At 71.2% G+C, this 113,047-nt stretch carries 112 protein-coding genes and 2 tRNA genes (1 of these 114 running past the window's edge); 36 read left to right on the top strand and 78 right to left on the bottom strand.

The genetic code is table 11. The features are described from left to right. Positions 1-483, bottom strand: the 5' portion of a protein-coding gene (locus tag EDF63_RS13870; protein WP_148061789.1) for a GAF and ANTAR domain-containing protein. Its footprint begins 231 nt before the window's first position; only the first 483 of its 714 coding nucleotides appear in the window; the start codon lies at positions 481-483; its stop codon lies off the left edge, out of view. Positions 484-827: 344 nt separating this feature from the next. Between EDF63_RS13870 and EDF63_RS18445 the strand changes: the two genes are divergently transcribed. From EDF63_RS18445 to EDF63_RS13850, 4 genes are read left to right on the top strand one after another with little or no spacing between them, the layout of a single operon-like run. Beyond that, positions 828-1,265, top strand: a complete 438-nt coding sequence (locus EDF63_RS18445) for a hypothetical protein (protein WP_148061788.1) — start codon at positions 828-830, stop codon at positions 1,263-1,265. Between the two features lie 57 nt (positions 1,266-1,322). Further along, complete coding sequence (locus EDF63_RS13860) at positions 1,323-2,228, top strand: hypothetical protein (RefSeq protein WP_123313567.1); 906 nt, start codon at positions 1,323-1,325, stop codon at positions 2,226-2,228. After that, positions 2,216-3,508, top strand: a complete 1,293-nt coding sequence (locus EDF63_RS13855) for a hypothetical protein (RefSeq protein WP_123313566.1) — start codon at positions 2,216-2,218, stop codon at positions 3,506-3,508. Before EDF63_RS13860 ends, EDF63_RS13855 begins: the two co-directional genes overlap by 13 nt. Next, on the top strand, positions 3,505-4,164 hold the full coding sequence (locus EDF63_RS13850) for an ABC transporter ATP-binding protein (protein WP_123313565.1): 660 nt from the start codon (positions 3,505-3,507) through the stop codon (positions 4,162-4,164). The genes EDF63_RS13855 and EDF63_RS13850 overlap by 4 nt, the downstream gene beginning before the upstream one ends. Here the strand turns inward: EDF63_RS13850 and EDF63_RS13845 are convergent. Beyond that, positions 4,148-4,519 (bottom strand): hypothetical protein, encoded by a 372-nt coding sequence (locus EDF63_RS13845; protein WP_123313564.1) that lies wholly within the window; start codon positions 4,517-4,519, stop codon positions 4,148-4,150. The two genes, EDF63_RS13850 and EDF63_RS13845, sit on opposite strands and share 17 nt — an antisense overlap. A gap of 121 nt (positions 4,520-4,640) precedes the next feature. On the opposite strand from EDF63_RS13845, the gene EDF63_RS13840 reads away from it, so the two are divergent. The 4 genes from EDF63_RS13840 to EDF63_RS13825 all read left to right on the top strand — a co-directional run bounded on the left by EDF63_RS13840 (position 4,641) and on the right by EDF63_RS13825 (position 7,164). Next, a complete protein-coding gene (locus EDF63_RS13840) occupies positions 4,641-5,015 on the top strand; it encodes a hypothetical protein (protein WP_123313563.1) in 375 nt (124 codons plus the stop codon). Between the two features lie 59 nt (positions 5,016-5,074). Then, a complete protein-coding gene (locus EDF63_RS13835; protein WP_123313562.1) occupies positions 5,075-5,617 on the top strand; it encodes a VanZ family protein in 543 nt (180 codons plus the stop codon). Between the two features lie 115 nt (positions 5,618-5,732). Continuing rightward, complete coding sequence (locus EDF63_RS13830; RefSeq protein WP_123313561.1) at positions 5,733-6,155, top strand: DUF6578 domain-containing protein; 423 nt, start codon at positions 5,733-5,735, stop codon at positions 6,153-6,155. Positions 6,156-6,513: 358 nt separating this feature from the next. After that, a complete protein-coding gene (locus tag EDF63_RS13825; RefSeq protein ID WP_148061787.1) occupies positions 6,514-7,164 on the top strand; it encodes a hypothetical protein in 651 nt (216 codons plus the stop codon). Positions 7,165-7,209: 45 nt separating this feature from the next. Here EDF63_RS13825 and EDF63_RS13820 read toward each other — a convergent pair whose 3' ends face one another. Beyond that, the gene (locus EDF63_RS13820) at positions 7,210-7,746 is read right to left on the bottom strand and encodes an AAA family ATPase (protein ID WP_123313559.1); all 537 of its coding nucleotides are present in this window, start codon (positions 7,744-7,746) and stop codon (positions 7,210-7,212) included. Between the two features lie 449 nt (positions 7,747-8,195). Between EDF63_RS13820 and EDF63_RS18440 the strand changes: the two genes are divergently transcribed. The 3 genes from EDF63_RS18440 (at position 8,196) to EDF63_RS13805 (ending at position 10,605) form a co-directional block, all read left to right on the top strand. Further along, positions 8,196-8,723: a hypothetical protein gene (locus tag EDF63_RS18440; RefSeq protein ID WP_148061786.1), complete on the top strand. Its 528-nt coding sequence runs from the start codon at positions 8,196-8,198 to the stop codon at positions 8,721-8,723. A gap of 354 nt (positions 8,724-9,077) precedes the next feature. After that, positions 9,078-9,917 (top strand): CPBP family intramembrane glutamic endopeptidase, encoded by an 840-nt coding sequence (locus tag EDF63_RS13810; protein WP_123313557.1) that lies wholly within the window; start codon positions 9,078-9,080, stop codon positions 9,915-9,917. A gap of 91 nt (positions 9,918-10,008) precedes the next feature. Continuing rightward, positions 10,009-10,605, top strand: a complete 597-nt coding sequence (locus EDF63_RS13805; RefSeq protein ID WP_123313556.1) for a hypothetical protein — start codon at positions 10,009-10,011, stop codon at positions 10,603-10,605. Here the strand turns inward: EDF63_RS13805 and EDF63_RS13800 are convergent. From EDF63_RS13800 to EDF63_RS13790, 3 genes are all read right to left on the bottom strand, one after another. Then, positions 10,571-10,644, bottom strand: a tRNA-Pro gene (locus EDF63_RS13800). The two genes, EDF63_RS13805 and EDF63_RS13800, sit on opposite strands and share 35 nt — an antisense overlap. Before the next feature lie 83 nt (positions 10,645-10,727). Next, positions 10,728-11,330: a hypothetical protein gene (locus tag EDF63_RS13795; protein WP_148061785.1), complete on the bottom strand. Its 603-nt coding sequence runs from the start codon at positions 11,328-11,330 to the stop codon at positions 10,728-10,730. Continuing rightward, the gene (locus EDF63_RS13790; RefSeq protein ID WP_123313554.1) at positions 11,327-12,157 is read right to left on the bottom strand and encodes an endonuclease/exonuclease/phosphatase family protein; all 831 of its coding nucleotides are present in this window, start codon (positions 12,155-12,157) and stop codon (positions 11,327-11,329) included. The genes EDF63_RS13795 and EDF63_RS13790 overlap by 4 nt, the downstream gene beginning before the upstream one ends. A 70-nt stretch (positions 12,158-12,227) precedes the next feature. Here EDF63_RS13790 and EDF63_RS13785 point away from each other — a divergent pair, with 70 nt between their 5' ends. Both EDF63_RS13785 and EDF63_RS13780 read left to right on the top strand, forming a co-directional pair. Further along, complete coding sequence (locus EDF63_RS13785; RefSeq protein WP_123313553.1) at positions 12,228-13,703, top strand: hypothetical protein; 1,476 nt, start codon at positions 12,228-12,230, stop codon at positions 13,701-13,703. A gap of 78 nt (positions 13,704-13,781) precedes the next feature. Then, the gene (locus tag EDF63_RS13780; RefSeq protein ID WP_185021427.1) at positions 13,782-15,911 is read left to right on the top strand and encodes an ATP-dependent DNA helicase RecQ; all 2,130 of its coding nucleotides are present in this window, start codon (positions 13,782-13,784) and stop codon (positions 15,909-15,911) included. Between the two features lie 12 nt (positions 15,912-15,923). On the opposite strand, the gene EDF63_RS13775 is transcribed toward EDF63_RS13780, so the two are convergent. From EDF63_RS13775 to EDF63_RS13705, 15 genes are all read right to left on the bottom strand, one after another. Then, positions 15,924-16,445 (bottom strand): hypothetical protein, encoded by a 522-nt coding sequence (locus EDF63_RS13775; protein ID WP_123313552.1) that lies wholly within the window; start codon positions 16,443-16,445, stop codon positions 15,924-15,926. Between the two features lie 131 nt (positions 16,446-16,576). Beyond that, positions 16,577-17,212 (bottom strand): hypothetical protein, encoded by a 636-nt coding sequence (locus EDF63_RS13770; RefSeq protein WP_148061784.1) that lies wholly within the window; start codon positions 17,210-17,212, stop codon positions 16,577-16,579. 145 nt (positions 17,213-17,357) lie between these two features. Continuing rightward, complete coding sequence (der, locus tag EDF63_RS13765) at positions 17,358-18,896, bottom strand: ribosome biogenesis GTPase Der (RefSeq protein WP_123313550.1); 1,539 nt, start codon at positions 18,894-18,896, stop codon at positions 17,358-17,360. A 108-nt stretch (positions 18,897-19,004) separates the two neighbouring features. After that, entirely contained in the window at positions 19,005-19,700 is a 696-nt protein-coding gene (gene cmk, locus EDF63_RS13760; protein WP_395872075.1) for a (d)CMP kinase, read from the bottom strand. A gap of 194 nt (positions 19,701-19,894) precedes the next feature. Beyond that, positions 19,895-21,007 carry a prephenate dehydrogenase gene (locus EDF63_RS13755; RefSeq protein WP_123313549.1) on the bottom strand — a complete coding sequence of 371 codons (1,113 nt, stop codon included), beginning with the start codon at positions 21,005-21,007 and terminating at the stop codon, positions 19,895-19,897. A 26-nt stretch (positions 21,008-21,033) separates the two neighbouring features. Next, on the bottom strand, positions 21,034-21,825 hold the full coding sequence (locus tag EDF63_RS18985) for a pseudouridine synthase (RefSeq protein WP_228510267.1): 792 nt from the start codon (positions 21,823-21,825) through the stop codon (positions 21,034-21,036). Positions 21,826-23,077: 1,252 nt separating this feature from the next. Beyond that, positions 23,078-23,779 (bottom strand): SMC-Scp complex subunit ScpB, encoded by a 702-nt coding sequence (gene scpB / locus EDF63_RS13745; protein WP_260233118.1) that lies wholly within the window; start codon positions 23,777-23,779, stop codon positions 23,078-23,080. Beyond that, on the bottom strand, positions 23,769-24,572 hold the full coding sequence (locus EDF63_RS13740) for a ScpA family protein (protein WP_123313547.1): 804 nt from the start codon (positions 24,570-24,572) through the stop codon (positions 23,769-23,771). The genes scpB and EDF63_RS13740 overlap by 11 nt, the downstream gene beginning before the upstream one ends. After that, the gene (locus EDF63_RS13735; protein ID WP_111084609.1) at positions 24,556-25,431 is read right to left on the bottom strand and encodes a ParA family protein; all 876 of its coding nucleotides are present in this window, start codon (positions 25,429-25,431) and stop codon (positions 24,556-24,558) included. Before EDF63_RS13735 ends, EDF63_RS13740 begins: the two co-directional genes overlap by 17 nt. Before the next feature lie 55 nt (positions 25,432-25,486). Continuing rightward, a complete protein-coding gene (locus EDF63_RS13730) occupies positions 25,487-26,302 on the bottom strand; it encodes an SseB family protein (RefSeq protein WP_123313546.1) in 816 nt (271 codons plus the stop codon). Positions 26,303-26,306: 4 nt separating this feature from the next. Further along, positions 26,307-27,053: a bifunctional 1-(5-phosphoribosyl)-5-((5-phosphoribosylamino)methylideneamino)imidazole-4-carboxamide isomerase/phosphoribosylanthranilate isomerase PriA gene (gene priA / locus EDF63_RS13725; RefSeq protein ID WP_123313545.1), complete on the bottom strand. Its 747-nt coding sequence runs from the start codon at positions 27,051-27,053 to the stop codon at positions 26,307-26,309. A 97-nt stretch (positions 27,054-27,150) separates the two neighbouring features. Continuing rightward, positions 27,151-27,786: an imidazole glycerol phosphate synthase subunit HisH gene (gene hisH, locus EDF63_RS13720; protein ID WP_123313544.1), complete on the bottom strand. Its 636-nt coding sequence runs from the start codon at positions 27,784-27,786 to the stop codon at positions 27,151-27,153. After that, positions 27,783-28,385 carry an imidazoleglycerol-phosphate dehydratase HisB gene (gene hisB / locus EDF63_RS13715; RefSeq protein ID WP_123313543.1) on the bottom strand — a complete coding sequence of 201 codons (603 nt, stop codon included), beginning with the start codon at positions 28,383-28,385 and terminating at the stop codon, positions 27,783-27,785. The genes hisH and hisB overlap by 4 nt, the downstream gene beginning before the upstream one ends. After that, entirely contained in the window at positions 28,382-29,488 is a 1,107-nt protein-coding gene (locus EDF63_RS13710) for a histidinol-phosphate transaminase (RefSeq protein WP_123313542.1), read from the bottom strand. The genes hisB and EDF63_RS13710 overlap by 4 nt, the downstream gene beginning before the upstream one ends. A gap of 75 nt (positions 29,489-29,563) precedes the next feature. Continuing rightward, complete coding sequence (locus EDF63_RS13705) at positions 29,564-29,941, bottom strand: LysM peptidoglycan-binding domain-containing protein (RefSeq protein ID WP_123313541.1); 378 nt, start codon at positions 29,939-29,941, stop codon at positions 29,564-29,566. Between the two features lie 235 nt (positions 29,942-30,176). Here EDF63_RS13705 and lexA point away from each other — a divergent pair, with 235 nt between their 5' ends. Continuing rightward, positions 30,177-30,821, top strand: a complete 645-nt coding sequence (gene lexA, locus EDF63_RS13700; protein ID WP_123313540.1) for a transcriptional repressor LexA — start codon at positions 30,177-30,179, stop codon at positions 30,819-30,821. Positions 30,822-30,975: 154 nt separating this feature from the next. Here lexA and hflX read toward each other — a convergent pair whose 3' ends face one another. After that, positions 30,976-32,514, bottom strand: coding sequence for a GTPase HflX (gene hflX / locus EDF63_RS13695; protein WP_123313539.1), 1,539 nt, complete (start codon positions 32,512-32,514; stop codon positions 30,976-30,978). Positions 32,515-32,575: 61 nt separating this feature from the next. On the opposite strand from hflX, the gene EDF63_RS13690 reads away from it, so the two are divergent. Then, positions 32,576-33,187 carry a class I SAM-dependent methyltransferase gene (locus EDF63_RS13690; protein WP_123313538.1) on the top strand — a complete coding sequence of 204 codons (612 nt, stop codon included), beginning with the start codon at positions 32,576-32,578 and terminating at the stop codon, positions 33,185-33,187. Between the two features lie 21 nt (positions 33,188-33,208). On the opposite strand, the gene dapF is transcribed toward EDF63_RS13690, so the two are convergent. The 14 genes from dapF to EDF63_RS13620 form a co-directional block, all read right to left on the bottom strand. Next, on the bottom strand, positions 33,209-34,099 hold the full coding sequence (gene dapF / locus EDF63_RS13685; RefSeq protein WP_111084599.1) for a diaminopimelate epimerase: 891 nt from the start codon (positions 34,097-34,099) through the stop codon (positions 33,209-33,211). Beyond that, on the bottom strand, positions 34,096-35,007 hold the full coding sequence (gene miaA / locus EDF63_RS13680) for a tRNA (adenosine(37)-N6)-dimethylallyltransferase MiaA (RefSeq protein WP_123313658.1): 912 nt from the start codon (positions 35,005-35,007) through the stop codon (positions 34,096-34,098). The genes dapF and miaA overlap by 4 nt, the downstream gene beginning before the upstream one ends. A 79-nt stretch (positions 35,008-35,086) precedes the next feature. After that, positions 35,087-36,580 carry a tRNA (N6-isopentenyl adenosine(37)-C2)-methylthiotransferase MiaB gene (gene miaB, locus EDF63_RS13675; protein ID WP_123313537.1) on the bottom strand — a complete coding sequence of 498 codons (1,494 nt, stop codon included), beginning with the start codon at positions 36,578-36,580 and terminating at the stop codon, positions 35,087-35,089. A gap of 26 nt (positions 36,581-36,606) precedes the next feature. Beyond that, positions 36,607-37,479: a regulatory protein RecX gene (locus EDF63_RS13670; RefSeq protein WP_123313536.1), complete on the bottom strand. Its 873-nt coding sequence runs from the start codon at positions 37,477-37,479 to the stop codon at positions 36,607-36,609. Further along, positions 37,476-38,537, bottom strand: coding sequence for a recombinase RecA (gene recA, locus EDF63_RS13665; RefSeq protein WP_123313535.1), 1,062 nt, complete (start codon positions 38,535-38,537; stop codon positions 37,476-37,478). Before recA ends, EDF63_RS13670 begins: the two co-directional genes overlap by 4 nt. A 284-nt stretch (positions 38,538-38,821) precedes the next feature. Continuing rightward, the gene (locus EDF63_RS13660; RefSeq protein ID WP_123313534.1) at positions 38,822-39,046 is read right to left on the bottom strand and encodes a DUF3046 domain-containing protein; all 225 of its coding nucleotides are present in this window, start codon (positions 39,044-39,046) and stop codon (positions 38,822-38,824) included. 111 nt (positions 39,047-39,157) lie between these two features. After that, on the bottom strand, positions 39,158-39,466 hold the full coding sequence (locus EDF63_RS13655) for a helix-turn-helix domain-containing protein (RefSeq protein WP_027464765.1): 309 nt from the start codon (positions 39,464-39,466) through the stop codon (positions 39,158-39,160). A 154-nt stretch (positions 39,467-39,620) separates the two neighbouring features. After that, entirely contained in the window at positions 39,621-40,166 is a 546-nt protein-coding gene (locus EDF63_RS13650) for a CinA family protein (RefSeq protein WP_260233117.1), read from the bottom strand. Next, the gene (gene pgsA, locus EDF63_RS13645; RefSeq protein WP_185021425.1) at positions 40,163-40,807 is read right to left on the bottom strand and encodes a CDP-diacylglycerol--glycerol-3-phosphate 3-phosphatidyltransferase; all 645 of its coding nucleotides are present in this window, start codon (positions 40,805-40,807) and stop codon (positions 40,163-40,165) included. The genes EDF63_RS13650 and pgsA overlap by 4 nt, the downstream gene beginning before the upstream one ends. 5 nt (positions 40,808-40,812) lie before the next feature. Further along, positions 40,813-43,734: a DNA translocase FtsK gene (locus EDF63_RS13640; RefSeq protein WP_123313532.1), complete on the bottom strand. Its 2,922-nt coding sequence runs from the start codon at positions 43,732-43,734 to the stop codon at positions 40,813-40,815. 110 nt (positions 43,735-43,844) lie between these two features. Continuing rightward, positions 43,845-45,521, bottom strand: a complete 1,677-nt coding sequence (locus EDF63_RS13635) for a ribonuclease J (RefSeq protein ID WP_123313531.1) — start codon at positions 45,519-45,521, stop codon at positions 43,845-43,847. Positions 45,522-45,570: 49 nt separating this feature from the next. After that, positions 45,571-46,548, bottom strand: a complete 978-nt coding sequence (gene dapA / locus EDF63_RS13630) for a 4-hydroxy-tetrahydrodipicolinate synthase (protein ID WP_123313656.1) — start codon at positions 46,546-46,548, stop codon at positions 45,571-45,573. 182 nt (positions 46,549-46,730) lie between these two features. Next, complete coding sequence (locus EDF63_RS13625) at positions 46,731-47,225, bottom strand: dihydrofolate reductase (protein ID WP_123313530.1); 495 nt, start codon at positions 47,223-47,225, stop codon at positions 46,731-46,733. Beyond that, entirely contained in the window at positions 47,225-48,055 is an 831-nt protein-coding gene (locus EDF63_RS13620; protein WP_123313529.1) for a thymidylate synthase, read from the bottom strand. The genes EDF63_RS13625 and EDF63_RS13620 overlap by 1 nt, the downstream gene beginning before the upstream one ends. Before the next feature lie 38 nt (positions 48,056-48,093). Here EDF63_RS13620 and EDF63_RS13615 point away from each other — a divergent pair, with 38 nt between their 5' ends. Continuing rightward, positions 48,094-49,014 (top strand): TIGR01777 family oxidoreductase, encoded by a 921-nt coding sequence (locus EDF63_RS13615; RefSeq protein WP_123313528.1) that lies wholly within the window; start codon positions 48,094-48,096, stop codon positions 49,012-49,014. A gap of 7 nt (positions 49,015-49,021) precedes the next feature. Here the strand turns inward: EDF63_RS13615 and EDF63_RS13610 are convergent, their stop codons facing one another. Next, positions 49,022-49,492: a tetratricopeptide repeat protein gene (locus tag EDF63_RS13610; protein ID WP_395872031.1), complete on the bottom strand. Its 471-nt coding sequence runs from the start codon at positions 49,490-49,492 to the stop codon at positions 49,022-49,024. A gap of 4 nt (positions 49,493-49,496) precedes the next feature. Continuing rightward, positions 49,497-50,243, bottom strand: coding sequence for a 4-hydroxy-tetrahydrodipicolinate reductase (locus tag EDF63_RS13605; protein WP_228505012.1), 747 nt, complete (start codon positions 50,241-50,243; stop codon positions 49,497-49,499). A gap of 23 nt (positions 50,244-50,266) precedes the next feature. Here EDF63_RS13605 and EDF63_RS13600 point away from each other — a divergent pair, with 23 nt between their 5' ends. Further along, positions 50,267-50,761 (top strand): GNAT family N-acetyltransferase, encoded by a 495-nt coding sequence (locus tag EDF63_RS13600; RefSeq protein WP_123313526.1) that lies wholly within the window; start codon positions 50,267-50,269, stop codon positions 50,759-50,761. Here the strand turns inward: EDF63_RS13600 and EDF63_RS13595 are convergent. Next, a complete protein-coding gene (locus EDF63_RS13595) occupies positions 50,758-51,360 on the bottom strand; it encodes a histidine phosphatase family protein (protein ID WP_123313525.1) in 603 nt (200 codons plus the stop codon). The two genes, EDF63_RS13600 and EDF63_RS13595, sit on opposite strands and share 4 nt — an antisense overlap. Before the next feature lie 8 nt (positions 51,361-51,368). Next, positions 51,369-52,703 (bottom strand): pitrilysin family protein, encoded by a 1,335-nt coding sequence (locus EDF63_RS13590; RefSeq protein WP_123313524.1) that lies wholly within the window; start codon positions 52,701-52,703, stop codon positions 51,369-51,371. Between the two features lie 246 nt (positions 52,704-52,949). Here EDF63_RS13590 and EDF63_RS13585 point away from each other — a divergent pair, with 246 nt between their 5' ends. Both EDF63_RS13585 and EDF63_RS13580 read left to right on the top strand, forming a co-directional pair. Continuing rightward, the gene (locus tag EDF63_RS13585) at positions 52,950-53,597 is read left to right on the top strand and encodes a TetR/AcrR family transcriptional regulator (protein WP_123313523.1); all 648 of its coding nucleotides are present in this window, start codon (positions 52,950-52,952) and stop codon (positions 53,595-53,597) included. A gap of 278 nt (positions 53,598-53,875) precedes the next feature. After that, positions 53,876-54,403, top strand: a complete 528-nt coding sequence (locus tag EDF63_RS13580; protein ID WP_123313522.1) for a YbhB/YbcL family Raf kinase inhibitor-like protein — start codon at positions 53,876-53,878, stop codon at positions 54,401-54,403. Positions 54,404-54,472: 69 nt separating this feature from the next. Here EDF63_RS13580 and EDF63_RS13575 read toward each other — a convergent pair whose 3' ends face one another. Then, entirely contained in the window at positions 54,473-56,740 is a 2,268-nt protein-coding gene (locus EDF63_RS13575) for a polyribonucleotide nucleotidyltransferase (RefSeq protein ID WP_123313521.1), read from the bottom strand. 281 nt (positions 56,741-57,021) lie between these two features. On the opposite strand from EDF63_RS13575, the gene EDF63_RS13570 reads away from it, so the two are divergent. Continuing rightward, on the top strand, positions 57,022-58,233 hold the full coding sequence (locus tag EDF63_RS13570) for a hypothetical protein (RefSeq protein ID WP_123313520.1): 1,212 nt from the start codon (positions 57,022-57,024) through the stop codon (positions 58,231-58,233). 10 nt (positions 58,234-58,243) lie between these two features. Here the strand turns inward: EDF63_RS13570 and EDF63_RS13565 are convergent, their stop codons facing one another. From EDF63_RS13565 to EDF63_RS13530, 8 genes are all read right to left on the bottom strand, one after another. Further along, on the bottom strand, positions 58,244-58,495 hold the full coding sequence (locus EDF63_RS13565) for a ferredoxin (RefSeq protein WP_260233116.1): 252 nt from the start codon (positions 58,493-58,495) through the stop codon (positions 58,244-58,246). Continuing rightward, on the bottom strand, positions 58,492-59,751 hold the full coding sequence (locus EDF63_RS13560; RefSeq protein WP_123313519.1) for an NADH-ubiquinone oxidoreductase-F iron-sulfur binding region domain-containing protein: 1,260 nt from the start codon (positions 59,749-59,751) through the stop codon (positions 58,492-58,494). Before EDF63_RS13560 ends, EDF63_RS13565 begins: the two co-directional genes overlap by 4 nt. Then, positions 59,748-60,305: a ferric reductase-like transmembrane domain-containing protein gene (locus EDF63_RS13555; protein WP_123313518.1), complete on the bottom strand. Its 558-nt coding sequence runs from the start codon at positions 60,303-60,305 to the stop codon at positions 59,748-59,750. The genes EDF63_RS13560 and EDF63_RS13555 overlap by 4 nt, the downstream gene beginning before the upstream one ends. Then, positions 60,305-61,246, bottom strand: a complete 942-nt coding sequence (locus tag EDF63_RS13550; protein WP_221180566.1) for an FAD:protein FMN transferase — start codon at positions 61,244-61,246, stop codon at positions 60,305-60,307. The genes EDF63_RS13555 and EDF63_RS13550 overlap by 1 nt, the downstream gene beginning before the upstream one ends. Positions 61,247-61,248: 2 nt before the next feature. After that, on the bottom strand, positions 61,249-61,569 hold the full coding sequence (locus EDF63_RS13545; protein WP_148061783.1) for a hypothetical protein: 321 nt from the start codon (positions 61,567-61,569) through the stop codon (positions 61,249-61,251). Positions 61,570-61,695: 126 nt separating this feature from the next. Beyond that, positions 61,696-62,313, bottom strand: a complete 618-nt coding sequence (locus EDF63_RS13540) for a CE1759 family FMN reductase (RefSeq protein WP_123313515.1) — start codon at positions 62,311-62,313, stop codon at positions 61,696-61,698. Between the two features lie 138 nt (positions 62,314-62,451). Continuing rightward, a complete protein-coding gene (gene rpsO / locus EDF63_RS13535) occupies positions 62,452-62,721 on the bottom strand; it encodes a 30S ribosomal protein S15 (protein WP_070416523.1) in 270 nt (89 codons plus the stop codon). 102 nt (positions 62,722-62,823) lie between these two features. Continuing rightward, positions 62,824-63,270: a VanZ family protein gene (locus tag EDF63_RS13530; protein ID WP_111084575.1), complete on the bottom strand. Its 447-nt coding sequence runs from the start codon at positions 63,268-63,270 to the stop codon at positions 62,824-62,826. A 144-nt stretch (positions 63,271-63,414) separates the two neighbouring features. Between EDF63_RS13530 and EDF63_RS13525 the strand changes: the two genes are divergently transcribed. The 3 genes from EDF63_RS13525 to EDF63_RS13515 are packed head-to-tail and all read left to right on the top strand — an operon-like array spanning position 63,415 to position 65,887. After that, a complete protein-coding gene (locus EDF63_RS13525) occupies positions 63,415-64,470 on the top strand; it encodes a glycoside hydrolase family 6 protein (protein ID WP_123313514.1) in 1,056 nt (351 codons plus the stop codon). A gap of 41 nt (positions 64,471-64,511) precedes the next feature. Continuing rightward, a complete protein-coding gene (locus tag EDF63_RS13520; protein ID WP_123313513.1) occupies positions 64,512-65,579 on the top strand; it encodes a M4 family metallopeptidase in 1,068 nt (355 codons plus the stop codon). 29 nt (positions 65,580-65,608) lie between these two features. Further along, positions 65,609-65,887 (top strand): protealysin inhibitor emfourin, encoded by a 279-nt coding sequence (locus EDF63_RS13515; RefSeq protein ID WP_123313512.1) that lies wholly within the window; start codon positions 65,609-65,611, stop codon positions 65,885-65,887. A gap of 152 nt (positions 65,888-66,039) precedes the next feature. On the opposite strand, the gene EDF63_RS13510 is transcribed toward EDF63_RS13515, so the two are convergent. The 3 genes from EDF63_RS13510 to EDF63_RS13500 form a co-directional block, all read right to left on the bottom strand. Then, entirely contained in the window at positions 66,040-68,283 is a 2,244-nt protein-coding gene (locus tag EDF63_RS13510) for an AAA family ATPase (protein ID WP_260233115.1), read from the bottom strand. A 73-nt stretch (positions 68,284-68,356) separates the two neighbouring features. After that, the gene (locus EDF63_RS13505; protein ID WP_123313510.1) at positions 68,357-69,193 is read right to left on the bottom strand and encodes an aldo/keto reductase; all 837 of its coding nucleotides are present in this window, start codon (positions 69,191-69,193) and stop codon (positions 68,357-68,359) included. Further along, entirely contained in the window at positions 69,193-69,564 is a 372-nt protein-coding gene (locus tag EDF63_RS13500) for an FKBP-type peptidyl-prolyl cis-trans isomerase (RefSeq protein WP_123313509.1), read from the bottom strand. The genes EDF63_RS13505 and EDF63_RS13500 overlap by 1 nt, the downstream gene beginning before the upstream one ends. A 69-nt stretch (positions 69,565-69,633) precedes the next feature. On the opposite strand from EDF63_RS13500, the gene EDF63_RS13495 reads away from it, so the two are divergent. Then, a complete protein-coding gene (locus EDF63_RS13495) occupies positions 69,634-70,953 on the top strand; it encodes an MFS transporter (RefSeq protein ID WP_123313508.1) in 1,320 nt (439 codons plus the stop codon). 160 nt (positions 70,954-71,113) lie between these two features. After that, positions 71,114-72,202 carry a YihY/virulence factor BrkB family protein gene (locus EDF63_RS13490; protein WP_123313507.1) on the top strand — a complete coding sequence of 363 codons (1,089 nt, stop codon included), beginning with the start codon at positions 71,114-71,116 and terminating at the stop codon, positions 72,200-72,202. 18 nt (positions 72,203-72,220) lie between these two features. Here the strand turns inward: EDF63_RS13490 and EDF63_RS13485 are convergent, their stop codons facing one another. The 3 genes from EDF63_RS13485 to EDF63_RS13475 all read right to left on the bottom strand — a co-directional run bounded on the left by EDF63_RS13485 (position 72,221) and on the right by EDF63_RS13475 (position 75,335). Beyond that, a complete protein-coding gene (locus EDF63_RS13485) occupies positions 72,221-73,711 on the bottom strand; it encodes an aspartate ammonia-lyase (RefSeq protein ID WP_123313506.1) in 1,491 nt (496 codons plus the stop codon). A gap of 71 nt (positions 73,712-73,782) precedes the next feature. Further along, the gene (locus EDF63_RS13480) at positions 73,783-74,079 is read right to left on the bottom strand and encodes a hypothetical protein (RefSeq protein WP_123313505.1); all 297 of its coding nucleotides are present in this window, start codon (positions 74,077-74,079) and stop codon (positions 73,783-73,785) included. After that, the gene (locus tag EDF63_RS13475) at positions 74,079-75,335 is read right to left on the bottom strand and encodes an inorganic phosphate transporter (protein ID WP_123313504.1); all 1,257 of its coding nucleotides are present in this window, start codon (positions 75,333-75,335) and stop codon (positions 74,079-74,081) included. The genes EDF63_RS13480 and EDF63_RS13475 overlap by 1 nt, the downstream gene beginning before the upstream one ends. Positions 75,336-75,452: 117 nt before the next feature. Here EDF63_RS13475 and EDF63_RS13470 point away from each other — a divergent pair, with 117 nt between their 5' ends. From EDF63_RS13470 to EDF63_RS13460, 3 genes are read left to right on the top strand one after another with little or no spacing between them, the layout of a single operon-like run. Next, positions 75,453-77,141 carry a sodium:proton antiporter gene (locus EDF63_RS13470; RefSeq protein ID WP_123313503.1) on the top strand — a complete coding sequence of 563 codons (1,689 nt, stop codon included), beginning with the start codon at positions 75,453-75,455 and terminating at the stop codon, positions 77,139-77,141. Between the two features lie 52 nt (positions 77,142-77,193). Next, positions 77,194-78,750, top strand: coding sequence for an ABC transporter permease (locus tag EDF63_RS13465; RefSeq protein ID WP_123313502.1), 1,557 nt, complete (start codon positions 77,194-77,196; stop codon positions 78,748-78,750). A gap of 28 nt (positions 78,751-78,778) precedes the next feature. Then, the gene (locus EDF63_RS13460) at positions 78,779-79,069 is read left to right on the top strand and encodes a hypothetical protein (RefSeq protein ID WP_123313501.1); all 291 of its coding nucleotides are present in this window, start codon (positions 78,779-78,781) and stop codon (positions 79,067-79,069) included. A gap of 6 nt (positions 79,070-79,075) precedes the next feature. Here EDF63_RS13460 and EDF63_RS13455 read toward each other — a convergent pair whose 3' ends face one another. Further along, complete coding sequence (locus EDF63_RS13455) at positions 79,076-79,594, bottom strand: 8-oxo-dGTP diphosphatase (protein ID WP_185021424.1); 519 nt, start codon at positions 79,592-79,594, stop codon at positions 79,076-79,078. Between the two features lie 64 nt (positions 79,595-79,658). On the opposite strand from EDF63_RS13455, the gene EDF63_RS13450 reads away from it, so the two are divergent. Together EDF63_RS13450 and EDF63_RS13445 are read left to right on the top strand one after the other, a co-directional pair. Further along, a complete protein-coding gene (locus EDF63_RS13450; RefSeq protein ID WP_123313499.1) occupies positions 79,659-80,009 on the top strand; it encodes a tryptophan synthase subunit alpha in 351 nt (116 codons plus the stop codon). 44 nt (positions 80,010-80,053) lie between these two features. Beyond that, the gene (locus EDF63_RS13445) at positions 80,054-80,944 is read left to right on the top strand and encodes an aminodeoxychorismate lyase (protein ID WP_123313498.1); all 891 of its coding nucleotides are present in this window, start codon (positions 80,054-80,056) and stop codon (positions 80,942-80,944) included. Between the two features lie 104 nt (positions 80,945-81,048). On the opposite strand, the gene EDF63_RS13440 is transcribed toward EDF63_RS13445, so the two are convergent. Continuing rightward, on the bottom strand, positions 81,049-82,248 hold the full coding sequence (locus tag EDF63_RS13440) for an amidohydrolase (protein WP_123313497.1): 1,200 nt from the start codon (positions 82,246-82,248) through the stop codon (positions 81,049-81,051). 81 nt (positions 82,249-82,329) lie between these two features. Here EDF63_RS13440 and EDF63_RS13435 point away from each other — a divergent pair, with 81 nt between their 5' ends. Together EDF63_RS13435 and EDF63_RS13430 are read left to right on the top strand one after the other, a co-directional pair. Then, positions 82,330-83,574 (top strand): Fic family protein, encoded by a 1,245-nt coding sequence (locus EDF63_RS13435; RefSeq protein WP_123313496.1) that lies wholly within the window; start codon positions 82,330-82,332, stop codon positions 83,572-83,574. A 40-nt stretch (positions 83,575-83,614) separates the two neighbouring features. Beyond that, positions 83,615-85,762 carry a S9 family peptidase gene (locus EDF63_RS13430; RefSeq protein ID WP_123313495.1) on the top strand — a complete coding sequence of 716 codons (2,148 nt, stop codon included), beginning with the start codon at positions 83,615-83,617 and terminating at the stop codon, positions 85,760-85,762. A 118-nt stretch (positions 85,763-85,880) separates the two neighbouring features. Here the strand turns inward: EDF63_RS13430 and EDF63_RS13425 are convergent, their stop codons facing one another. From EDF63_RS13425 to EDF63_RS13420, 3 genes are read right to left on the bottom strand one after another with little or no spacing between them, the layout of a single operon-like run. Next, positions 85,881-87,410: a CYTH domain-containing protein gene (locus EDF63_RS13425; protein ID WP_185021423.1), complete on the bottom strand. Its 1,530-nt coding sequence runs from the start codon at positions 87,408-87,410 to the stop codon at positions 85,881-85,883. Next, positions 87,407-88,246 carry a hypothetical protein gene (locus EDF63_RS18730; protein WP_185021422.1) on the bottom strand — a complete coding sequence of 280 codons (840 nt, stop codon included), beginning with the start codon at positions 88,244-88,246 and terminating at the stop codon, positions 87,407-87,409. The genes EDF63_RS13425 and EDF63_RS18730 overlap by 4 nt, the downstream gene beginning before the upstream one ends. Next, on the bottom strand, positions 88,243-88,566 hold the full coding sequence (locus EDF63_RS13420) for a PadR family transcriptional regulator (RefSeq protein ID WP_123313493.1): 324 nt from the start codon (positions 88,564-88,566) through the stop codon (positions 88,243-88,245). Before EDF63_RS13420 ends, EDF63_RS18730 begins: the two co-directional genes overlap by 4 nt. Before the next feature lie 68 nt (positions 88,567-88,634). Between EDF63_RS13420 and EDF63_RS13415 the strand changes: the two genes are divergently transcribed. Continuing rightward, entirely contained in the window at positions 88,635-88,907 is a 273-nt protein-coding gene (locus EDF63_RS13415; RefSeq protein WP_123313492.1) for a mycoredoxin, read from the top strand. A gap of 129 nt (positions 88,908-89,036) precedes the next feature. Here EDF63_RS13415 and EDF63_RS13410 read toward each other — a convergent pair whose 3' ends face one another. Together EDF63_RS13410 and EDF63_RS13405 are read right to left on the bottom strand one after the other, a co-directional pair. Further along, the gene (locus tag EDF63_RS13410; protein WP_185021421.1) at positions 89,037-91,163 is read right to left on the bottom strand and encodes a DEAD/DEAH box helicase; all 2,127 of its coding nucleotides are present in this window, start codon (positions 91,161-91,163) and stop codon (positions 89,037-89,039) included. A gap of 583 nt (positions 91,164-91,746) precedes the next feature. After that, positions 91,747-92,991 (bottom strand): phosphotransferase enzyme family protein, encoded by a 1,245-nt coding sequence (locus tag EDF63_RS13405; protein WP_123313491.1) that lies wholly within the window; start codon positions 92,989-92,991, stop codon positions 91,747-91,749. An 80-nt stretch (positions 92,992-93,071) separates the two neighbouring features. Here EDF63_RS13405 and EDF63_RS13400 point away from each other — a divergent pair, with 80 nt between their 5' ends. Then, a complete protein-coding gene (locus tag EDF63_RS13400; protein ID WP_260233114.1) occupies positions 93,072-94,145 on the top strand; it encodes an aromatic acid exporter family protein in 1,074 nt (357 codons plus the stop codon). Positions 94,146-94,159: 14 nt separating this feature from the next. Here EDF63_RS13400 and EDF63_RS13395 read toward each other — a convergent pair whose 3' ends face one another. Continuing rightward, the gene (locus EDF63_RS13395) at positions 94,160-94,483 is read right to left on the bottom strand and encodes a hypothetical protein (RefSeq protein WP_123313489.1); all 324 of its coding nucleotides are present in this window, start codon (positions 94,481-94,483) and stop codon (positions 94,160-94,162) included. A 225-nt stretch (positions 94,484-94,708) separates the two neighbouring features. On the opposite strand from EDF63_RS13395, the gene EDF63_RS13390 reads away from it, so the two are divergent. Beyond that, positions 94,709-95,386: a response regulator transcription factor gene (locus tag EDF63_RS13390; protein WP_123313488.1), complete on the top strand. Its 678-nt coding sequence runs from the start codon at positions 94,709-94,711 to the stop codon at positions 95,384-95,386. After that, positions 95,383-96,894 (top strand): cell wall metabolism sensor histidine kinase WalK, encoded by a 1,512-nt coding sequence (locus EDF63_RS13385; protein ID WP_123313487.1) that lies wholly within the window; start codon positions 95,383-95,385, stop codon positions 96,892-96,894. The genes EDF63_RS13390 and EDF63_RS13385 overlap by 4 nt, the downstream gene beginning before the upstream one ends. Positions 96,895-96,928: 34 nt before the next feature. On the opposite strand, the gene EDF63_RS13380 is transcribed toward EDF63_RS13385, so the two are convergent. From EDF63_RS13380 to rplU, 15 genes are all read right to left on the bottom strand, one after another. Beyond that, the gene (locus EDF63_RS13380) at positions 96,929-100,345 is read right to left on the bottom strand and encodes an error-prone DNA polymerase (protein ID WP_123313486.1); all 3,417 of its coding nucleotides are present in this window, start codon (positions 100,343-100,345) and stop codon (positions 96,929-96,931) included. A 22-nt stretch (positions 100,346-100,367) separates the two neighbouring features. Continuing rightward, entirely contained in the window at positions 100,368-102,017 is a 1,650-nt protein-coding gene (locus EDF63_RS13375) for a DNA polymerase Y family protein (RefSeq protein ID WP_260233113.1), read from the bottom strand. A 13-nt stretch (positions 102,018-102,030) separates the two neighbouring features. After that, positions 102,031-102,858 (bottom strand): hypothetical protein, encoded by an 828-nt coding sequence (locus EDF63_RS13370; RefSeq protein WP_148061782.1) that lies wholly within the window; start codon positions 102,856-102,858, stop codon positions 102,031-102,033. Positions 102,859-102,924: 66 nt separating this feature from the next. Next, complete coding sequence (locus tag EDF63_RS13365; RefSeq protein ID WP_123313484.1) at positions 102,925-104,466, bottom strand: anthranilate synthase component I family protein; 1,542 nt, start codon at positions 104,464-104,466, stop codon at positions 102,925-102,927. Continuing rightward, positions 104,445-105,368, bottom strand: a complete 924-nt coding sequence (locus EDF63_RS13360) for an aldose 1-epimerase family protein (protein WP_123313483.1) — start codon at positions 105,366-105,368, stop codon at positions 104,445-104,447. Before EDF63_RS13360 ends, EDF63_RS13365 begins: the two co-directional genes overlap by 22 nt. 81 nt (positions 105,369-105,449) lie before the next feature. Continuing rightward, positions 105,450-105,522, bottom strand: a tRNA-Ala gene (locus EDF63_RS13355). A gap of 107 nt (positions 105,523-105,629) precedes the next feature. Next, a complete protein-coding gene (gene rsfS, locus EDF63_RS13350) occupies positions 105,630-106,004 on the bottom strand; it encodes a ribosome silencing factor (protein ID WP_111084542.1) in 375 nt (124 codons plus the stop codon). A 132-nt stretch (positions 106,005-106,136) separates the two neighbouring features. After that, entirely contained in the window at positions 106,137-107,639 is a 1,503-nt protein-coding gene (locus EDF63_RS13345; protein ID WP_123313482.1) for a hypothetical protein, read from the bottom strand. Further along, the gene (nadD, locus tag EDF63_RS13340; RefSeq protein WP_111084540.1) at positions 107,636-108,235 is read right to left on the bottom strand and encodes a nicotinate-nucleotide adenylyltransferase; all 600 of its coding nucleotides are present in this window, start codon (positions 108,233-108,235) and stop codon (positions 107,636-107,638) included. Before nadD ends, EDF63_RS13345 begins: the two co-directional genes overlap by 4 nt. Before the next feature lie 10 nt (positions 108,236-108,245). Then, entirely contained in the window at positions 108,246-108,446 is a 201-nt protein-coding gene (locus EDF63_RS13335) for a hypothetical protein (protein WP_111084539.1), read from the bottom strand. Between the two features lie 41 nt (positions 108,447-108,487). Then, complete coding sequence (locus EDF63_RS13330) at positions 108,488-109,753, bottom strand: glutamate-5-semialdehyde dehydrogenase (protein WP_123313481.1); 1,266 nt, start codon at positions 109,751-109,753, stop codon at positions 108,488-108,490. A 76-nt stretch (positions 109,754-109,829) separates the two neighbouring features. Beyond that, positions 109,830-110,648: a glutamate 5-kinase gene (gene proB, locus EDF63_RS13325; RefSeq protein ID WP_260233112.1), complete on the bottom strand. Its 819-nt coding sequence runs from the start codon at positions 110,646-110,648 to the stop codon at positions 109,830-109,832. A gap of 7 nt (positions 110,649-110,655) precedes the next feature. Beyond that, positions 110,656-112,221: a GTPase ObgE gene (obgE, locus tag EDF63_RS13320; RefSeq protein ID WP_123313480.1), complete on the bottom strand. Its 1,566-nt coding sequence runs from the start codon at positions 112,219-112,221 to the stop codon at positions 110,656-110,658. Between the two features lie 132 nt (positions 112,222-112,353). After that, positions 112,354-112,605: a 50S ribosomal protein L27 gene (gene rpmA, locus EDF63_RS13315; protein WP_071257351.1), complete on the bottom strand. Its 252-nt coding sequence runs from the start codon at positions 112,603-112,605 to the stop codon at positions 112,354-112,356. Positions 112,606-112,617: 12 nt separating this feature from the next. Further along, positions 112,618-112,926 (bottom strand): 50S ribosomal protein L21, encoded by a 309-nt coding sequence (gene rplU / locus EDF63_RS13310; RefSeq protein WP_123313479.1) that lies wholly within the window; start codon positions 112,924-112,926, stop codon positions 112,618-112,620. Positions 112,927-113,047 lie beyond the last annotated feature (121 nt).

The raw sequence follows: 113,047 nt of genomic DNA, 5'->3' as shown, positions 1-113,047 counted from the left end.
GATCGCAGCGATGTCGGCGAGCGCTCGGGCGGCGACGAGGTCGTCCTCGTCGAACGCGCCGGCGGACTCGCTGAACAGGTTGAGCGATCCGATGACGGTCGTCCGGAGCCGCAGCGGGATCGAGTGGACAGCCGTGTACCCGGCGTCAGCCGCAGCCCGGCAGAAGTGCGGCCATCGCGGCTCGGCCAGTCGGACGTCGGGGATCGAGACCACGCTCCCGGTCCGCGCTGCCTCGAGACAGGGCCCGTCGCCGACTTCGAGCTGCAGGAGCTCGAGCAGTCCGCTGTGGTGTCCCACCGAGGCGGTGATCTGCAACCGGTGGTCCGAGCCGAACAACATCAGCCCGGCAGCGTGGACGTCGAACAACGCCGCCGACTCGTCCGCCAGATGCTGCAGCCGCCCGCTGAGGTCCCCTGAACCGGTGGCACTGCCGACCAGCGCGATGATCATCTGCAACAGTCGTCGTTCGCGATCGGCGCCCACGGGGTCACTCCAGATGCTGTGATCAGAAGTGGCCGGTCGTGCCCTGCTCCAGCAGTCGAAGGCCGCTTGCCGCCACACTAGGGCCCGGGGATGCGAACACGCCTGGCGCGGGTCCACGTCACCCCGGTGATCCGATCGCAGACGCACCGTGACGGGCGATGACGGAGCAAGCCCCGGCACCAGCTGGCACCGGGCCTCCCGTCCGTCCGTGGTCGCGCTGCAGATCCCAGACCGCGTATCCAGCGCTCGGTCGCGAGCGAGAACACGTGCTCGACAAAGCGTTCAACCTTTGACATGTTAACTACTGAACGGTTGGACTTCACTGTTCAGGGAGGGAGCAGTCAATGAGCAAGATCGGTCAGCAGGCTCGTCGAGTTGCTGCAGGCTTCGCCGCAGTAGTTGTCGGCGGGACAGTGTTCCTCGGCGCGATCCCTGCGCATGCGCAGGGTGCGGGAGAGGGGGTCGTCGGCGGGTGGTCCGAGAGCGCCGGGACCATCGATGACGCAGGAACCGGGATGTCGGTGTTGGCGGTGAACCACCGTGGTGCAGCGGAGCGGAAGACGATCAACGGGACGACGCACAAGCGCTCGCACGGTTGGACGACCTGGGCAGGGGTGCAGCACTACACCCGTGCGCGGCTCGAGCACGGCAGCCGCATCATCGCGGACTCTGGCCGGAAGTGGGGCAAGTCCGGCACCGAAGCACTGACTGTGTGGAAGCCGTTCCGGCCGAATCAGCCCGGCAGCGGTGTCGGCACCGCGAAGACCTACTACGGCAAGTGACACATCGCAGCGGGTGCGAGCCGACAGCTCTCACCCGCTGCGGCGTGAGGAGACGACGTGACGAAGCGACAGCTCACGGTGACAGCTGGCCTGGTCTTGCTGGCCATGCTCCTGACCGTGCTGATCGGAGTGTTCGACGCCCGTCGACGTGTCGTCGCCGTGGAGGGCAACGACCTCCGCGCTGGCCAGAGCGCGTGGGTGACCGCGACGCTCGACGAACTCCGGCGTGCCAGGAGTGCGTTCGAACCGGGAACGAAGGTGTTCGTGGACCTCGAGGAGAACGTCCGCGCCGTTGCGGTCCTGTCGGGACGGTGGACAGACGTTCCGCTGCACGACGGGCACTCGTTGTCGGGGCGTCCCGGCGAAGCTGTCGTCGGCTCTGACATCACCGTCCGCGGTGACGACCTCGCTGTCGGTGGCAAGACGTACACCGTGGTGGGACGCCTCGGCGTCCGGGCGGACAGTCTGCTGTCCGATGATGTGGTCCTCGCCGATCCGTCGCAGTTCTCGGGGTCACCACAGCGGCTGCTCCTGGACGGCCCGAACAGTGTCCGCCACTACAACGCGCAGTTCCCTGGCCGAAGCGTCGAGATCATCGACGACGGCACGAACCGCAGGACGAACGTCGACGCCGTGTCGCCGGTCCTGGTCGCGCTCGGCGCGCTCGTCACCATGCTGATCGCCGTGGTCGCAGGTCTTCAGGCTGGACGATGGGAACTCCGCACCGCCGCCGTCCGCTTCACCACCGGGTTCCGACCGCTGAACACCCTTCGCAGCGCGGCCGCCAGAGTCGCTGTGATCGGCACCGCCGCCTGTACGACCGCCCTCGCAGGCGCGGCGGTCGTCAGGCAGACCACCACGCTCGACCTCGACGTCACCGCCGCAGTCGTGGCGGTCGGAAGCGTTGTGCTTGCCGTGTCCGTCGCTTCGTTCTGGCAGGGAAGCCGTCGATGGAACTGCTGAACGACCTCCGGTCCAACTGGCCGATCATCGTCGCCAAGATCGTCCTGCTCGTGCTGCTCGCACTCTGCTGTTACAACGTGGCGTCGTTCACCCAGTCCACATCGCAGGCCGTGGCCCAGGGCCTGTCCGCTGACGCCGACGTCGACCTCTACACGGTGATCGACGATCTCGACCCGGACGCTTTCGAAGCGATCCGGCGAGACCAGCACGCGCTCGACGAAGTCGCCTTGTTCGTCGATCGCATCGACGACGAGCCCGGATTCGACTTCATCTCCTCGTACGACCAACCCGTCACCGTGCAGGACTTCCGCGGCGACGACCGCTTCGACGTCGGTTACGGCACCGAGTACACACTCAACGGGAAGTACCAGGACGAATCGGGGCGAAGTGTTCAGGACATCAAGTCCATCCAACTCAACGAGAACGCGTACGAGTTCGCGGGGCTCTCCGTGCAGGACGGTGAGCCGATCGAGTGGGATGCCGTCGACTGGGGGTCCGGCCAGATGCCGGTGCTCCTGGGCGCTGAGTACCGCGGCGTGTACGAGCTCGGACAGCGACTCACCGGCTCGGTCATCCTGCAGGAGCAGGAGCTCGAGGTCGTCGGTTTCCTCGAACCGAACAGTGCCATGTACTTCCGCGGTGACGCCAACCACTACCTCGACGACACCGTCATCGTGCCCTACCCGCCGACACTCGCCGGACTCGACCGAGCAGCACTCGACCGGCTGGATCCCGAGCTGTTCGGACGCCTGGTGTTCCAGGTACTCAACGCCGACCTCGCCGTCGATCGCAGCCTCGATTTCAGTGGCGTCGTCGCGCGACTCGATGAGATCGGAGACGACACCGGCTTCAGGTCGTACACGTTGCTCGGAGTACCGACCTACCTCGTGCAGCTCTCCCTCGTCCGCCAGCTCATCCAGGACAACCTGGTGCTCGTCACCGCGCTGCTCGTCTCGCTCACCGCTGGAGTGGGCATCATCACGGCGTTCCTCAACCGACTCCTGCATCACCGTCGAGCGCCAGTGGCGCGGGTGCACCATCTCCTCGGAAAGAGCCCGAACCACACGAACCGACTGTTCCGCGCAAGCCGCCTGACCGAGTACACCGCCGCGCTCGGGCTGTTCCTCGCTACCAGCGCGCTGCTCCCCAACGACAGCGCGACGGCTCGACTCGGCGCCAGCACCGTCCTCCTGCTCTGGTGCGTGGTGGACGGCGCTGTCAGCCGACGAGCCGTCCGTATCGAACTGACCACCCAACGCCGAAGAGGTACCCCACGATGATCGCGCTGCGCGACGTCTCGAAGACGATCACCGAGCCCGACGGATCGACCCGAACACTGTTCGACCGACTCGACTTCGACCTTCGCGACGACGATCGGTCAGTAGCCATCACCGGGCGCAGCGGATCCGGCAAGAGCACGCTGCTCCGAATCCTCGCCGGCCTCGACACCGACTTCGGCGGGACCTACGAGCATGACGGGCACGTGCTCGAGCGCACCACATCCAGGATGGCGGCGCACCGGCTCCGTCACATCGGCATCGTCACCCAGGATCACAACCTGCTCGGCGACCGCAGCGTGCTCGACAACGTCCGGCTCGGAGTTCCCGCTCGCGCTGACTCGGCCGCCCGAGCACACGACGCCCTCGAGGCGGTCGGCATCAACCACCTCGCCGGCAAGCGCCCACGACGACTGTCAGGAGGAGAAGCGCAGCGCGTCGCGATCGCCCGAGCCATCGCGAAGCACCCAGCCGTCGTCCTCGCCGACGAGCCCACCGGCGCACTGGACGAGACGACCGAAGACGACGTGCTCGCCCTCTTCGACCGGCTGCAGCAAGCGGGAACCAAGTTCGTGATCGTCACCCACAGTGAGCGCGTCGCGCAGCGATGCGGACGGCAACTCCAGCTGCACCACGAGCAACTCATCGCGCGCGGCTGAAGAACTCGGCGAACATCTCCCGTTTCGCCGCGTGCGAATCAGTCTCGAGCTCAAGTCCCTCCATGTTGAGGTCGGTCCCGAACAGTCGCAGGATTCCCGGGCCGTTCGACCCCGCGGTCTCGAGGGACACCGAGAACAGCGTCGGCGACGTCTCGCCAGCAGCAATCCGCCGAGCTTCTGCGAACGCCGCGCGGTACGTCGCGTCGGTGACGCGGATCACACTGACCGACCAACTCGTGGCGTCCCAGTCGGGCGCGACCATCTCGCCGCTCGGTGCATGGAAGAAGTGCACGACGAACGTGTCGCGCTCACCTTCGGTGCCGTACCGCCGTTCGTCCACGTCCTCGATCTGCACGGACTCATCCTGTCAGCGCACGCTGGGGCGTTCGAGCCGGTGAACCAGCAGGGCGCTACGCTCGGCTCGACCTCGGTTCACGGAGACCGCTGGCGGAGCAGAAACGATCGAGGCAATCCCCATGAAGACGCGTTTCGCGAGCACGTTCCGCAGAAGGAACGCTGCTCGAGACGACCTGGTGATCATCTGGGCTCTCAACGTGGTCGGGATCGTCGCCGTGGTCACGTCGTCCGGCTACGTGTTCAACGAGAACCTGTACGCCTACGGGCTCTGCGCGACCCCTCCACACACCGGCTGCTCGGACGCACCCTGGTTCAGCAGCATGAGCCTCTCGTTCTTCGGAGGCATTGCCGCGGTGGGCGTCGGCGCTTTCCTGGGCCTCCGGCGGTACGGAAATGGCCGTCGCGGCATGTGGTTCCCGCTCGCTGCACTCGGAGCGGTGGCTGCGTTGACGGGATTGTCGATCGCCATCCTCAAGATCGCGACTCCGTTGTAGTCCTGCTCGCACCGAGTCGGATCGGCGTCCAGCAGCTCGGCGTCACTAGGCTTCTCCGGATGTCTTCCAACCCGTTCGGCGAAGTCCCCGTCCTGCCGGTCGCCATTCCCGTCGGCGTGGTCGTGTTCGTCGTCCGACTGGCGCTCCTGCTCCGCGGACGGCGCTTCACGTGGCCGCGTGCTGCCGTCGCGGCCGCGATCGCCGTCTACGCCGCAGGAATCATCGCGAACACGATCTTCCCGATCTTCCTCCGCCCGACGCCGAGCGACGAGCCGTGGGCACCGGCACTGGCGTTGATCCCGTTCCACGACTACGAACTCGCAGATGCGCTCACCAACGTTGCCGTGTTCGTACCGCTCGGCATCCTCCTCCCGCTCCTCATGCGTCGTCCGTCGTGGTTGCGGGTGCTCCTCACCTCAGCGGCGGTCAGCCTGACGATCGAGCTCCTGCAACTCGCCGCGCAGAAGCTGTTCTCCGGTGGTCACGTCGCTGACATCAACGACTTCATCTGGAACACATTCGGTGGGGCCATCGGCTACGCGATCTTCGTCTTGCTCACACGCGTACCGATCGTCGCCGTGCTCGTGAACCGGTTCCGCTGACGCTCGACCGCTCGGGCCTCACGCACCGCCTGAGCTGCAGAGCACCGTCCGCTTGCGATCGGTGAGCGGTCGCTCGCACCGAGACCTCGAACGCCGGGCGGATAACCTTCGGGACATGCCGCCCGAACAGCGTCCGCCGGAGAGCATCGTGCCGCCTCTGGAGGACGGGGAGCGCGACGTCTGGCTCATCGAGTGGCAGGTCGCGGAGGACGCCTTCGACGTCGCCGTTGGCGAACACGTCAGGTGGGACGTCGTGGACGCCGACCGGAGTCGTCTCGGCCATCTCGGCGGCCGACGCCTGGTGACCAAGGAACGCAACACCTACTCCGAGGAACTCGATGCCGGGCCAGAGCGGCCGATCGTGGGTGTGGTCACCCGGATCGACCAGGTGTCGGTACGGTACGGGCCGTCCGCGAACGGCTCGGGGCAGGAACCGATCCCTGGCTCTGCGATGCAACACGCCGCGCGGGCACTGGCACCACGAATCCCGCACGAGGGGACGATCGTCGGTTGGGTCGTCCGCATCCGGGTCGACTGAGGCCGCGGGATCGCGTCCGGTTCGGCGTCGAGCCGTGCCCACCGGGGTAGGACGCCTCCTTCTTCCGCGCCCACGACGCCGGAGATGCTGGTGCCGAGGAAGCCATCGGGCGAGGGCGGTGGTCCTTCCGACCGGGCACGCCACCCGCTGAAGTTCAGCCCCTCGGTGGCCTGCGATTCGCGCGGACGACGATGACGGCGGAGATCATCACGCAGAGACCACTGACGGCGGTGAAGTACGGCCCTGGCCGGGAAGGATCGAGAGCGATCAGCACGACGTCGGCCAAGAACACGACCAGCGCGCTCCTCCCGTCCGGTAGCCAATCCCTTGCCGGACGCAGTCGTACGCTGTGCGAGTGGTGAGCATGATCATCCTGGTGATGGCCGAGTACATGGTCGACGATTCCCCGCTGTGGTACCGCGGATCGCGGTCCAGAGAACACTTCGGGGTTGCCGAGGCCACGGACCTCGGACTGAGCGCGTCACTCCGGCACGACCTGCAGGCATGGAACGACGTCTTCGAGCAGGTGAGGCAAGAGGTGTTCGACGATCGTGACAAGTCGCGCGCAGTCCCGTCGACCTCGGCGTCCCCCGAAGTGTTGGAAGCTCACCGAGTCGAGTCCTTCACCCTCGCGAGTCGCGTCCAGCTCGAGCTCGGTGACGACGTCCACGTCTGGTGCGGCGCAGGCAGTGGCATCGACATGGTGACCGAGTCGGGGACGGCCGTCGTGCTGCCGAACGGACGACCGGGCACCGATGTCGAGTTCCTGCGTGACGGGAAACGCGACGTCAGATCGGCGCGTGCTGCGGGCGCACGTGAGGGAACAGCCAAAGCAATCGTCCACTGGCGTGCCCTCACCGAACGAGCCGGGACCCCGTTCGGCGACGCCGAGACCCGCGCCCTCGGACTCCGAACAGCCGGGCGCCTGCAGGGCGACGTCGGACCTCGCGCCCAGGTCATCTTCTACGCCAGCGCGTCCGCGCCATACCGGGTCGACGAATTCGACTGAGGTGGCCAAGCACGACAACCGATCGGTTGTCGGAGGGGTCAGCGATCACGGACTTCGCCGAGCCAAGTCGTTCCGGCGGTAGTACTCCTCCAAGGCCGCGCGGTCCGGCAGGAACACCTTCGGCCGATCGAACTCGTCGAAGGCGTGTCGATACCGGAGACGGCTCTTCCTGGCGGGTCCAAGCAGGAACCGGACCATCTCGATGCGGACACGGTCGCGAGTACCGTCCAAGCTCCCAGCGCGGTCGGGCTCGAAGAGACTGCGTCGGAAGTACCGGCTGATGCTTGCTGCCGTCGAGGCGTCCAGGAGCACCAGACCAGTCGCTCGCCGTAACCGGCCGGGCAACCAGCGCGAGTAGTTGCCCTCGATGACCCACTGCTCGGTGTTCATCGCCTCGTTGTGCATGCGCTCGAAATCGGTGTCCGGACGCTCGACCCACTGTGTTCCGGGCAGGTGGCGGTACTGGTCGAGGTGGATCACAGGGAGCGAGCGGACTCGGCCGATGGCCGCCGCGAGGGTCGACTTACCGCTGTTCGATGGCCCCAGAATGCAGATTCGCTGGCCGAGGTCGTCGAGGTCCATCTGGCGAGTCTCGCAGGGCGCACCGCTAGGCCGTGGCCGCTTCGACCGCCAACAGGTCTTAATCCACGACACGACGCTACGGGCTGATCTCAGCGGACACGAGCGGAACCGCCGCCGCTGACCGTCCGGTCGCCGATCGGGCGAGTATGGGCACCGGCTCGCACTCCCCCTGCGATCGGACGCGCGTCCCATCCGGCGTGCTCGTCGTGTGGAGTTCTCGTGGTGGACGTGGTGAGGGCTCATGGTCATCGCGCTGACGGGGCTTGTGTTGATCGGGCGCGCTGCCGTCATGGCGGTTCGTGGAGATGGGGTCGCACTCGACAGCTGACTGCTGGCAGACCGAGATCGACTCGGTGCGGGATCAGCTACCGAGGTCCCCGTCCGACCATGGGACAGAGCGGCCGATACGCTCCGACCATGAGCGTCAGAACTCCTTGGCCTGTGCGACGGTGAGCATCGAGTCGTTCGACGTTGAACCGGTCGACCATCGCAGGTTGTTTCGATGGCTGCTCGGTCTGGTGGCTGCTGTCACTGGTGTTCTTGCGATCATCGGGTGGCCACTGCCGGCGGCGCCGGGACGATACGTGACGTCCGATGCATGGGAACGCACGACCGCCTTGATCGAAGCGTGGTGGACACACGACGGTTGGCGAATGTCGGGGGCGTCATGGTTTTGGGGCGGCGTCGCGATGGGCGCGACAACTGGCGCGATCGCGATCTGCGCCGGGAAGCAACGGACATGGCGCAAGGCGTGGTTGCTGACCGTGCTCCCAGGCGGAGTCATCGCAGCGCTGGGCCCGTTGGTCCAGGTCGCGTTGGGCATTCCGTGGTCGAATTACTCACAGAACCATGACGCCCGCTCCACGATCATCGTGTACGTGGTCGGACTGGCGCTGGCGGTGGGTCTTCCATTTCTGCAGGGGTGGGTGATGCACGGCCGCGAGCGGAGCGACGGCGACGGCGCGTTGCGACGTTGACTCACCGAGATCGCCGATCCAAGACGATTCGCCGACTCGAATCGTTGTCGTCGGATCACGCGATTCGAGTCGTCCATCCTGTCGTGGTCCGATCAGCGTGATCCGAAGCGCGTCGGTGCAACTTCGGCACGGCGAGGCGATGCAGCCCTGGCATAACGACAACGAGCTGAGCGAGGTGTCGTTCGACGATCGGTCAGTGAGACGGCCTGAGTCGGGAGCGCCACGGACGACAAGTCAACGGAGCAGCTAGGTTCGAGGCGGCGCACAGAGTGCGCTCATAGGCGCCGGCACGACCGACCGGGGCCTTCGATCTCGTCACAGCCACGTCTGCCGTGGGAACCAGGGGATACGGCCATGAACACCACTGCTCAACGATCAGGATGGGCACGCTTCTGGGATCACGGGCGGTGGTGGAAAGCGCTCGTCCTCGCCGTCGGCTACCTCGCGATCTACGAGCCGGCTTCCCTGCTGATGGCACCGTTCGTGCCCTACATCGGCGACGAGGACTCAACGAGCTACGTGCTCGTGCTCATCGTCGTCCCAGTCCTCATCGGGGGCCTGGTCTTGGTCGGGTTCGGGGCATCCGTCGGATGGCTGCGGAGCACTTTCGAACGGCAGCCGATCCGCGGCAGAGGGTGGATGTGGATCGCGATCGTCGTCGTGTTGCTGTTCAACGTGCTGCGGTTCGCGAGCATCGACTACTCCGCCGCAGGGTTCGACTGGGTCGCCGCTTGGCTGCTTGCCGGACTCGTCATCGGTTTTTCCGAGGAACTCCTCACGCGCGGCTACGTCGTCCGCATCATGCGGTCCTCGGGACACTCCGAGGTTGCCGTCGGTTTGGTCTCGGCGGCGCTGTTCGCCCTCCTGCACGGGAGCAACCTGTTCACCGGTCAGGCTCTCGGCCCGACGTTGCTGCAGATGGTCTACACGTTCTTCTTCGGCTTCTGCATGTACCTCGCTCTGCGGGTGACCCGCACGATCGTCGCGCCGATCCTGCTGCACGCCAGCACCGACCCCAGCATCTTCATGCAGGGCACCCACCCGGCGGTCGGCGGCATCGGCTCCCTCGCGCAGCTCGGCAACATCGCCGTGGTCCTGGTCGGGGTTGTTCTCCTCATCGTCTTCCTCATCTCGGAACGACGCATACGGCACCACGACCAGATCATGCTGTCCAACTCCGTCCGGGGCTCCTGACCAGACGCGCATACGAGGAGCGTCCGCAGAACGACCGGCTGGCGATACAAGTGCGCAAGCGCCAGACAGGCTCGGTTCCGGAGGTTCAGCGATGATCACTGGGCAGGAAGTCGAGGTCCCGACGAGGACCAGGACCACGACCGTCACGGTGCGTGCGTTGCGTGCCATCCACAGGCGGATGCCGTACCTCGACCTGTCCACCACCGCGCACGAGACGCTCGCCGCCGGTCTCGACGCCGGACGAGCGGCGCTGGACCACGCCCTCACCTCTGGTGCGAGCCCGCAGGTGAAGGGTTGGAAGCTCACCCTCCACGCCTTCGACTACAACCTCGACTTCTTCGAGGTGGGCGCGCTCGACGACGACCGGTTCAAGATCGCGGACCCGGAACTGCGCATCGTCGAACGCGCCGGCAATCCTCCGCGCCATCGCCTGACGCAGACGACCCCATCGTGTCTCGATGGGGTCCCCCCGCGGGCTTCCGTGTCTGACTCGATTCGGACGCCGCTCCGAGAAGCGTCGTGTCGCACACAGGTGGTCCGCTCATCGTCGCAGCGAGCGAGCCCCGTGCATACGACCCCACGACAGCCACGGGAACGAAGAAGCCCACCGAGATCCTCGGTGGGCTTCTGTCGTTGTGCCAGACACGTTTCGGTCGGGCTGACAGGATTTGAACCTGCGACCCCTTGACCCCCAGTCAAGTGCGCTACCAAGCTGCGCCACAGCCCGCGAGTTCCGGAGAACTCAGGATCCCGGAGGATCCTCGCCCGCGTCCGACCGGAGCGCGAGCGACCGGTCCAGCATAGCGGACGTCAGACCCCCTCCGCGCCACCGCGCGTCGGCCGCACCACCTCGCGCCGCGCCGCCAACCACGGCAACCCGAGCCCGACGAGCAACCCACCGGCCCCGTCCGCGGCCAGGTCCCCGATCGTATCGTCGTAGCCGACGTAGATCGCCGAGTCGACGAAGTTGTGCCCGAGCCACTCCCCCATCTCCCACGCGGCTCCGATCGCGAGTCCCGCACACAGTCCGAGGATCGCGACGACCACCCGTCGCTCCCCGTCCGGCGCCGGCACCGCGCGCAGGTCGGCGCCGATGACGTAGAGCACGGCGGCGAGCAGCCCGGTGAGGACGACGTGCATGAACTTGTCCCACAGGAACACGCTCGTGTACCACTCGAGCACGCTCGACCACCCCGCGAGGAGCACGAGGACGCACACCGCCAGGTCGAACGCGGGCCGCAGCCCGAGCATCCGCGGCACCACGACCCCGAGCAGCGACAGCGCCATCACCGGCAGCGCGGTCCCGCCCCACCCGATGCTCGCGACGACCAGGCTGACGAGCGTCAGGGCACGCACCACGTCGGCCACCAGGAACTTCGGCCGCAGGAACGTCGGCCCGAGCGTGGCGATCACGACGCCCACCGCACGACCGCGTGCACGGCCGCGTGGTCGGAGGGCCACACCCCGCCCGGCCGCCGGTTCGACACGGCGACCCGCTCGACGGTCGCGTCCGGCGTCACGAGGACACCGTCGATGCGCCGGCCGCCGACACGTGGACTCCCGTAGTGCGGGTACGTCCCGTACGGCTCACCCACCTGCCGGGAGGCCCGCCCCCAGCTGTCGACGACACCAGCGTCCGCCAGTGCTCGCCATGGTGCGGATCCTGCCGGGCTGTTCCAGTCGGCCATCACGACGGCGGGCAGGCCGCGCTGTCGCACGATCCGGCCGAGCAGTTCGGCGGATCGCAGCCGGGCCCACGGCGACGCGACGTCGAGGTGGGTGGCGATCGCCAGGAACCGGACGCCGGTCGCGCGGTCGTCGACGACGGCGCCGACGGCGTGCCGGGGGAACGACGTGGCCCACGAGCGCGAGCCGGGGCGGTGCGGCGTGCGGGAAAGCGCCCACGTGCGGCGCTCGACGATGTCGAGGCGCGAGCGGTCGAGGAAGAGCCCCACCTGTTCGCCACCGCCGCGCGCGCCGCGCCCGGCCAGGACGGGCTCCCAACCGGATCCGAGGCCGGCCGTCAGGTCGTCTGCCTGCGCGGGGAGGGCCTCCTGGACGGCGAGGACGGTGGGCGCTTCGGAGGTGACGAGCGAGGTGATCGCGTCGCGGCGACGCTCCCAGGCGTCCGGGTGCGCGGGTGGCCGCGGCACGCGGCGCCGCACGTTCAGGGTCATGCAGTGGACCTCGGGCGACCGGACGGCTCCGATGAGCGGGTGGTCGTCGGGGTGGTGGGGCATGCCTCCCTTCTACGAGACGACACCCGTCGGATTCCCAGGGACCTCTCCGCGTGGCTCGTAGGGTGGCCCGATGCGTTCTCGTTCCACCCCTCGTGTCCTCGTCGCGATCGCGGTCTCCGGACTGCTGCTCGGAGCCGCCGGGTGCACCTCGAGCGGCCCGGACACGAGCCGCCCGACGTTGGCGAAGGGCTCGGCCGACACCGTCACGGTCGCCGATGCCTCGGACGCCGCAGCCCGGTCCGTCCGCGTCAGCAAGGCCCTGTTCGCGAGTGCTCCGGGAGCGGTCGTCGCCCGGGCCGGCGACACCGACGGGGTCCGTGATGCCGCCAAGGCTGCGGCGAGCGCCCACGTCCCGGTGCTGCTGACGACCAAGAACACGAGCGCTGCCGTGGCCCGCGAACTCGACCGGCTCGGGGCCGACTGGTACCAGGCCGAGGGCGACGTGTCGCTCGACACGGACGTCGACGAGCGGAAGGCGCCGGAGGGTGGCGACGCGCCGGAGTCGACCCGGGCCTCCCGGCAGGCGACCGTGGTGGTGGCGGACGCCAGTGCGGACGCTGCTGCCGTGGCGACCGCGAAGGCCGCCGGCGCTCGTGTGGTGACCATGCCGAGGGGCGTGACCGACCCGGCTGCCGCACCCGACGTGGTGACGGCGCTGCACGAGCGAGCGAAGCACCCGACGGTCCTGGTCGGTGCGGCGTTCGACGCACTGCAGGACCCGGAGTGGACGGTGCGGGCGGCCGAGGGCGGCTTCCAGCTGCGGAACGGCGGGCAGCGACCGTTCGACGGGCACCGCTACGTGGCGCTGTACGGGGCTCCCGGGGCACCGGCGCTGGGCGTGCTCGGCGAGCAGGGGCCGGAGGCCACCGTCCGGCGTGCTGAGCAGGTCGCGAAGCCGTACCGGGCGGAGTCCGACGAGCTCGTGACGCCCGCGATGGAGGTCATCGCGACCGTCGCCGCAGGTGACGCCGGGTCGGACGGCGACTACTCGACGGAGCTGCCGGTGTCGACGCTCGAGCCCTACGTCGATGCCGCCCACGACGCCGACATGCCCGTGATCATCGACCTGCAGCCGGGCCGGTCCGACTTCCTGTCGCAGGCGAAGAAGTACGAGTCGCTGCTGAAGAAGCCCGGCGTCTGGCTGGCGCTCGACCCGGAGTGGCGGCTGACGAAGGACCAGGTGCCGCTCGAGCAGATCGGTAGTGTGTCGGCGTCCGAGGTGAACGAGGTGTCCTCGTGGCTGGCTGCGCTCGTGCGCGACGAGGGGCTGCCGCCGAAGGCCCTGGTCCTGCACCAGTTCCGGCTGTCGATGATCCAGGACCGTTCCGCGCTGGAGACCCACCCGGAGCTCGACATGCTCGTGCACGTCGACGGGCAGGGCTCGCAGCCGGACAAGCAGGCGACGTGGAAGGCGCTGCACCAGGGCGCGCCCGAGGGGCTGCACTGGGGCTGGAAGAACTTCTACGACGAGGACACGCCCATGCTGACGCCGTCGCAGACCATGCAGGACGTGCAGCCGACGCCGGCGTTGGTCACCTACCAGTAGCGGCTCGCCTGTCAGCGTTGTCCACAGACGGGAGGCGGTGCCTCCGTTTCGTCGGTTGCTCCTGACAGCATGGGGGGCATGGAAACCACCGCCCCGCCTTCTGCAGACATCGCCGCCGAGGCACAGCAGGCGCTCGCTGCGCTCACGGGGCGCCCCGACGCGGTCTTCCATCCCGGCCAGCTCGAGGCGATCTCCGCCCTGGTCGAGCACCGACAGCGTGCCCTGGTCGTGCAGCGCACCGGGTGGGGCAAGTCCGCCGTGTACTTCCTCGCGACCCTGCTGCTCCGTCGCCGTGGTGGCGGCCCGACCGTCCTGGTCTCGCCGCTGCTGGCGCTGATGCGCGACCAGGTGGCAGCGGCTGCCCGCGCGGGGGTCCGTGCGGTGTCGATCAACTCGGCGAACGCGCACGAGTGGGGCGAGACCCAGGCAGCCCTTGCCCGTGACGAGGTCGACGTGCTCCTCGTCTCCCCCGAGCGCCTGAACAACCCGAAGTTCCGCGACGAGCAGATGCCGACCCTGATCGCCCGGATGGGCATGCTCGTGGTCGACGAAGCGCACTGCATCTCGGACTGGGGCCACGACTTCCGACCGGACTACCGCCGCTTGGCCGAGCTCATCCGCTCGCTCCCCCACGGCGTCCCCGTCCTGGCGACGACCGCGACGGCGAACGAGCGCGTGGTCGAGGACGTCGCCGAGCAGCTGACCGCCGGCCCGGCCGACCCGGTCTTCACCATCCGTGGGTCGCTCGCCCGGGCCTCACTGCGACTCGGCGTGCTGACGCTTCCGGATGCCCGGCAGCGGCTCGGCTGGCTGCTCGCGCACCTCGGCGACCTGCCCGGCAGCGGCATCATCTACACGCTCACGGTCTCGGCGGCCGAGGACATCGCCCGACTGCTGCGCGACAACGGGTACGCCGTCCGCGCCTACACGGGGCGCACCGACACCGACGAGCGGGAGCAGCTCGAGCAGCAGCTCAAGGGCAACCAACTGAAGGCCCTCGTCGCCACGAGTGCGCTCGGCATGGGGTTCGACAAGCCGGACCTCGGGTTCGTCGTGCACGTCGGCGCTCCCTCGTCGCCCGTCGCCTACTACCAGCAGATCGGTCGTGCGGGTCGTGCCACCGACAACGCCGATGTGCTGCTGCTGCCCGGGCGTGAGGACCGCGAGATCTGGCAGTACTTCGCCAGCGCGTCGATGCCGACCGAGGCCCGCGCGTCGGCCGTGCTCGGCGCCCTGTCCACCGACACCGCGATGTCGACGGTCGCCCTCGAGGGCCTGGTCGACATCAAGCGCTCGACCCTCGAACTCCTGCTCAAGGTGCTCGACGTCGACGGAGCGGTCCGACGGGTCACCGGCGGCTGGGTCTCGACCGGACAGCCGTGGCAGTACGACGCCCCGCGGTACGAGCGGGTCGCTGCGGCACGCGCTGCCGAGGCCGCGTCGATGCTCGACTACGAGTCCACCTCGGCCTGCCGCATGCAGCTGCTGCAGCAGGATCTCGATGACCCCTCCGCGGAGCCCTGCGGCCGGTGCGACAACTGCGCCGGGGCGTGGTTCCCGACCTCGGTCTCCGACTCGGACTCGTCCGGTGCGGCTGCCGCGCTCGACAAGGTCGGCGTCGAGATCGCCCCGCGTGCCCAGTGGCCCTCGGGGATGTCGTCGCTCGGGGTCTCGGTGCGGGGCAAGATCGGCGCCGACGAGCTCGTGCAGCCCGGCCGCGCGGTGGCGCGTCTGACCGACCTCGGCTGGGGCGGACCGCTGCGTGCACTGTTCTCGCCGTCCACACCCGATGCCCCGATCTCGCGCGAGCTCGTCGACGGCTGTGTGCGGGCGCTCAAGGACTGGCCGTGGGAGACCCGGCCGACCGGCGTCGTGGCGATGTCCTCGCGGTCGCGGCCGCAGCTCGTGGGGTCGCTCGCCCAGGCGCTGTCGACGATCGGGCGGCTGCAGTTCCTCGGCACGCTCGACCGGAACGGCGGCACGCCCCGCGGCGACGGTGCGACGAACAGCGCCTACCGGTTGTCCGGCGTCTGGGACACGTTCCAGGTCGGGCCGGAACTCGCGGAAGCGCTGCAGTCGCACCAGGGCCCGGTGCTGCTCGTCGACGACCTGGTCGACAGCCGGTGGACGGTGACCGTCGCGGGCCGCGAGCTCCGGCGTGCCGGGGCCGCCGCCGTGCTGCCCTTCGCGCTGGCCACGGTCGCGTAGCCGCCGCGGGCGCTAGCGGCGGGCGGGCTTGGGGAACGTGGCGCGCATGTGGTCGGTGGTGAGCACGTCGCCGATGCCGATCATGAGCAGTGAGAACACGATCTGCTCGATCACCATCCAGAACGGGTACAGCCCGGGGATCGCCGCCACGATGAGCGTCACGATCGGGAAGATCCGGCTGAACAACCGCACCCGCTGGTACGCCCAGTAGTACCCGAGCTGCGCCCGCCAGGCGAACACGTACAGCGTCAGGGTGATGAGCAGCACGACCGTCGCCCGGAACCACACCGCCCACGGCACGGTCTCCCCCGCACGCGTCAGCAGCACGGCGACGACGATGGCAGCGAGTCCGACGATCGTCTCGGCGACGAGCAGCCACCGGATCCAGCGGAACGACCGAACGGTGTCGGGGTGCTCGAGCATGTCCTGGCGGATGACGTACCCGCCCTGACGGCCTCCGGCCAACCGGTCGAGCCGGAGTCGGCACCACGCGCGGTCGGCGAGGCCACCGAGTCCGTCGTTGCGCTGCGTCACCAGTACATCGTGCCGCATCGAATGACCGTCGGCGTACCGCGCGGGTACCGACGCCGACCCCGAACGACGTCATCGAGGTCGCACGACGTCGACGATGTCGTTCCGGGTCGGCGTGGGACTGCCCAGCCGGCTCAGTCGCTCGGGACCAGCGCCGCGCCACCCAGCACCGTGCCGGTCGCCGCGTCGAGCAGGACGAGGGAACGGACCTCGTCTGGCAACGTCCACGGCTCGCCGAGCACGACGGTCAGCCCCTCTTCGAGACCGGCGGCCTGGAAGAGGTCGAAGGACTCCCCCGCCGGCGTCCACGTCGGGTCCTCCCCACCCGTCACGGTCCCACCGGACAACACGATGTCGACCGGCCCCGTCGTCCCCGTCTCCAGGTGCGCGATCTCGACCGCCAGCGTGTCGTCGCCCGTGTTCCCGGCGATGTGGACGTGGCCCGAGGCAGCAGCGCCGTCGATGCCGACGATGTCCCCGGAGACCGGCGGAACCCGGCGCCACCACGGTTCGATCGGCGACGAGTCGACCGGTTGCACGGCCGGGGACTCCTCGAGCAGGGGTTCGCCCAGGCCGTTCAACGGCCGCAGCCCTTCCGAGGGGGACCGCGCGGGTTCGGGGACGGCTCGATCGGAGCGGGTGACGAGGTCGTCCTCGGCTGGGGCGTGCGAGACCGTCCAGAGCGACACCGAGCCGACGACGACCACGGCGACGAGGGCTCCCACCAGGGCGAGCCGACGTCGATCCGTTCCCCACCGCCCGATGCGCACGCTCCCATGGTGCCGCACCGACGCTGCGGACGCGATCCGGGCCTCCCGGCCGAACGCGAACGCGAACGCGAACGCGAACGCACAACGCACAACACACAACGCGCCCCGTGCAGACGGGACGCGTTGTGTGTGGTGCAGCTGCGGCTCAGCGCTTCCGGCGCTCGCGGACCCGCATGTTGACGTTGATCGGGGTGCCGGAGAAGCCCCAGACCTCGCGGAGTCGACGGGTGATGAACCGTCGGTACTGCGGGTCGAGGAACGCCGACGTGAAGAGCACGAACGTCGGCGGCTGGCTCGACGCCTGGGTCCCGAATAGGATGCGGGGCTGCTTGCCGCCGCGCACGGGGTGGGGGTGCTCCTGGACGAGCTCGGCGATGAAGGCGTTGACCTTGCCCGTCGGGATGCGGGTGTCCCACGACTCGAGGGCGGTCTCGAGCGCCGGCACGAGCTTCTCGAGGTGACGGCCGGTACGGGCGGAGATGTTCACGCGCGGGGCCCAGGCGACGTGCGCCAGGTCCTGCTCGATCTCACGCTCGAGGTAGCGGCGACGTTCGTCGTCGAGCAGGTCCCACTTGTTGTAGGCCAGGACGAGCGCACGGCCCGACTCGAGCACCAGGTCGATGATGCGGAGGTCCTGCACGGACACCGGCTCGGTGACGTCGAGGACGACGACGGCGACCTCGGCCTTCTCGAGCGCGGCGGTCGTGCGGAGCGACGCGTAGAAGTCGGCGCCCTGCTGCATGTGGACGCGCTTCCGGATGCCGGCGGTGTCGACGAACCGCCACACCTTGCCGCCGAGCTCGATCTGCTCGTCCACCGGGTCGCGGGTGGTGCCGGCGATGTCGTTCACGACGACGCGCTCTTCACCGGCGGCCTTGTTGAGCAGCGAGCTCTTGCCGACGTTCGGGCGGCCGAGGATCGCGACGCGGCGGGGACCGCCGACCTCCTGCTTGGCGACGGCCGAGGTGTCGGGGAGCGTCTTGATGATCAGGTCGAGCAGGTCCGCGACGCCACGGCCGTGCAGGGCCGACACCGGGTGCGGCTCGCCGAGCCCCAGGTTCCAGAGCTCGTAGGCGTCGAGTTCACGGCGCTCGTCGTCGGCCTTGTTCGCGACGACGATGACGGGGCGGTCGGTGCCGCGGAGCATCTTGACGACGTGCTCGTCGGTGGCGGTGATGCCGACCGTGACGTCGACGACGAACAGGACGGCGTCCGCGAGGTCGATCGCGACCTCGGCCTGCGCGGCGACCGAGGCGTTGATGCCCTCGGCACCGGGCTCCCAGCCGCCGGTGTCGACGAGCGTGAAGCGCTTGTCGTTCCAGTCCGCCTTGTAGCTGACGCGGTCACGCGTGACGCCGGGGACGTCCTGCACGACGGCCTCGCGACGACCGAGGATGCGGTTGACGAGCGCGGACTTGCCGACGTTCGGGCGGCCGACGATCGCGAGCACCGGGTAGGCGGGCAGGTAGTGGACGCCGTCCTCGCCGACCTGGCCGCCCTCGAGCAGGGCGAGGTCCTCGTCCTCGAGGTCGTACTCCTCGAGCCCGGCGCGGAGCGCGGTGGCGCGCTGCTCGGCCTCGGCCTCGTCGAGTCCGGCGAGCCGCTCGCCGAGGGCGTCGTCGTACTGGGGGAAGTCGTCGTACTGGGGGAAGTCGTCGTTGTCCGGGTTGTCCAACTGAGCCATGGTGGGTTCCTCGCGAGCGGCCGGAGCCGCGGTGTCGGTGGCCGTTCCCGGCCGGGCCGGAGTTCCGGCCGTGGTGTGACCAGGCGGCCGAGGCCGTCCGGTCGTGCGTCAGTGCGTGGCCGCGCGGGCCAGGTCGACGACCGCCTGCACGGTCTGGTCGAAGTCGAGGTCGGTGGAGTCGAGCGTCGTGACGCCGTCCGCGGCGTTCATGAAGTCGACGACCTTCGCGTCCGCCGCGTCTCGGCGAGCGAGTGCGGCGGAGGTCTCTGCGGCCGACTGGGTCGTGACCTCCGCCGAGCGCCGGGCCATTCTAACCGACTCGTCGGCCGTCAGCAGGATCCGGACCTCGGCGTCGGGTGCGACCACTGTGGTGATGTCCCGCCCCTCGGTGATGATCCCCGGTGCGTCGGTCTTCCGCATCACGTTCCGGAACAGCTGCACGAGGCGGTGCCGGACGTCCGGGAGCTTCGCGATGTGGGCGACCGCACCCGTCACGTCCGGGGTGCGGATCGCGTCGGTGACGTCGGTCTCCCCCACGCGCACGTAGTAGTTGTCGGGGTCGGTGCCGATCGCGTAGTCGAAGGTGTCCCAACTCGCCAGGATCGCCGCCGCGTCGTCGAGGTCCACCCGCTGCTGCAGGGCGTGCCAGGCGAGCGCACGGTAGGCGGCGCCGGTGTCCTGGTAGCCGTAGCCGAGGGCACGGGCGGCCGCGCGGGACACGCTCGACTTGCCGCTGCCCGCGGGGCCGTCGACCGCGATGACGATCTTCGCGACGTAGGCGCCGTCGGTGAGACCGGCCGGCACCGGGGCACTGGTCGAACCGGGCTCGCCGCCGGGTTCGCCGAGGCCGCCCGCCGGACCGCCGAGTGCGCCGCCGTCGCCGCTGCCGCTGAGCGGACCGCCGGCACCACCCTGGCCCGGGGTCGGGAGACCGGAGTCGGGCCCGTCCGGGCCGCCGGTCACACCGGATTCGTTCGTCGCTGCGTTCGTGTCGTCGTTCAGGCCCATGCTGCTGCGATCCTCCATCCGCGCCCCTCGAGTTCCTCGACGAGTCGCTGTTCCTGCTCGGGCAGCACCGACACCTCGACGATGCCGATCTGCGCGCCCGGTGAGTGCTCGAGGCGCATGTCCTCGAGGTTGATGCCGATCTCCCCGATGAACGTCAGGAGCGCGGCGATCTGCCCGGGGGTGTCGTCGACGAGGACGACCACCTGGGCGAAGCGCTTGGTGGTGCCGTGCTTGCCCGGCAGCCGTTCGACCCCGCGGTTGCCGGCGGCGATCGTCTCGGCGATGGTGCGCGGCGAACCGGCGCCGTCCGGGTCGCCGAGGGCGTCGATCACGCGCGAGAGGTCGTCGCGCAGGTCGGTGAGCACCGGCCGGATGTGCCCGGCGTTCGCCCCGATGATCTGCACCCAGAGGCCGGGGTCGCTCGCGGCGATGCGCGTGACGTCGCGGACGCCGCCGCCGGCCAGGCCGAGCGAACCGTCCGGGGCGTCCCGCAGACGTGCGGCCATGAGGGTCGACACGAGCTGCGGCGCGTGCGAGACGTACGCCACGGCGAGGTCGTGAGACTCGGGGTCCATCGGGACGACGGTGGCGCCGACGTCGAGCGCGAGGTCCTCGACCACCGCGGCACGCTGGTACGTGATGCCGTCGTGCCCGGCGATCACCCACGGGCGTCCGACGAACAGGTCGGCGCGGGCGGCGGTCGGACCGCTGCGCTCCCGTCCGGCCATCGGGTGCGAGCCGATGTAGCGGGTGACGTCGGCTCCGGCGGCAACCAGGGCGGCCAACGGACCGGACTTCACGCTGGCGACGTCGGTCACCACGGCGCTCGGGTGGGCGGCGAGCTCACGCTCCACTACGGTCGCGACGACGTCCGGCGGCACCGCGACGACGACGAGCTCCGGCTGGTCGCCGGCTGCCGGTCGACGCCCGGCGCCGTAGTCCACGGCGAGCGCCAACGCGGCCGGCGACACGTCGTCGAGGACCACGTCCACGCCCTTCTCGCGCAGGGCCAGCCCGATCGAGGCGCCCAGCAGCCCGGCACCGACGACCCGGACCGGGCCGCGCAGACGGCGGTCGATGTCGGTCGGGGTCACGTCGGTCACCGGGCAAGCCTACCGACCGAGCACGGTCAGTCCGCCGTCTCGTCGTCCCACTCGTCGTCCTCGCCCTGGTCGAGGGCGACGTCGCGGTCGTCACGAGCGGAGGGCTTGGCGTCACGGACCGTTCCGAGCAGCTTGCCGACCTCGACCGTGCCGAGCTCGCGCATCTTGCCCGGCGGCAGGCTGCCGAGGTGCAGCGGCCCGAACGAGCGACGGACGAGTTCGAGGACCGGGTGGTCGACGGCCTCGAGCATGCGTCGGACGATCCGGTTGCGGCCGGAGTGCAGCGTGATCTCGACGAGCGACTCACCCCGCGAGGACTCGAGCAACCGCACCTTGTCGGCCTTGATGGGACCGTCCTCGAGCTCGACGCCCTCGGTCAGACGCTGCACCACGGCGGGGTTCACGTTGCCGTGCACCTTCGCGATGTACGTCTTCTGCACCCCGAACGACGGGTGCGCCAGCACGTGCGCCAGGTCACCGTCGTTCGTCAGGACGAGCAGCCCGGAGGTCTCGGTGTCCAGGCGGCCGACGTTGAACAGGCGCTCCTCGTAGCGGTCCACGAACTCGGTCAGGTCGCGGCGACCGCGCTCGTCCTGCAGGCTCGAGACGACACCGGTCGGCTTGTTCAGCACGATGTAGCGTCGCGAGGAATCGATCTGCACCGGCACGCCGTCGACCGAGATCGCGTCGGTCGCGGGGTCGACACGACGCCCGAGGGCGTCCACGACCTGGCCGTTGACCGTCACGCGGCCCTCGACGATCAGGTTCTCCGCGACTCGGCGAGATGCCACGCCCGCAGCGGCGATCACCTTCTGCAGGCGCTCCCCCTCTGCCTGGAGGCCCGGCTCGGCCCCGGCAGGCGCCGTCCCGTCCGCCGCGTCCCAGTCCTCGATGATCGGCCGTTCGGGCGTGCCCTCCACCGGGATGCCGTTGCTGTCGCGCTCACCGCTCGGCTTCGGCGTGGTGCGGCCGTTGCTGCTGCGGTCGCTGTTGCGGACGCTCGTGGTGCCGCCGACGTAGCGACGGCCGTTGTGCCACACGCGGCTCTGCTGGCCGTCGGGGCCGCGGCGGTCGTCGCGGTTGTCACGCGGGGCCGAGCGGCGGTCGTCGCGGTTGTCGCGAGGTGCCGAGCTGCGGTCGTCGCGGCCGCGGTAGCCGCCACGGTCGTCGCGGTTGTCACGCGGAGCCGAGCTGCGGTCGTCGCGGCCGCGGTAGCCGCCACGGTCGTCGCGCGGAGCCGAGCTCCGGTCGTCGCGGCCGCGGTAGCCGCCACGGTCATCGCGCGGAGCCGAACTGCGGTCATCGCGACCCCGGTACCCGCCACGGTCGTCACGCGGAGCCGAGCTGCGGTCGTCACGGCCGCGGTACCCACCACGGTCATCACGCGGAGCCGAGTTGCCCCGGTAGCCACCACGGTCATCACGCGGCGCGGCGCTGCGGTCGTCACGCCCGCGGTACCCACCACGGTCATCACGCGGAGCCGAGCTCCGGTCATCGCGACCTCGGTACCCGCCACGGTCGTCGCGCGGCGCCGAACCGCGGTCATCGCGACCCCGGTAGCCGCCACGGTCATCACGCGGCGCCGAACTGCGGTCATCGCGGCCACGGTAGCCACCGCGGTCATCACGCGGCGCCGAGTTGCCCCGGTACCCACTACGGTCATCACGCGGCGGGGCGCTGCGGTCGTCGCGCCCCCGGTAGCCGCCACGGTCATCACGCGGAGCCGAACTGCGGTCATCGCGGCCACGGTAGCCACCACGGTCATCACGGGGCGGGGCGCTGCGGTCATCGCGACCCCGGTACCCACCACGGTCGTCACGCGGCGCCGAGTTGCCCCGGTACCCACCACGGTCACCACCGCGGTCGTCGCGCGACGGGTACCCGCCACGACGGTCGTCGTCGCGCGGCGGACGTGCGCCCCCGCGGTCGTCGCGACCGTACCCGCCGGAGCGGCCACCGGCACTGGAGCCGGCCCCGCCGCGGCCGGGAGCCGAACGCCCGGGGCGATCCGGGCCTCCTGAGCGTCCGTTGCGGTCGTCTCGGTCTCGGGGCGCGCCGCGCCCCCGGTCGTCAAACCCGGCCATCGGGGATCCCTTCGTTCTGCCCGAAGCCGTCCGCACCGTCGTCCAGGAGGGGCGAGATGAGCGGCAGCTCGTCGAGCGAGTTGATGCCGAGCTGCTGCAGGAGCAGATCGGACGTGACGTAGTTGATGGCGCCGGTCTCGGAGTCGGTGAACGACTCCTCGATGAGACCGCGCGCGACCAGCGTTCGGACGACGCCGTCGACGTTGACGGCACGGATCGCCGCGATCTGGGATCGCGTGATCGGTTGCTTGTAGGCGACGACCGCCAGGGTCTCGAGCGCGGCCTGCGACAGACGCGAGGGGCGCTCGGCCTCGACGAACTGCTCGACGACGGCGTCCAGGTCCTGGCGGACGTAGAAACGCCAGCCGCCGCCGACCTCGCGGAGTTCGAACCCGCGTCGGATCGTGCCGTCGACACCGTCGAAGTCCGCGACGAGGCGCTCGATCGCCTGGCGGACGGCGGGCACCGGGGCGTCCACGGCGGCGCCGAGTGCGACGAGCGACTGGGGCTCGTCGGCGATCATCAGGATCGCCTCGAGCTGGCGGTCGAGCGGGATCGCCGGGTGCGCCTGCGGGGCGCGGTCGTGCTCGGCGCGCTCGTGGATCGCGTGCTCGATCGCGCGGGCATCGGCCATCTCGTCGGCGCCGCCGGGCTCGGCGCTGGACGCGTCGTGTGCGTCATCCGTCATAGTCGGCTCCCAGGTTGGCGAGGCTCTCGTCGGACCAGTCCTCGGCGGTCCACCGGAGCGTGAGTTCCCCGAGCGGCTCGAGTTGTTCGAACGAGATCGATGCGTTCCGGTACAGCTCCAGGATCGCGAGGAAGCGAGCCACCACGATACCCGTCTGGTCGACGCCCGCGACCAGTTCGCGGAACGAGACGCCCTCGCCGTCGCGTGTCCGCAGGATCGAGACGACGATCGCGGCCTGCTCGCGGATGCTGATGAGCGGCGCGTGCAGGTGGTCGAGACCGACCGTCGGGATCTCCCGCGGGGCGAACGCCAGCGCCGCCAGCGCAGCGAAGTCCTGCACCGACAGCGTCCACACGAGCTCGGGCGTGCGCGCGCGGAACCGCTCCTCGAGCCGGACGCTGCGGACGTGCCGACGCGACTCCACGCCCCAGCGTTCGCCGAACCAGTCGGCGGCCTGCTTGAACGCCCGGTACTGCAGCAGCCGCGCGAACAGCAGGTCGCGGGCCTCGAGCAGGGCGACGTCCTCGGCGTCCACGAGCTCACCCTGCGGCAGCAACCCGACGATCTTCAGGTCGAGCAGGGTCGCGGCGACGACCAGGAACTCGCTGGCCTCGTCGAGCTCGTCCGCCGACTCGGCCTGGCGCACGTACTGGATGAACTCCCCCGTGACCGCGCCGAGCGAGACCTCGGTGATGTCGAGCTCGTGCTTCGTGATGAGCGACAGCAGGAGGTCGAACGGGCCGTCGAAGTTGGCGAGTCGGACCCGGAACCCCGGCTCAGGCGACGGCGCCACGCTGGACGAGCTCTCGTGCGAGCTGCCGGTAGGCGTGGGCGGCGGCGTGGTCGGGCGCCGTCTGGGTGATCGGCCGCGCGGAGACCGTGGCGTCGGGGAACTTCACGGTGCGCCCGATGACGGTGTCGAGGACCCGGTCGTCGAACGTGTCGACGACGCGCTCCATGACCTCGCGCGAGTGCAGGGTGCGGGAGTCGTACATGGTCGGCAGGATGCCGTCGAGCGTCAGCGCCGGGTTGAGACGGTCGCGCACCTTGTCGATCGTCTCGATGAGCAGGGCGACACCGCGCAGGGCGAAGAACTCGCACTCGAGCGGGATGAGCACACCGTGCGCCGCGGTCAGGGCGTTGACGGTGAGCAGACCGAGCGACGGCTGGCAGTCGACCAGGATCACGTCGTAGTCGTTCGCGACCTTGCGCAGCACGCTCGCCAGGATCTGCTCGCGGGCGACCTCGTTGACCAGGTGCACCTCGGCCGCGGACAGGTCGATGTTCGCGGGGATCACGTCGAGCCCCGGGGTGTTCGTCGGCTGGATGACCTGGATCGGGTCCTTCACGGCGCCCATGAGCAGGTCGTAGACCGTGTGGATGTCGTGCGTGCGGACACCGAGACCCGCCGAGAGCGCACCCTGCGGGTCGAAGTCGACGGCCAAGACCTTCCGGCCGTACTCCGCCAGCGCTGCACCGAGGTTGATCGCCGTCGTGGTCTTGCCGACGCCGCCCTTCTGGTTGCAGAGGGCGATGATGCGCGCGGGGCCGGTGCTGTCGAGTTCCTCGGGCACGGGGAACTCCCGGACAGGACGACCCGTCGGACCGATGGAGGTCGCGCCGGTGGGGTTGGTCGTCGGGTTCGTGCTCACCCGGCCATCGTACCGGCGACGCCGCCCGGGCCGAGGCCGCACCGCCGCGCACGGCTCAGGCGGCGCGGAGGGCCACGCGCATGCTGTCGACGCGTTCGGCGATGACCGGGTCCGTCGACCACCGCTGCTGCAGCCGGCCGACGAGGTCGCCGACCTGCTCGCGGTCGAGGCCCGGGTGCAGCGCCAGCCCGACGGTCAGCTCCGGTCCGGCGAAACGACCGACCGGGTCCCCGGGGGTGAGTTCGACGCGGGCGACGCTGCGCTCCCCCACGACCGAGTCCGCGAACGCCTGGGCGACCTCGGGGTCCTCGAAGCACGGTGTCCACGGCAGGTCCTGGCCGAGCGCCCAGACCGCGGGACGGCGCAGCACGAACTCGGTGTCGGACTTCGGGTCGAGCACCACGAGCTGGGTCTCCTCGCTCGCCGCGGCCATCGCCACCCGGCGTGATTCGACGGGCACGGGCCGTGCGTCGGCGTCCCACACGTGCATCGCGTCGACCGAGGTGAACGCGGGCATCACGCTCCGCCCGTCCGGCCCTGCGACCGTCACGATCGAGAGTTCCTGGGTCTTGTCCACGACCTTGCCCGCGTCGGTCTCGCCGAGGTCACCGGCCTCGGCGATGAGAGGGATGAGCAGGCGGGCGGTGCGCAGCGCCTCGATGACCGCCGCCTGCGAGGCACCGGCGGCCAGGCCCGTGATCGCTGCGGTCACCGCAGGGTCGGCCAGACCGTCGTCGTCGGCGAAGGCGGTGTCGTGGTGGTCGAACGTGCGGCCCTCCCACGCGAAGCCGGCCGAATCCGCCGCGCCACCCGGGGTGTGCGCGTCGTCGGCGTCGGGCCCGGTTCCGCGGCCGTTGGAGATCCCCGCCACGCCGCTACTCCGAGGCGATGTCGAGCGCGGCCGGCAGCGTGAACGCCCCGGAGTACAGCGCCTTGCCGATGATCGCGCCCTCGAGCCCGAACGGCACGAGCTCGCGCAGGGCCCGCAGGTCGTCGAGTGTCGAGATCCCACCCGAGGCGACCACGGGCTGGTCCGTCCGGTCGCACACCTGACGCAGCAGCTCGACGTTCGGGCCCTGCAGCGTGCCGTCCTTCGTCACGTCGGTGACGACGTAGCGTGCGCACCCCGCGGCCTCGAGGCGGTCCAGGACCTCCCACAGGTCGCCGGCGTCCTCGGTCCAGCCGCGGCTGGCGAGGGTCGTGCCCCGGACGTCGAGCCCGACCGCGATCTGCTCGCCGTACTCGCCGATCACCCGAGCGGCCCAGCCCGGGTTCTCGAGGGCCGCCGTGCCGAGGTTGACGCGCGCGGCACCGGTCGCGAGGGCCGCCTCGAGCGAGGCGTCGTCGCGGATGCCGCCCGACAACTCGACGGACACGCCCTCGACCTCGCGGATCGCGTGCGCGATGACCTTGCGGTTGTCGCCCCGCCCGAAAGCCGCGTCGAGGTCCACCAGGTGGATCCACTCCGCGCCCTGGTCGCGCCAGGTGCGTGCGGCGGCGACGGGGTCGCCGTAGCCGGTCTCGCTGCCCGCCTCGCCCTGGGTCAGCCGGACCGCCTGGCCGTCGACGACGTCGACGGCCGGCAGCAGGACGAGGGGCGAGGTGTCGGTGAGGTCGGTCATGGTCCTGTCGGTTTCGTCGCGGTGGAGAGGGTGCGGTGTTCGGACTGGAGGCCCGTGGCGCGTCCGGCGGCGCCGTCGCGCCCGTCGCGGGCCGGGTTCAGAGCGAGCGCACCCAGTTGGTCAGCAGGCGGATGCCCGGCTCGCCGGACTTCTCGGGGTGGAACTGGGTCGCCGTGAGCGGCCCGTTCTCGACCGCGGCGATGAACCGCTGCCCGTGTTCGGCCCAGGTCAGGCCGGGAGCACGGAACGGCCCGTAGGCGTCGAGCGGGAAGTCGGTCACCCCGTACGAGTGCACGAAGTAGAACCGCTCGTCGTGCAGCCCGTCGAACAGCACGGAGTCCTCCGGCGCCTGGACGGTGTTCCAGCCCATGTGCGGCAGGACCTCGGCTTCGAGCTGCTCGACGGTTCCGGGCCACTGCCCGAGCCCCTCGACGTCGGCACCGCGCTCGATGCCCCGCGAGAACAGCACCTGCATGCCGACGCAGATGCCGAGGACGGGACGGCCGCCGGCCAGACGGTGGTCGACGATCTCGCCGCCCTGGACGCCTTCGAGCTGGTCGATGACCGCGGCGAACGCCCCGACCCCGGGCACGAGCAGCCCGTCGGCTCGGAGCGCCGCCTGCTTGTCCGAGGTCAGCGTGACGTCGGCACCGGCCCGCTCGAGCGCCTTCGCCGCGGAGTGGACGTTCCCCGACCCGTAGTCGAGGACGACGACGTTCGGCTTCGCGGTCACAGTGCGCCCTTCGTGGAGGGGATGCCGTCGACGCGCGGGTCGAGTTCGACCGCCTTGCGCATCGCTCGCGCGAACGCCTTGAACTCGGCTTCGGCGATGTGGTGCGGGTCGCGACCCCCGAGCACGCGGACGTGCACGGTGATGTCGGCGTTGAACGTGATCGCCTCGAACACGTGGCGGATCATCGACCCCGTGAAGTGCCCGCCGATCCGGTGGAACTCGAACCCGGCCGGCTCGCCGGAGTGCACGAGGAAGGGGCGCCCGGAGACGTCCACGACCGCCTGGGCGAGCGCTTCGTCGAGGGGCACGAGGGCGTCGCCGTACCGGCCGATGCCGGAGCGGTCGCCGAGTGCCTGCTTGAGGGCCTGGCCGAGCACGATGCCGGTGTCCTCGACCGTGTGGTGCACGTCGATGTCGGTGTCACCCGTCGAACGCACGCGGAGGTCGATGAGCGAGTGCTTGCTGAACGCCGTCAGCATGTGGTCGAAGAACGGCACGCTCGTCGAGATGTCGGACGAGCCGGTGCCGTCGAGGTCGAGCTCGAGTTCGACGCTCGATTCGCTCGTCCTGCGGCTGATCGAGGCGGTGCGGGCGGTCATGCCCCAACCCTAACCGGCGGCTGCTCGGCGGCGACCTGGCGCATGGCGTCGAGGAACGCGGTGGTCTCCTCTTCCGTTCCGGCGCTCACCCGCAGGTGGTGCGGGATGCCGAGGTCGCGCACGATGACGTCCCGCTCGAGCAGGGACTCGAACGCGGCGTGCGGGTCGGCGACCCCACCGAACAGGACGAAGTTCGACCACGTCTCGTACGTCCGGTAGCCCATGGCCTGCAGCTCCGTCACCATCCGGTCGCGCTGCTGCTTGATGTCGTCGACCATCGCGAGCATCTCGGGCGCGTGGCGCAGCGCCGCGACGGCCGCAGCCTGCGTCAGGACGGAGAGGTGGTACGGCAGCCGGACGAGCCGGAGGGCGTCGATCACGGCGGGGTGCGCGGCCATGTACCCGACGCGGGCGCCGGCGAAGGCGAACGCCTTGCTCATGGTGCGCGAGACGACGAGACGCTCACGACCCGGCAGCAGCGTGAGCGCGCTCGGGACGTCGGACGGCATGAACTCGGCGTAGGCCTCGTCCACCATCACGATGCCGTCGGTCGCGGCGTACGCGGCCTCGATCGTCTCGATCGGCAGCGGCGTGCCCGTGGGGTTGTTCGGCCCGCACAGGAACACGATGTCCGGCTGGTGCTGCTCGATCGCCGCCACCACGGTCTCCGGCGAGATGCGGTACTCGTCGTCGCGCTCCGCCGGGATCCAGGTCGTGCCGGTGCCGGACGCCAGGATGGAGTGCATCGAGTAGGTGGGCGGGAACCCGAGGACCGTTCGGCCCGGGCCGCCGAACGCCTGCAGCAGCTGCTGGAGGACCTCGTTCGACCCGTTCGCTGCCCACAGCTGTTCTGCCGACAGGCTGTGCCCGAGGTAGCGAGCCAATGACTCGCGGAGCTCGGTGAACTCGCGGTCCGGGTAGCGGTTGACCATTGCCAGCGCCTGTCGGATCGAGGCAACGATGTCGTCAGCCACGTCGTCCGGCACCGGATGCGTGTTCTCGTTGACGTTCAGCTGGACGCGGACGTGCTTCTGCGGAGCGCCGTACGGGCTCTGACCGCGGAGGTCGTCTCGGATCGGGAGGTCTTCGAGCGTGAATGCCACCGATCCATCGTAGGCCGCTGAGCGCGACCCGTGACCAGCCGTCTGGACGGGACTGCCCACCACGACTGGCGGCGACTACTGGCCCGAGGTGTACTTCGTCGGGATGGCGATCTGCTCGCCGGCCTGCAGCCCCGAGCCGTCGAGGGCGTTGAGGCTGATGACGTCCTGCACGAAGTCGCGCGGGTCGGCGTTCGGCGCGGTGTCCTCAGCCAGCTGCCAGAGCGTCTCGCCCGGCTGGATGGTGACGGTGTCGAAGTGCGTCCGGGCTCCACCGGCGGCGGCGTCACCGGCGGACGCCTGCCCGCCGTTCAGGACGAAGAAGGCGACGACGATGAGGAGAGGGAGTGCTGCGAGCGTCGTGAAGACGATGCGCCCGCGGCGCGTCAGGCGCAGGCGGACGCGTGCGGCGGGGGCCGCGGTGCGCTGGATGTCAGCGATGGCGATGGTGCTCATGTCGTTCTTGCCTTCCCGTTCGGGTGAACCGAAGTCGTGTACCGAACATAGTTTCGAATCGGACGTCGCACAAGTCCTGGGAGAGGATTTCTGCGGGGTTTTCTTGCGACACGCTCGAACAGGTGTTTGTCCGGGGTTGACCGGTCGGATACTGTTTCGATCGACTGGGACAAGTCAAGCGGGGACCACCGACATTCCCGCCACGGCCGCTCAGCACCGACGAAAGCGAGACGACGTGGTGGACGAACTGCGGGGCCAGAAGCCGCTGACCGCGAAGCAGCAGACGATCCTCGACGCCATCCGTGCGTCCATCGCCTCGCGGGGGTACCCGCCGAGCATGCGCGAGATCGGCGACGCGGCCGGGCTGTCCTCGTTGTCGAGCGTGTCCCACCAGCTCGGCCAGCTCGAGCTCGGCGGTTGGATCCGCCGTGACCCCAACCGCCCTCGCGCGCTCGAGGTCCTGGTCGACGAGCCGACGCCCGACGTCACCGGACCCGACGTCGACGCCACCACGCTCGTCCCCCTGGTCGGCCGGATCGCCGCCGGTGTGCCGATCACCGCCGAGCAGCACGTCGACGAGATCGTGCCGCTCCCCCGTCAGCTCGTCGGTTCGGGCGACCTCTTCATGCTCAAGGTCGTCGGCGAGTCGATGATCGACGCCGCGATCTGCGACGGCGACTGGGTGGTCGTCCGCTCGCAGCAGACCGCCGAGAACGGGGACATCGTCGCCGCGATGCTCGACGAAGAGGCGACCGTCAAGGTCTTCCGCCAGCGCGACGGTCACACGTGGCTGCTCCCCCGCAACACCGCGTTCGAACCGATCCTCGGCGACGCGGCATCGGTGCTCGGCAAGGTCGTCGCGGTCCTCCGCTCCCTCTGACCCGCGCACAACCAAGATCGGCTCGAACCACGAGATCTCGTGGTTCGAGCCGATGTGCGTTGTGCGGCGTTGAACGGAACCGCGGCCGGACCGGACCCGCGTGGCGGACGCGGGGCGGGCCTCCCGGCCGTCAGCCGTCAGCCGTCGCCGTCCGTCAGGACGAGACGGGGGCGACCACGTACGGGTCGAGCTCCGCGACCTGGCGCTGGAAGACGCGCACGCGCAGGCGCGTGCCGTCCTCCACGTAGTCGACGGACTCCACCGCACCGGTGTCGTGCAGCGTCGACACCAGGTCGCCGCGGTCGTACGGCACGACGACCGTGAGCTCGACGTCGGGCTCCGGCAGGCGGTCCTCGATGACGCGGAGCAGCTCGTCGATGCCCTCGCCCGTGCGCGCCGACACGAAGACCGCGTCCGACGCCAGGCCGATGAGCACCAGACGCTGGGCGTCGTCGATCAGGTCGGCCTTGTTGAACACGACGATCTCGGGGATGTCGTGCGCACCGACGTCGCCGATGACCTCGCGCACGGTGGCGAGCTGCGCCGCGGGGTCGGGGTGCGAGCCGTCCACCACGTGCACGATGACGTCGGCCTCGCCGACCTCCTCGAGGGTGGACCGGAACGCCTCGACCAGCTGGTGCGGCAGGTTCCGGACGAAGCCCACCGTGTCCACGAAGGTGAACTCGCGGCCCTTGGTGCTCTCGGTCCGGCGGACCGTGGCGTCGAGCGTCGCGAACAGCTGGTTCTGCACCAGCACACCGGCGCTCGTCAGGCGGTTCAGCAACGAGGACTTCCCCGCGTTGGTGTAGCCGGCGATCGCGACGCTCGGCACCTCGTTGCGGTGCCGGTCGGCGCGCTTCGCCTCGCGCGCGGGCCGGAACCCGGCGATCTGGCGGCGGAGCTTCGACATGCGGGTGTGGATGCGACGACGGTCGAGCTCGATCTTCGTCTCACCGGGGCCACGGGACCCCATGCCGGCACCGCCGGAGACCTGGCCACCGGCCTGCCGGGACATCGAGTCGCCCCAGCCGCGCAGTCGTGGCAGCAGGTACTGGAGCTGCGCGAGCTCGACCTGGGCCTTGCCCTCCCGGGTCTTCGCGTGCTGGCTGAAGATGTCGAGGATCACGGCCGTGCGGTCGATGACCTTGACCTTCACGACGTCCTCGAGCGCACGGCGCTGCGACGGGGCGAGCTCGGTGTCCGCGATCACCGTGTCGGCGCCGGTGGCCTTGACGACCATCGCGAGTTCTTCGGCCTTGCCCTTGCCGAGGTAGGTCGCCGGGTCGGGGTTCGGCCGGCGCTGCAGGAGTCCGTCGAGGACGACGGCGCCCGCGGTCTCGGCCAGGGCGGACAGCTCGCGCAGCGAGTTCTCGGCCTCTTGCGCATCGCCGTGCGGGTACACGCCGATCAGGACGACCTGTTCGAGCCGCAGCTGGCGGTACTCGACCTCGGTGACGTCCTCGAGCTCGGTGGAGAGGCCGGCGACGCGGCGCAGGGCCGCCCGGTCCTCGCGGTCGTACTGGTCGCCGTCGCCGTCCCAACTCGGGTCGTCGACCGAGCGGGTCTGGATCGCCTGGGCGGGGGCGAAGATGGACGATGCTGCGCGGTGGTCGGCGTTGCGCAACACCCGTTCGACGACACCGTCTGCGCTGTCGTCGTTGGTCTGGTCGTTCTGCTGATGGGTATCCGTCATCCTGTCCACAGGGTACCTCCGGCGGCCCTCGGACACACCGGGTTCCCGCTACGGTTCATCCATGGCGAACGACCACTACTTCTCCGCGAACCCGTCATCGGACACCCGCGAACGCCAGATCGACGTCACCCTCGCCGGCCGGCCGCTCACGCTGACCACCGCGGCCGGGGTCTTCAGCCCGGACGGCCTCGACCGCGGCACGCGCGTGCTGCTCGGTGCCGTCCCGCCGCCCGCGCACGACGGCGCCCTGCTCGACATCGGCTGCGGCTGGGGGCCGATCGCGATCACGATGGCGCTGCACTCCCCCGACGCCCAGGTGTGGGGCGTCGACGTCAACGAGCGCGTGCTCGGACTGGCGCATGCGAACGCCGAGGCAGCCGGCACCGCCAACGTCACGATCGCCCTGCCCGATGACGTGCCGGCCGACCTGCGGTTCCGGACGATCTGGTCGAACCCGCCCATCCGCGTCGGCAAGGACGAGCTGCACGAGATCCTGCTGACCTGGCTGCCCCGGCTCGAGGTCGAGGGCGACGCCTGGTTGGTGGTGTCGAAGGACCTCGGGGGCGACTCGTTGCAGAAGTGGCTCGTCGGCGCGCTCGGCACCGGGTTCCACGTCGCGCGGGCGTCCACGGACAAGGGGTTCCGCGTCATCCGCGTGCGCCGGACGGCGTAGGGACGGCACCGAGCGCCGGCGTCAGACCGTCAGGTCCCCGGAGAACACGAGCTCGGCCGGCCCGGACAACGACACGTGCTCGCCGTCCTCCGCCGCGAACATCCGAACCGTCACGACCCCGCCCGGCACCCGGACGCGCCAGGTGTCCGGCGCGCCGGAGCCCACCCAGTACCGCGTCGCCAGGGCCGCTGCCACCGCACCGGTGCCGCACGACAGCGTCTCGCCGCTGCCCCGCTCGTGCACCCGCATTGTGATCTCGCCGACGCCGTCGTTGATGAGTGGGTCGCCGGGCAGCACGAACTCGACGTTGGCGCCGTGTTCGGGCGCCGGGTCGAGCACCGGCAGGAAGGTCAGGTCGAGGTCGGCGAGTTCGTCCTCGGTCGCGACGGCGACGACGACGTGCGGGTTGCCCACGTCGATGCCGATCCCGGGACGAGCACCGTCGAGGTTCTTGGCGCGCACCATGACGTCGTCGGAGCCGCCGTCCTCGATGCCGAGTCCCCACCGGCCGAGGTCGGCAGCGAAGCCGTTCGTGGTGCGCTGGATGTCGACGAGGCCCTTGCGGCTGCCGACGGTCAGCGTCTCGCCGGGCGCCAGCTCGACCAGGCCGGACTCGGTCAGGTAGCGCGCGAACACCCGGATCCCGTTGCCGCACATCTCGGCGACCGTGCCGTCGGCGTTGTGGTAGTCCATGAACCAGGTCGCCGCGGGTTCGACGGCCACCAGGGCGCGCCCCTCGGGGATCGCCTCGGACCGCACCGCACGGATCACGCCGTCGCCGCCCACGCCGAAGCGTCGGTCCGCGATCGCGCGGATCCGCTCGGGTGTCAGGTCGACGGTGGCGTCGGGGTCGGCGAACAGGACGAAGTCGTTGCCGGTCCCCTGGCCCTTGGTGAAGTGCAGCTCGGTCACGGGACGATCCTACGGGCCAGTTCCGACAGGTCCCCGCGGCCCGCTCCGGTGACGTCGAGCGTCTCGGCGTCGACGTAGCGGCGGAACCAGGACACCTGCCGCCGCGCGTACTTGCGCGTCGCGATGCCGGTCGCCTCGACCGCGGCCTCGACCGTGGAGCTCCCCCGCAGCACGTCGAGCGCCTGCGAGTACCCGATCGCGGCCCGCGCGGTCCTGCCCTGCTCGATGCCCTGCTCGCGCAGCGCTGCGACCTCGTCCACGAGCCCGGCGGCAAACATGCCCGCCGCGCGCGCGTGCAGCGCCGCGACGAGTTGCTCGCGGTCCCGTCGCAGGTGCAGGATCCGGGACGGTCGCCACGCGCGGGGCGCGGACGGGAGGCTCGGGGTCACGACCTCGGATCGGCTCGCGATCTCGAGTGCGCGGATCAACCGCCGTGGGTTGCGTGCGTCGATCGTCGCTGCGGCTGCCTCGTCCATGCCGCGCAGCCGTTCGAGCAGGATGCCCGGACCGAGCTCGTCGTGCTCGCGTTCGAGCCGCGCGCGGAGTTCGGGGTCGGTGCCGGGGAACGCCAGGTCGAACAGCACCGACGACACGTAGAGCCCGCTGCCGCCGACGAGCACGGCGACGCCGCCGTCGGCACGGATCCGGTCGACCTCGGCTCGGGCAGCCACCTGGTAGGCGGCGACGCTCGCCTCGTCGGTGACGTCGAGCACGTCGAGTTGGTGGTGCGGGATGCCGTGCCGTTCGTCGAGCGACAGCTTCGCGGTGCCGATGTCCATGCCGCGGTACAGCTGCATGGCGTCGGCGTTGACGATCTCGGCGTTCCGGCCGGCGGCGCGGAGGCGCTCGGCGATGGCGATGCCGAGGTCGGACTTGCCCGTCCCCGTCGCACCGACGACCGCGATCAGGTCGGTGTCGGTCGCGTCGCGGGGGTGCCCGTGGTCCGGGACCGGGTCGCGCCCGAGGTCGTCCGGTCCGACGAGGGCTTCAGCGCCCGACACGGAGCGTGGGCAGCCCGAGCGACACCGGGCGTGGGCCGTCGCCGGGCGCCGCCGGCGTCGGCACACCGCAGCTCTCGGCCTCGGCACGGTCCCAGGCATCACCCGCCCGGGTGCGTCGGATGCGCAGCGGAGCATCGTCGTCGGCGATGAGGAAGTGCGGAGCAGCCCGGGTGATCTGGACGGTGACGACGTCACCGGGGCGCGGGACCGCGGAACCCTCCGGCACGGCGAAGTGCACGAGCCGGGAGTCCTCGGCGCGTCCGGACAACCGGCGGGTGGCTTCGTCCTTCCGCCCTTCGCCCGTCGCGACCAGCACCTCGACGCTCCGGCCGACCTGCGTCGCGTTCTCCTCGGCGGTGATGCGTTCCTGCAGGGCGACGAGCCGCTCGTACCGCTCCTGCACCACCTGCTTCGGCAGTTGGTCGTCCATCGTCGCCGCGGGGGTGCCGGGGCGGATCGAGTACTGGAACGTGAAGGCGCTGGCGAACCGTGCCTGCTCCACGACGCGGAGCGTGTCCGCGAAGTCCGCTTCGGTCTCGCCGGGGAACCCGACGATGATGTCGGTGGAGATGGCAGCGTTCGGGATCTTCGCGCGCACCCGGTCGAGGATGCCGAGGAACCGCTCGCTCCGGTAACTGCGGCGCATCGCCTTGAGCACCCGATCCGAGCCGGACTGCAACGGCATGTGCAGCTGCGGCATCACGTTCGGGGTCTCGGCCATGGCGTCGATGACGTCGTCGGTGAAGGCCGCCGGGTGCGGGCTCGTGAAGCGGATGCGCTCGAGGCCGTCGATGGTGCCGGCCGCGCGCAGCAGCTTGCCGAAGGCCTGGCGATCGCCGAACTCGACCCCGTACGAGTTCACGTTCTGTCCGAGCAGGGTGACTTCGATCGCACCGTCGTCCACGAGCGCCTGGATCTCGGCGAGGACGTCGCCGGGGCGGCGGTCCTTCTCCTTGCCACGGAGCGACGGGACGATGCAGAACGTGCAGGTGTTGTTGCAGCCGACCGAGATCGACACCCACCCACTGTGGGTCGAGTCGCGCTTGGTGGGCAGCGTCGACGGGAACACGTCGAGCGCCTCGAGGATCTCGATCTGTGCTTCGTCGTTGTGGCGTGCACGCTCGAGCAGGGTCGGCAGTGACCCCATGTTGTGGGTGCCGAAGACGACGTCGACCCACGGCGCCTTCTCGAGGATGACGTTCTTGTCCTTCTGCGCCAGGCACCCACCGACGGCGATCTGCATGCCGGGGTGGTCGCGCTTGATGCCGGCGAGCTGCCCGAGGTTGCCGTACAGGCGGTTGTCGGCGTTCTCGCGCACAGCACAGGTGTTGATCACGACGACGTCGGCCTGCTCGCCATCCGCCGCCGTGTAGCCCGCCGCCTGCAGCGACCCGCTCAGTCGCTCGGAGTCGTGGACGTTCATCTGGCACCCGTAGGTGCGGACTTCGTAGGTGCGCTGGCGCGCTGCGACGGTGGCCATGGTCGTCCCAGTGTAGGTCGGGGCGACTACTCGAAGCGCACGGTCCCGCGGCCCGTCGGAGGCCGACGTCCGCCGCCGTCGAGGGCACGCTGGACGGCGATCCGCACCACGCCCGAGCCGTAGCCCTTGCGCATCAGGAAGCCGGACAACCGACGCTCGGCGGTCGCTCGGTCGAGCCCGCGCATCTGCGGCGCGCGCTTGTCGGCGAGCTCCTGGGCGCGGATGAACTCGTCGTCCTCGTCGTCTGCTGCTTCGTCGAGCGCGGTGTCGATCGCGATCTGGTCGATGCCGCGTCGCCGGAGCTCGGTCACGACGCCCTGCCGCCCCAGACCCTTGCGGGCGTGCAGGCGGTCCACCAGGTCGGTGGCGAGCGCGACGTCGTCGAGCAGCCCGACGCGGGTCAGGCGTTCGATCTCGTGCTCGACCACGTCGGGGTCGAGGTCCTGCTGCGTGAGGAGCGTCCGCATCTCGGACTCGCTCACGCCCTTGCGACCGAGCGCGCGCATGCTGAGCCGCTCGGCGTCGGCACGCTGTTCGTCGAGCGGACGAGGAGCATCCGCAGGGTCGAGTTCCCCGCCACCGGCGATCGAGAAGACCGATGCCGTGGTGGCGTCCGCGCCGTCGTCGGCGTAGCGGTCCTGCTCGGCCCGAGCGCTCCGGCCGGACCCGTCACCGATGACCGGCGAGACCCAGTCCGCCTGCGCACGCGGCCCGCGGATCGGCAGTGGGACGGGGGTGTCCGCGTCGTCCTCGAGCACGGGATCCGGGACGTCGGACAGCAGCCGCTCGGGCGTGGGAGGAGAGGTGGGCTCCGCAGGTGCCGGGGCCCGACGACGGGACCTCGCACCGAACAGGTCGGTGACCGGTGCGAGGCCGTCGTCGTCGTGGTCGGTGCTCACGCGCCCTTGCGCTCCGCGAGCTTCGGCGCGATCGACTCGACCGGGGCGTCCTCGGCCTTGGCACCGCCGACGCCGAGCTTGGCGAGGATCTTGCCTTCGATCTCAGCAGCCGTGTCCGGGTTCTGGATCAGGAAGGAACGCGAGTTCTCCTTGCCCTGCCCGAGCTGGTCACCGTCGTAGGTGTACCAGGCACCCGACTTCTTGACGATGCCGTGGTCGACACCGAAGTCGAGCAGCGAGCCTTCGCGCGAGATGCCGACGCCGTACAGGATGTCGAACTCGGCCTGCTTGAAGGGCGGCGCCATCTTGTTCTTGACGACCTTGACGCGCGTGCGGTTGCCGACGGCGTCGGTCCCGCTCTTCAGCGTCTCGATGCGACGGATGTCGAGGCGGACGGACGCGTAGAACTTCAACGCCTTACCGCCAGAGGTGGTCTCCGGGGAACCGAAGAACACACCGATCTTCTCGCGCAGCTGGTTGATGAAGATCATCGTGGTCTGCGTCTGGTTCAGCCCACCGGCGAGCTTGCGCAGGGCCTGTGACATGAGGCGGGCCTGCAGACCGACGTGGGAGTCGCCCATCTCGCCCTCGATCTCGGCGCGCGGCACGAGTGCGGCGACGGAGTCGATGACGATGAGGTCGATCGAACCGGAACGGACGAGCATGTCCGCGATCTCGAGCGCCTGCTCGGCGGTGTCCGGCTGCGACACGAGCAGGGCGTCGATGTCGACACCGAGCTTCTTCGCGTACTCCGGGTCGAGCGCGTGCTCGGCGTCGATGAAGGCTGCGATGCCACCGGCGCGCTGGGCGTTGGCGATGGCGTGGATCGTGAGGGTCGTCTTACCCGACGACTCCGGACCGTAGATCTCGACGATGCGGCCGCGGGGCAGTCCGCCGATGCCGAGCGCGACGTCGAGCGCCACCGACCCGGTCTGGATGACGTTGACAGGGGCGCGTTCGTCCGAACCGAGGCGCATGATCGCACCCTTGCCGAACTGCCTGTCGATCTGTGCGAGTGCGGTCTCGAGGGCCTTTTCGCGGTCTGCCGGTGATGGCATGGGGTGCTCCTTCGTGCTCGTGTTCGGCCGCCTGTAGGCTGTCGCGTCCACGCCGGCCGGTGGTGCAAGGCCGATGGTTCTGCGACAAGGCTTCGGGCTGTTCCCGATGTCCATCAACCTATGGCTGGCCACCGACATCACTGCCGACGGTCACGCGATCTGTGGATGGAACACCCGGGCGACGCCGCTGTGGAGGAACGTACCACCGATCGAACACCCGTTCGAGCAACACGCCGAACAGAGTTTCGGGCGACGGAGCCAGCGCGATCGGAGGAGCACGCGCCTCAGTTCTGCGGTTCGGCCAGCCCCTTGCCGTGCCGCCGGTCCAGCGGGACGTCCTGCGAATCACACAGCGCGTCCCACACCCGGCGGGCGTCGATGCCGGCGTCCAGTGCGTCCACGGCCGAGCGGCCACCGAGGTCCTCGAGCACGACGTCACGGGTGACCACGGATCCGTAGGCCTCGCCGAACACCTGGTCGACGGCACGCCAGAACTCACTCACCCGCATCCGCCAAGCCTAGAGCGTCCGCGAACGCAGGGCCTCCCCGCACGCGCAGTACCCCCTGACGCAGAACGCCCCCGCCGGGAGGTTCCGGCGGGGGCGTTCAGTGCGAGGCGCTCAGCGCACCGCGAGGTCGTTGTCGAACTCTGCGACGAGGTCGTCCGGGAGCGTGTCGGGGACGGGAGTGAGTCCCTCGACGATCGCGAGACGGTCGCCCACCTCGCGCATGATCGTGGAGATGGGGGTGTCCAGCGCATCCGCGACGGACGCGAGGATCTCCGAGCTGGCCTCTTTCTGACCACGCTCGACCTCACTGAGGTACCCGAGGGCCACACTGGCCTTGGACGCGACCTGACGGAGGGTCCGGCCCTTCTGCAAGCGGAAGTCCCGAAGCACATCGCCGATTTCCTGACGAACGAGAACCATGAGAACTCCTCCTCTCTGTCGTCTCCGCGCCCGCCCGATCCGGAGGATCGAGTTCGGGTTCAGCAACTTTAGCGTTGCCGGTTGAAGCATGCTAACCAGGCTGGCTGCCGTCCTGCTGGAGATTGCGTGAGATGTAACCCAGTGGAAACGGGACCTATTCCCGGCCCCGGACCACGGACGACATCCGTGTCAGGAGTTCGGAGACGGACGCCGTCCGGATTGCACCGCGGTCCCCGTCGAGGTGGAGTTCCCAGGCAGTGGCGCCGTCCGCCGACGCGATCCCGACGAACACGGTGCCGACGGGCTTGCCGTCCTGCGGGTCCGGCCCCGCGACGCCGGTCGTGCTGATCCCCCACGTCGCCGGCTCGCCGTCGACGGACAGCGCGGTCCGGACACCGGCAGCCATCTGCCGCGCGACCTCCGGGTCGACGGCGCCGTTGGCGGCCAGCAACTCGGCCGAGACCCCGAGCACGCTGTGCTTGACGGGCGTCGCGTAGGCCACGACTCCCCCGCGCACCGCGGCGCTCGCCCCCGGTACGCCGACGAGCGTCGATACCACCGATCCGCCGGTGAGCGACTCCGCCACGGCGACGGTCTCACCGCGACGCGTCAGCTCGGCGACCAGGGACTGCGCGATCGCGTCGACCGTGTCGGCCGGACCGGGAAGCACGGTGCCGGTCGCGTCGTCGGCGTGCGTCACGCGGTGGTCCGGTTGTGCTTCCACGCCTGGTACAGGTAGTCGATGCCGCTCAGCACGGTCGCCAGGAAGGCGGCGGTCATCAGGATGCCGTTGACCCAGTGCGCCCAGGCGCCGACGAGCTCCCACCACGGGAACAGTGCCGCCGTCAGGGCGACGGCCTGCAGCACGGTCTTGATCTTGCCGCCGCGGCTGGCCGGGATCACCCGGTCCGAAAGCACCGCGAAGCGGAACACCGTGATGCCGATCTCGCGCACCATGATCAGGACGGTCACGTACCAGGGCAGCTCCCCGAGGATCGACAGGGCGACGAGCGCGCCGCCGATCAGGACCTTGTCGGCGATGGGGTCGACGAGCTTGCCGAAGTCGGTGACCAGGTTCTGCCGGCGGGCGATGATGCCGTCGGCACTGTCGGTGACGATCGCGACGACGAAGACGACCGCGGCCCAGATGCGCAGTGGGCCGTCGTTGCCGGCGTCGGCGAGGAGCAGCACGAAGAACAGCGGCGCCATCAGAATGCGCACCACGGTGATGATGTTCGCGACGTTCGCCGTCGATGCGGGGCCGGGGCCCTTGCGGAGCAGTCGCCCGCGCCAGGGGAACTTCGCGCCGTGTGTCGTGTCCGTGCCGTCCGAGGCGGTCATCGCCTTCACTCCCTGCCCGTCAGTCCCCACGCGTCCTCATCGGGCTCGTCGTGCACTTCATCGTACCCGCGGGTCATGTCACCCACGGGGTCGGCGCCGTAGCGGTCGCCGTCGTCACTCGGACCGGGCGCGGGGGCCACGGGCGCCGGAGCGGCGGGCGGCTCCTCGCCACGGAGCTTCGCGAGCACCGCGGGCAGCTGGTCCGCGGTGACGAGCACGTCGCGGGCCTTCGACCCCTCGGACGGCCCGACGATGTCGCGGGACTCCATCAGGTCCATCAGGCGACCCGCCTTCGCGAAGCCGACACGGAGCTTGCGCTGCAGCATCGAGGTGGACCCGAACTGCGTCGAGACCACCTGCTCGACCGCCGCGAGGAGCAACTCGAGGTCGTCGCCGATGTCGGCGTCGATCTCCTTGCGCTCGACCACGGCCTGGACGTCCTGGCGGTACTCGGGCTGGGCCTGCCGCGTGACGTGCTGGACGACCTCGGCGACCTCGCCCTCCTGCACCCAGGCACCCTGCACGCGCAGGGACTTCGACGACCCCATCGGGAGGAAGAGCGCGTCGCCCTGGCCGATGAGCTTGTCCGCACCGGGCTGGTCGAGGATGACGCGGGAGTCCGTGACGCTCGTGACCGCGAAGGCGATGCGGGACGGCACGTTCGCCTTGATCAGGCCGGTGATGACGTCCACCGACGGACGCTGCGTCGCGAGCACCAGGTGGATGCCGGCTGCACGGGCGAGCTGGGTGATGCGGACGATCGACTCCTCGACGTCGCGCGGGGCGACGAGCATGAGGTCGGCGAGCTCGTCGACCACGACGAGCAGGTACGGGTACGGCTTGAGCTTCCGCTCGCTGCCCGCCGGCAGGACGATCTCCTCGTTCTCGATCGCCTTGTTGAAGTCGTCGACGTGGCGGAACCCGAACGACGCCAGGTCGTCGTACCGCATGTCCATCTCCTTCACGACCCACTGCAGCGCTTCGGCCGCCTTCTTCGGGTTCGTGATGATGGGCGTGATGAGGTGCGGGACACCCGCGTAGATCGAGAGCTCGACGCGCTTCGGGTCGACCAGCACCATGCGAACCTCGGACGGCTTCGCGCGCATGAGCAGCGACGTGATCATCGAGTTGATGAAGACCGACTTGCCGGAACCGGTCGAACCGGCGACGAGCAGGTGCGGCATCTTCGCCAGGTTCGCGACGACGAAGCCGCCCTCGACGTCCTTGCCGACGCCGATCGTCATCGGGTGCTTCGACTTGCGCGCGGCGTTCGAGCGCAGCACGTCGCCCAGGGACACGATCTCGCGGTCGGTGTTCGGGATCTCGACGCCGATCGCGCTCTTGCCGGGGATCGGCGAGAGGATGCGGACCTCGTTCGAGGCGACGGCGTAGGACAGGTTCTTCGACAGCGCCGTGACCCGCTCGACCTTGACGCCCGGACCGAGCTCGATCTCGTACCGCGTGACCGTCGGCCCACGGGAGAACCCGGTGACCTTCGCGTCGACCTTGAACTCGGTGAGCACACCGGTGATGGCGGCGACGATGTCGTCGTTCGCCTGACTGCGGGCGACCGAGGGCGTGCCGGAGCTCAGGGTCGTGGCGGCGGGCAGGCGGTACGGCTTCGACGGGTCCTCGTCGGACCCGGCTGCGGCCGCACTCAGCTCGGCGGCGGCGTCGTCCGGCTCGTCGACGACCTCGGGTTCGGACAGGACCGCAGGCACCGCCGGTCGGATGTCGGCGGTCGGTTCCGGACGCGCGGGGACGTCGGTGCCGAACGCCCGGAGCGCCTGCTCGGCGTCCTGCAGGTCCTGCTCGACGGAGTCGTTGAGGTTGACCGACGCGGGCTCGGCGGGTGTCAGGTCGACCAGGCCGGCCGCGGCGCCGGCGTTCGGGTTCGTGGTCGGTGCGGCCGCCGCGGGAGCAGCCGCAGCCGTGGGCGGGGCCGTCGGAGCGACACCGGTCGCCGGGGGCAGGACGGGGCTGTCGTACGCCGGGTCCTCTTCGCGCCCGGACTTGTTCCGGCGCCACCACGGCACGTTGTCGCCGTCCGCCGCGCCTTCGGCAGCGGCCTGCTCGTCGCCGAAGCCGAGGTCGTCGAACAGCTGGAAGTCGGTGTCGCTCTTCTTGCCGCGCTTCGACGTGCGGGTGCGGGTGGCGGGCTCGGCCACGGCCGCGGCAGCCTCGGGCTCGGCAGCCGGGGCCGGCGCACCGAACAGGTACGCGTACAGCTCGTGCAGGCGACGACCGACCTTGTTCGGCGGCGTCTTGGTGATGATGAAGAGCGAGAGCACGAGCAGCACGATCGCCACCGGGACCGCGACCCACGCGGTCGCGATGGTCACGAGCCAGCCGATCACGACCCAGCCGAGCACCCCGCCGGCCGCGGCCAGCGCGGGCATGCCGTCGGCTGCGCTCGGCTGACCACCGAAGACGTGGCAGAGCGAGGCGATGGAGACGAGCAGGATCCCCAGGCCGATGCCGATGCGGGTGTTGTCGTGCACGGAGGCCGGGTGCCGGAACAGCCATCCGGCGAAGACGATCATGATCACCGGCAGCGCGAACGCCAACCGGCCGAACAGTCCACCGAACGTGTAGGCGTCGAGTGCGACGGACACGTCGTTCGTCGGGTTGAGCCACTCGACGACCGCGCCGGCGATGGCCAGCACGAACAGCAGGAACGGGAACCCGTCACGCCGCTGGTCCTTCTCGAGCGACTCCTTGCCGAGCAGTCGGAACACCGCGCCGACACCGTGCGCCATCGCGAGCCAGAACGTCACGAGCGGGTTCTGCTCGCGGAACACCGGTGTCGGTGCCGCCTGCGGCAGCTTCTTCGTCGTGGCCTGGGTGCGCGACGAACCGCGCGTCCCGTTCCCACGGGACGACGTGGACGCGCGCGAGCGCGTGGTCGACTTGGTGCCTCCGGCCATGGGCAGAACCCTAATCCCCTCCCAGGACAAACCAAGGGAGGCCCGCCGCAGCATCCGTGACGGACGCTGGACGGGCCTCCCGGTCGACCGCGATGAACGCGACTGACGCGCTACGCCTCGATGACCACCGGGACGATCATCGGACGGCGGCGGTGCTTGGTGTTGACCCAGCGGCCGACCGTACGGCGGACGACCTGCGCGAACGCGTGCGAGTCGCGCGTGCCGTTCGCGGCCGCCTCGGCGATCGCCTTGGCGATCTGCGGACGGACGTCGTCGAACACGGAGTCGTCCTCGGCGAAGCCGCGCGACTGGATCTCCGGGCCGATGACGCACTGGCCGGTGGTGAAGTCCACCGCGGCGAAGACCGAGATGAAGCCCTCTTCCGACAGGACGCGGCGGTCCTTGAGGTCGGCGTCGGTGATCTCGCCCACGGTCGAGCCGTCGACGTACACGTAGCCGATGTCGAGCTGCCCGGCGACCGTCGCGACGCCGTCCTTCAGGTCGACGACGATGCCGTCCTGCCCGAGGATCACGTTGCGCGGCGGCACACCCGTCTGGATCGCCAGGTCGGCGTTCGCGTACAGGTGACGGTGCTCGCCGTGCACGGGCAGCACGTTGCGCGGACGCAGGATGTTGTAGCAGTAGAGCAGTTCGCCGGCCGAGGCGTGTCCGGAGACGTGCACCTTCGCGTTGCCCTTGTGCACGACCTTCGCACCGAGCTTCGTCAGCCCGTCGATGACGCGGTACACGGCGTTCTCGTTGCCGGGGATGAGGGACGACGCGAGGATGACGGTGTCGCCCTCGCCGATCTCGATCTGGTGCTCGAGGTTCGCCATCCGTGCGAGCACGGCCATCGGCTCGCCCTGCGACCCGGTCGACATGTAGACGATCTGGTCGTCGGGGACGTTCTTCGCCTTCTTCGTGTCGATGAGGACGTTCTCGGGCACCCGGAGGTAGCCGAGGTCGGCGGCGATGGTCATGTTGCGGATCATCGAGCGCCCCATGAACGCGACCTTGCGGTTCGCGGCCGCGGCGGCGTCGAGGACCTGCTGCACACGGTGCACGTGCGACGAGAAGCTCGCCACGACGACCTTCTTGCGTGCCCGCATGATGATGTTCTCGAGCACCGGTCCGATGTCCCGCTCGGGCGCGGTGAAGCCCGGCACGTCGGCGTTGGTCGAGTCCGGCAGGAACAGGTCGACGCCGGCCTCACCGAGACGCGCGAACGCACGGAGGTCGGTGATGCGGTCGTCCAGCGGGAGCTGGTCCATCTTGAAGTCACCCGTGTGCAGGACACGACCGGCGGGGGTCGTGATCGCGACGGCGAGGGCGTCCGGGATGGAGTGGTTCACGGCGACGAACTCGAGGTGGAACGGGCCGAGCTGTTCGGTCTGGTCCTCGGCCACGACGAGCGTGTACGGCTTGATCCGGTGTTCCTTGAGCTTCGCCTCGACGAGCGCGAGGGTCAGCGTGGAGCCGATCAGCGGGATGTCGTCGCGGAGCTTCACCAGGTACGGGACGGCGCCGATGTGGTCCTCGTGACCGTGCGTGAGCACGACACCGAGGACGTCGTCGAGGCGGTCACGGATCGGCGCGAAGTCCGGCAGGATCAGGTCGACCCCGGGCTGGTGCTCCTCGGGGAAGAGCACGCCGGCGTCGACGATGAGCAGCTTGCCCTCGTACTCGTAGACGGTCATGTTGCGACCGATCTCGCCGAGTCCCCCGATGGGGATGACGCGGAGGGTGCCGGGTTCGAGGGGCTGCGGTGTGGAGACTTGTGTGGGCATTCGGTCCTACGGATTCGGGCGACGCGCGGGGAGCGCGCCGCGGTGTTCGCTAGCGGGTGGTGCCTGGCACCTTTGGCAGTGCGCCGCCGGCCGCTGCGTTGCGGTCGGGGCGGAAGTTCGAGAAGTCGGCGCCGGGCACGTCGCGCACGGCTTCGAGCGAGGTCTCGATGGCGTACGCCTCGGAGTCCTCGGGGCCGACGAGCGGCAGACGGACGCGCGGGCTGCCGATGCGGCCGAGCCCGTGCAGGATATACTTCGCCGCGACGGTGCCGGGCACGTGGGTCATCACGGCGCGGACGAGCGGCTCGACGCGCTTGTGCTCGGCGGTGGCGGTCGCCAGGTCGCCGCGGTTCACGGCGTCGACGATGGTGCGGTACGGCGTGCTCGTGATGTTCGCGGTGACGCCGATCAGGCCCGTCGCGCCGATGGACAGGTGCGGGAGCACGTTGGTGTCGTCGCCGGAGAAGTACATCAGGTCGGTGTTGTTCAGCACGCGGGACACCTCGGCGAAGTCGCCCTTGGCGTCCTTCACGGCGAGGATGTTCGGGTGCTTCGACGCGCGCAGGATCGTGTCGTAGGTGATCGGGATGCCCGTGCGCCCGGGGATGTCGTACAGGATCACCGGCAGGTCGGTGGCGTCCGCGATCATCCGGAAGTGGGTGAGGACACCCGACTGCGTCGGCTTGTTGTAGTACGGCGTGACGATCATCACGCCGTCGGCGCCGGCCCGCTCGCTCTGCTTGTAGAGGTGGATCGCGTGCGCGGTCTCGTTCGAGCCACCGCCCGTGATGATCTTCGCGCGGCCCGCGGCGACGGACTTGCCGACCTCGACCAGACGGAGCTTCTCGGGGTCGGTCAGGGTGCTCGTCTCGCCGGTGGTGCCGGTGACGACGATGCCGTCGGCGCCGGCGGTGATGCAGTCGTCGATGTGCTGCTCGACGCCGGGCCAGTCGACCTCGCCGTCGGCCGTGAACGGGGTCACGAGGGCGACGAGGACCTGACCGAAGGGATTCTCACGCGGGGACACGGGCACCAGCGTACCGGGGATGGGCGCGATGGCCGCCGTCCGGGTGGACGGTCGCCTGCCTGCGGCGCGGACGGGAGGCCCGGATCGCGTCCGTCAGGCGCTGCCCGTCCGGTGGGAACCAGGTTCCGGACACCACACCACGCGATTGCGCGGTGCTGTGTCCGGAACCTGGTTCCGAACGCTCAGGGGCGCTGCCACTCGAGGAAGCGGTAGCGGGTCCCGGTGCGGGATTCCTGCCACGGGCCCTCGTCGACGAGCGACCAGTCGGCCGACCCGGCGAGCGTCGGAGCGACGGTGTCGCCGGGCACGTCGACGTCGATCACGGTCTCGGACACCCGCTCGGCACGGTCCAGCGCTGCGGCGTAGACCTGCCCGCCGCCGATGACCCAGACGGTCTCGTCGGCACCGTCGGCACCGTCGAGGGCGGCTGCCAGCTCGTGCACGACCTCGGCGCCGTCCGCCGACCACGACGGGTCGCGGGTGAGCACCACGTTGCGCCGACCGGGCAGCGGACGGAACCGCTCGGGCAGGGACTCCCAGGTGCGCCGGCCCATCAGCACCGTGGCGTCACCGGTGACCTGCTTGAAGTGCGCGAGGTCCTCGGGCACGTGCCAGGGCATGCCGCCGTCGGCCCCGATGACCCCGCCGGTCGACCGGGCCCACACCATGCCGATCATCAGACCGCGACCGCGGCCTTGATCGACGGGTGGTGGTGGTAGCCGACGACCGTGAAGTCCTCGTACTCGTAGTCGTCGATCGAGTCCCTCGGTGCGAGCTCCAGGGTCGGCAGGGCGTACGCCGTGCGGGACAGCTGCTCCTCCACCTGCTCGACGTGGTTGTCGTAGATGTGGCAGTCGCCGCCGGTCCAGACGAAGTCACCGACCTCGAGCCCGGTCTGTGCGGCGATCATGTGGGTGAGCAGGGCGTACGACGCGATGTTGAACGGGACCCCGAGGAACATGTCCGCGCTGCGCTGGTAGAGCTGGCACGAGAGCTTGCCGTCGTTGACGTAGAACTGGAAGAACGCATGGCACGGCGCGAGTGCCATGTCCGGGATGTCCGCCACGTTCCAGGCCGACACGATGAGCCGTCGGCTGTCGGGGTTCGTGCGGATCTGGTCGATCACCTGGGCGATCTGGTCGACGTGCTCGCCGGACGGGGTCGGCCACGAGCGCCACTGCACGCCGTAGACCGGGCCGAGGTCGCCGTCCTCGTCCGCCCACTCGTTCCAGATCCGGACGCCGTGCTCCTGCAGCCAGGTCGCGTTGCCGTCGCCGCGCAGGAACCAGAGCAGTTCGTACGCGATCGACTTGAAGTGCACGCGCTTCGTGGAGACGAGCGGGAAGCCCTTCGACAGGTCGTAGCGGAGCTGCGCACCGAACAGACTGCGGGTCCCGGTGCCGGTGCGGTCGCCCTTCGGCGTGCCCTCGGTGAGGACCCGGCGGAGCAGGTCTTCGTAGGGGGTCGGCACGGTGGGGTCGGGCTGCACGGTCTCGCTGTCGCTCACACACAGAAGACTACGTCGGCATGAGTAGCGTTGGCGGCATGGCAGACACGGCGGCAGAGCCGCTCTCGATCCTGATCGCCGGCGCGTCCGGTTTCATCGGCACCCCGCTCGTCCGCGCCCTGCGCGAGGCGGGCCACCACGTGACCACGCTCGTGCGACGCGAGCCGCACACGGCCACCGAGTTCCGCTGGGCCCCCGGACAGCGTCCGCTCGACCCCGCCATCGTCGACGGCGCCGACGTGGTGATCAACCTGGCGGGAGCCAACATCGGCAAGTTGCCGTGGACCGCGAAGTACCGCGAGGAGATCCGGCGCTCGCGCGTCGACGCGACCGACACCCTGGTCGAGGCGATGCGGCACGCCAGCACGCCCCCGGCGCTGTTCCTGTCCGGATCGGCCTCGGGCGTGTACGGCGACCGCCCGGCGGACGTCCTGCAGGACGACGCGGCGCCCGGCACCGGGTTCCTCGCCGAGGTCTGCACCGCATGGGAGGCCGCGGCGAACGCGGCGCCGGACGGCGTGCGCGTCATCACCCTGCGCACCGGCATCGTCATCGGCGAGGGCGGCGGCGCGCTCGCACCGATCCTGCCGCTGACCCGGTTCGGACTGGGCAGCCGACTCGGCACCGGCGGGCAGCACTGGCCGTGGATCGCGCTCGAGGACGAGGTCGGCGCCATCGTGCACCTGGCCACGAGCCCGTCGGCGTCCGGGGTCAGCGGCCCGGTGAACCTCGCGGGACCGGAACCCGTCGTGGCCGACCGCATCACGAAGCGCGTCGCCGAGGACCTGCACCGTCCGTACCTGTTCCGGATCCCGGAGTTCGCACTGCGACTGGCGCTGCAGGACGCGGCGGACGAGATGCTGCTGTCGAGTCAGCAGATGGTGCCGACGAAGCTGCTCGAGTCCGGCTACGCCTTCCGCTACACCCACGCGTCGGACGCGGTCGACGCGGTCCTCTGACCGGGGGTCAGGCGCTCGCCCGCGACAGCGCGGTGCGCATGGCGGCGCGGGCGCGCTTCCGGTCTCCCGCGGCGTCGTAGACGACCCCGAGCCGGTACCACGCGCGCCATTCGGCAGGATCCTGTTCGACGGCGGCCTGGTACTTCGGGAAGACCTCGTCGGCGGCTTCGCGCGTCGGTCGGCCCGACGGTCGCACGGGCACGACGTCCTCCGGCGCACCGCCCTCGGCCTCGAGCCGGGAACCGAGCCGGGTGATCCGGACACCGAACCGGAACTCGAGCACGAGCAGGAGTGCCCCGATCGCGGCGACGACGAACAGGGCGACGCCGATGCCGATCCCGATCGGGATGCCGGTCGCGATGAACGCGACGGCCCGCTGCCCGACGAGCACGATGTAGAGCGCCAGCAGCAGGGTCATCAGCGCCGCACCCCAGAACGGCGACCGGATCGCGCGCCCGGCCCGCGCTGCACGTCCCACCGGGTCAGCCGATGCCGAGGACGCTGCCGAGCCCCACGGTGAGTCCGCGGGCGGACCCGAGTGCCGACAGTGCCGCCCGGATCCCGGCGACGTAGGCGACGTCGTCGTTGGTGTCGTGCCGGATGGTCAGGGTCTCGCCGGGGCCGCTGAGCAGGACGTCCTGCACGGCCTTCACCCCGGGCAGCCGGAGCGAGTGGATCGGCACGCTCGCCACCTGCTGACCGCGGGCGCGTTGGTCGACGTGCGGGGCCTCGACCGGACCGACGTCGCGCCGCGCCTCGGCGATCAGTTCGGCGGTGCGCACCGCGGTGCCGGACGGCGAGTCGATCTTGCCGGCGTGGTGCGTCTCGACGATCTCGACCGAGGGGAACCACGGCGCCGCGATCGTGGCGAGGTGGGTGCCGAGCACCGAGCCGATCGAGAAGTTCGGGACCACGAGGACGCCCTGGTCGGGTCGCTCCTGCAGCGCGGTGCGGAGCTTCGCGAGACGGTCGGCCGACCAACCCGAGGTGCCGACGAGCACGTTCGCCCCGCTCGACAGGGCGTTCTCGACGATCGCGGGGCTGAGCGCCGGCACCGTCACGTCGACGACGAGCGCGGCGCCGCCGAACACCGACGGAGGCGCCTCGTGGGCACCGTCCTTCGACGACAGACGGGCGACGAGCTCGAACTCCGGGAGTTCCTCGACGACGGAGGCCACGAGGCCCCCGAGACGACCGGTGGCGCCGACGACGGCGACGGGAGTGACCATGCCGTCCATCCTAGGATCGACCCATGTCAGTCGAGGTCAGGACCGTGCCCGCCGATCTGCCCGAGGTCGACGTCCTGCTCGACGCGTACCTGGACGAGCGCGAGGCGACGTTCCCGAGCGCGCAGGGCACCTACTCGCGCAAGCGGACACCGGCTGCCGAGTTCACGCCGCCGAACGGGGTCTTCGCGGTGGCCTACGACGGCGGCACCGCGGTCGGGTGCGGCGGGCTCCGGCGGATCCCGGACGGGGTCGACGAGACGGGCGCCGACGACGTCCGGTTCGAGGTCAAGCACGTCTTCGTGACCCCTGGCGGACGGGGCAAGGGCATCGCGTCGGCGCTGATGGACCTGCTCGAACGCGAAGGTGCCGCGCTGGGAGCGACGAGCATCGTGCTCGACACGAACGACTCGCTCGTCGCCGCGGGCGCGATGTACCGCGGTCGGGGCTACGAGCGCGTCGCGGCGTTCAACGACAACCCGAACGCGACCGCCTGGTACCGCAAGCCGACGACCCGCTAGACGGGCTGGTCGACCGGCAGCCCGGTCCGCAGCTCCACCGGCAGGTGGGCCAGGTCGTTCAGGGCGACCACCTCGGCCGGCTTCGCGGAGCGGATCCGGATGATCGTGAGTGCGGTGTGCGCGACGTTCGTGCCCATCCAGCGCCACTCGGGGGCCTGGAACGCCTCGCGCACGAACCAGCCGATCACGGCGTTGTGCGTGATGAGCAGGTCGTGCCGGTCCTCGCGCGCCGGGGTGAACCACTCGGAGACGGCATCACCCATCTGGGCCTGTCCGGCGACGATCTCCTCTTCGGTGACGCCGCCGTACCAGCCCTGGTAGGCGTGCGGCATGTCCGGGGTCGGGCCGGAGGGGACGCAGTCGAACAGCAGTGTCGACGGTTCGGGCTGGATCGAGGGCAGCCGTTGCGCCAGGAACGCAGCCGTCTCGCTCGGGGCCTGCAACGGGGAGTGGTACACGCCGTCGAAGGGCAGGCCACCCAGTCGGTCGGCGACGAGCATCGCCTGCCGCTTGCCGCGCTCCGACAGCTTGCCGTCGCGGAGGCCGTGCTCGGCGTCCTGGTGTTCGCCGTGCCGGACGAGGTACAGGTAGTGGGACATGTCCGTGCTCAGCTGCCCATCCCGATCGCTGCGGCGAGTTCGTCCTGCTGCACCGCTCCGACCACCGACGTGATCGTCGGACGGGTCAGGAGGTCGCGGGCGAGTTCGAGCACGCCGTCGGTGGTGACCCGGTCGACGCGCTCCAGTGCGGTCGACAGGTCGGTGTACTCCCCGGTGCCGAGCTCGGACCGACCGAGGCGGGTCATCCGGGCATCGGAGTCCTCCAGCGAGAGGGTCAGGGCACCCTCGATCTGGCCCTTCGCACGGCGGAGCTCGTCGTCGGTGATGCCGTGGTCCACCATGCGGCGGAACTCGGCGTCGATGATCTCGATGACCCCGGGGACGTTGTCGGGCGCGCAGCCCGCGTAGACGCCGAAGGCGCCGTTGTCGAGGTAGGCGGGCGCGAACGACGACACGGCGTAGGCGAGGCCGCGGCGCTCGCGGACCTCTTGGAACAGCCGGGAGCTCATGCCCCCGCCGAGCACGGCGTTCAGGACACTGAGCGACGGCCGGCGGTCGTCGCGCAGGTCGAGTCCCTGCGAGCCGCGGAGCATGCTCACCTGCTCGGTCGGACGGTGCACCACCGACAGCTTCGGCTCGATGGGGTCTGCGACGGTCTGGGGTGTGCGGCGCGCGAGCGGTTCGGCGCGCGGGGCGTCGTGGAACACCGCGGCGACCGCGTCGCAGAACCGGTCGTGGTCGACGGCGCCGGCGGCGGTCACGACGATGCCGTTCGGTGCGTAGTGCTCGCGGTAGTGGGCCAGGACCTCGTCGCGCTGGACCGCACGGATGCTGTCCGGGGTGCCACCGATGGGGCGACCGAGCGGGTGTCCGCTGAAGGCCGCGGCGAAGAACGCCTCGCCCGCCACGTCGGCCGGGTCGTCGGCGGCCATCGCGAGCTCCTCGAGGATGACGCCGCGCTCGACGGCGAACGCCTCGGGGTCGAGCACCGAGCCGGTCACCATGTCCCCGATGACCTGCACGGCCATCGGGACGTCGGCGTCCCGCACCCGTGCGTAGTAGCAGGTGTACTCCTTGGCCGTCGCGGCGTTGTGCTCACCGCCGACCGAGTCGAACGCGATGGCGATGTCGAGCGCCGAGCGGGTCTCGGTGCCCTTGAACAGCAGGTGTTCGAGGAAGTGGGTCGATCCGAACTGCCCGTCGCGTTCGTCCCGCGAGCCGACGCCGACCCAGAACCCGATGCTCGTGGAGGCGGCACCGGGAACGGCTTCGGTGAGCACACGCACACCCGACGGCAGCACGGTGCGGCGGACGAAGGCCCCGCCGGACGTCAGGAACGACGTGTCCGGGGCCCCGAGCGGCAGTGGCACTGGCTGGTTCATCGCAGACGAGCCTACTGATGCTCCGGAGCCCGCATCCCAGTTTCCACAGGCCCGCCGACTGTCACTCGAAGAGGGGTACAGAAATTGCGGACAGACCGACTCGTCTGTCTGTCCTCCTTGTGGTACAGTCGTTCATGCCGGATCGAAAGCCCCCCTAAGTTCCGATCCGGCGGCTCGGGACATCAGTCCTCGCGGCCACGAGTCCCCCCACTCGTCCGCGGAGCCGATGAACCAAGGAGCCACGCTGTGACGGTCGATTCCCCCCAACCGGCCGTCCAGCGTCTCCTCGGTCCGAGCACGAACCTCGCGTCGCCGGACGGGTCGAGCGTCCCCCCGACTCCCCGCTCCGGCGGCGCGAAGGTCCGCGTCCTCGAGACGGCCACGCGACTCTTCTACGAAGAGGGCATCCACAGCGTCGGCGTCGACCGCCTCATCTCCGAGGCGAGCGTCACGAAGGCGACGTTCTACAAGCACTACGGGTCGAAGGACAACCTGATCCTCGCCTACATCCGCACCCAGCACGAACGGGTGCAGGAACGCATGGAGCGACTCGTCGCCGATGCCGGCTCCCCCGCAGCAGCCGTCCGCGCCTGGGTCGCCGCCCTCGCCGACGAGGTCAACGACCCCGACTTCCGCGGGTGCGCCTTCCTGAACGCCGCCGCCGAGTACCACGACCCCCGTGACCCCGTGCGCGAGGTGGTCGCCACCCACCGCGACTGGTACACCGACCGGCTCGCCACCCTGCTGCAGGAGTCCGGCCACCAGCTGCCGGGCGACGGCGCCGACGAGCTCATGCTCGCGCGCGACGGTGCGATGGCCGGTGCGTACGCCGGTGACGCGATCGCCGCGACGGCCGCCCTCGGTCGCGTCGTCGACCGCGTCCTCGCCGACTGACGTCCGGCGGTCGAGGCCGCCTTCCCTGACGCTGACGCTGTCGCCTTCGCGAAAGCGACAGATCACCGCGAACAGTTCGCGGGATCGTGTCGCCTTCGCGGCACGGATGCACCCGCGTGACGCAGATCTGTCGCTTCCGCAGGGCGGTCGAGGCGACCGCGGACAGACGGGAGGCCCGTGGCGGGCCCGCACCGCGCCTCCAGGCCGTCGCGTGCGGACTCTCACAGCCCCGCGCGCGCACCGAGCGCAGCCCGAGGCTGCGGGTGTTGGCTGGTGGCATGGCCAACGACCCCAACTGGAACCTCCCCGAGGTCCCCTCGTTCACCCTGACCAGCCCCGACTTCACCGACGGTGGCGAGCTGCCGACCTCGGCGCGCGGCACCGACGCCGGTGGTGAGGACCGCTCCCCCGCGCTCGAGTGGTCCGGCGCACCGGAGGGCACGAAGAGCTTCGTCCTCACCGTGTACGACCCCGACGCCCCGACCGGGTCGGGCTTCTGGCACTGGAGCCTGACGGACATCCCGGGCTCCGCGACCTCGCTGCCCGCCGGCGCCGGCACCGACGACGCCCTGCTGCCCGCCGAGGCACTCCGCCGGCGCAACGAGTTCGGCACCGACACGTTCCTCGGCGCCGCACCGCCCGCGGGCCACGGCGTGCACCGCTACTTCTTCACGCTGAGCGCCCTCGACGTGCCGCTGCTCGAGGCGCCGGCCGATGCGACCCCCGCGGTCGTCGGGTTCGTGCTGCGCGAGCACCTGCTCGGCCGCGCCCAGCTCGTCGGCACGCAGGAGACCCCCGCCGCTTAGGACGATCCCGCAACGACGAACGGCCGCCGTCCCGCGAGGGACGACGGCCGTTCGTGTGCCAGGGGTGGATCAGACGGTGGCGTCCGTCGACTCCTCGCGGGCACCGCTGGAGTCGGTGTCCGACTCCTCGGCGACGACCGGCGCGAGCGACAGCTTGCCGCGGTCGTCCACCTTGGTGACCTCGACCAGGACCTTCTGGCCGACGCCCAGGACGTCCTCGACGTTCTCGACACGCTTGCCACCGGCGAGCTTGCGCACCTCGGAGACGTGGAGCAGACCGTCACGGCCCGGGAGCAGCGACACGAAGGCGCCGAACGTGGCGATCTTCACGACGGTGCCGAGGAACTGGTCCCCGATCTCCGGGTTGGTCGGGTTCGCGATCGCGTTGACCGACGCACGAGCGGCCTCGGCCGACGGACCGTCGACGGCACCGATGTAGACGGTGCCGTTGTCCTCGATCGAGATGTCGGCACCGGTCTCGTCCTGGATGCCGTTGATCGTCTTGCCCTTCGGGCCGATCAGCTCGCCGATCTTGTCGACGGGGATCTGCACCGAGATGACGCGAGGAGCGGTGTCCGCCATCTCGTCGGGAGCGTCGATCGCCTCGTTGAGCACACCCAGGATGGCCGAGCGGGCCTCCTTGGCCTGCTTCAGCGCCGCGTCGAGCACCGTCGACGGGATGCCGTCGAGCTTGGTGTCGAGCTGGATCGCGGTGACGAACTCCGAGGTACCGGCGACCTTGAAGTCCATGTCGCCGAGGGCGTCTTCCGCGCCGAGGATGTCGGTCAGCGCCGCGTAGCGGGTCTGACCGTCGACGGTGTCGGACACCAGGCCCATCGCGATGCCGGCGACCGGGGCCTTGAGGGGCACACCGGCGTTGAGCAGCGAGAGGGTCGAGGCGCAGACGGAACCCATCGAGGTCGACCCGTTGGAGCTGAGCGCCTCGGAGACCTGACGGATGGCGTACGGGAACTCTTCACGCGTCGGCAGCACCGGCACGAGGGCGCGCTCGGCGAGGAAGCCGTGCCCGATCTCGCGACGCTTCGGCGAACCCACACGGCCGGTCTCACCGGTCGAGTAGGGCGGGAAGTTGTAGTGGTGCAGGTAGCGCTTCTTCGTGACGGGCGACAGCGAGTCGATCTGCTGCTCCATCTTGAGCATGTTCAGCGTGGTGACGCCGAGGATCTGCGTCTCGCCGCGCTGGAAGATCGCCGAACCGTGGACGCGCGGGATCACGGCGACCTCGGCGTCGAGCGGACGGATGTCGGCGAGGCCGCGGCCGTCCATGCGGATCTGCTCGGTCAGGATGCGGCCGCGGACGACCTTCTTCGTGACCGACTTGTACGCGGCGCTGACCTGCGAGTTGGCGACCTCGGGCAGCTCGCCCGCGGTGACCTGCTCGGCGATGGCGGCCTTGACGCGCGACTTGAGCGCGTCGTCGGCGTCCTGACGCTCGGTCTTGGCGGCGATCTTGTAGACGTCACCGAGCTCGGAGAGCGCGAGGGCCTCGACGGCCGAGTAGACCTCGGGCGCGTACGGCGGGAAGACCGGGTAGTCCTGGATCTCCTTGGCCGACTGCGCGGCGAGCTTGGCCTGGGCGTCGACGAGCGACTTGAGGAACGGCTTGGCCGCCTCGAGCCCCTGCGCGACGACGGCCTCGTCGGGCTTGGTGGCGCCGCCCTGGATGAGCTCCCAGCTGTGCTCGGTGGCCTCGGCCTCGACCATCATGATGGCGACGTCCTCGTTGCCCGCCTCGTCCGTGACGACACGGCCGGCGACGGTGAGGTCGAAGACGGCGTCAGCGAGCTGCGACGCCTTCGGGAACGCGACCCACTGGTCACCGATGAGCGCGAGGCGCACACCGGCGATCGGGCCGGAGAACGGCAGACCGGAGATCTGCGTCGAGGCGGACGCGGCGTTGATGGCCAGCGCGTCGTAGAACTCGTCCGGAGCGATGCTCAGGACGGTGATCACGATCTGGACCTCGTTGCGCAGGCCGTCGACGAAGGACGGGCGCAGCGGCCGGTCGATCAGACGGCAGACCAGGATGGCCTCGGTCGACGGGCGGCCTTCGCGGCGGAAGAACGAGCCGGGGATCTTGCCGGCGGCGTAGGAGCGCTCCTCGACGTCGACGGTCAGCGGGAAGAAGTCGAATCCTTCACGCGGGTGCTTGCCGGCGCTGGTGGCCGAGAGGAGCATCGTTTCCTCGTCGAGGTACGCGGCGACCGCGCCCTGCGCCTGCTGTGCGAGCCGACCGGTCTCGAACCGGACGGTGCGCTTGCCGTACTTGCCGTTGTCGATGACGGCTTCGGCGAACTTGATCTCGGGACCCTCCAAAAGGGTGCCTCCTTGAAGTGTGTTCGGCAGGCCTTGGCGACGGCACTCGATGGTGCGTGCGCGCCGATCGTTCCGGACGCATGTCTGGCCAGCAGTAGAAGCACTCGGGAAACCGTTCCGGCCCGCGAGCCACCACCGATGACCAGCTCCGTGCCCGGCCTGCGCAGTGTTTTTTCGTGCGTCCGGGGAAACGGTCCCCGGACACGATGGACTTTACCAGTCCACAGGGAATCGGCGGCGCGGCTCGCTGACACCCGGGCGAGCCTCGGTAGCCTGCTGCCATGCGTCTCACCCCCTCGCGGGGCGTGCTCGTCGCGGCCGCCGTGGTCGTCGGCGCGCTCGTCGCCCCGGTCCTCACCGCTGTCCCGGCGACCGCGACGGAGTACCCGACCTGGCAGGACGTGCAGCGGGCCAAGGGCAACGAGACCGCCAAGCGTGCCGAGGTGACCAAGGTCCAGGCCGCGCTGCAGTCGGCGCAGGACGAGGCCGCAGCGAAGTCGCAGGCCGCGCTGACGGCTTCGTCGAAGGCGGACGCGGCCGAGGCGGAGCTGGCGGAGGCCACCCAGGCCGCCACGAGCCTCCAGGCCCAGGCGCAACGCGCGTCGGAGACGGCCGAACGCGCGCAGACGCGCGCCGGTCAGCTGGCGGCGAACCTGTACCGCGACGGCAGCACGAACCAGATGACCACCCGGATCGCGACCGCCGACGACCCGGACCAGCTGCTCTACCAGCTGGGCGCCCTCGACCAGCTGTCGTCCACCTGGTCCGGCGTGATGGACGAGGCGTCCGTCGCGGCCGGCACGGCGTCGTCGCTGCACGAACAGGCCGAACGCGCCGAGGCCGAGCGCGCGACACGTGCGCAGGCAGCCGAGGAACGCTCCGCGGCGGCGAAGTCGGCCGAGGCCGTGGCGAACGCCGCCGTCGAGTCGACCGAGCAGCACAGCGACGAGCTGTACGCGCAGCTGGCGTCGCTCCGGGACACCACCGCCGAGCAGGCCGCCGGGTACGAGCTCGGGCAGAAGGTCGCGGCGCAGAAGGCCGAACAGCAGCGCAAGCGCGCGGCGGCAGCTGCAGCACAGGCGGCGGCAGCAGCCTCGGCGAGCGCCGACACCGGCGGTGGGAGCACCGGCGCCAGCGGCGGCTCGGGCACGAGCTACCCGAGCACCGGCGGGGTCGTCGTGGACCCCGCTGCAGCCCAGGCCTACGCCCGGAGCGCCCTGAGTTCCTACGGCTGGGGCGACGACCAGTTCTCGTGCCTGGTGTCGCTCTGGACGCAGGAGTCCGGCTGGCGGGCGAACGCACTGAACGCCTCGAGCGGCGCCTACGGCATCCCGCAGTCGCTGCCGGCCGAGAAGATGTCGGCGGCCGGAGCGGACTGGCGGACGAACGCGAACACGCAGATCAACTGGGGGCTCGCCTACATCAAGAGCGCGTACGGGTCGCCGTGCGGTGCGTGGGGGCACGAGATGAGCGTCAACCCGCACTGGTACTGAGCTCCGGCGCTCACCGCCCCACCAGCCGCAGCGCCTGCAGCGGGCACATCGCCACCGCGTCCGCGGCGGCGGCGCGTTCGTCCGGCCGCACCGGCACGTCGCGGGTGCCGCCGCCGTCCCGCGCGATCGGGTAGCCCCACTCGTCGCGCGCCAGCCGCTCGGCGAACAGCTCGGTGCACAGGCCGCGTCCCCGACAGCGGGTCCAGTCGACGTGCAACGCGACGGGACCGGCGGCGGTGGCACCGCCCGGCGTGCCGCTCACGGTCGTCCCCCGACCAGGCACGTGCCCCGCAGGTGCGCCTGCACGTCGTCGTGGAACACGTCGAGCGCGCTCCGCACCATCCGCGCGACGCCGTCCGGGTGGTGGCAGGCCCCGCGGCCGTCGACGAGGGCAGCGATCCGCCGGACCTCGCCGGCCAGGTCGCCCACTCGATGCCCGGAGGCGAGGTCCGCGACCACGTCGGCGATCCGCGGCAACCCGTTCACGCACGGCCCGCAGCGCCCCGCGGACGCTCCGGCGAGCGCCGCGGCGAGTCCCGCGGTGACCCCGACCGGGCAGCTCCGGTCGTCGAGCACGGCCAGCACGCCGGCCCCGGGCGCCGCACCCCACGGTGCCAGTCCGTCGACGTCGAAGGGCGCGTCGAGCGCTGCGGCCGGCACCCAGGTGCCGCCCCACCCGCCGACCAGGACGGCTCGCGTCCGTCGCGGATCGGCCGCCGGCAGCCGGGAGGCCCCCAGCAGCTGCCCGAGCGGCGTACCCCCGGCGGTCTCCAGCACCACGGCACCGGCCGGGTCCGTCGCGTCGCTGACGGTCACGAGGCGGGTGCCGGGAGCGCTCGCGCTGCCCACGCTCCGCGCCCACGCCGCCCCGTACCGGGCGACGAGCGCCGCCTGCGCGAGGGTCTCGACGTTCGACACCAGGGTCGGTCGTCCGCTCGGTCCACGCTCGGCCAGCCGGACGGTGCGGTCCTCCGGCAGACCTCGGCCACCGGCGACGGCCGAGGCGAGCGCCGTGGCCTGCCCGGCGACGAAGGTACTGTGCGGCAGGGCGCGGACCGCGATCGTGACCGGCTCGGTGCCGGACCGGGCGGCGGTGCGTTCGGCCAGGGCGTGCCGGACCCGGTGGGCGAGCCGCTCGCTCGTGGCGACCACGGCCTCGGTCGCACCGATCGCCAGCGCCGCGACCACGACGCCGTCGAGCACCAGGTGCGGTGCTCGTTCGAGCAGGACGGCGTCCTTGCGGCTGGCGGGTTCGCCCTCGACGCCGTTCGCGATGACGATCGGGGCACCGCGTCGGCGGCGCCGTCCCGCGACGGCCTCGAGCTTCCGGGCGAGCGGGAACCCGGCTCCCCCGCGGCCGTCGACGCCGGCCAGGGCGATCTCGCCGACGGTGGTCGGCCCGACTTGCGGGAGCGGTCCGTGCGTGCGCTGGTGGTCGTCGAGTCCGGGCCCCGGGGCGGCGAGGAGGCGTTGCGTGCCGGTCGGTGGCGGGACGGTGAGCGGGTGGGTCAGGGTCATCGGAGGACCTCCCTCGGGGTCGGACGGAACGCGGTGACGCCAGCGGTGCAGCGCCAGGCGACGGCGCCGAGGACGGCTGCGGCGCAGACCCCGGCGATCACCAGGAACCAGGCGGACGTGCCGTCGGTCCCGGTTCCGATCGCGTGTGCCATCGCGATCGGCCACATGGCGTAGGCGGCCCAGTGCACGGCGCGGAACACGCGTGGCCCGATCACCCGGCGGAGCATCCCCGTGCCGACGAGCACCACGAGCAGGTCCACCGACAGCGTGCCGAGCCCGAGCCAGAACCAGCGGTACGCACCGGCGAACGGCACGAGGGCGTCGAGCAGGCGGAGTTCGGCCTCGGTGTCGAGCAGCAGCGTCACCACGTGCACGACCACGAACACCGTGGATGCCAGGGCGACGTCCCGGTGCACGAGCTGCACGCCGAACCGTGGCAGGCCGGGGAGCGGTCGTCCGCCGCGGGTCACGATGCCGAGCAGGACCGTCAGGGTCAGGAGCACGACGGCGGCGACGCCCGTGCCGCGGCCGACCACCCAGAGCGCGGTGTCCATCAGGCGGCGTCCGCCCCGCCGAGGTGGTCGACCTGGTCGTCGGGCCAGCCGCCGATGCGCAGCACCGAGCCGTCGGCCGCGACGAGTCGGGCAGCACGGCCGCTCTGCCGGAGCCACTCCACGGCGCCGTGACCCCGGACGACCGCGGCGGTGGTCATGGTGTTCGCCGTGGTGCACGACGGGGCGACGACCGTCACCGACCGCCACACCGGGTCGGCGGGCAGGCCCCACCGCGGGTCGAGGATGTGGTGCCGCACGGTCCCGTCCTGCTCCCAGCGGCGCTTCTGCGTGCTCGAGGTCGCGACGGACCACCCGGAGGCGATGCGGACGTGGTCGACGGGGTCGCCCTCCTGGTCCTGCACGCGCACCTGCCAGCCGCCGGAGGGGTCCGGGCCGGCCGTGGCGACGTCCCCGCCGAGCGAGACGAGGGCGCCGATGCCGAGGCGCGCGGTGATGCTCGCGGCGGCCATGTCCGCGGCGGCGGCCTTCGCCGTGGCGCCGAGGTCGAGCGTGACGCCCGTGGGGACCCGCAGGAACGTGCCGGACAACAGGATGCGCTGCCAAGCGGGTCGACCGTCGAGCGCCCGGGCGACGGTGTCGGGCGACGGGACCGGGGGCGCGTCGGCGAATGCGGCGTCGTACCCGAGGGACGCCATCCGCCGGCCGAGCGTCGGGTCGACGTCCCCGTCCGACAGTCGCGCGGCGTCGACGGCCTGGTGCACGAGCGTCGCCAGCAACGGCGAGACCTCGGTGCCGCGCACCAGGTCGTCGGCGCGGGACAGGAGCTCGGAGTCGTCGCGGAACCGACTGCACGCGGCGTCGACCGCCGCCGTGACCTCGCGGACGCACGACTCGGCGGCGGCGAGGTGGCGGCGGTCGCGGTGGTCCAGGACGACCCGGGCGGTGGTGGTCCAGAGGTCCCACTCGGCGGCGGCGCGCACGGTCAGGAACCCGTCGTCGTCGCGTCCGACGACCCACCGGTGGTGCCCTGCGAGACCCCGGTGTCGGTCGACGCGTCGGTCGACGCGTCGGTCGACGACGACGAGGACCCGGAGTCGGTGGCGGTGTCACCCGACGCCCCGGTACCCGAACCGGAATCCGTGGTGGTGCTCGTGGTCGTGGACGTGTCGGTCGTCGTCGTGCCGGCCTGCTCGTGCCCGAACCACAGCCCGGCACCCGTGACCGTCGCGACCGCGAGTCCGCCCAGGCTCACGAGCGCACTCGTGATCCGTGCGGATCGCCTGCCGGTGCCTCTGGTGTCCATCGGTCCTCCTCGTCGTCATGACGAGGTTCCCGAGGCCACCGATGAGCGAGCCGCCAACCGGCCGCACTCCGACCCCACGAACCCTGTGGCCCGCCTAAGAGCGGGCCGCGGGGTCAGCGATCCGGATCAGTGGCCGAGGCCACCGAGCAGGCTCGCGAAGTCCGCGGTCGCGGGGAGCGCGTCGGCTTCCTGCGGGGACCGACGGGAGGCCCGGATCGCCCAGGCCAGGTCGACTCCGGCCCGGCGGATGCGTCCGTCCAGGGCCGCGGCGTCACCGTCGCTCCCCCAGTCGTCTGTCGCGGCGAAGACACCGGTCGGCACCACCGCTGCGCGGAGGTACGCGAACACCGGGCGCAGGGCGTGGTCGATGGCGAGCGAGTGCCGCGAGGTCCCGCCGGTGGCGCCGAGGAGGACGGGCAGGTCGGCGAGCGAGTCCTTGTCCAGGATGTCCAGGAACGACTTCGCGAGACCGCTCACACCGGCCGTGAAGATCGGCGTGACGAAGACGACCGCGTCGGCCTCGACCACTGCGGCCATGGCGGCGGACAGCGCGGGCGCGGCGAACCCGGTGAGCATCGCGTCGGTGATCTCGTGCGCGAGCGGCCGGAGCTCGACGTGCAGGAGGTGTGCTGGCGTGCCCTCGGCGACGAGCGCGGCGACGGCGGCCTCGCCCAGGCGGTCGGCGAGCAGGCGGGTGGAGCTGGGCTCGGAGAGTCCGGCGGAGACGACGGCGATGGTGGTCATGGTGGTTCCCGACTTTCGATGCGTTTGCATGAACATCGTACCGAACCGTGCGGCACGCGCAACCATTCCCGCAGAACGGAGAACGCCCCGGTCCTCTCGAGGAGGACCGGGGCGTTCGGTCAAGCCGTGGGGCGTCGACTAGCGGCGCAGGCCGAGGCGCTCGATGAGCGCACGGTAGCGGGCGATGTCGACGTCGGAGAGGTAACCGAGGAGACGGCGACGCTGACCGACCATGAGCAGCAGACCACGACGCGAGTGGTGGTCGTGCTTGTGCTCCTTGAGGTGCTCGTTCAGGTCGTTGATACGACGCGTCAGAACGGCGACCTGGACCTCGGGGGAACCGGTGTCGCCCGGGTGGGTCGCGTACTCTTCGATGATCTCCTGCTTGACCTTCGCGTCAAGTGCCATGCGTAGATCCCCTTTCAGTCCGTTGCGCGGTGCCCGTGCCTGATGCACGAGCGCTCTTTGTCCGCGGCCGTTCGACGGCAACCGCGCAAGACTACCAGAGTCCTAGGCCGTCCTGGCGCGCAGGCGACGACGACGCGGCGCGGGCAGCAGGCTGCGGACGAGCCCGACGAGCGTCGCGCCGAGCAGTCCGCCGAGGCCGTTCGACAGCACGTCGCGGGGGTCGGCGACGCGGTAGGGCAGGTAGGTGGCCTGCGCGAACTCGATGCCGGTCGACAGAGCGACCGCGACCAGGGCCCCGAGGATCCACCAGCGCCGTGGCAACCAGAGCGCGGCGAGCATGCCGACCGGCACGAACATCGCGATGTTGGCGAGGAACTCGGTGCGCTCGTACGTGAACCAGGCACCGTGCGGCAGCTGCTGGACCCAGGCGATCGCGTGCAGCACGAACGAGTTCTGTGCCGATGTGAACACCTGCGGGGTCAGCGTCATCCGCCAGATCACCCAGGCGTACGCCGCGGTCACGGCGAGGAGGAGGAGTCGACGGAACATCCCGGTATTGTGCAACACCGTCCTGCGCGGTCGCTGGAGCGCTCCTGGCAGAAGCCGTCGGCGGACCTGGACGAACGCCCTGGTGGCCTGGTCAGGACTCCCCCGCACCTGTCAGCATGGAGAGCGAACAGGGAGGACCGCCGGATGCCGGAGGACCAGGGGATGCGCAGGTCGGCGCGCCGGCAGTGGCTGTGGATCGCGGCCGCGGTCGTCGCCGTCGCCGCGGTGGTCACGACGCTCGTCGTGGTCGTGCCGCACGGCAGCGGGCCGGACGCCGACCCGACGGCGGGCGGACGTGACGTCGTGACGCGGAAGACCGTGGAGCAGGCGTTCCCCGGCGGCCTCGCGCACCAGCCGTCGGCGGTGAACCAGCCGGGCATCCGCGAGCGCCAGGCACGAGCCGCCGGACACGACGACACCGCGGCGCAGATCGCCCGCATCGCCGACCAGCCGATCGCGACCTGGCTCACGAACACCTCGCGGTCCGAGACGCGCGCGACCATCCGCGCGGTCGTCCGGAACGCCGAGCAGCAGCGGGCCACCCCGGTGTTCGTGCTGTACACCGTGCCGGACCGCGACTGCGGCAGCTACTCGAAGGGCGGCACGACCGACGACGCCTACCTGCCGTGGGTCCGGTCCGCCGTGCGGGCGATGGCCGGGTCCGGGGCCGTCGTGCTCGTCGAGCCGGACGCGATCGCGCAGATCCAGAACTGCCAGCGCCTGCGGGACTCCCGACTCCCCCTGCTCCGCAAGGCCGTGGACGCGCTGACCGGGCACGGGCTGACGGTGTACCTCGACGGCGGCAACGAGAACCGCGTCCCGACCGCGACGATGGCCGACTGGCTGCGGCAGGCGGGTGTCGATCGGGTGCAGGGCTTCTTCACGAACGTGTCGAACTTCTACCGCGTCGACCAGGAACGCGCCTACGCCGACGAGCTCGCCGACGCGATCGGTGGTGATCCGCACTTCGTCATCGACGTCTCCCGCAACGGGCAGGGCTGGCGCGGGACCTGGTGCAACCCCGAGGGCGCGGGGCTCGGCCAGGCTCCGCACGTGACTGGCGGATCGAGCCGACTCGACGCCCTGCTGTGGGTCAAGACGCCGGGGCTCAGCGACGGCACGTGCAACGGCGGACCGGCCGCCGGACAGTGGTGGGAGTCCTACGCGCTCGGTCTCGTCGAGAACCGCAAGCGCGACTGACCCGTGGCGGGGGTGTCGGTGCCCGGTGGTTGCATGAGCGCATGACCCCGACCGACAGCCGGCGTTCCGTCGTCCCGCCCTACCTGCTCCACGCCGTGGCCCAGGCGGCAGAGTTCCCCCGCGCGGCATCGGCCGCCCGTACCGCGCTGGCGTCGCTCGAGCTCGTGCAGACCCCGAAGCACCGGCACCTGGTCGCCCCGCGCGGCGTCAGTGCCGGCGTCGACGGCAGCGGCACGGTCGACCGCTCACCGCAGCGCACGATCGCCGATGCCCGCGGCACGACGACCCTGCCGGGCACGGTCGTCCGGAACGAGGGCGACCCCGAGACCGGTGACGCGGCCGTCGACGAGGCGTACGCCGGACTCGGCGCGACCCACGCCTTCTGGCTCGACGTCTTCGGCCGGGTGTCGATCGACGGCGCCGGGCTCCCCCTCGACGCCACGGTCCACTTCGGGCAGGACTACGACAACGCCTACTGGGACGGCAGCCGGATGGTGTTCGGTGACGGCGACGACGAGGTCTTCCGGCGGTTCACGATCGCCCTCGACGTCATCGGTCACGAGCTGGCGCACGGCGTCACGCAGTACACGGCCGACCTGACCTACCAGGGACAGTCCGGGGCGCTCAACGAGTCCGTCAGCGACGTGTTCGGCTCCCTCGTGGCCCAGTACGCGGCCGGGCACACCGCCGAACAGGCGAGCTGGCTCATCGGCGAGGGGCTCTTCACCGACGCCGTCCACGGCGACGCCCTGCGGTCGATGCGGGCACCCGGTACCGCCTACGACGACCCGGTGCTCGGCAAGGACCCGCAGCCCGCGACGATGGCCGACTTCGTCGTGACGACCGACGACGCCGGCGGGGTGCACACCAACTCCGGCATCCCGAACCACGCGTTCTTCCTGGCCGCGACGGCGATCGGCGGGTACGCCTGGCAGGGTGCCGGTGCCGTGTGGTGGGACGCCCTGACCTCGGACGCCGTCACCGCCTCGATCGACTTCGCCGGGTTCGCCGCCGTCACGATCGACGCCGCCGCCACCCGGTTCGGCGACGGGGCAGCGGAACACGCGGCGGTGCAGGACGCCTGGCGGACGGTGGGCGTCCTCGCCTGAGCACGCCACCGGCGCGTACGGTCGGGAGCATGCGCATCGAGGTCCGTCGTTCCGGGGGCTTCGCCGGCACCACGCGGCGCTGGCGGGTCGACACCGACACGAGCGGTGACCCCGCGGCGTGGTCCGAGGTCGTCGACGCGCTCCCTCGCACCGCCGCGACGGAGTCGCCGTCCGGGCCACCCGTCCCCGACGACTTCACGTGGACGATCACCGTCGAGCGCACGACCGTGACGATCCCGGGCCGACGCCTGGACGGACCGTGGGCCGACCTCGTCGCGCGCGTCCGCTCTGCAGGCGACCCGTCGTGAGACGGCGGGGGTGTGGCGAAGTCGCCACGGGCCTCCCGTCCGCACCGCGTCCGCCGTACCGCCGCGGATCGTGAGCAGGAATGGTCGCGTCCGCGCTGCCGACCCGACCATTTCTGCTCACGAAGTGGCCGCGGGAGCGCGCGACCCGCGGGTCAGGCGACGTCGATGACCGTCAGGCGCCGTGTCGGGCGGGTCATCGCGACGTAGACCGCGGCAGCGGGGCGCGCGGCGTCGCCACCGACACGGTCGGGGTCGACGAGCAGCACGCCGTCGAACTCGAGGCCCTTGGCGTCGGCCCCGGTCAGCACCGTGAGCGACCCGGCGTGCGGCGCGGCGAGACCGCGCACGTCGGCCTCCGTGCGGGCGAGGCGCTGCCGGACGGCGTCGACCTCGGACTCGGGGACGATGACGCCGATCGTGCCCGCCCCGATCCGCTCGCGTTCGGCATCGGCGACCGACACGACGGTGTCGAGCAGGTCGGCGCGGGCGACGCGGACGCGCTCGACGGGATCGCCGTCGCGCACGGCCTCGTTCCGGGTGACGGTCAGGCCGGCACCGTCGGCGAAGACACCGGCGGCCTCGACGATCGACCGCGGGGTGCGGTAGTTCACGGTGAGCTGTTCGATGCGGTGGTCGAGCGGCACGAGCGGCGCCCGGCCACGGCGACGACGGGCCAGCGCGCCGAGCACGTCGTCCCAGGTGCGCGCGGCCCCGGGCGAGGAACCCTGCGCCATGTCGCCCACGATCGTGAAGGACCGCAGCGGGTTGCGGCGGGCGAGCACGCGCCACTGCATCGGCGACAGCTCCTGCGCCTCGTCGACCACGATGTGCCCGTAGGTCCACTCACGGTCGTCGGCCGCGCGTTCGGCCGTCGACCGGGGGTCGCCGCCCTCGGCGAACGAGCCGGCCACCTGTTCGGCGGTGACGATGCCCTCGACGCCCATGTTCTCGATCGCCTGGCGGGCGTTCTCGATGTCACGGTTCCGACTGGCCTTCGCCGCGCGCTTGGCGGCGCCGCCGGTCGGGTCGAACGGGCCGAGCAGTTCGGCGGCCTCGTCGAGCAGGGGGACGTCCTCGACCGTCCACGCCGCACCACGGGCACGGTGCAGCAGGGCGCGGCGCTCCGGGGTCCAGTCGGGGGTCAGCGACGCGAGCCAGTTCGGGCGGGCGTACAGGTCCTCGAGGAACTTCTCCGGCGGCAGCGGCAGCCACGCGGTGTTGAGCAGCACCCGGGCGTCGTACGAGCTCCGGATGTCCTCGCGCAGGACCTTCTCGTCGGCCTCGTCCACCGTCGTCCCACGCTCGCGCAGCTGGTCGGCGAGCAGCCGGGTCATCGCGTCGAGCGCGAGCTTGTTGAACGTCACACGCGCGGCGTTGTGGGGCTTGCCGCGGTCCTGTGCGCGCTTCATCGCGTCGGCCACGAGCTGCGGCGGCACGACGAGCCGCTCGCCCTCGACGTCGAGCGTCACCGACTCGGTCGGCACCACCTGACGGGAGCGCACCGCGCGGCGCAGGAGTGCGGCCGTCTGCGCGGAGCCCTTCACGGCCGCGACGTCGCGGGCGTCGTGCGTCGTCGCGTGCACACCCGGGTAGAGCGACCCGAGCGAGGCCATCACGACGCCGGTCTCGCCGAGCGACGGCAGGACCTGTTCGATGTACGTCAGGAACGCCGGCGACGGACCGACCATCAGGACCCCGGAGCCCCGCAGCCGCTCGCGGTACGAGTACAGCAGGTACGCGGCACGGTGCAGCGCCACGGCGGTCTTGCCGGTGCCGGGGCCGCCCTGCACGATCAGGACGCCCTCGAGCGGGGAGCGGATGATCCGGTCCTGCTCGCCCTGGATCGTGGCGACGATGTCGGTCATCCGGCCGGTGCGTTCCGCGGTCACCGCGGCGAGCAGCGCCCCCTCGCCCTGCAGGTGGGTGCGTTCGTCGTCGTAGAGCGCGGCGTCGAACACCTCGTCCTCGACACCGACGACCCGACGACCCTCGAGTGACAGGTGGCGGCGCGAGCGCATCCCCATCGGGTGCGCCGCGGTGGCCTGGTAGAAGGCGCTGGCGCCGGGCACGCGCCAGTCGAGCAGCAGCGGGCGGTGGTCGGCGTCGCGGAGCCCCACCCGTCCGATGTACCGGAAGGCGTCCTCGGCGCTGTCGGGCTCGGAGACCTCGAGCCGGCCGAAGACCAGACGGTCCCCCACACGCTCGAGCGTCGCCACGGTGTCTTCGTAGAGCCGGGCGTACGCATCGCGCTCGCTGCGGCTCTGGTGGTTCCCGCCGACCGCCTGACGACGGGTCTCGGCGAGACGCTGCTCGGCCTCGGCGGTCAGCTCGTCGAGACGGCGGAAGAGGCCGTCCACGTAGCCGCGCTCGCGGTCGATCTCGGTCGGTTCGGACACACGCAACCCTTCGGGAAGAGGGGAATCCAGTGTACTGCCCGCTGGAGCCCCGCAGTTCCCGAAGGGTCGTCGCTCACATCTCTTCGTGCGTGTCCGGGTCGGCGTCCCAGAGCCGGCCGCGCTCGAGGCCGGAGATGGCCTGCACCTCGGCGTCGGTCAGCTCGAAGCCGAACACGTCGAGGTTCTCGCGCTGTCGGGTGGCGTCAGCCGACTTCGGCACCGGCACGGCGCCGAGCTGGACGTGCCACCGCAGCACGACCTGGCCGGGGGTCACGCCGTGGGCCGCTGCGGCGTCGGTGATCGGCTGCTCGGTGAGGAGCTCCGAGCGGACCGCGAGCGGGCTCCAGCTCTCGGTGACGATGCCGAGCTCCTGGTGCACCTTCCGCAGTGCCGCCTGCGGGAAGTACGGGTGGAGCTCGACCTGGTTCACCGCCGGTGCGACGCCGGTCGCGTCGATGATGCGGCGCAGGTGCTCCGGCGTGAAGTTCGAGACGCCGATCGAGCGGACCTTGCCGCTGTCGCGCAGGTCGACGAACGCCTTCCAGGTGTCGACGAACTTGTCCACCGACGGGTTCGGCCAGTGGATCAGGTACAGGTCGACGTGGTCGAGCCCGAGGTTGACCAGGGTCTCGTCGATCGAGCGGTGCGCCTCGTCGTAACCGTGGTGCCGGCCGGGGAGCTTCGAGGTGACGACGAGGTCCTCGCGCGCCACCTCGGACTCGCGGACGGCACGGCCGACGGCGTCCTCGTTGCCGTAGTTCAGTGCGGTGTCGAGCAGCCGGTAGCCGCTGGCGATGGCGGTGCCGACCGCGGCCGCACCCTCGTCGCCGTTCAGCCCGTAGGTGCCGAGGCCGAGCTCCGGGAACCGGTGACCGTCGTTCAGCTCGATGGTCGGGGCACCGACCTGCATCAGCGCACCCCGAGCAGGTCGATCACGAAGATCAGGGTCTTGCCGGACAGGAAGTGGCCGCCACCGGCGGGACCGTAGGCGAGCTCCGGCGGGACGACGAGCTTGCGGCGGCCGCCGACCTTCATGCCGGGGATGCCCTCCTGCCAGCCGCGCACGAGCGCCGCGAGCGGGAAGTCGATGGGCTCACCGCGGTTCCACGAGCTGTCGAACTCCTCGCCGGTCTCGTACTCGACGCCGGCGTAGTGGACCTTGACGGTCGACCCGGCGCTCGCGACGTCGCCGTCACCCTCGACGATGTCGGTGACGACGAGGTCGGTGGGGGCCGGGCCCTCGGGCGCGTCGAACTCGGGCTTGCTGTTGAGGTCAGTCATGCGATCCAGTCAACCAGAGCGCGGCAACGGCAGACGCAACGACCGTCCAGGCCGCAGAATGGTTCCACCGTGACACGACCCACTCCCGCACCGCCGCGCCGCCGCCTGCTCGCCGACCTCACCCCGCTCCGCCGATCCCCCGCCTTCGCCCGGCTCTGGGCGGGCACCGCCATCGCCGGGATCGGCACGCAGATGACCACGGTGGCGGTCGGGCTCGAGGTGTACGAGATCACGCACTCCACCTTCGCCGTGGCGCTCGTGGGGGTCATCGCCCTGCTGCCGATGGTGGTCGCGGGCCTGTACGGCGGCATGCTCGCCGACGCCTTCGACCGGCGCACGGTTGCGCTCGTGTCGTCGATCATCGCCTGGGTCGCGGTCGCCCTGATCGCCACCCACTCGTGGCTCGGGCTGCACAGCGTCGCCCTGCTCTACGTCCTGGCGACCGTGAACGCCGTCGCCGCGACCGTGAGCAACGCCTCGCGCTCGGCGATCGTCCCGCGACTGGTCGGCACGGACCTGCTGCCCGCGGCGAGCGCCCTGGGCGGGATCGCCTCGGGCTTCCAGGTCACGGTGGGTCCGGCGGTCGCCGGTGTGCTGATCGCGAGCGTCGGGTTCGCGCCGACCTACACGATCGACGTCGTCCTGTTCACGTTCGCGTTCCTCGGGGTGTTCACGCTGCCGCGGATGGCCGCCGACCACGGTGCGCTCCGCCCGGGGCTCAGCTCGCTCATCGAGGGTGCGAAGTTCCTGCGGCGGTCGCGCAACATCACCATGACGTTCGTGCTCGACATCGTCGCGATGACGTTCGGGCAGCCCCGCGTCCTGTTCCCCGCGATCGGGGCGCTGGTGATCGGCGGCGGATCGATCACCGTCGGCACGCTCACGGCCGCGTACGCGATCGGTGCGCTGCTGTCGAGCGTCTTCTCCGGGCCGCTCGGGCACGTGCGCCGCCAGGGCGAGGCGGTCGGCTGGGCCATCACGGCGTACGGCGGCGCGATCGCGGCGTTCGGTGTAGTCATCGCGCTGGCGCACGTGCTGGGTGGGCGCTCGGGCGAGGCGTTCGGTGTCGAGATCCTGCCGGCGCTCGGGCTCGCGGCGCTGTTCCTGGCGATGGCCGGCGGTGCGGACAACGTCAGCTCGGTGTTCCGGAACACGATCCTGCAGGCGGCTTCGCCGGACGGCATGCGCGGTCGACTGCAGGGCATCTTCATCGTGGTCGTCACCGGAGGCCCGCGGCTCGGTGACCTGTACGCCGGCCTGGTCGTCGCGGCCGGCATCGCGTACCCGCCGATCATCGGCGGCGTGCTCATCGTCGCGCTCGTCGCGCTGCTCCTCCGCCTGGTCCCGTCGTTCCGCCGCTACGACGCCCTGCACCCCCACGCCAACTGACGGCCGCGCGGCCGCAGCAGCGGACCACCCCCTTCCGCGAAAGCGACAGATCTGCGCGAACCCTCCGCGGACGTCTGTCGCTTTCGCGAGACGGACGGGAGGCCCGTGGCGGGCCCGCCACGGGCCTCCCGTCCGCCAGGCGTCGGGTACCGTACAACGCATGCCGGACAGCGCATCGCGCGATCTCCAGCGGACGGGAGTCCGCGCCGTCGTCCGGCGCACCTACCACTCGGTCATCCGGCACCGCGTCGTCGACGCGGCCGCGTCGCTGACGTTCTTCGCACTGCTGACCGTGTTCCCGACGGCGCTGACGGTGGTGTCCGCGCTGTCGATCGTGGACCGCGAGGGCGACAGCCTGTCCGACATCATCGGCGTGCTCGGGTTCATCCTGCGACCGGAGACGGCGGAGCACCTCGAGACCCCGCTGCGGCAGCTGCTGACCCTCGACAACCCGTGGCTCGGCTTCGCGATCGGTGTCGTGCTGACGCTGTGGTCGCTGTCCGGGTACGCTACGGCGTTCGGGCGCGCCATGAACACCTCCTACGAGGTCGAGGAGGGGCGGCGGATCTGGAAGTTCCGCAGCATGATGCTGCTCGTCACGCTGCTCGTGATGGTGGGCGGGGCGATCGCGATCGTCATCCTGCTCGGCACCCCGACGATCTCGGCGGCGCTCGTCGCCTCGTTCGGTTGGGCGCCGTGGATCGACGACGTGTGGAACGTGGTGAAGTGGCCCGTGCTCGCCGCCGACCTGGTCGTGATGGTCGCGGTCCTGTACTACGCGACCCCGAACGTGAAGACGCCACAGCTGCGGTGGGTGTCCGCCGGTGCCGCGTTCGCCATCGTCACGTGGGCCCTGGCGACGGTCGGCTTCGCGGTCTACGTCGAGACGATCGGCGGCGGCGGCAACCGTGCGTACGGGTGGCTCGGCGGCGGGATCCTGCTGCTCGTCTACCTGTACATCTCGAACTTCGTGCTCGTGGTCGGCGGCGAACTCGACTCCGAGGTGATCCGGATGCGGCAGCTCCTCGCCGGCATCGAGGCCGACGAGTCGATCCGGTTGCCGCTGCGGGACGTGACGCGGAACTTCACGCTGGCCCGCTGGCGCGACGCCGACATCGCGGCTGCTCGGCACGTCCGGAGCGTCGCGGCGCAGGTCGCTGCCGACGACGACGCCGAGCCGACCCCGGCGCAGGAGCACCTGCGCGACGTCGCGCAGCAGGTGCGCGTCGGCGAGGCACCGATGCCGTGAGGCGGTTGCGCGTGGGCTTCAGCGCTCGCGCGCCGCTTGGTCCAGCATCTCCTCGGTGACCACCGGGATCGCACCGGTCGCGAGCTCGATGCCGGACAGCCGCGCCGGGCTCAGCACACGCTGCACCTGGTCCTCGTCCATCAGACCGGCCGCGACGACGAGCGTCGAGATCGGCGTCGACGTCGTCAGTGCCGTGTGCGCGATCGACGCCGCCGCCGCGTAGCCGATGTACGGGGTGAGCGCCGTGACCACCCCGACGTTCGTGTCGACCTGCGCCGCGAGCTTCGCCTCGTTCGCCTCGATGCCGGTCACGCAGTGCTCGCGCAACGTGGCACAGCCCCGGGACATCCACTGCAGCGACTGGAGGATCGAGTGCGCGATGATCGGCTCGAACGCGTTGAGCTGCAGCTGGCCGCCCTCGGCCGCCATCGTCACCGTGGTGTCGGCGCCGACCACGGCGAACGCGATCTGGTTCACGACCTCGGGGATCACCGGGTTCACCTTGCCCGGCATGATCGACGAGCCCGCCTGGCGCGCCGGCAGGGTGATCTCGCCGAGTCCCGCCTGCGGCCCCGACGCGAGCAGCCGCAGGTCGTTGCAGATCTTCGAGAGCTTCGCGGCACTGCGCTTCACCGTGCCGGACAGGGTCATGAAGGCGCCGGCGTCGCTCGTCGCCTCGATCAGGTCCGGCGCCGTCACGACGTCGATGCCGCTGGCGTCCTGTAGCTGCCGGCGGACCTCGTCGCGGTAAAGCGGGTCCGCGGTGATCCCGGTGCCGATCGCCGTCGCGCCGAGGTTCATCTCGGCCAGCAGCGGCAGGACCTTGCGGAGCAGGTCGGCGTCCTCCTGGATGGTGTGCGAGAACCCGGTGAACTCCTGCCCGAGGGTCATCGGCACGGCGTCCTGCAGCTGCGTCCTGCCGACCTTGAGCACGTCGGCGAAGGCGTTCCCCCGCTCGGCGAACGCCGCGGAGAGCTGCTCGAGCTGCTCGATGAGCCGCCGTGCGGAGAAGATCATCGCGATCTTGATGCTCGTCGGGTACGTGTCGTTCGTCGACTGGCTGCGGTTCACGTGGTCGATCGGGTGCAGGTACCCGTAGTCGCCCCGCTCGCGGCCGAGGAGCTCGAGGGCCCGGTTCGCCAGGACCTCGTTCGTGTTCATGTTCGTGCTCGTGCCGGCGCCGCCCTGCACGACGTCGACGACGAACTGCTCGCGCAGGGCACCGTCACGCACCTCCTGCGCAGCACGGTCGATCGCGTCGGCGCGCTCCTCGTCGAGGACCCCGATCGCCCGGTTCGCCCGCGCCGCCGCCTGCTTCACGGTGGCGAGGGCCTCGATGAGGTCCGGGTACACCGAGATCGGCACCGACGTGATCGGGAAGTTCTCCAGCGCGCGCAGGGTGTTGATGCCCCAGTAGGCGTCGATCGGGACCTCGCGCGACCCCAGCGAGTCGCTCTCGGTACGGGTCTGCGCCCCTGCGGGGGCCTGTGCTGCTTCGTTGCCGGTCACACGTCGAGGCTAGCCCAGTCCGTCCGGCCGGTCCGGGACGAGCTCGGGGTGTGTGCGGGCCGGCGCCGGAGTCAGTGGAACTGGGGGACGATGAGGTAGATGCCGTACAGGACGACGGCGCCGCAGACCGCGTAGCAGAGGATCGCGAGCGCCCGGAAGGCACGAACCGCGGTCGACGCTCCGGCCGGGTTCGGGAACCCGGCGGTCGCCGGACCGATCGTGCCGTCGTCCTTCACGGTGAACTTGCCGGCACGGGTGTCCGCGGCGCTCCAGAAGCGGAGGCCGACCGAGTAGACGGCGACGACGAAGCAGGACGAGACCACGGCGACGAGCGCCACGGTGAGGAATGCAAACCAGTCGATACCCATCAGCGACGGCCTCCCTTGCGTGCGGCCATGCGGCGGAGCGTGCGCTCGCGGCTCAGTGCGGCGCGACGGTCGGCGACGGCGTCCGCACGCTTCTTGCGCTGCAGGTCGCGCAGTTCCTTGCGGGTGTACACGGCGTTCGCGGCGACGTCGACCTCGATGGCCGATGCCTGCTCGTGCGGCTTCCGGAGCGACCACAGGTACAGGCCGAGGATCACGGCGGCACCGACGACCGCGTCGATGACGAGCCCGACGACGCCGAGGCGTGCGATGCCCGACGCCACGGCGCCCACGGCTGCGGCGGCGGGCAGCGTGATGAACCAGGCGATGACGATCTTGCCGGCGGTGGACCACTGGATCTTCGAGCCGCGGCGGCCGAGCCCGGCACCGATGATCGAGCCCGAGGACACCTGCGTGGTCGAGAGCGCGAAGCCGAGGTGGCTGGACGCCAGGATCGTCGCGGCGGTCGACGCCTCGGCCGCGAAGCCCTGGGTCGCACGGATCTCGGTGATGCCGGACCCGAGGGTGCGGATGATGCGCCACCCGCCCGTGTAGGTGCCGAGGGCGATCGCCAGGGCACAGGCCACGACGACCCAGAACTGCACGCCCTGGTTCGACGACTGCGCCCCCGACGCGATCAGCGTCAGCGTGATGACACCCATCGTCTTCTGCGCGTCGTTCGTGCCGTGCGCGAGCGACACCATCGACGAGGTGAAGATCTGCCCGACGCGGAAGCCACCGCGCTCGTTCGGGAACACCGGGCGCTTCGTGATCCGGTACGCGATGCGTGTCGACAGGAACGACACGAGCGACGCGATCACCGGGGACGCGAAGGCGGGGATGATCACCACCGTCAGCAGCGCGACGTAGTTCACGGACTGGAACCCGGCGCCGACGATCGCGGCTCCGATCAGTCCGCCGAACAGCGCGTGCGACGACGACGAGGGCAGCCCGCGGAGCCACGTGATCATGTTCCACACGACCGCTCCGATGAGCCCCGCGAAGATCATCTCCGGTGAGATCGCGACGCCGCCCGGGCCCTCGTTGATGAGGCCGTGCGAGATCGAGGTCGCCACCGCGGTGCTGAGGAACGCACCGACGAGGTTGAGCACCGCGGCGACCGTGACCGCGACCTTGGGCTTCATGGCCCCGGTCGCGATCGGAGTCGCCATCGCGTTGGCGGTGTCGTGAAAACCGTTTGTGAAGTCGAAGAAGAGGGCCAACGCGATGACCAGGACGACTATGAGTGTGATGTCCACCGCGGGCCAGTGTTCCCCATCGACGGCCTCCGGAGCAAACCTGATCGGCAACCTGCTGTTCACCGGAGCTTCAGACTCGTTCAGATTCGGAACCATGCCGATGCGAGAATGAGTCCCATGGACACCGTCGAGCTCCTCATCCTGTTGGTCGGATCGCTCGCGGTGACCGGGTTCGCACGGGCGAAAGGACTCCCCGCTCCCCTGCTCGTGACGGCGGTCGCGCTCGCAGCGTCGTTCCTGCCGGGGCTGCCCGCGATGGAGATCGACTCCGAGGTGATCCTGACGGTGATCCTGCCGCCACTGCTCTACTCGGCGGCGCTCGACGTGTCGTGGCAGAGCTTCCGCACGTCGATCAAGCAGATCCGGCGTCTCGGCATCTTCCTGGTCATCGTGACGGCACTCGTCGTCGGCGCGGTGGCGTACTTCCTCATCCCGGACATGACCCTGCCGGCGGCGATCCTGCTCGGTGCGATCGTGGCCCCGCCGGACGCCGTGTCGGCCGCCGCGATCGGCCGCAAGCTCGGGCTCCCCCGCCGGGTGATGACGGTGCTGTCCGGCGAGAGCCTGATCAACGACGCCGCGTCCCTGACCCTGGTGCGCGTGTTCACGCTGATCATCGCGGGCACGTCGCTGACGATCTGGCAGGACCTCGGCATCTTCGGCCTGGCGATCGGCGTCGGGCTCGCCGTCGGCATCGTGCTCGGCGTCGTCGTGCACTGGATCCGGATGCGCCTGAACGACCCGGTGGTCGAGACGATCATGAGCATCCTGCTGCCCTTCGTCGCGTACATCCTGGCCGAGGACCTCTCCGGCTCCGGCGTCATCGCGGTCGTCACGGCCGGCCTGTACATCGGCTACAACTCGCCGAAGGAGGGCTACGCCACCCGGCTGCAGGAGCGCCCGCTGTGGACCAGCATCGACGTCATCCTCGAGGGCTTCGTCTTCGCCCTGATCGGCCTGCAGCTCAACACGGTGGTGCAGGACCTGGTCGAGAGCGAGCGGAGCCTCGGGCAGACGCTCACCGCCGCGGCCGTGGTGCTCGGCGTCGTGATCCTGGTGCGGCCCCTCTTCATCTTCGAGTCGTACGTGCGCAACCGCTTCAACGGGCGGTGGCTCCGTCCACTGCGCATCAAGCTGTCCCGCGGGCACCCGTCCCTGCGGTGGATGCGCGGTACGGCCGAACCGAAGCTCAACTGGCGCGAGCTGACCGTGATCTCGTGGACCGGCATGCGCGGCGTGGTCACCCTGGCCGCCGCGGTGTCGGTGGTCGCGAGCCCGACGCAGATCCCCGCACAGGACACGATCTTCATCATCGCGTTCTTCGTCACCGTCGGCACCCTGCTGCTGCAGGGCCTGACCCTGCCGTTCGTCATCCGCGCCCTCAAGGTGCAGGACCCGGCCGAGGGCGAGGAGGACGTCCGCAGCGAGATGCGCCTCAACCAGCGCACGACCGAGGCGGCGATCGAGCTGCTCGAGAAGCGCCGCCCGGACTGGTCGAAGCAGTACGGCGCCGTCGCCGTCGACTCCGTGGTGAACCGGCTGAAGGCCCGGCTCGAGCGGCAGGTCGAGACCTTCCGGCAGGACGCTCTCGAGGAAGAGGACGAGGAGCGGAACGCCCCGATGCGGCTGCGCGGTTCGCAGATCCAGGACATCCGGCGCGAGCTGCTCGACCGCCGACGCGAGATCGTGCTCGAGGAGCGCGAGAAGGGCAACCTCGACGAGGAGGTCATGCGCCGCGTGCTCGTGACCCTCGACGCCGAAGAGCTGGCGATGGACTCGGCGCAGGCCTCACGCAGCCGCTCCTGAGGGCCCCGGCGTATCCTGGCGCTCCGTCCGAGAACAGGAGCACAGCGCGAACGTGAGCACGCCGCGGAACGACGTCCCCAGGAACGACGACACCCCGGAACGTCCCGGAGCGTCCCGGCCGACGTCGGCACCGAAGCCACGCAGCACCCGGCCCTCGGCCCGCGGGACGAAGCCCCGTCGCGGCGCGAAGGTCGCCGGGTCATCCCGGCCGGCCCCGCGTCGTCAGGCGCCCGTCCCGGAGCCGCAGCAGCACGGCGCCTACCGCCGCTGGTACGCCACCCTGCACCCGTCGCTCCAGCTCATCGGCCTGCAGCTCTGGATGCCGCTCTTCTTCATCGTCGGCTTCTGCCTCTGCTACGTCTTCGCCTTCCACGCACCGCACCCGCACGACGTGCCGATCGCCCTGGTCGGCAGCGACCCGACGCTCGTCGCCGCCGTGCAGAAGGCGTTGCCGGGCGAGTTCGTCTTCCACACGTACGACTCGTTGGCCGCGGCGAAGCGTGACGTCCTCGCCGGATCGATGGCGGTCGCCTACGACCCCGCGACGAACGAGTTCTTCAAGGCGAGCGCACACCAGTTCCAGGTCGCGAGCCTCGTCCCGGCGACCCTCACCGCGGTCCTGACCGGCATCGGGGTCGCGAGTCCGACGGTCACCGAGCTCGCTCCCCTGCCCGCGTGGGACGAGTACGGCACCGTGCCGATGTACGTCATGCTCGCCTGGTGCATCGGCGGCTACATGGTCGCGATGTTCATCGGGATCATGGGCGGTCCGCTCCGGCACCGCACCCGCATGGCCGTCATCGTCGTCGGTGGCCTCGTCATCTCCCTCATCACGAACACGCTCGCCGGACCGGTGGTCGGTGCGATCCACGGCCACTGGATCCAGCTCGTGCTCATCGCGTGGGGGTGGATCGTCGCGATCGGTCTCGCCGTCAACGGGCTGAGCTACTTCGTGGGCCGGTTCATCGCCGCCCCCGCCATGATCTGCTTCGTGTTCCTGTCGATGCCGTCGTCCGGGGGCGCGTACCCGAAGTGGTTCATGCCGGAGCCGTTCGCCTGGCTCAACAACGTCGTCGTCGGGTCGAGCATGGTCGACATGATCAAGCACCAGATCTACGGCGTCGGTCCGGGCCCGGCGCGTGGCCTGATCACGATGGGCTGCTACGCCGCGGCCGGCCTGGTGCTCATGTACTTCGGCAAGAAGTGGTGGGAACGGCGCCGCATCCGCGCCATCGTCACCGGCCGGACCACGATGTTCCAGGACGCCAACACCGCGAACCGCGAGTTCCTCGGCAAGGAGCGCGACGCCGAGCTCGAGCGCCACGGCCTCGAGTCGACGGAGACGGGCACCCTGAGCGTCCTGAGCGACGACGACTGGGAGGACGCCCGCGTCGGCGGCGACGTCTTCACGGGCGGCCGCGACGGCCTCGAGACCGAGACCACCCCCACGGGCCGCATCCCGGTGCAGCGGCCGGGAGGCGCAGGGACCGGACCACGCACCCGTCCCGTCCCACGCACCGAGGGTTCCAGGGCCCCGGTCCGGTCCGACACGTCGGCTCGCGTCGAGGCCACGGACGACCAGCCGCACGGCCGGCACGCCGACCGGTGAGCCACGGCGGCCGGGTATCCTGGGTCGCATGAACCCCCGCATCACCTGGCACCGCGTCCTCGTCACCGTCGTCGTCGTGCTCCTCGTGCTGACGGTCGGCTTCTACGTCGCGAGCATCGTGCTCGCCCCCGCCGACGGCCGGAACACCGCCGGGCTCTTCGTCGGTTGGGCGATGTTCGCCATGGTCGGCGCGATCGTGTTCGGGATCATCGACTTCTTCGTCCGGCCCCTCGGTGGTCGGAGCGGCGACGCCGAGGTCATCGCCGCTGCCGAAGAGGCGCGCACCGGCAGCACCCGCACCCACCAGCAGACCCGCTGACGCGGACTACGCGGGTGTCTCGACGCCCGTCCCGGTGAAGCCCGCGACCGTCGCGTCGTCGTCGGCGAACGTGAAGCGTGCACGCACCGAACCCCCACGCAGCACCCCCGGCAGCCAGTACTTCGCGTCGTCCCACATCGCCCCGTAGGGGACGTCGGCGACGGGGATCCACCGCGGTTCGAGCTCGTCGGAGCCCGACGGGCTGCCCTGCCAGCGGCGGCACACGAAGACGTCCGAGACCTGGGACCAGGACGGTCGGTACGGGAACCGGTAGTCCAACGTGCCACGTGCCTCCAGGTCGACCGCGTCGAGCCGCAGGCCGACTTCTTCACGCACCTCGCGCACGGCGGTCTCGACCGCCGTCTCGCCGGGCTCACGCTTGCCGCCGGGGCCGACCAGTCGGCCCGTGCCGAGGCCGCGGCGCTTCTCGCCCAGCAGCACTTCGGGACCGTCCGCACCATCACGGAGCAGGTAGACGACGACCACTCGGGGGTGCTGGGACTTGCTCTCGTCGCGCGGGGTCACCCGTCCAGTGTGGCCGAAGAAGTGCCGTACGCTCTTCCCATGGCAGGCGGGCTGCGGGGGCACCATGGCTGAGCCCCGCAGGACCGGGCGCAGCCTCGAAGTGCTGCGCGCCGAGGCGGCCGAGGAGATCTCGATGCTCGTCGAGCACCGGAGCCGACAGGGCGAGGACCCCTGGGAGTTCATGCCCACGCTCCCCACGGTCGACGAGCAGGTCGTGCTCATCCTCCGGGCCGATGCGGTCGACCTCGACGCGGCCATCGGCAAGCGGAACGCGCAGTGGTCGATGCACCCCGCATCCGGTCAGGGCACGGCCCTCGGCGAGGAGTACCACCGGTTGCGCCGGATCGCGCTGCAGCACCCCGAACTGACGCAGGCGGTGTGGAAGCTCATGGGCGCGCTGCCCGACGCGAGCTGACGGCCGCACACCGCGCACGGACGCCCGTGCGGTTGGATGGGCACATGACCGAAACCGTGCTCGCGATCCTCAACCAGCCCTCCCGCGACGCCGCGCCGCACGACCCCGCTGCGGACGCCTTCACCTGGGCGAAGCCGCTCGAGGAGCACCTGCAGGTCCAGGACCTCGGCATCACCCGGGGCGACGGCGTGTTCGAGACCATCACGGTGGTCGACGGTCGCCCCCAGGCACTCGAGGCGCACCTCGCCCGGTTCGGCCGCTCCGCCGCGATGCTCGACCTGCCCGCGCCGGACCCCGACGCGTGGCGGCAGGCGATCGAGGCCGTCTGCGCGCGGCTCGACCCGGTCCGCGAGGCCTTCGCCAAGACCGTCCTGACCCGTGGTGTCGAGGGCACCGACCGCCCCACCGGGTGGGTGTACGCCGCGCCGTCCGTCGACTCCACCGCGGCGCGCACCGAGGGCATCTCCGTCGTGGTGCTGGACCGCGGGTACCGGCACGACGTCGAGCGCACCTCGCCGTGGCTGTTGCAGGGCGCGAAGACGCTCTCGTACGCCGTCAACATGGCCGCCCTGCGCGAGGCCGCCCGCCGCGGGGCCGACGACGCCCTGTTCGTGTCGAGCGACGGCTACGTGCTCGAGGGCACGCGCGCGAACCTGATCCTGAAGGTCGGCGAGCGGCTCGTGACGCCGCGCACCGACATCGGGATCCTCGCCGGCACCACGCAGGCCGACGTCTTCCGCTTCGCCGAGCAGGCCGGCATCGAGACCGCCTACGAGCTCGTCACCCTCGCCGACCTGCAGGCCGCAGACGCGCTCTGGCTCGTGTCGAGCGTCCGTCAGGCGGCGCCGATCCGTTCGGTGAACGGCGACACCCGGGCGATCGACGCGGACCTGACGGACCGCATCAACGAGTTCCTGCTGGCGCGCGAGGTCTGAGCCGGCCGGGTCCGCCGACCGTCACCACCCAGCGCCCCCACGGACGGGAGGCCCGGATCGCGACGTCCGGGCACGTCGCGATCCGCGCCTCCCGGCTCTCCCCGCTACCAGCGCGGGGTGGTGACGCCGACGCCGTCCGCCCACTCGAAGACGGGCTCGCCGTCGATCCAGACGCGCGTCGCGCGGCTGGTGGCGTCGAGCGGGTCGCCGTCCCAGAGCACGAGGTCGGCGTCGTAGCCCTCGGCGAGCCGTCCGACGCGGTCCCCGAAGCCCAGGAACTCGGCCGGGTTGACGGTGAGCGCCTCGAGCGCGGTCTGCGCGGGGAGGCCCTCCTTCACCGCGGCCGTCGCCTGGTCGACGAGCATGCCGATCGGCACGACGGGGGCGTCGGTGGTGATCGCGACCCGGACGCCGGCCGCGGCGATGGTGGCGAGGTTCGGGATGCCGCGGTCGCGGAGCTCCACCTTCGATCGGCTCGTGAACAGCGGGCCGTAGATGACCGGGATGTCCTTCTCGGCGAGCAGGCTCGCGATCTTGTGCGCCTCGGTGCCGTGGTTCACGACGAGTCGGTACCCGAACTCCTCGGACAGCCGGATGGCGGTCGCGATGTCGTCGTGGCGGTGGGTGTGCTGGTCCCAGACGAGCTCGCCGTCGAGGACCCGGACCAGGGCCTCCTTCGACAGGTCCCGCGCGAACGGCTCGCCCTTGGCCGCGGCGGCGTCGCGGGCGGCACGGTAGTTCTGGGCCTCGACGAAGGCGTCACGGATGATCTTCGCGACGCCCAGGCGCGTCGACGGTGTCTGGCCCTTGCCGCCGTACACGCGCTTCGGGTTCTCGCCGAGGGCGCTCTTGATGCTCACCGAGTCCGAGATGAGCTGCTCGTCGACGGTCCGGCCGCCCCAGGTCTTGATGGCGACGGTCTGGCCGCCGATCGGGTTGCCCGAGCCGGGCTTCACGACGATGCTCGTGATGCCGCCGGCGAGCGCATCGCGGAAGCCCTCGTCGTCGATGTCGATCGCGTCGATCGCACGGACCCCGGCCATGTTGGGGCCGGTCATCTCGTTCGTGTCGTTGCCGGCCTCGCCGTTTGCCTCCTCGTGGATGCCGACGTGGCCGTGCGACTCGACGAACCCGGGCACGAGCCAGGCACCGGCTGCGTCCACGACGGTGACTCCCGGTGGCGGTGTGACGTCCGGACCGACCGCCGTGATGCGGCCGTCCTCGACGACGACCGCGCCGCCGTCGAAGGCGGGGGCGGAGACGGGGACGACGTGGGCACCGGTGATCGCGAAGGAGTTGCGCATGCCACCAACGCTACGCGGGCGGCACACACGCGAAATACGAACTCCTGGCATCGGGCGTCCGGAGGTCTCTACGCTCGCGGCATGGCACATCGGATCGACCCCGCGGACCTCCACGGCACGTCGCCCGCACCCGGCAGCTGGCCCGTGCACGGCAGTGCGGAGCGTCCGTGGCGCAGTTCCCGTCGGGGCTCCCGCGACGACCGCATGACGACGTCCGTGCGGGTGTCGCTGCCGCCGCGGATCGCCCGGGTCCGGTGGGTGCCCGGCGACGCCACCGAGGCGCTCCTCGACCGCGCCGCGGCCGCGCTCCGCGCACTCGACGTCCACCACGGTTCCCGACTCGCGCCGCTCGGCTCGGTGATCGGCCGGACCGAGGCGGTGGCGTCCTCACGGATCGAGGACGAGTCCGCGTCGCTCGACGACTGCGCCCGCGCACTCGTGGGCATCCGCGCGAACCCGACTGCGACTGTCGTCGTCCGCGCCGTCGGTGCGATCGAGGGGTTGGTCACAGCAGCGGACACGGGCGTGATCACCGAGGCCGCGCTGCTCGAGGCGCACCGGCTGCTCATGCGCGACGACCCGGTCGACGGGCGGTACGCCGGGCGCTACCGCAGCGTCCAGAACTGGATCGGTGGCGGTGACACTCCGCGGCTGGCGACGTACGTCCCGCCTCCGCCGGAGCTCGTCGCGCCGCTCATGTCCGACCTCTTCGCGTTCCTGCACCGGACGCACCTGCACCCGATCGCCCAGGCTGCGATCGGGCACGCCCAGTTCGAGTCGATCCACCCGTTCACCGACGGCAACGGCCGGATCGGACGTGCGTTGATCAGCGCCGTGCTGCGCCGCCGGGGCGTCACGACGACGGTGACCGCACCGATCGCCACCGCGCTCGCAGCGGAACGGGGCCGGTACTTCCGGCACCTCGAGCGGTACCGCGACGGGGTCGTGGACGCCCTCGTGGCAGACGTCGCGATCGCCATCGGCACCGTGTGCGACGAGGCGACCGTGACCGCCCTGCTCCTCGACGAACACGCGGCCGACCGGGCTGCAGGGCCGTGCGCCGACGGGCTGCACGCGGTCGTCGGCCGGGCGCTCTCCGACGATCCGGTCCTGACGGAAGCCCACCTGCACGAGCTCGTCCCGGCCGGGGCCGCTGATGCCGTCGCCGCGGACCTCGTGCGGACCGGGGTGCTGCGTCCGGTCACCGAGCGGCGGCGCGACCGGGCCTGGGTGGCGCCGGCGGTGGTCGACGAGCTCGAGGCCTTCGAGCAGCGCGTGCAGGCTGCGGTCACCGGGCGATCGGACCCGGTCCGTGCGGTGGCATGACGCCCGGCTCGCCGCGGGGCGGTGCGAATAGGGTGGGACGGTGAGCACCGAGCACTCCCAGGCCACCCCTCCCACCGCCGCCAAGCGGCCCGTGACGCGGACCCACCACGGCATCGACTTCGTCGACGACTACGAGTGGCTGCGCGACAAGGAGTCGCCGGACACCCTGGCCTACCTCGAGGCCGAGAACGCGTACACCGACGCCGCGACCGAGCACCTCGCGCCGCTGCGCGACCGCGTCTTCGCCGAGGTCAAGAGCCGCGTCCAGGAGACCGACCTCTCGGTGCCGGTGCGCATGGGCGACTGGTGGTACTTCACCCGCACGGCCGAGGGCAGCCAGTACGGCGTGCACTGCCGCGCGCCGATCGCCGGTCCGGACGACTGGACCCCGCCGGCCGTCGTCGAGGGCGAGTCCACCCTGCCCGGCGAGCAGGTCGTGCTCGACGGCAACGCCCTGGCCGACGGCCACGAGTTCTTCTCGCTCGGCACCTACGACATCAGCGACGACGGCACCCGCCTGGTGTACGGCATCGACGTCGAGGGCGACGAGCGGTACACCCTGCACGTCCGCGACCTGACGACCGGCGCCGACCTCGGCGACGCCATCCCGAACACCGGGGCCGGCGCCACCTTCGACCCCGCCGGCCGGTACGTCTTCTACCCGACGGTCGACGAGTCGTGGCGCCCGGACAAGATCTGGCGGCACGCGGTCGGCGCGGCTGCGGCCGACGACGTCCTGGTGTTCGAGGAACCGGACGACCGCTACTGGGTCGGCGTCGGCGTGACCCGATCGTCGCAGTACATCGTCATCGAGCTCGGGTCGAAGATCACCTCGGAGGCCCTGGTGCTCGACGCAGCCGACCCCACCGGCGAGTTCCAGGTCGTCTGGCCGCGGCGCGACGGTGTCGAGTACGAGATCGAGCACGCCATCGTCGGCGGCAGCGACCGGTTCCTCGTGCTGCACAACGACGGCGCCGAGAACTTCGAGCTCGTCGACGTCCCCGCCGACGACCCGACGTCCGAACGTGACCGCCGCGTGGTCGTGGCGCACGACAGCGAGCGCCGCATCGAGTCCGTCGACGCCTTCGCCGGGCACCTCGCGCTCGAGTACCGCTCCGAGGCACTCCCGCGCATCGCGATCATCCCCATCGAGGGCGACGGGTACGGCGACGCGCACGAGGTCCCGTTCGACGAAGCACTGTTCTCGGCCGGGCTCGGCGGCAACCCCGAGTGGGACCAGCCGACGCTCCGCATCGGGTTCACGTCCTTCGTCACCCCGTCCGAGGTCAGCGACCTCGACCTGGCGACCGGCCAGGTGACGGTCCTCAAGCGCCAGCCCGTGCTCGGCGGCTACGACCCGGCCGACTACGCGCAGGAGCGCGACTGGGCCATCACCTCGGACGGCACCCGCGTCCCGATCTCGCTCGTGTGGCGCCGCGACGCCGTCGACGCGGACGCCCCGTCGCCGCTCCACCTGTACGGCTACGGCTCGTACGAGCACTCGATCGACCCGGGCTTCAGCGTCATGCGCCTGTCGATGCTCGACCGCGGTGTCGTCTTCGCGGTCGCCCACGTGCGCGGTGGGGGCGAGATGGGCCGCCACTGGTACGAGAACGGCAAGACCCTGACGAAGAAGAACACGTTCACCGACTTCGTCGCGGTCGCCGACCACCTGATCGCGTCCGGCCGCACCACCGCGGACCGGCTCGTGGCCGAGGGCGGCAGCGCCGGCGGGCTGCTGATGGGTGCGGTGGCGAACATCGCGCCGGACCGGTTCGCCGGGATCGTCGCCGCGGTGCCGTTCGTCGACGCGCTCACGAGCATCCTCGACCCCGACCTGCCGCTGACCGTCATCGAGTGGGACGAGTGGGGCGACCCGCTGCACGACGCCGAGGTCTACCGCTACATGAGCGAGTACACCCCGTACGAGAACGTCCGCGACGACGTGCAGTACCCGCGGATCCTCGCCGTGACGTCACTCAACGACACCCGTGTGCTGTACGTCGAGCCGGCGAAGTGGACCGCGAAGCTGCGCGAGGTCGGGGCGCCGGTGCTGCTGAAGACCGAGATGTCCGCGGGCCACGGTGGCGTGAGCGGTCGGTACGCCTCGTGGAAGGAGCGGGCGTTCGAGCTGGCCTGGCTGCTTGACGTGCTGGGTCTGGCGGACGAGGCACCTGCCGCGTCCTGACCACTTCGTGAGCAGAAATGGTCGGGTTGCCCGTGGGCACCCGACCATTTCTGCTCACCAAGCGATCCTCCGCGAACGCCCGCGAACGCCAGCGGCGCGGCGAGGTGCATCGCACGGCTCACACGCGGTTGAGCGCGTGCACCGCCTCGTCGTAGGACTCCTCGGCCAGCCGCACCCGGTCCCCCGCGAGCACGCCGTACCCGAACGTCCCCTCGCCACCGCGCTCGGCGATCGCCGCGTTGGTCCGCAGTGCGTCGAGGGCGTGCAGCGACCGGACCCGCTCGGTCAGGACGTCGGCCGCGCTGCCGATCCGCTTCCAGAGGGCGTGCGGGAACGCGTCGTCGCCGAGGACGTCCATCGCCATCCGCGCCCGCATCGTGGCCTGCCACGCGGCTTCGGTGGTCGCGCGGTCGGCGGCCTCGCGCTCGGCGGCGGTGTCGGAGGTGTCGTCGGCGACCGCGGCCCGGACGAGCTCCCGGATGTGCGGCTTCACGACCGCCCCGACGTCCTGCGCGACCTTCTTCGGTGAACGGAGCGACCACTCGGTCGGGGCCGGCCGCTCGACCGCGTCGTCGAGCGCGTCGAGCAGCTCGAGGAACGGCTCGCCGTGCACGAACGCGACGACGTCCCGCACCGACTGGTCGCGACGCTCACGGGTCGAGGCCAGGATGCGTTCGCGGGTCATCGAGTCGACGAGGTCGTCCTGCGCCGGGGTCGACGCGCGCGGCAGCCGGTCGATCAGGTACTCGTTCAGGGCGGCGCGCGCCGTGACGGCGGCCAGCCCGTCCGCTGCCTCGGCGGCGCGGTCGACGGCGTCGCCGGCGGGGAACGCCGGCCGGTAGGCGCTCAGGATCGCAGCGACCTCGAGGGCGGTCTCGGCCGTCTGACGCAGGTCGGCCGCATCGCCGGAGCGGAGGCGCGATTCCTGGCCGAGCAGCGCAGCGCGCAGCTTCCGCAGCCGCTTCGCCAGGACGCGGGCGGTCGTGCCCTTGTCCGGCTTCTCCTCGGTCTGGAGGCGCGGTGCCGGTGCTCCTGCCAGCCCGCGTGCCAGCTTGGACGCGACGGCGGCGGGGCCGGCGCCGACGGCCGCGAAGCGCCCGTCGAGGGCGGTGAAGAGTTCGTGTGCGACCTGCGGGTCGACACCCGCGACGGCCTCGACCTCGACCTCGCGCCAGGTGCGTGGCGTCTCCGGTGCGTCGTCGTCGAGGCGCTGGGCGGTGACCTGGTCGTCGGCGAGCTCGGCGACCTGGTCGCCGTCCTCGTCGAGCAGGCGGGTGACGGTGCGGGTGGTGGTGATGCGCACCACGGGTCGCAGGCCGCGGCCGCGGCGCTCGGTGAAGAGCGCGGCGAGGACCTCGGTCGGCACCGCGTCGGCGTCGTCGGTCAACGGGAAGTGCTGCTCGTGGCGGACGATGTCCGACTCGGAGCGCTTGATGTGCCACCCGGCGTCGGGGCCACCGGTGCGGCGGCGGACCGTGACCCGCGCCGCCACCAGGTCGTACCGTTCGGTGTCCCAGTACGTCGCATCGAGCTCGAACGGCTCCTGGTGCTCGGTACGGAGGATGCCACCGGCGCCGACGAGGTCGGGCAGGGCACCGCCCTCTGGCAGGTCGTAGGTGCGCTCGATCTCGAGGTGGGTGTCGCTCACGGGGTCTTGTCTACCAGGGCTTCGCCGTGCGCCTCGACCACCGCGGGCGCATCTGTGGAGAACCGTGACGCCACCACGGCTCCGACGACGGCGACCAGGAACGGGACGAGCTGCCCGGCCCACGACACCAGCGCCATGACGGAGTACGGGATGCCCGTGCCGTTCGCTGCTTCCGTGAGCGGGAACACCAGCACGGCAGCGACGACGGGCAGGACGAGGAGCGAGTACGTCCATCCCGGCCGGTGGAGCACCACGAGCCAGACCGCGAGCAGCCCAGCCGCGATGACGCCGACCTGGACCGGGAAGTACACGGGGACGTTGAGCGAACCGTTCGTGATCGCCCACCACACGGCGGCGACGGCGAACACGGCGACAGCGCCGAGGACCCGGCGGCGGCGTGCGACGTCCGACACCAGCAGGACACTCGTCGCGACGGCGACTCCCGGCACCACCGCGAGCCCGATCCCCACCATGTCGAAGACAGGACGCGCCTCCGGCAGGCCGTTGTACCGCTGCAGGAGCGCGAGGACGCCCACCGAGACGACGAAGGACAGCACTGCGAACGCGACGAGCACCGGGATCGTGCGGATGGTGTGCGGTGCAGAACGGACGGGCGTCGGCAGTGCGGTCATGGTGTCCCCCCAGGTGGAACGGTGGCCGGCGCGTCGGTGGAACAGCGCCGTGGTGAACGCGCCGAACGCGAGTGCGGTCGGCGAGAGGTCGAGTTCGTGGGCATCGCGGACGTCGGCGAGCCACTGCTCGCGGCGGGCGGCGCGGTGTGCCGCGGGTGAGACCGCGACGGCGACCCCCACGAGCACCCGGTCGAGCGCGCTCACGAGGTCACCGGCCGGGCCGAGCGAGCCGGACGCGCGGGCGTCGCGGCGGACGGACGCGCGGCGACGAGGTCGCGTGCGGCGCCGACCCCGTCGGGCGTGAACTCGTAGAGCCGACGACGCGGACCCGGTCGATCGGTCTCGTCGTCCCACGACGACGTGATCCACCCCTGCCGCTCGAGTCGTTCGAGGATCGGGTAGACGGTGCCGGCCTGGCGCCCGGTGGCCTTGATGACGAGCAGCCCCCATGCCGGGCCGTCGACGGTCAGCAGTGCGTCGAGCACGTCGAGCGTCGGGGCGGTGATGCGTTGGATCGGATCCATGCGGCTTAACCTAGCTATATCGGATAAGCGCGTCAAGGGCGTCCAGAAAGCGGGGTTAGCCTGGCGCCATGAGCGACACGATCACGCGCGAGCAGTTCACCCCCGGAGCCGGCGGCGTCACGATGTTCACGACCACGTGGTGCGGCTACTGTGCCCGCCTGAAGAACCAGATGACGAAGGCCGGTGTGCCCTTCACCGAGGTCGACATCGAGCAGACCCCGGGTACGGCGGAGCTCGTCGCCGAGGTCAACGGCGGCAACCAGACCGTCCCGACGCTGGTGTTCCCCGACGGCAGCACGGCGACGAACCCGTCCCTGGCCGAGGTGCAGTCCCGCATCTGAGCAGCGGCGCCCCCGGCGCCCCCGGCGCGAAGCCCCACGCAACCAAAGTCCGTCCGAACCGCGTGGTTCGGACGGACTTTGGTTCTGCGAGACGAACTCGCGCCGCGACTCGCGCCGCGGGACCGGTCGCTAGCCGCCGAGCGCCTCGGTCAGCAGTGCGGCCATCGCGTCGAGCTGGATGTCGCCGGAGTCGACGAGTTCCTCGTCCGAGCCGTCGAGCGCGCGGGCGGCCAGGGACGCCTTCGAGTCGATGAGCTCGGCGATCTTCGTGTCGATCGTCTGTGCGGCGATGATGCGCCACGCGGTGACGGGCTCCTCCTGCCCGATGCGGTGCACGCGGTCGATCGCCTGGGTCTGCTCGGCGCTCGTCCACGACAGCTCGGCGAGCACGACGTTGGACGCGACCTGCAGGTTCAGGCCCACGCCGGCCGCGGTGAGCGAGCAGACGATCACGGCGACGTCGGGGTCGTTGACGAACGAGTCGATCTGCGCCGTGCGCTGCGTGGCCGTCTGGTCGCCGCGGATCGTGGCGGTGCGCAGGCCCCGACGCGCGAAGACCTCTTCCGCCTGGTCCATGACGTCGAGGTGCTTCGCGAAGAACACGACCTTGCCGACGTTCGACGCGAGCTGCGCGGCGTAGTCCGCGGCGAGCTGGGCCTTGGCACGACCGATGCGGCGGACCATCGAGAACACGTTCTCGCCGGTCGACGAGGCGTCCTGGTCCTCGAGCTCCCAGCGGGCGACCTGCCGCACGAGCTTGTGGTCGATGCCGACGACCGGGTCCTGCCCGGTGCGGGCGTCGAGCGCCTGGTGGTAGCGGCGCACCAGCTTCGCGGTGAGCTCGCGCTCGGCGTCGCGGATGGAGCGGCCCTCGTCGCCGTCGAGCTCGACGGGGATGTCGGCGATCCGGCGGGCCGGGATGTCCGCGGCGACGTCGACCTTGCGGCGTCGGACGATGCCCTGGTCGATCACGGCACGGCGGGCCTCGACGAAGAAGCCCTGGTCGGCCGGGGTCAGCCCGATCTCCTCGAGCTCGTTCATGAGCTTCGCGCGGGGCTTCTTGTCGTCGATCCAGCCGAGGTACTCCCAGATGGTGCGGAAGTCCTCGACCGAGTTGATCAGCGGGGTACCCGTCAGCGCCATGAGCAGCGGCGCTGCGGTGCGCTGCCGGATGCGGTCGGCGATCTGGAGCACGAAGCGGGCGCGCTGCGAGTCCTTGTTCTTGATGAAGTGCGCCTCGTCGACGACCATGCCCTTGAAGCCGAAGCCGCCGAGCCAGCCGGCGTGCCGGTCGAGGATCTCGTAGTTCACGATGACGATGTCGGCGAACCCGTCGAGGTCGTTGCCGTCGCCGTGGATGACGGTGGCGCGGTGGTTCGGCACCCAGCGCTCGGCTTCGCGTGCCCAGTTCGTCTTGACGACGTTCGGCACGACCACGAGCAGCGGGAACGCGTTCGCGGCGTCGGCGGCGAGGAGTGACTGCGCCGTCTTGCCCAGACCCGGCTCGTCGGCGAGCAGGAACGTGCGGTGCCCCTGCGACGCGGCGGCAACCAGTTCGGCCTGGTGCTTCATGAGGGTGGTGCCCGAGCGCGAGTGCAGCGACGTGGGCTCGGGCAACGGCATCGTCGCCGCTCCCCCGCCTGCGCCGTACTCGAACGACTTGAACAGCGGGCCGAAGAGCTCCCAGTTCGCCAGGCGGCGCGGATGTGCGACGGGCTGGTCGGCGAGCGCGAAGTCCGGCGGCAGGAACGGGTTCGCGAGCTGGCGCTGCACGACCGCCTGCGGGGTGACCGCGCGCACCGGGGTCTCGGCGACCGGGGCGGGTTCCGTCGCGATGACGAGGTCCTCCGGCTGCAGCTCCATGCCGCCGGCGATCATCATGTCGCGCTTGACGGCTCGGGTCGCCTCGGAGACCTGGACCTCCTCGGCGAGCAGCTGGATCACGCTGGTGTCGCGCGCCGCCGTCTTCGCCAGGATCGTCGCGACGCCGTCGAGCCGTTTGAGCTGCTCGGCTCGCTGCGAGTCGGTGAGTTCGGTGTCGCCCTTCACCCGTGCGCGCTCTTCGCGCATGAGTAGTGCGACGGCCTGGAACTTCGTCCGGTTCGTCGCCTTGAGCGGTCCACGCTGCGCCGCCGCCTCGACCTCGCGCACTGCGCGGGCGAGGACGGGGATCACGCCGTCGTTGTCCAGCGGCCTCGTCCGACGTGACGCGGTCCGCGTCCCGCCGGCAGCTCGCCGGGTGCCTGATCGAGCCAACGCTCCTCCTGTTCCGCCCACGCATCGGGGCGAGCCGCCCGTGGGGCGGAAGTCCTGCACCGGGTCCTGACACGGCTCCGGTTCGGCTGCGGGCCACCGTGGCCCACCGCATCGCCGGTCCCCGCTTCGGGACGTCCGGTGGAGTCCCGCGGTCCGTTCCACCACGAGCGCCTGCTCGGCGCCGGGTGCGACGGTCCGCGCCGGGATCCGGCGTCGTCACACGCACGTGACGCCCCCGCGGGGCGGTCACGGCCCGGTTCCCGCGTCGATCAAGTGATCGACGGCTGCGTCCGGAATCGACGCGGCACGCGGGAACGCGGTGCGTGCGGGGTCAGTTTACTCCCCGACCCCCGACACCGGCGACTCCGCGTCGCCCGCGCGCGTCGCGTGCCATGGATCCTGCTGCAGGACGGCCGGGAGGCACGGTGCGGGCCCGCCACGCGCCTCCCGTCCGACGCCGGGCGCGTCCACCCCGCGAAAGCGACAGATCCCGGATCCTCACGCCGACCACCCCGCGAAAGCGACAGATCCACGCCGACCTTCCGCGCAGATGTGTCGCTTTCGCGACCGGGGACGCGAGCCGTCAGACGCGGGGTGCGGACCGCGGGCGGACCAGGCCGGCCGCCGGCGGGACCGGTGCGGCGTCCGCCAGCGCGGCCCGCGTCGCCGCGAGGAGCTGCTCGGCGGTCTGGATCCCGTTCGCGGAGCCGGTGGTCGCCTGGCCACCGGCGTGTGCCAGCAGCTGGGCGCCGATGGCCGGTCCGATGCGGTCGGCCTCGCCGGGGTTTCGGGCAACCCAGTCGCGGGCGATCCCGTCGGCGAGGCGCTCGGCCGCCGCACCCCGCTCGGCGTCGCCGCGCGATCGGTGCCAGAGACCGGTCACGACCAGGTGCGCGACGACCGCGCCGATGTCGCGCACCGGGAAGCCCCAGCCGGCGGTGTCGATGTCCAGGAGCCCGGAGATCCGCCACGGCTCGTCCTCGTCGACGAAGACCTGCTCGAGGTGCAGGTCGCCGTGCACGACCTGCTTCGTCGCGCTCGTCCACCCGATCGACCGCCGGCCGATGGCGTCGTACAGGCGGTCGATCTCCTCGGCGTCCTGGGGCAGCGCGGCGACGAGTGTGCGCCGGTGCCAGTCGGCGTGGTCCATCGCGTCGGCGCGGGCCTGCTGGGTCATCGGCACGGTGGCGACCCGACCGCTCAGGGCGGCCAGCGATGCGACGAACCGGGGGTCGTCGGCGATGTCGAGGATGCGGCTGCCGGCCGGCACACCACGGATCCGCTCGAGCACGAGGAGTCCGTCGCCGCGGCTGGACAGCACGCGGGGCACGGGGAGGCCGGCCGCCACGAACTGCTCGTGCGACGTCACGATCGGCGCGACCCGGTGCGGGCGGACGATCTTCAGGAACAGGGTGCGCTCCGGGGCGTCGACGCGCACGACCGCGCGCTTGCCGGGTCGGTAGGCGGCGACCGTGAGCACCGGGTCGGTGACGGGCATGCCGAGCGTCGTCAGGAGCTCGGCGACCGCATCGCGGTAGGTCACCTGCGGCAGCACCGGCAGGCCGGGGTCGTTCGGGTAGGCCCACACCGAGACCGGCTCGCCGGTCGCGGGATCGGTGACGATCGCACTGTTCTGGTCGTGCGTGCCGCCGGTGTCGACGTAGGTCAGGACGGTGGCACGCTGGCCGTTCCGGTCGACCGTGTCGACCTCGTAGCCGTACAGGTAGCCGTTGCCCGAGGGCTCGACGGAGTGCGCCCGTGCGGCCACGACGGAGGTCCCGGAGCCGGCGAAGGCCTGCGGGATGACGCGCTCATGGTTGGGCCACACGACATCAGTCAACCGTGTCCGGGCGTTTTCGTCGCGTTCGTGCACGGCTCGGCGTGCGGGCGATGGCTAGCGTGGTCCGGGTGAACCCGGTCGCGCGCCTCCGCAGCTCGAGTCGCACGCCGTTCCTGCAGGTCGTGAAGACCGCGGTCGCGGTCGTGGCGGCGGTGCTGCTGTGCCGGCTGCTGATCCAGGGGCCGTTCCCGACCTTCGCCGCGATCGCCGCGCTGCTCGTCGTGCAGCCGAGCATCAACCAGTCGTTCGTGAAGGGCCTCGAACGGAGCGCCGGCGTCGTGCTCGGGGTGCTGCTGGCCACCGGGTTCCACCTGTTGCTCGGCGACTCCGTGTGGGTCGTGCTGCTCGTGGTCGTGCTCGCGATCCTGATCGCCTGGGCGCTCCGTCTGACCCCGACCTCGGCCACCCAGGTCAGCATCAGCGGGATGCTCGTGCTCACCGCCGGGGTCGTCACGCCGAACTACTCGGCGGACCGGATCCTCGAGACGGTGATCGGTGCGGTCGTCGCCCTCGTCGTGAACGCGTTGATCATCCCGCCGGTGCTGCTCGAGCCGGCGCACCTGGCCGTCGCGCGACTCGCCCGCGACACCGCCGTGGCGTTCGAACGGGTCGCGATCGGCCTGACCGAGGGCTGGGACCACGACCGCTGGCAGGACGCCCTGGTCCGCGCCCGCGCACTCCGGGCGCAGCACGCGAAGACCGAGGCGTCCCTCAACGCGGCCCGCGAGTCCCTGACGATGAACCCGCGCGGCGGACGGCACCGCACGATCCTCGACCGTGACGACGCCATCACCGAGCACCTGCGAGTCCTGGTCACGCGCGTGACCGGCATGACCCGGGCGATCCGCGACAACACCGCGCCCGACCTGCGCGCCGACCCCGTGGTCGGCGGCATCGCGACGGAGGTGGCCCGGATCGGCGCGGACGTCCGCGCCCTGAGCGCCCGGGTCGAGTCGACGCGGCTGGACCCGTCGTCCACCGCGGGTGCCGGCGGCGACGATGCCGAGGTGTCGACCGCCGAACCCGCACTGACCGCGCCGATGGAGATCGTCCGACCGAACTCACGGCACTGGGTGCTCATCGGCGCCCTGCTCGAGGACGTCCGGCGTGTGCGCGAGGAGCTGCTCGGCGAGGACGACTGACGCGGGTCCTCGGGTCAGCGCGTGGCGCGGGCCGCTTCTGCGGCGGTCTGCACGACGTCCTCCCAGATCACCGCGGCCGGCACGGCGGGGTCCGTCCCGGGCACACCGGCGTCGGCGAACCGGTCGATCTCCGCCACGACGGCTTCGGTGCCGACCTCGCGCGCCGCACGGCTCGCCACGTCGGGCACGGCCGTCCGCAGCTCGGCGACCACGCGGTCGCGGCTGACGCCCTCCATCTGGCCGAGGGCACCGATGCCCTTCCACGCGGCATCGAGCTCCGCGCGGAGACGGACGATGGCCGGATGGTCGACAGACGGGTGGTCGGACGGGTCGTTCATGGTGCCCCCTGGTGCAACGGACCGCGCTTCGGGTAAGCGCTGTCCGCTCCGGGAGCCTAGCAACGACGCAAGAAGTCCTCATGTCCCTAGAACGCGGGACAGACCGTTCTGCCCCGTGGACTCGCAGCAGCGGTACCCGCTCCTGTGACGAGATTCAGTGAGTTCGGCCCCGGCATCGGCCCACGGCGCCGGTTCGATGCCACGATGGGTCCGAGGAGGTCCACTATGCGGCTGTTGGTGGTCGAGGACGACGACGAGATGCGTGCCCTGATGGAGCGCGGTCTCGCTGCCGAGGGGTACCGCGTGACGGCGGTGGAGAACGGGGTCGAGGCGCTCATCGCCCTCGGCGAGCAGGCGTTCGACCTGGCCGTCGTGGACGTCATGATGCCCGGCATGTCCGGGTTCGAGCTCGCACGCCGGATCCGCGAACGCGAGGACCCCGTGCGGATCCTGCTCGTCACCGCGCGCGACGCCGTGGACGACCGCGTGTTCGGCCTCGATGCCGGCGCCGACGACTACCTCACCAAGCCGTTCGCCTTCGCCGAGCTCACCGCCCGGCTCCGCGCCCTCGGTCGCCGCGAGTCCGCCGGCGCGCCGCGCACGATCGAGGTCGGCGACGTCTCGATCGACTCCGAGGCCCGCCGCATCTCGATCAAGGGCCAGCGCGTCGCCGTCAGCCCGACCGAGTTCGCGCTGCTCCGACTGCTGGCACGCTCCGCCGGCAGCGTGGTGGACCGTCCGAAGATCCTCGAGGAGGTCTGGGACGGCTCGCAGCACGTCGACCCGAACGTCGTCGAGCAGTACATCTCGTACCTCCGCAAGAAGCTCACCTCGCACGAGGCCACCGTGGCGATCGCCACCGTCCGCGGCCGCGGGTACCGCCTGGATCTGCTCGGGGCGTGAGCAGGGCGTCCGCTCGCCCCGATCCGGACCGCCCACGACGCGGTCTGGTCCGGCCCCTGCGCCTGCTGTCCCTGCGAGCACGGATCACGATCGGTTCGACGGCGATCGCGGCGGTCGTGATCGTGCTGCTGGTGCTGGTGATGCGGTTCCAGGTGGTCAGCGTCGTCGCCAGTGCGACCCGGACCCTGCTCGACGCCGACGCCGACCCGTACGTCGCCACGCTCGAGGTCGACAGCGACCCCGACCTGTCCCCACCGGGCAACGCCCAGCTCGTCGCCGTGGTCTCCCCGTCCGGCGACATCGTGCTCTCGACGATGCCCACCCGGGTGGAGAGCGCCCTCGGCAGCCTGACCTCGACCGCTGCCGGCACCTCGATCATCCGGGTGTCCGGATCCGAGTACCGCGTGGTCGTCGAACACCCCGTGAACCAGGCCGGACGGTGGACGGTGGTCGCCGCCCGGAACTCGCAGGCCGAGGCGATCGTGGTCGACGACCTCACCTCGACGCTGTCGCTCACGGGCGTCGCGATCCTGCTGGCGTTCGGGATCGCGTCCTGGATCCTGGCGACCGCGGCGCTCCGCCCCGTCAACCGGATGCGCCGCGAAGCCGAGCGGCTGTCCGTCGCGCCCGAACGCGCCGAGCTGCCCGTCGGCCCCGCACAGGACGAACTCGCGTCCCTCGCCACGACCCTCAACGCGTTCCTCGCCCGCACGCGGCAGGCCACCGAGCGAGAGCGGCAGATGGTGTCGGACGCCAGTCACGAGCTCCGCACCCCGCTCGCCATCCTCACCACGCAGCTCGACCTGGCATCGCTCGACGGTGACGACGCCGCTGCGCTGGCCGCCCACATCGAGCGCGCCAAGCACAGCGTCGCCCGCCTCTCGCGGCTGGCGAACGACCTGCTGGCGCTGTCGCGGATCGAGGAGTCCGAGCGACGGGAGCAGGACGGCGACCAGCGGCCGGAGACCGGCTGGTCCGACCTGGGCGACGAGGTCATGGCCGCCGTCGACCGGGTGCGACTCATCGCGTCGGCCAAGGACGTCACGGTCGACTTCGACCTCGAGGCCCCCGTGGCCGTCGGCGGCTCCGGGCCGGGCATCGGCGGCGGGACCCACGAGCCCCGCTACCGGTTGGACACCGGCGGCATGGCGCAGCTCGTGACGAACATCGCGGGCAACGCGGTGTCGGCGCTCCCCCGCGGTGGCGGCATCTTCGTGTCCTGGCGCAGCACCGGGGGCGAGGGCGTCCTGCAGATCACCGACGACGGCCCCGGTGTCCCCGAGTCGTTCATCCCGGTCGCGTTCGACCGGTTCACCCGACCGGACGAAGCCCGCAAGTCACGCCCGAGCCCCGATCCGGCCACCGGCGCGATCGCGCTGCCCGGCGGGTCCGGACTCGGGCTCGCGATCGTGCGCGCGGTGGCCGAGCGCGCCGGTGGCACGGCGTCGCTGCGGAACGTGCGCTCCGGTGGGCTCGAGGTCACGGTGCGACTGCCCGAGGTCGATTAGCCGCGCCCGTTCCGCGCCCTTCACCCGCGACCACTCACTGGAAGTCCCGCGACCGCGTGCGCACGGACAGCGACAGGTGCTCGATCCGGTCCGCCACCAGGTTGACCACGCCGTCGGGCGACCGTTCGAGGATGCCCCGGACGATCACCGCCGGGGACTCGCGGGCGACCCGCCGGTAGCGTCCCCAGACGCCGACGCTGCAGATCACGTTGACCAGCCCGGTCTCGTCCTCGACGTTCAGGAACGTGATCCCCGACGCCGTCGCCGGACGCTGCCGGTGCGTGACGATCCCGCCGATCTCGACCCGCCGCCCCGTCTCGGCGGTCGCGGTGTCCTGCACGCTGAGCACCCGGCGGGCGGCGAGCCGGTCGCGCACGTGCCGCACGGGGTGGTCGTCGGTCGTCATCCCCGTCGACCACATGTCGGCGATCAGGACGTCACCGCTCGTCATCTGCCCGAACAGCGGCGGCTGGACGACGACCTGCGTGTCCGGCAACTGGTCGGCGCGCTCCGCCGCAGCCTGGGCCGCCGACCACATCGCGCCGCGGCGGTCGATGTCGAACGGGGCGAAGGCGTCGGCCGCGGCGAGTGCCTCGAGCTGCGCCGTCGTCAGGCCCACCCGGCGGGCGAGGTCGGACATGTCGGTGAACGGGCCGTTCGCGTCGCGCTCGGCGACGATCTTCTCGGCGCTCTTCCGACTGAGCGAGGCGACCTCGGCCAGCCCGAGCCGGACCGCGAAGGCGCCGTCGCGGCGGTGCCTGGCGGTGTCGTCGGGCAGTGCCTTGTCGAAGGGCAGCACCGGCGGCTGCTCCGTGACCAGGCAGGCGTCGTCGCCGCACGGTGGCAGCACCTGGTCGTCGCCGAGCGGCTCGAGCGTCGCGTCGACGCCCGACCGCAGGATGTCCGGCCGGAGCACCTGGACGCCGTGCCGCCGGGCGTCGGCGACCAGGGTCTGCGGCGAGTAGAACCCCATCGGCTGCGCCCGGAGCAGCGCGGCCAGGAACGCCGCCGGGTAGTGCAGCCGCATCCAGGCACTCGCGTAGACGATCAGGGCGAAGCTGATCGAGTGGCTCTCCGCGAAGCCGAAGTTCGCGAACGCCTGGATCTTCGCGTAGATCGCGTCGGCGTCCTCGCCGTGGATGCCGTTGTCGGACATGCCGGCGTAGAGCTTGTCGCGCAGCCGGTCGATCTTCTCGTGGCCGCGCTTCGAGCCCATCGCCCGCCGCAGCAGGTCGGCGTCGTCGCCCGAGCAGTTGCCGACCGCGATCGCCATCTGCATGAGCTGCTCCTGGAACAGCGGCACCCCGAGGGTCCGTTCGAGCACCGGCTCGAGCGACGGGTGGATGTACGTGATCGGTTCCTCGCCGGTGCGCCGTCGGATGTACGGGTGCACGGCGCCGCCCTGGATCGGACCGGGGCGGACGAGGGCGACCTCGATCACCAGGTCGTAGAAGCGCCGCGGGAGCAGCCGGGGCAGCGTGCCCATCTGCGCGCGGGACTCCACCTGGAACACCCCGATCGTGTCCGCACGGCAGAGCTGGTCGTAGACGCCCTGTTCCTCCTTCGGCATGGAGTGCATCTCCCAGCGCTCCCCGCAGTGCTCCGCCGCCAGGTCGAACGAGTACTGCAGCGCCGCGAGCATGCCGAGGCCGAGCATGTCGAACTTCACGAGCCCCATGAAGGCGCAGTCGTCCTTGTCCCACTGCAGCACCGTGCGGCCGTCCATCCGCGCGTGCTCGATCGGCACGACCTCGCCCACCGGCCGGTCGGTGAGCACCATGCCACCCGAGTGGATCCCGAGGTGGCGCGGGAACCCCAGGACGTCGCTCGCCAACCCGACGACCGCCGGCGGGATGTCGTGGTCCTGGCTCTCGGTCACCGAGCCCCACCGTTCGACCTGCTTCGACCAGGCGTCCTGCTGCCCCGGGCTGTGGCCGAGGGCCTTCGCCATGTCGCGGACGGCGCCCTTCGGCCGGTACGTGATGACGTTCGCGACCTGGGCGGCGTTGTACCGGCCGTACTTCTCGTAGACGTACTGGATCACCTCTTCGCGGCGGTCCGAGTCGAAGTCGACGTCGATGTCGGGTTCCTCGTCGCGCATCGCCGACAGGAACCGCTCGAACGGCAGACCGTAGCGGATCGAGTCCACCGCGGTGATCTCGAGCAGGTAGCAGACCGCGGAGTTCGCGGCGGAGCCCCGCCCCTGGCAGAGGATCCCCCGACCACGGGCGTACTGCACCATGTCGCGCACGATCAGGAAGTAGCCGGGGAAGTTCTTGTCCTCGATCACCGCCAGCTCGCGTTCGATGCGCTCGCGCTTCTGCGGGTCCACCCCGTCGGCGCTGCCCGGGTAGAGCCGGCGGGCTCCGGTCCAGGTGAGTTCCCGCAACCAGGACATCGCGGTGTGCCCGTCCGGCACGTCGAGGTCCGGCAGCCCGGGCTTGACCGTACGCAGCCGGAACCCGAGTTCGTCGGCCAGCGTGACGGTGTTCTCGATCGCCCCGGGGTAGCGCCCGAACCGCCGTGTCATCTCGACACCGGAACGCAGGTGCGCGGTGTCGGCGGCCGGCAGCCACCCGTCGATCTCGTCGAGACTGCGCCGGGCTCGGACCGCGGCCAGTGCCGTCGCCACCGGGAACCGGTCCGGGGTGGCGTAGTGGACGTTGCCGGTCGCGACCAGGGGCAGCGCGTACCGCTCGGCGAGGGTCGCGAGCACGTCGTTCCGTGCGCTGTCGAGCGGATCGCCGTGGTCGAGGAGCTCCACCACGACGTTGCCGCGGCCGAAGCGGTCGAGCAGCACGCGCAGGGCGGTCTCCGCCGCGGACTCCCCACCCTGCTCGAGCGCCTGTCGGACGGTGCCCTTCCGGCACCCGGTGAGCACCCGCCAGTGTCCGTCGGCCCGCGCCGCGAGCTCGTCGAGGTCGTAGCGCGGGCTGCCCTTCTCGGACCCGGCTGCGAGGTGCGCGCTCGTCACCGCGCCCGCGAGCCGGTGGTAGCCGTCCTGCCCGTCGGCGAGCAGGAGCAGGTGGGAGCCCTCTGGGTCGGGAACGCCGTTCTGCGGTTCGGTGAGTCCCAGCGAGAGCTCGGTGCCGTAGACGGTCCCGACCTGCGGGTACGCCTCGGCCACCTCGGCCATCCGGGCAGCACCGTAGAAGCCGTCGTGGTCGGTGAGGGCGAGGGCGTGCAGGCGCAGCCGTGCGGCTTCCTCGAACAGCTGCTCTGGCTGGCTCGCACCGTCGAGGAAGCTGAAGGCCGAGTGCGCGTGCAGCTCGGCGTACGGCACGACCGGAGCGCCGTCGGTGTCCAGGGCCGTCGGCACGTAGCGCTCGCGCTTCCGCGACCACGCCGGGCTGTCCCCGCCGTCGCCCGCGTTGCCCGATCCGGGGCTCCGCTTGTCCGACAGGGCGCGCTCGAACTGCGACCACGGGATGGGTGGGTTGCTGTAGCCCATCAGCTCCTGCTCCTGGATCGGTTCACGTGGCGATCGCCTCCGCCCACCACCGGTGGTCGGCCAGCACCAGGTACCAGGCACGGCCCTCGGCGTCGACGAGCTGCAGCCGGTGCAGCCGTCGACCGCCGGACTCCCACCACCGCACGACGAGCGGCCACGGACCGGCCCAGGCGGTGACGGGCGCGAACCCGCCGCCCCGGTCCCCCTCGGCGCGGAAGCCTTCGGGTGCGCCGGACAGCACGCCGCGGTCGTCGACGTCGACGCTCGCGCCGTCGCCGGAGACCACGTCGACGGGACGGGGACGCTCGAGGACGGTGGCGGGCGGCGGCCCGGGCAGCTTGCCGGGCCACGGTCGGTCGCGCACGGTGGCCAGGGCACGTTCGCCGCCGGGCGGGGCGTCGCCCCATGGCACGAGCACCACCCGCTCGGACAGGGTCCGACCACCACCGACGCGCGGGCTCACCACACCGTCGTGTCCGACCATGCCCTGGATCCGCGCCAGCCCGTGGTGCACGCGCTCGTCCGGCCCGGAGCCCCAGAGCCCGCGCTCGTGGTTCGCCATGTCGTCGACGGCGACCGGTTCGAGCACGACCGACGTGACCGGGGCCTCGAGCCCGGTCGGGTCGACCCCGCCGGCGAGCTGCCACCGCACCCGGTCGACGACGTCGGCGGCGTCGAACCAGCGGGGGTGCGCCCACGTGCGTTCGAGCAGGATGTCCCGCTCGTCGACGATCCCCACCCGGATGGTCGTCGCGAGCAGCCCAGCAGCGCGGAGGCGTGCGGCGAAGTCGTCGGCGGAGCGCCGGAACGCGAACGCGATCTGGTCGGCGCGGTCGAGCGGGGGCTCGAAGGCGGCCTCGATCCGGAGTTCGGGCGGGATCGCGCGCGCCGAGATCTCCCGCGGGTCGCGGCCGCCCGCCAGCCGGTGCAGGAACGCCCCGGCGACCCCGAACCGGTCGCGGACCTGCTCGTCGCTGAGCGATGCGAACGCGCCCAGCGTGGTGATGCCGAGCCGGTCGAGGACGGTCGCGAGCTCGGGGTCGCCGAGCACACCGAGGGGCAGGTCCGCCAGGAAGTCCGACGAGCCGGAGACCGGCACGATCCGCACCCGTTCGCCGGGACGCACCGGCCGGGCCCGTGCTGCCTGCTCCGCCGCGAACGGGGTGTCCGCCACACCGGCCCGCACCGCCGGGGCACCGTGGTCGGCCGCGATCCCCGCCAGGGTCGCCGCGGCCGCCCGCTCGCCGCCGTAGTACCGCGCCGGCCCCCGGGCACGCAGGGCGAGGGTGCCGGGCCGGAGCACCTCGACCCCGGGGACGGCCGCCTCGACCGCGCGGATGACGGGTTCGAACGCACGGTGGTCGAGCGCGTCGTCGTAGGGCTGCACGACGAGCTCCGGACAGCGCGCCTGCGCCTCGCGCACCCGGAGGCCCCGGACGACGCCGTGCTGCCGTGCGGACGCGGAGCTCGCGAACACCAGGCCCTTCGCGACCACGGCGAAGGGCTGCTCCGGCGGCGCACCGGCTGCGCGGGCTGCCGCGATCACCGGCCAGTCCGGGCACCAGAGCACGATGGTGCGGGTCGGTGGCGGCTCGGGCAGCGCACCGCCGCGGGCGATCGCGTCGGCCCGGACACGCCCCGGCGCGATCACGACGCCACCGCCGCGCACCACGACACCACGGCGATCACGACGCCACCGCCACGGGCCGCAGCACCCGGGTGTCGCCGGAGCCCACCTTCGGCACCGGGGCGGCTGCCCGGACCGAGCCGTCGGCCGCCGGCAGCAGCAGCTCGGTGCTCGTGGGGCGCACCGCACCCGCACGACCGGTCGCCGTGACGGTGGCGCGACGCTCGGTCAGGTGCCCGTGGCCCTGTCCGATGCCGCTCCACACCGACGACGTGATCCGCAGCGTGACGTCCGCGCCCGGCCAGGAGCCGAGCGCGACGAGGGCGCCACCGCGTTGCCGGAGCCGTGCCGACAGCCGGGCGACGTCACCCGGCACGACCCGGCCGAGCGGCCGGGTGAGGACGATCTGGGCGACGTCGGCCATCGCCGCGGTCACCGCGAGCCACTGGTCGCCCGGGTCGGGGACGAGCACGAGCCGCTCGAGGTCGATGCCCGCGGCGGCGGCCGCCTCGATCCCGAAGGACGGCACCCCGATGACCGCGCACCACGCACCGGACGCCGAGGCAGCCTGCAGCATGGTGATCGCGAGCAGCACCGACTCGGGGACGGCGTAGGTGCCGCCGACCCGGATCGCCCCACCGGGCAACAGGGGCTCGAGGGCGGAGGCGGTCGGGAGCCCCGCGGTGTCGACGCGGGTGGACTCCATGTCGGTGACCCGGGACCGCAGAGACGTGATGCGGTCGAGCGCCGCCCGGGCGTCGCCGAGGTGGTCGGCGGCTCCGGGTCCACGCGCAGCACCCCCACGCGCAGCACCGCTCCGCCCGACCCGGTCCGGGCCGGGCGACCGGAGTGCCGCCGCCGTCTGCATGCCCTCATATTCGAACATGTGTTCGATGATGTCAATCGCGTCCGACATCGGTGGACAATCGGATCGAAGACGTGTTCGGTCAGCTCACCACCGGGCCGCCGCACCCACCGCCCCGAGCACCGACCGCGTCTTCGTCACGACCTCGTCCGCCTCGTCCGCCGCCACCGACGACCACGTCACCGCTCCCCCGGCCCCGAGCGTCCGCGACCGGACCCGACCCGAGGCGTCCACCACCGTCACCAGTGTCCGGATTACCACCGACAGGTCGACCGCTCCACTCGCCGAGAAGTACCCGATCACGCCCGAGTACACCCCGCGCGGCGCTCCCTCGAGCCGGTCGGCGATCGCCATCGCGCTGGTCTTCGGCGCCCCGGTCATCGACCCCGGAGGGAACGCCGCCCGCACCACGTCTGCTCGTGACGTCCCCGACGGCAGCACGGCACCGATCGTGGACACCATCTGGTGCACGCTCGCGTAGGTTTCGACCGCGCACAGCCGGTCGACGTGCACCGACCCGGGGACCGCTGTCCGCAGCAGGTCGTTCCGCAGCAGGTCGACGATCATCACGTTCTCGGCACGGTCCTTGGCGCTCAGCGCGAGTTCGGCCCGCACGGCCGCGTCGGCGGCAGCGTCGGCGAGGCGGCGCCGCGTGCCCTTGATCGGCTCCGCGAGCACGCTCCCGTCCGCGTCGATCCGCAGGAACCGCTCCGGCGACCGGCTCGCCACGCGCAGCGTGCCGAGCCGCAGGTACGCACCGAACGGGACCGGGTCCGACGCCCGCATCCGCCTGTACTCGTACAGGTGCGGGTCGTCCAGGTGCGGATCCGCGTCGGGGCCGCCCCGGGCCTCCCGGTCCCCGTCCGGCACGGAGAAGGAGGTGGTGAGGCAGACCTGGAACGCGTTGCCCTCGCGGATCTCGGCGCGGCACGCGTCGACCGCGCGTTCGTGGTCGGCACGCGACACGCGTCCGACCGCTGACGACACCCCGGCCGGGAGGCACGTGGCCGCGTCCGCCACGGCGGTCTGCGACGGAACCCCGGTCACCGTCTCGAGCCACACCCGGTTCCGCGCGCTGGCCGCCGGTTCGGTGTCGGCGACGAGCGTCAGCGCCCAGGCACCGCCGGTGTGGTCGAGGACCACGGCGCGGTCCACGAACCGCAGGTCGGCGTCGGCGTGGCCGTCGGCGGTGCGGTCCGGGCCGTCGGACTCGCGACCGAGCTCGTACCCGAGGAACCCGACCCAGCCGAGCGCGAAGCCGCAGCCGACGATCGGCTCGGGCAGGTGCGGCGTCCGGTCCAGCAGCTCCGCCAGCACGGCGAAGGCCGGGCGGTCGTCGGTGGACGACGGACCGAACCACCCGGCGGCGGGCGCGGCGACGTCGACGGACGCCTGTCGGTCCTGGTGGCGGAACCGTGCCCGGAACGGCCCGTCCGTCCACGTCAGGACCGACCACCGCGCGCGTGCTCGAGCGGTCTCCGGCGCGCCGTCCGGCAACGCGGAGTCGAGCCACACCAGGTCGCCGCCGGCCTGTGCGGCCAGCACGCCGAGGTCGGGGGCCGGGTCGAGCCGACGGACCTCGATGCGCACCCCGGCCGACGGACCGGTCAGATCGCGGAGATCGTCCATGCGGCGGCGTGGGACGCACCCGGGGCGAGCACCACGAGACCACGGTCGACCCCGTCGTTGAACGCGTCGGGCGCGCACGTCATCGGTTCGACCGCCAGCCCGGCGCGGTGGTACTCGGGGACCACGTGGTCGGCCGTGTGCACCTGCACCCACGGGCACTCCGGCCCGAAGGCCACGCGGACACCACGGCCGTCCGCGGCGGTCAGCGTGATGGTCGCGGTGCCGTCGGCGTCGCGGTCGAAGCCCGTGAAGGCGTGGTCGATGAACCGGTCGCCGATGCGCGTGGGTGTGCGCAGGTCGAACTCGTCGTGCACGGGGACCAGGTCGGTCGGGACGAGCCGGTCCGGGGTGACCTCGAGCACTTCGGCTGCGGGCAGGGTGAGGGTCCAGTCGTCGACCGTGCCGGTGCCCGCGACCAGGTACGGGTGCGGGCCGGTCCCCCACGGGGCGTCGTCGGCACCGGAGTTCGTGCCGGTGATCGTCGTGTGCAGCCCGGTGGTGTCGAGCCGGTACTCGACCAGGACCTCGACGCGGTACGGGTAGCCCGCCTGGGCCTGCACGGTGGTGCTGAGCGCGACGCGGTCGGGCTCCTGGGCCTCGACCCGGAAGTCGGTCCAGGCGACCAGTCCGTGCAGGGCGTGGTGCCGTGCCGGCTCGGTGAGCGCGAGCTCGTGGTCGACGCCCCCGAAGGTGTACTCGCCGTCGACGACGCGGTTCGGCCACGGGGCGAGGACCGCACCGCGGAAGGCCGGGCGGACCTCGTCGGCGTCGAACGGCACGACCAGGTCGCGGCCCTCGTGGCGGAACGTCCGCAGCGTCGCTCCGACCGTGGCGATGTCGGCCGTGTACCCGGCGGCGGAGATCGTCAGCGGGGTCCCGGACAGCGGCGCATCGTTGCTCATGCGCTCAGCGTATCGGGCGCGTGCGGCCACACGCACCACGAGGAAACCCCCGCCGTTCCGGGGAACGACGGGGGTTGAGGGTGGATCTGAGGGGACTCGAACCCCTGACCCCCTGCATGCCATGCAGGTGCGCTACCAGCTGCGCCACAGACCCAGATGTCTTGCTTTCGTGCCGTCCGGTTCCCCGGAGGCACCATAGAAGCGTACACCATGCGAACGCCGGGCAACGAAATCGAAGCCGTCACCCGGGCGCGTCGCTGATCAGGCGGTGTGGTCCACCGGGAGCTCGAGCGGGATGGTCGGGCAGTCGGCCCAGAGACGCTCGAGCGAGTAGTACTGGCGGTCTTCGTCGTGGAAGACGTGCACCACGATGTCGCCGACGTCGATGAGGACCCAGCGGCCCTCGCTCCGGCCTTCGCGGCGGAGGGTCTTGGCGCCGAGCTCGAGGAGGCGCTCCTCGACCGCATCGGCGATGGACTGCACGTTGCGCTCGTTCCGACCGGTTGCGAGCAGGAACACGTCCGTGAGCTGCAACGGCCCGGTCACATCGAGCGCGACGAGGTCCTCGGCCTGCTTGGCGTCGGCCGCGAGAGCGGCGGCCTGCACGAGTTCCAGTGCGCGAGTGGAGGCGGTCACGGATTCCTTCCGGTCGTCGACCCGGCAGGGAGCCGGATCGCTTGGTGGGTCACGATCATAAGCCACCCCGCCGACAGCGGCCAGGCCAGGGGCGGCGGGGTGGTGCACGACGGACGTCGGGGAGGGCGGCGGTCAGCCGCCCATGTGGGTGGTGAGGAGGGCGGTGATGATGACACCGGCCGCTGCCAGTCCGACCGCACCCACCGTGACGCCGAGGATGAGCGGCGTGCGCGACTCCTTCGGCTTCGCGGCGGCGAGGACGACCTGGCGGGTCGAGGTGTGGCTGGACACGGCACGGCTGGCGCGCACCGGGCTGGCGTCGGTCTCCGGCTGCTCGTCGTGCTGCTCGAGCAGGCGGTCGACCTCGGCGCCGTCGATCGGCCGGTGCGACCCGGTCGACGAGAGCGACGCGGGCAGGTCGATCGATCCGGTGAGGATCACCTCGCCCGTCGCGTTCAGCGCACCGGTCGGGTCGGCGAGGGCCGAGTTCGGCAGGATGATCGCGTTGGTGTCGGTGACCGCGATCCGGCGGGTGCCGGTCGAGTCGTCGTGCACCTCGGCGTCGTTCGAGCCGTGCGCCTGCTGCGACCAGTGCCCGACGGGCGGCTCGAAGGCCGTCGTCACGGGCTTCGGCTCGGACGGCCGCTGGAAGGACGCGGGGACCTTCGGGGGCTCGGTCCGTGCGGGTTCCGGGATCGGGACCTCGTTGGTGTCGTCGTCCTCTGGGTCGAGGGACAGCGGGAACACCGCCGGGGTCGACGGCGCGCCGTCCGGGATCCCCGGGAGCGGCGTGGCCGAGGGGTGCTCGAGCGGGGCGACGTCGGCCGGTGTCTCCGCGTCGGTCTGCGCCTCGTCGGCGCCCGTCTCGTCGGCGCCCGTCTCGTCGATGCCCGTCTGGTCGGTGTTCGACTGGTCGGTGTTCGGCTGCTCGCTGGGCGTCCCTGCGGCAACCTCGTCCGTGGACCCGGCTGCAGGCTGTGCGTCGGAAGCGTCGTCGGCTGGCGGTGACCAGGTCGACCGGTGGCGCCGGGGCTCCTCGGCGTGCGCAGCGGCTTCGTCGAGCGGCTCGAGGGCGTCGGGCGACCCGTCGGCCTCGGTGGCCTGGGCGACCGCAGCCTCGTCGAGGACCGTGGGGCCCTCGGGACCGGACGGCTCGTCCGCGGCGCGCGGCGCCGAGGTCGGCTCGATGGTGTCGACCGAGCCGAGGACGTCCTCGACGGTGCGGTCGGAGGACTGCGGCGTCGGGTTCTGCAGTGGTACCGGCAGGACCGCCTGGTTCTCGGCGGCGCGCTGCTGGCGGATCTGGCGGCGGGTCAGACCACCGCTACCGGGGACGATCTCGGTCGCGGAAGCCGGCGGGAACGGCGACACCCCGGCCGCGGGCACGGAGGTCACCGGCACGGAGGGCGCCGAGGCCGGCGTGCCCGTCGCGGCGGATGCCGGTGCAGCGGACTGGGTCGGACCGCCGGGGGCGGGTGCCACGTGCGAACCGGGCCGCGGACGGGGTTCCGTCGACTCGGCGGGTGCGGCGACGGTCGGTGGCGGCGTTGCGGGCTGCGAACCGGCTGCTGCGGCACGCTCCCGCTCGCGCGCCTGGCGCCGCGACAGGGGCGGCTGCGCGTCGGACGAACTCATGCAACGCTCCGATACAGGTGGTGCTTGGAGATGTACTGGACGACCCCGTCGGGGACCAGGTACCAGACGGGGGAACCACGTCTCACCCGGTCGCGGCAGTCGGTCGACGAGATGGCCAGTGCGGGGACTTCGAGCAAGCTTACGTCTCGCTCGGGGAGTCCACTGATGCTCAGGTCGTGTCCCGGACGCGTCACAGCGACGAAGTGCGCGAGGTCCCAGAGACCATCATGGTCTTTCCAGTCGACAATCTGCTGAACGGCGTCTGCGCCCGAGATGAAGACGAGCTGCGCGTCGGGCCGCTGTTCGTGCAGGTCGCGGAGCGTGTCGACCGTGTACGTCGGGCCGGGGCGGTCGATGTCGACGCGGCTCACCGTGAACATCGGGTTCGATGCGGTCGCGATGACCGTCATCAGGTAGCGGTGCTCGGCATCCGTGACGCCGGACTTCATGTACGGCTGCCCCGTGGGGACGAACACGACCTCGTCGAGGTCGAACGCCCGAGCCACCTCTGACGCCGCGACGAGGTGACCGTGGTGGATGGGGTCGAACGTGCCGCCCATCACCCCGATGCGCGGCCGTCCGGTGCTCTCGAGCATCGAGTGCAGATCAGATCTTGGTGTGGCCGAACTCGTCGACACCCGTCTCGTGGTGGCGGGTCGCCTCGAACTTCTGCGAGTGGCGGTACGCCACGTCGCGGAAGCTCCAGGTGACGAAGCCCAGGAAGACGAAGAACAGCGCACCGACGAGCGGGAACACGAACGCCGGGGCCCCGGAGGCGTGCTCAGCAGCTTCTGCGAGGAAGGTCATCGTTCGGTGCTCCGTTCGGTCGGGGAAAGACGCCGTTCAGTCTAGCCGCGGATCTGGCCGTTCCCGCGCACGATCCACTTGGTGCTCGTGAGCTCCGGCAACCCCATCGGACCACGGGCGTGCAGCTTCTGCGTCGAGATGCCCACCTCGGCGCCGAAACCGAACTCGCCGCCGTCGGTGAAGCGCGTCGAGGCGTTCACCATCACGACCGCCGAGTCCACCGTCGCCAGGAACCGCTCGGCCGTGTCGACGTCGTTCGTCACGATCGACTCGGTGTGGTGGGTGGACCAGCGCGCGATGTGCGCCATCGCGGCGTCGACGTCCGGCACGACGCGGATCGACAGGTCGAGGTCCATCGACTCGGTCGCCCAGTCCTCGTCGGTGGCGCGGAGCACGCCCGGCACGATCGCCCGGGTGGCGTCGTCGCCGCGCAGCGTGACCCCGGAGGCGCGGAGCCGGTCCGCCAGCACGGGCAGGAGCCGCTCGGCGGCCTGCTCGTGCACCAGCAGGGTCTCGAGGGCGTTGCACACGCTCGGCCGCTGCACCTTGCTGTTCAGGACGATGTCGACGGCGCGCTGCTCGGGGGCGGACGCATCGAGGAACACGTGCACGACGCCGGCACCCGTCTCGATCACGGGGACCTGTGACTCGGTGACGACGGTCTGGATGAGCGAGGCGCTGCCACGCGGGATGAGGACGTCGACCAGGCCCCGGGCGCGCATCAGCTCCGTGGCGCCGGCGCGGCCGAACTCGTCGATGGTCTGCACGAGCTCGCGCGGCAGGCCGACCGACTCCACCGCGTCCTGGATGCGGGCCACGAGCACCGCGTTCGTCCGCTGGGCCGCCGATCCACCGCGGAGCACGACGGCGTTGCCGGACTTCAGCGCGAGCGAGGCGATGTCGACCGTGACGTTCGGGCGTGCTTCGTAGATGGCACCGACGACCCCGAACGGCACCCGCACCTGCGTCAGCTGCAGGCCGTTCGGCAGCAGCGAGCCGCGGAGGTGCTCCCCCACCGGGTCCTGCAGACCGACGACGGCCTCGACCGCGGTGGCCAGCGCCTCGATGCGTGCGGGGTCGAGCCGGAGACGGTCGACGAGCCCGGACGACAGGCCGCTCTCCTCGCCCGCGACCAGGTCACCGTGGTTCGCGGCGACGATCTCGTCCGTGGCGGCGCGGACGCCGGCGGCGATCGCCACGAGGGCGGCGTCCTTGACCGCCGTCGTCGCGGTCGCGAGGGCCGACGAAGCGGTGCGGGCCGCCACGAGCGTGTCGGTCAGGGTCGGGGCGGGCGCGATCGACGACATGGACCGATCCTAGGCCCGAGGCGATCCCGTGTGACGGACGCGACCCCGGCCTCCCGACCGCTGGGGACGACGCGTGTCAGGAACGGGGCGCCGCGTGGAACCAGGTGCCCACGTGCTCGCCCGACAGGGCGCGGTCGACGAGCGCCGTGGCGGTCACCAGGACCGACGTGCCCGCCTCGGCCGCGAGCCGTGCGGCAGCGACCTTCGTGCCGGCACCCCCGGTCCCCACGCCGGACTTGCCGACGGAGCCGAAGGTGACGCCGGCGAGCTCGTCGCCGAACGGGACCTCGTCGATGCGCTCGGCGCCGGGCTGCTCGGGGGGCTTCGTGTACAGGGCCTCGACGTCGGACAGCAGCACCAGGGCGTCGGCACCGAGCAGCCGCGCCACCAGGGCAGCGAGCCGGTCGTTGTCGCCGAAGCGGATCTCGTGCGTGGCGACGGTGTCGTTCTCGTTCACGATCGGCAGTACCCGCAGGGCGAGCAGGCGGTCGACGGCGCGCTGCGCGTTCACCCGGTGCGTCGGGTTCTGCAGGTCACCGGCGGTCAGCAGGATCTGCGCCGCGACGACCCGGTGCCGGTCGAGTTCCTTCTGGTACCGGAACATCAGGACGTTCTGGCCGGTCGCCGCGGCGGCCTGCTGCGTGGCGAGGTCGTCCGGACGGCCCTCGAGCCCGAGGAACGGGAACCCGGTGGCGATCGCGCCGGACGACACGAGCACGACCTCGGTGCCCCGGCCGTACGCCGCGGACAGGGCGTCCACCAGTGGTCCGATCTGACCGGCGGCGTCACCGCTGACCGACGACGAGCCGACCTTCACCACGATCCGACGCGCACGCGGGATGTCCTCGCGCCGGGTGACGGGTCCGAGGTCGGTGCGGGCGGTCGTGTCGGTCATGCCGCGGTCAGTCCTTCTGGTCGCTGGTCGTCTCGAGGTCGTCGCTCGTCTCGAGGTCGTCGCTGGTCACGACGTCGTCGTTCACCCAGAGGCCGGCGACGCGCTCCTGCTCGAGCTCGGCACGGGCGGCCGCCTTGGCGTCCATCCGCTCGAAGTACTCCTCGCGACGCTCGTTGCGGGTCGGACGCGACGTCGCGCCGATGCGGGCGTCGGTGCCTCGGGCGCTCGTGATGAGCTCCGCCGTCGAGGTGAGCGTCGGCTCCCAGTCGAAGACCATGCCGCCGTCGCCGCCGATCACGACGGTCGAGCCGGCGACGGCGCCGGCCTTGAACAGGCCGTCCTCGACACCGAGCTTCGCGAGCCGGTCGGCCAGGAAGCCGATCGCTTCTTCGTTGGTGAAGTCGGTCTGCTGCACCCACCGCTCGGGCTTCGCACCGCGCACGCGGTAGAAGCGGTGCTCCTCGCCGCCCTCGGCACGGACCGTGAAGCCCTGGTCGTTGACCGCGCGGGGGCGGATGACGATGCGCTCGACGACCGGCTCGGCCGCGCGCTTCGCACGACCCTGCTCGACGACCTCGGCCAGCGCGAACGTCAGCTCACGCAGGCCCTTGTGCGACGCGGTGGAGATCGGGAACACGCGGTAGCCGCGGCCCTCGAGCTCGGCGGTGACGAACTCGGCGAGCTCGGCGGCGTCCGGCACGTCGATCTTGTTGAGCGCGATGAGCTGCGGACGCTCGAGCAGCGGCACCTGGCCCTCGGGGACCGGGTAGCGCTCGAGCTCACCGAGGATGACGTCGAGGTCGCTGATCGGGTCGCGACCCGGGTCCATCGTCGCGCAGTCGATGACGTGCAGCAGGGCTTCGCAGCGCTCGACGTGCCGCAGGAACTCGAGGCCGAGGCCCTTGCCCTCCGACGCGCCCTCGATCAGACCGGGGACGTCGGCGACCGTGAAGCGGCTCTCGCCCGACTCGACGACGCCGAGGTTGGGGGTGAGCGTGGTGAAGGGGTAGTCGGCGATCTTCGGCTTCGCGGCCGAGATCGCCGCGATGAGCGAGGACTTGCCGGCGCTCGGGAACCCGACGAGGGCGACGTCGGCGATGGTCTTCAGCTCGAGGCTGATGTCACCCGCCCAGCCCTCGGTGCCGAGGAGCGCGAAGCCGGGGGCCTTGCGCTTGGTGGTGGAGAGCGCCGCGTTGCCGAGACCGCCCTGCCCACCGGGGGCCACGACGACGCGCATCCCGGGTTCGGTCAGGTCGGCGATGACCTCGCCGGCCTCGTCGTACACGACGGTGCCGATCGGGAGCGGGAGCTCCTGGACCTCGCCGCTCACACCACTGCGGTGGTCACCCATGCCGGGCTGACCGTTCTTGGACGAACGGTGCGGCGAGCGGTGGTAGCCGAGCAGCGTGGTGACCTGCGGGTCGGCCACGAGCACGATGTCGCCGCCGTCACCGCCGTTGCCACCGTCGGGCCCGGCGAGGGGCTTGAACTTCTCACGGCGGACCGAGACGCAACCGTTGCCGCCCTTCCCCGCGCTGAGGTGCAGGGTCACGCGGTCGACGAAGGTCGCCATGGTTCCACTCCTGGAAGGTCGTTGTGCCGACGGGATCCGTCAGCGCGTTGTGCCGACGGCATCCGTCGGCGGGAAAAGCGAAGGAGGGGCGGGCACTCGGCCCGCCCCTCCCGCTGAAGCTGATCTTCGCGACTACGCGTTGACGATGTTGATGACCTTGCGGCCACCCTTGGTGCCGAACTCGACCGAACCGGCCGAGAGGGCGAACAGCGTGTCGTCGCCACCGCGGCCGACGTTGGCGCCCGGGTGGAAGTGGGTCCCACGCTGGCGGATGATGATCTCGCCGGCGTTGACGACCTCGCCACCGAAGCGCTTCACGCCGAGGCGCTGTGCGTTCGAGTCACGACCGTTGCGAGTGGAACTCGCACCCTTCTTGTGTGCCATGAGCTGACTCCCTTACGCGATCTTGGTGATCTTGACGCGGGTCAGTTCAGCGCGGAAACCCTGGCGCTTCTTGTACCCGGTCTTGTTCTTGAACTTCTGGATGATGACCTTCGGACCGCGCAGGTCGTCGAGCACCTCGGCGGTGACGGTCACGTTGGCGAGCTCGGAAGCCGCCGACGTGATCTTGTCACCGTCCACGAGGAGCACGGGGGCGAGGTCGATGTTGCCCTTGTCGTCCGCCTTGACACGGTCGACGGTCAGGATGGTGCCGACCTCGACCTTTTCCTGACGGCCGCCGGCGCGCACTACTGCGTAAACCACGTGGAAATCCTTACGTAACTCTGCTTGAGGGAAGTCTCGGGTGCCCACTTCTGCACGAGCGGCTCCCGGGAGGCCGGGCCCGATCGGCGACGCAGGCAGAACGGCCCGCTGACACCAGGGA

This window comes from Curtobacterium sp. JUb34 (assembly GCF_003755065.1).
Lineage (GTDB): Bacteria > Actinomycetota > Actinomycetes > Actinomycetales > Microbacteriaceae > Curtobacterium.
This window is presented reverse-complemented; position numbering and strand designations above follow the sequence as displayed.

Coding starts and splice junctions, on each gene's coding strand:
- EDF63_RS13330 (WP_123313481.1), bottom strand. CDS start 109,753: ATGTCGTCGATCGCGCCCGCCCCGACCCTGACCGACACGCTCGTGGCG.
- EDF63_RS13590 (WP_123313524.1), bottom strand. CDS start 52,703: ATGAACCAGCCAGTGCCACTGCCGCTCGGGGCCCCGGACACGTCGTTC.
- obgE (WP_123313480.1), bottom strand. CDS start 112,221: ATGGCGACCTTCGTCGACCGCGTGACCCTGCACCTCAGCGCGGGGAAG.
- EDF63_RS13460 (WP_123313501.1), top strand. CDS start 78,779: ATGAACCCCCGCATCACCTGGCACCGCGTCCTCGTCACCGTCGTCGTC.
- EDF63_RS13500 (WP_123313509.1), bottom strand. CDS start 69,564: ATGACTGACCTCAACAGCAAGCCCGAGTTCGACGCGCCCGAGGGCCCG.
- proB (WP_260233112.1), bottom strand. CDS start 110,648: ATGACCGACACGACCGCCCGCACCGACCTCGGACCCGTCACCCGGCGC.
- EDF63_RS13705 (WP_123313541.1), bottom strand. CDS start 29,941: ATGAGCACCATCGCCATCGCTGACATCCAGCGCACCGCGGCCCCCGCC.
- EDF63_RS13415 (WP_123313492.1), top strand. CDS start 88,635: ATGAGCGACACGATCACGCGCGAGCAGTTCACCCCCGGAGCCGGCGGC.
- EDF63_RS13515 (WP_123313512.1), top strand. CDS start 65,609: ATGCGCATCGAGGTCCGTCGTTCCGGGGGCTTCGCCGGCACCACGCGG.
- der (WP_123313550.1), bottom strand. CDS start 18,896: ATGGCTCAGTTGGACAACCCGGACAACGACGACTTCCCCCAGTACGAC.
- EDF63_RS13445 (WP_123313498.1), top strand. CDS start 80,054: ATGACCGAAACCGTGCTCGCGATCCTCAACCAGCCCTCCCGCGACGCC.
- EDF63_RS13525 (WP_123313514.1), top strand. CDS start 63,415: ATGCCGGAGGACCAGGGGATGCGCAGGTCGGCGCGCCGGCAGTGGCTG.
- EDF63_RS13440 (WP_123313497.1), bottom strand. CDS start 82,248: ATGCGCAACTCCTTCGCGATCACCGGTGCCCACGTCGTCCCCGTCTCC.
- EDF63_RS13660 (WP_123313534.1), bottom strand. CDS start 39,046: ATGCGGGTGAGTGAGTTCTGGCGTGCCGTCGACCAGGTGTTCGGCGAG.
- hflX (WP_123313539.1), bottom strand. CDS start 32,514: ATGACGGATACCCATCAGCAGAACGACCAGACCAACGACGACAGCGCA.
- EDF63_RS13830 (WP_123313561.1), top strand. CDS start 5,733: ATGCCGCCCGAACAGCGTCCGCCGGAGAGCATCGTGCCGCCTCTGGAG.
- EDF63_RS13380 (WP_123313486.1), bottom strand. CDS start 100,345: ATGGGCTACAGCAACCCACCCATCCCGTGGTCGCAGTTCGAGCGCGCC.
- EDF63_RS13560 (WP_123313519.1), bottom strand. CDS start 59,751: ATGACCCTGACCCACCCGCTCACCGTCCCGCCACCGACCGGCACGCAA.
- EDF63_RS13805 (WP_123313556.1), top strand. CDS start 10,009: ATGATCACTGGGCAGGAAGTCGAGGTCCCGACGAGGACCAGGACCACG.
- recA (WP_123313535.1), bottom strand. CDS start 38,537: ATGCCATCACCGGCAGACCGCGAAAAGGCCCTCGAGACCGCACTCGCA.
- EDF63_RS13370 (WP_148061782.1), bottom strand. CDS start 102,858: ATGTTCGAATATGAGGGCATGCAGACGGCGGCGGCACTCCGGTCGCCC.
- EDF63_RS13540 (WP_123313515.1), bottom strand. CDS start 62,313: ATGACCACCATCGCCGTCGTCTCCGCCGGACTCTCCGAGCCCAGCTCC.
- EDF63_RS13785 (WP_123313553.1), top strand. CDS start 12,228: ATGCGTTCTCGTTCCACCCCTCGTGTCCTCGTCGCGATCGCGGTCTCC.
- EDF63_RS13545 (WP_148061783.1), bottom strand. CDS start 61,569: ATGGACACCAGAGGCACCGGCAGGCGATCCGCACGGATCACGAGTGCG.
- EDF63_RS13530 (WP_111084575.1), bottom strand. CDS start 63,270: ATGTTCCGTCGACTCCTCCTCCTCGCCGTGACCGCGGCGTACGCCTGG.
- EDF63_RS13780 (WP_185021427.1), top strand. CDS start 13,782: ATGGAAACCACCGCCCCGCCTTCTGCAGACATCGCCGCCGAGGCACAG.
- rpsO (WP_070416523.1), bottom strand. CDS start 62,721: ATGGCACTTGACGCGAAGGTCAAGCAGGAGATCATCGAAGAGTACGCG.
- EDF63_RS13435 (WP_123313496.1), top strand. CDS start 82,330: ATGGCACATCGGATCGACCCCGCGGACCTCCACGGCACGTCGCCCGCA.
- EDF63_RS13810 (WP_123313557.1), top strand. CDS start 9,078: ATGAACACCACTGCTCAACGATCAGGATGGGCACGCTTCTGGGATCAC.
- EDF63_RS13360 (WP_123313483.1), bottom strand. CDS start 105,368: ATGAGCAACGATGCGCCGCTGTCCGGGACCCCGCTGACGATCTCCGCC.
- EDF63_RS13850 (WP_123313565.1), top strand. CDS start 3,505: ATGATCGCGCTGCGCGACGTCTCGAAGACGATCACCGAGCCCGACGGA.
- EDF63_RS13365 (WP_123313484.1), bottom strand. CDS start 104,466: ATGGACGATCTCCGCGATCTGACCGGTCCGTCGGCCGGGGTGCGCATC.
- EDF63_RS13570 (WP_123313520.1), top strand. CDS start 57,022: ATGCGTCTCACCCCCTCGCGGGGCGTGCTCGTCGCGGCCGCCGTGGTC.
- EDF63_RS13595 (WP_123313525.1), bottom strand. CDS start 51,360: ATGTCCCACTACCTGTACCTCGTCCGGCACGGCGAACACCAGGACGCC.
- EDF63_RS13625 (WP_123313530.1), bottom strand. CDS start 47,225: ATGATCGGCATGGTGTGGGCCCGGTCGACCGGCGGGGTCATCGGGGCC.
- EDF63_RS13855 (WP_123313566.1), top strand. CDS start 2,216: ATGGAACTGCTGAACGACCTCCGGTCCAACTGGCCGATCATCGTCGCC.
- EDF63_RS18445 (WP_148061788.1), top strand. CDS start 828: ATGAGCAAGATCGGTCAGCAGGCTCGTCGAGTTGCTGCAGGCTTCGCC.
- EDF63_RS13505 (WP_123313510.1), bottom strand. CDS start 69,193: ATGCAGGTCGGTGCCCCGACCATCGAGCTGAACGACGGTCACCGGTTC.
- rpmA (WP_071257351.1), bottom strand. CDS start 112,605: ATGGCACACAAGAAGGGTGCGAGTTCCACTCGCAACGGTCGTGACTCG.
- EDF63_RS13520 (WP_123313513.1), top strand. CDS start 64,512: ATGACCCCGACCGACAGCCGGCGTTCCGTCGTCCCGCCCTACCTGCTC.
- EDF63_RS13420 (WP_123313493.1), bottom strand. CDS start 88,566: ATGGATCCGATCCAACGCATCACCGCCCCGACGCTCGACGTGCTCGAC.
- nadD (WP_111084540.1), bottom strand. CDS start 108,235: ATGCTCGAGAGCACCGGACGGCCGCGCATCGGGGTGATGGGCGGCACG.
- EDF63_RS13470 (WP_123313503.1), top strand. CDS start 75,453: ATGGACACCGTCGAGCTCCTCATCCTGTTGGTCGGATCGCTCGCGGTG.
- EDF63_RS13840 (WP_123313563.1), top strand. CDS start 4,641: ATGAAGACGCGTTTCGCGAGCACGTTCCGCAGAAGGAACGCTGCTCGA.
- EDF63_RS13555 (WP_123313518.1), bottom strand. CDS start 60,305: ATGGACACCGCGCTCTGGGTGGTCGGCCGCGGCACGGGCGTCGCCGCC.
- EDF63_RS13820 (WP_123313559.1), bottom strand. CDS start 7,746: ATGGACCTCGACGACCTCGGCCAGCGAATCTGCATTCTGGGGCCATCG.
- EDF63_RS13605 (WP_228505012.1), bottom strand. CDS start 50,243: ATGGTCACTCCCGTCGCCGTCGTCGGCGCCACCGGTCGTCTCGGGGGC.
- priA (WP_123313545.1), bottom strand. CDS start 27,053: ATGACCGACCTCACCGACACCTCGCCCCTCGTCCTGCTGCCGGCCGTC.
- EDF63_RS13615 (WP_123313528.1), top strand. CDS start 48,094: ATGGCAGACACGGCGGCAGAGCCGCTCTCGATCCTGATCGCCGGCGCG.
- pgsA (WP_185021425.1), bottom strand. CDS start 40,807: ATGACCGCCTCGGACGGCACGGACACGACACACGGCGCGAAGTTCCCC.
- EDF63_RS13395 (WP_123313489.1), bottom strand. CDS start 94,483: ATGAACGACCCGTCCGACCACCCGTCTGTCGACCATCCGGCCATCGTC.
- EDF63_RS13655 (WP_027464765.1), bottom strand. CDS start 39,466: ATGGTTCTCGTTCGTCAGGAAATCGGCGATGTGCTTCGGGACTTCCGC.
- EDF63_RS13390 (WP_123313488.1), top strand. CDS start 94,709: ATGCGGCTGTTGGTGGTCGAGGACGACGACGAGATGCGTGCCCTGATG.
- scpB (WP_260233118.1), bottom strand. CDS start 23,779: ATGACGGATGACGCACACGACGCGTCCAGCGCCGAGCCCGGCGGCGCC.
- EDF63_RS13580 (WP_123313522.1), top strand. CDS start 53,876: ATGGCCAACGACCCCAACTGGAACCTCCCCGAGGTCCCCTCGTTCACC.
- EDF63_RS13690 (WP_123313538.1), top strand. CDS start 32,576: ATGGCGAACGACCACTACTTCTCCGCGAACCCGTCATCGGACACCCGC.
- EDF63_RS13345 (WP_123313482.1), bottom strand. CDS start 107,639: ATGAGTTCGTCCGACGCGCAGCCGCCCCTGTCGCGGCGCCAGGCGCGC.
- EDF63_RS13635 (WP_123313531.1), bottom strand. CDS start 45,521: ATGCCCACACAAGTCTCCACACCGCAGCCCCTCGAACCCGGCACCCTC.
- EDF63_RS13480 (WP_123313505.1), bottom strand. CDS start 74,079: ATGGGTATCGACTGGTTTGCATTCCTCACCGTGGCGCTCGTCGCCGTG.
- EDF63_RS13490 (WP_123313507.1), top strand. CDS start 71,114: ATGCCGGACAGCGCATCGCGCGATCTCCAGCGGACGGGAGTCCGCGCC.
- EDF63_RS13600 (WP_123313526.1), top strand. CDS start 50,267: ATGTCAGTCGAGGTCAGGACCGTGCCCGCCGATCTGCCCGAGGTCGAC.
- miaB (WP_123313537.1), bottom strand. CDS start 36,580: ATGGCCACCGTCGCAGCGCGCCAGCGCACCTACGAAGTCCGCACCTAC.
- EDF63_RS13450 (WP_123313499.1), top strand. CDS start 79,659: ATGGCTGAGCCCCGCAGGACCGGGCGCAGCCTCGAAGTGCTGCGCGCC.
- EDF63_RS13335 (WP_111084539.1), bottom strand. CDS start 108,446: ATGACCTTCCTCGCAGAAGCTGCTGAGCACGCCTCCGGGGCCCCGGCG.
- hisB (WP_123313543.1), bottom strand. CDS start 28,385: ATGACCGCCCGCACCGCCTCGATCAGCCGCAGGACGAGCGAATCGAGC.
- EDF63_RS13790 (WP_123313554.1), bottom strand. CDS start 12,157: ATGCCCCACCACCCCGACGACCACCCGCTCATCGGAGCCGTCCGGTCG.
- EDF63_RS13640 (WP_123313532.1), bottom strand. CDS start 43,734: ATGGCCGGAGGCACCAAGTCGACCACGCGCTCGCGCGCGTCCACGTCG.
- EDF63_RS13835 (WP_123313562.1), top strand. CDS start 5,075: ATGTCTTCCAACCCGTTCGGCGAAGTCCCCGTCCTGCCGGTCGCCATT.